Origin of the sequence: Streptomyces sp. NPDC001068 (genome assembly GCF_042897315.1) — a bacterium.
Taxonomy (GTDB): Bacteria; Actinomycetota; Actinomycetes; order Streptomycetales; family Streptomycetaceae; genus Streptomyces.
Map to the genome: position 1 here is coordinate 170,607 of NZ_JBIAYD010000013.1, position 113,241 is coordinate 283,847.

A 113,241-nucleotide genomic window follows, 5' to 3' on the forward strand; every position below is an offset into this window, starting at 1 on the left:
TTGCCCGGATCCTGCACGTCGATCGCCGCGCCGCGCCAGCGGGTGAACTCGTCGTGGTCGATCTCCACGTTCTGGCTGGACCAGATGCCGATCCCGTCGGCGTCCGTGGTGCCCACCGAGGCGCCGGGGTCCGACGGCTCCCCGCCGTCGAACCTGATCCCGCTGATCCGCACGTTGTCCGCGGTGCCGCCGTCGCCGTCCCCGATGGCGAGGAGCGTGCGCGGGAACGTCGTCGTGAAGATCCGCGGCCCCCTGGCGACGACCGTGCGATCGCCGGTGATCCGGACCCCGGGAGCCACCGGTATGGACGACAGGCCGCTCAGGTCCAGATTCACGGTCCCGGCGATCACCACCGTCGCTCCGGGGGTGCCGACGGCCTGGACGAACCGGCTCTGCTGGTCGTCGGAGGTGATGCTGAAGGTCTGCGAGTCCACCGCGCGGCCGGCGGCCCCCGCGGGCACGGCGGCCGACGCGGTGCCGCCGGACACGGCCAGCGAGGCCGCCAAGGCCCCGACCACTGCGAACAGCCGGCTCTTTCTCGAAATGTTCATCCCTGTCCCGGTTCTCGGCCTGATTGGGTCGAGCCGGCCGTTCGAGGCCGCGCACCCTCACAGGTACGCGGCCCGTACGGCCCCGCTTGACCACCCGAGGGGTGGGCGTGCCGCGGCGTGCCGTGCCGTTCCAAGCCGTTCCACGCGGGGGAGGCCCCGCGTCCGGCCGGGGAGCAGAGTCAGGGGCGGGGAGCCGGGTCGGAGTCCACTCGTCGCCAGTCGGCCACGGGGCCGGGGTTCGCGTGGTCCGCGGGGGTGACCCAGAAGGCTCTGCCCAGCTCGGCGCTGAACTGGGCTCCTGTCCGGCCGTCGCCCGAGGAGCGGCCGGTCAGCCGGCGGCCTATCCACGGGAGCAGGTGCTGCCTGGTGAAGCGGACGTCCGCCACCCGACGCGCGGCCCAGCCGGGCGGCGGTGTGGCCGGCATCGGCGTACGCCAGTCGGTGTCCTCGGCCTCGTACCCGAGGGTCTGCCAGACCGCCTCGGCGACCCGCCGGTGCCCCTCGGCCGTCAGGTGCAGCCGGTCCACGTCCCACATCCGGGGGTCCGAGAGCGAGGGGGCGCCGTACAGGTCGACCACGACGGCGCCGTGCCGTCCGGCCAGTTCGTCGACGCAGGCGAACAGCTCCTCCATGCGCGGCCGGAACCGGTCGAGGACCGGGCCCTGGCGGCCGGGGCTGCGCATCAGCACCAGTTGCTGGCAGGCCGGTGCCAGCCGCTCCACGGCCTCCGTGAGCAGGTCCCGGACCAGACCCATGTCGCACTTGGGGCGCAGGGTGTCGTTCAGGCCGCCGACCAGGGTGATCACGTCGGGTCGCATCGCGACCGCCACGTCCACCTGCTCCTCGACGATCTGCCTGATCAGCTTTCCGCGCACCGCGAGGTTCGCGTACTGGAACCCGGGCGTGCGCGCGGCCATCCGTCCGGCCAGGACGTCGGCCCAGCCGCGGTAGGAGCCGTCGGCCATCAGGTCCGACATGCCCTCGGTGAACGAGTCGCCGAGGGCGACCAGACTGGTGTGTGCGGGACGCACGGGATTCTTCTGCATGGCGTCGGAAATGGTATCCCGGGGCTCATACCCGCCGGTCGGTCGCACCCTGGCGGCCGATCCCGCGGCCGATCCGACGGCCGATCCGGCGGCCGATCCGGCGGCGGACCTAGGCGTGCTGTCCGAACAGTTCCCGCAGCACGTCCTCCATCGTCACCAGCCCCGCCATCCTCCCGTCGTCGCCGAGTACGCCCGCCAGATGGGTGCGGCTGCCGCGCATCGCGGTCAGTACGTCGTCCAGCGGTGTGTTCTCCCGCACCCGTGCGATGGGCCGCATGTCCCGCAGCCGGAACGCCTCGTCGCGGGGCGAGGCGTCCAGCGCGTCCTTGACGTGCAGGTAGCCGACGATCCGCCGGCCCTCGTCGACCACCGGGAACCGGGAGAAGCCCGACTCCGCCGACAGCCCCTCCAGCTCCTCGGGGGTGACGCCCACGCGCGCGTAGACGACACGCTCCAGCGGCACCACCACGTCCCGCACCGGTCGGCGGCCCAGCTCCAGCGCGTCGTGCAGCCGTTCCTGCGCCCGGTCGTCGATCAGCCCCGCCTCGCTGGCGTCCTTGACGATCTCGGCGAGCTCGGCGTCCGTGAAGGTCGCCGAGACCTCGTCCCTGGTCTCCACCCGGAGCACCCTGAGCAGGGTGTTGGCGAACGCGTTGATCGTGAAGATCACCGGGCGCAGCGCCCGCGACAGTGCCACCAGCGGCGGTCCGAGGAGCAGCGCGCTGCGCACCGGCTCGGCCAGCGCGACGTTCTTCGGCACCATCTCGCCGAGCAGCATGTGCAGATAGGTCGCCAGGGTCAGCGCGATCACGAAGGACACGACATGACCCGCGCTCTCCGGCACGCCGACCGCGTGGAACACCGGCTCCAGGAGATGCTCGATGGCCGGTTCGGCGACCACGCCCAGCACCAGCGTGCACAGGGTGATCCCGAGCTGGGCGGCGGCCAGCAGCGCCGACACGTGCTCCAGACCCCACAGCACGCTCCTGGCCCGCCGGTCGCCGGCCTCGGCGTGCGGCTCGATCTGGGAGCGGCGCACGGAGATCAGCGCGAACTCGGCGCCCACGAAGAAGGCGTTGACGACCAGCGTGGCCAGACCGATCAGCAGTTGTACGGCGGTCACCGGTGTCCCTCCTGCTTCTGCTCCCGTTCCTCGGCGAGCGGCGCGTGCAGCAGCACCCTGGCCGCCCGCCGGCCCGACGCGTCCACCACGTCCAGCCGCCAGCCGGCGACCTCCACACGGTCCCCGGTCTCGGGTATCCGGCCGAGCTCGGCCGCGACCAGCCCGGCCAGCGTCTCGTACGGCCCGTCGGGCGGTCTGAGGCCGACGCGCGCGAGCTGGTCCGTGCGGGCCGCGCCGTCCGCCGACCAGAGCGAGCGGCCCCGCTCGTCCGCGCCCGCGGGGGCGAGGTCCGGCGTCTCGTGCGGGTCGTGCTCGTCGCGGACCTCGCCGACCACCTCCTCGACGATGTCCTCCAGGGTGGCGACGCCGGCCGTACCGCCGTACTCGTCGATGACGACCGCCATGGTGCGCCGGCCGCCGAGGCGGTCCAGGAGGCGGTCCACGGTGAGGGACTCGGGGACCAGCAGCGGCTCGCGCATCACCTGGGCCACCCGGACCCGGGCCCGGTCCGCCACCGGCAGCGCCAGGATGTCCTTGATGTGGGCGGTGCCGACCACCGAGTCCAGGCTCTCGCGGTAGACCGGGAAGCGGGACAGCCCGGTCGCCCGGGTCGCGTTCGCGACGTCCTCGCAGGTGGCGCGGACGTCCAGGGCGACGACCTGGACACGCGGGGTCATCACGTTCTCGGCGGTGAGGTCGGCGAGGTTCAGGGTGCGCACGAACAGCTCGGCGGTGTCCGCCTCCAGCGCGCCCGCCTTGGCGGAGTGCCGGGCGAGCGCGGCCAGCTCCTGGGGGCCGCGGGCGGAGGCCAGCTCCTCGGCGGGCTCGACACCGAACCGTCGTACCACCCGGTTCGCGGTGTTGTTCAAGTGGGTGATGAACGGCCGGAACGCGGCGCTGAACCAGCGCTGGGCATTGCCCACCCGCCTGGCCACGGCCAGCGGCGAGGAGATCGCCCAGTTCTTGGGCACCAGCTCGCCGACGACCATCAGGAACACCGTGGACAGCGCGGTACCGATCACCAGCGCCAGCGAGCTCGCCGCGGACCGGGCGATGCCCAGCGACTCCAGCGGACCGGCCAGCAGCTTGGCGATCGACGGCTCGGCGAGCATGCCGACCACCAGGTTGGTGACCGTGATGCCGAGCTGCGCGCCCGACAGCTGGAAGGTCAGCTGCCGTACGGCCTTGAGGGCGCCGGCCGCGCCGCGCTCGCCGCGCTCCACGGCGCGTTCGAGTTCGCCGCGGCCCACCGTGGTCAGCGAGAACTCGGCGGCGACGAAGGCGCCGCAGGCGAGCGAGAGCAGGATCGCCACCAGCAGGAGCAGCACTTCGGTCATCGGGTCACCTCCGTCCCATGGTCGGACAGGGCGGACGGGACCGCGCGGTGTTGACGGGACAGAGGACTGGGAGGCTCGCCCATGGGCGGACGCTCACGCACCTTTCCTGGCGGACGACAGGACGACTCCTCCAATAGTAAAGGACGGGCAAAGTGTGCGGCCTAGCGCGGCCGCGGCGCGCGCCGACGTCGTCTACAGGGGCTTGACCCAGCGCCGCCAGTGGTCCTCGCGGTGGTAGCCGGTGGCGGCCCAGGTGTCGTGGGCGCGTTCGTTGGCCTCCAGGACCATGGCGTCGACGCGCCGTCCGCCGAGGGCGGCGAACCGTCGTTCCGCGGCCTCCAGCAGCGCGGTGGCGATGCCCCGACGGCGGTGGTCGGGGTGGACCGCGAGCCGGTAGGCGGAGCAGCGCCATCCGTCGTAGCCGGCGATGACGGTGCCGGCGAGGACACCGTCACGGACTGCGAGGAGCAGCGCCTCGGGGTCCCGGGCGAGGAGCCGGGCCACGCCGTCGTGGTCGTCGCTGATGCTCGTCCCCTCGGCTGCGTGGCGCCAGAACCGCAGCACGGTGTCGATGTCGGAGGCGGTGGCGTGGCGGATACGGAGATCGCTCATGCCACGACCCAAGCAGGGCGGGCGCCTCCCGGGCGAACGGGTTTCGCGCCCCGCGCCGCCACGAGCCGCGACCCGCGCACCGCACCCACCGCGCGCGCACCGCACCCCGCGCACCGCACCCCGCGCCGCACCCACCGCACAGAGCCCGCGCACCGATTACGCCCGCGCACCGCAACCGCCGAGAGGACTCGCCAACGCGCGCCGGGCACCCGGCCGAAGCCCGCCCGGCGGTCCCGGTCCCGGCCGAAGCCTGCGCGGCGGCCCCGGCTCGGCGGCCCCTGACCGGCCGCCCCGGCTCGGCGGTCCCGGCCCCGGTCCCGGCCGAAGCCCGCCCGGCGGTCCCCGTCCCGGTCGACCGGCCCGTCTCGTCGTCTATGCCCAGCAGCCGTTGACCGTGGCGGCGAGGCCGTCGAGGGCGTCCTTGGTGGCGGCCGGGTCGGCGGCGGAGTCGTTCTCGATGAAGGAGAAGATCTTCCAGCGTCCGTCTCCGGCCTTCGTCAGTCCGCTCAGCGCGATCGCGCCGGTCAGCGTGCCCGTCTTGGCGCTGACCCTGCCGACCGCGCACCGGGAGTCCGCGGTGTCGAAGCGGCCCCACTCCGGGCCGAGGGTCGAGCCCGCCTCGCCGGCGACGGGCAGCCCGTCCACGATGTACCCGAGCGTCGGGCCGTTGGCGGCGGTGTCCGCGAGGTCGAGGATGTCGGCGATGGTCCGTGCCGGGATGCGGTTGGCGCGGGACAGGCCGCTGCCGTCGTGGATCTCGAAGCCGGTCAGCGACACCCCGTACTGGCCGAGGACCTGGCGGACGACCGCCGTGCCGTCCTCGAAGGTGGCCGGCCGCCCGGCGGCGAGCGCGGTGGCCCGCAGCAGCGTCTCGGCGATGTCGTTGTCGCTCACCTTGAGCATGTGCTCCACGATGTCCGAGAGCGCCCCGGACTGGTGCTGGGCCAGGAGTGCGGCTCCGGTGCCGGCGGTGGCGCGGGCGACGCCGCCGGTGACGGTGACACCCCGCCTGGCGAGGAGCTTCGCGAAGGTCCGGCCGGCGTCCACGGAGGTGTCCGTGACGTGACGGCCGTCGACCACCAACGCCCGTACCGGGGCGACGGAGTCGGGGTAGTAGCCGTCGTTCCAGCCGGTGGCGAGCGTGGGCGCGGGGAAGAGGCTGTCGTCGACCCGCACCTGCACCGAGCTCGGGCCCGCCTCCTTCAGGACCGCCGCGACGGTCCTCGCCATCGTGTCGAGGTCGGCGGAGGTGAGGGTGCGGTCCCCGCCCCCGACCAGGGTGACGACGCCGTCGCCGTAGACGGCCTTCGTGGTGAAGCGGTGGTCGGGGCCGAGGATCGTCAGCGCGGCGGTCGACGTGGCCAGCTTGGTGTTGGACGCCGGCATCAGCGCGGTCGTCGCGTCGTGACCCCATACGAGGCCGCCGGAGTCGGCGTCGATCACGACGCCGCTGAGCGTGGGGCCCAGGCGGGTGTCCTGGACGCGGACGTCGAGGTTGTCCGCGATCGACTGCTCGGCGGGGTCGAGGGTGGCGGGCGCGGCGAAGGCGGACGTGCCGAACAGGATCGTTCCGGCGACGGGCGCGGTCACCGCGATGACCGCGGCACGGCGGAGCGCCGGACGGATCGTTCCGCGCCCGCGGTGGCGGGAGCCCGCGTGCCCGGCGGACGAAGAGTTCGACATGGAGGCCTCGCTGCAGGGGAAAGGAGGGTGGGGGGACGTGCGGCGGTTCCAAGGGATCTTGAAAGGGAAAGTAACAGCAGCGACCGAGGTTACTTATGGGTATGCCGTGAGCCGGGCGAGCCCGGCCGCCTCACGACGGTGACGGAGCGTCATGGCGGCCCGCCCGGCGCGCCCCTCTCGGAGCGGACCGGGCGCGCGGCGTGAACTCGACCCGGTTGCAGGCGAGTCGGACTCACCGAGCCGTCACTCGTGCGCGATGGCCGCCAGCACGTTCATGCGTGAGGCGCGCAGCGCCGGCAGCAGGGCCGCCACGATGCCCACCACCGCCGAGCCGATCACCACCGCGACGATCGTGCCCCACGGGATCGCCAGCGCCTTCATGCCCTGGAGCGCCAGCACCTGCTGGGTGCACACGCCCCACACGAGGCCCAGCGCGAGCCCGAGCACCGCGCCGAACACCGCGATCACCACCGACTCCAGCCGGATCATCCGCCGCAGTTGCCGCCGGCCCAGGCCGATGGCGCGCAGCAGCCCGATCTCCCGGGTGCGCTCCACGACCGACAGGGCAAGGGTGTTGACCACGCCGAGCACGGCGATCACGATCGCGAGGCCCAGCAGCGCGTACACCAGGTACAGCAGCACCGAGATCTGGTCGTGGACCAGCTTCTTGTAGTCGGCCTGGTCGCGGACCTGCACCTGCGGGAACGGCGCGAGGGTCCGCTCCAGGTTCGCGCGGAGCCGGTCCACGCCCGTGCCCGGGGCGTGGTTGACGTACAACGACGAGTCCTGGCCACCGGGGACGTACTTCTGCACCGTGGCGATGCCGAAGAACAGCCCGCCCTGGGCGCCGAATCCGCTGCCGCTGTCCTGGTCGGTGAGGGCGCCCACCTTCATCTCGGCGCTCCTGCCGCCCTGGAACTCCACCGGGAGCACGGTGCCGAGACGCACCTTGTGGTCCGCGGCGAAGGTGGCGTCCATGCCCATGCTGCCGTCGGCCAGCGCGGCCGCGGTGTCACCGCCCTTGTAGGCGACGTGCGCGACCCGGTCGACCTGCGAGTCGTATCCGGCGGCGGTCGTGGTGACCCGCTTGCCGTCAGGCAGCCTCACCGCCACCGGCGCGAACCGCTGCCGTACGACCAGCCCGACGCCCGCGGTGCCGCGCACCTTGTCGGTGACCTCCTCGGTGAACGGCAGGAAGTTGCCGTTCTGGACGATGAAGTCGGCCCCCAGCGTCTTGTCGATCTGCTGGTCGAAGGACTTCGACATGGAGGCGCTGGCCACCGACATCCCGCCGACCAGGGCCAGCCCCACCATGAGCGCGGCGGCGGTGGCGCCGGTACGGCGCGGGTTGCGCAGCGCGTTGCGCTGGCTCATCCGGCCGACGGAGCCGAACAGGGCGGGGAAGGCCGCCCCCAGGACGCGGATCACCGGGCGCACCAGCAGCGGGCCCGCGACCACCGTCGCGAGCAGGGTCAGCACCACGCCGAGGCCCAGCAGCGAGGCGGCCGAGGCGGTCTTCGTGGCCGCCGCGCAGCCCGCCAGCGCCGCTGCCCCGAGCACTCCGACGACGGCACCGACGACCGCCCGTACCTTCAACGGCTTGCCCACGCCCGCGATCTCGGCGTCCGCGAGCGCCGCCATCGGCGACACGGTGGCCGCACGCCGGGCGGGCAGGTAGGCGGCGACGAAGGTGACGCCGACGCCCACCGCGTACGCGGCGACGGGAGTGCCCCAGCCGACGACCATCTCGGTGGCCTTGAGGTTCATGCCGAGCGCGCTCATCAGCTTGATCAGCCCGAGCGCCAGCCCGATGCCGGCGCCCAGCCCCAGCGTCGAGCCGACCAGCCCCAGCAGTACCGCCTCGGTGAGCACGGAGCGCCGTACCTGACGGCGGTCGGCGCCCAGGGCGCGCAACAGGCCGAGCTCCCGGGTGCGTTGGGCGATCAGCATGGAGAAGGTGTTCACGATGAGGAAGACGCCCACGAGCGTGGCGATGCCGGCGAACCCGAGCATCACGTACTTGATGACGTCGAGGAAGCCGCCCAGGTCGGCCGCGGAGGACTTGGCCTGCTCGTCGGCGGTCTTGAGGTCGTACCTCCCGGTCCCGATCGCCTCGCCCACGCGGCGCTTGAGCACGGCGTCCGTGACGTCCGGCGCCGCGTCCACCGAGACGCTGGTGGCCCGGTCGGCGGAGCCCAGCAGCTCCTTCGCGGCCACCGCCGGGTCGAGGAAGAGCAGGGCCGCGCCGGGGTTGGTGGTGGTGAAGGTGGCGATGCCGACGATCTCGACGCGGAAGGTGCCGGGCTGGGCCTGCACGGTCAGGGTGTCGCCGATGCGCACGTGCTTCTTGTCGGCGGTGTCCGCGTCGAGCAGTGCCTGTCCCGCACCCTGGGGCGCGTGCCCCGAGGTGAGCTTCACGGGACTGCGGTGGGTGAGGTACCAGTCGGTGGCGATGGTCGGGGCCCCGGTGGTCGGGCCGACCGACTTGTTGTGGCTGTCGACCACCACGATGTTCTGCACGGACACGTCCGCGTGGCTGTCCGCGACCCCGTCGACCCGGGCGACCCGCTCCCGGAGCGCGGCCGGCACGGTCTGCACGGCGCCGGTCGGCACCGACGACCTGAGGTCCTCCTTCGGCTCCACCGTCACGTCGGCGGAGGTGGAGGCGAAGAGCCGGTCGAAGGTCCGGGTGACGGTGTCGGAGAAGATCAGGCTGCCCGCGACGAACGCCACGGACAGGACGATGGCGAGCGCGGACAGCAGCAGCCGCCCCTTGTGGGCCAGAAAGCTCCGCAGGGTTGCCTTGAGCACCGGGTCAGTCCTCCTCGGGCCGCGCGGCCCCGCCGCCGCCCTCGTCGGCATCCGGCGGCTGGGGGTTGCCGCCGGGGAAGAGACGCATGCGTTCGAGGACGGCGTCCGCCGTCGGCTCCTCCATCCGGTCCACCACCCGGCCGTCGGCGAGGAAGAGCACCAGGTCGGAGTGGGCGGCGGCGCCCGGGTCGTGGGTCACCATGACCACCGTCTGCCCGAGCTGGTCGACCGCCTCCCGCAGGAAGCCCAGTACCTCCAGGCCGGCCCGCGAGTCCAGGTTGCCGGTGGGCTCGTCGGCGAAGATCAGCTCCGGCCGGGAGGCCAGTGCCCGCGCGCAGGCCACCCGCTGCTGCTGCCCGCCGGACAGCTGCGCCGGCCGGTGCTTGAGACGGTCCCGCAGTCCCAGCGTGTCGATGACCTGGTCCAGCCACTTCGCGTCGGGCTTGCGGCCCGCTATGTCCATGGGCAGGGTGATGTTCTCGGCCGCGCTGAGCGTGGGGATCAGGTTGAAGGACTGGAACATGAACCCGATCCGGTCCCTGCGCAGCCGCGTCAGCTCGCGCTCCCGCAGCCCCGTTATCTCGGTGTCGCCGAGCCAGACCTGACCGGCGGACACCGTGTCCAGCCCCGCCAGGCAGTGCATCAGCGTGGACTTGCCGGAGCCCGAAGGGCCCATGACCGCGGTGAAGCGGCCGCGTGCGATGTCCACGTCCACCGAGTCCAGTGCCAGTACGGTCGTCTCACCCGCGCCGTACGCCTTGGTCAGCCCCCGTGCCCGGGCTGCTGTCCCCTCGGCGGCGGGTGCCTCCGCAGCAGGTGTGGCCAAGACTGCCTCCTCGCTCCTCGCGCGTGGGCTCCTCGTCGGCGACGAGCGTAGTGTGACCCGTCGCACAGGCGGTATCACTTTTCGATTCCGATGCCCGCTTGCCGCCGCTAGCACAACCGCGCTAGCTTCTAGGTATGGCGAAGACCCAGCTGAACGTGCGCGTGGACGAGGGCACCGCCAGAGCGGCCCGTGAGCGCGCCCTCGCGCGCGGCGTGAGCGTCAACCGCTACATAGAGGAACTGGTCATGCAGGACACAGGGGAGGCCGGCCGCACGTTCGTCGAGGCCGCCGCCGACTTCATGAAGCAGTACGAGTCCGTCTTCGCGGAGGAGTTCGGCGAGGCGCAGGGTTCCGACACGTCCGACAAGACCGAAGGCCGTCACTGATCCCTTGAACGACCTGACCATTGATCTCGCCTGGCTCCTCATGCTCGCCGAACAGAAGACCCCGGGGGACCCCCAGGTCAGTGACTGGGGCGCGCTGATCGCGGCCGTCGCCCGGCACCGGGCCGAGATATTCGACGTCCCCGTCTACGACAGCCCGCAGGCGCGCGCCGCCTCCCTGCTGCAACTCCTCATCCACGTCCCCGCCCTCGAGCGCTCGAACGCCCTCTTCGCGTCCTCCGTCGCCTACGCCTACCTGGTCGCCAGCGGCCTCAAGGTCGCCACCTCGCCCGAACAGGTCCGTGATCTGGCGCGGTTGGTGAAGTCCGGTGAGGCGAGCGTGTCCGACATCGCGGAGGAACTGCGCGGCTGGAGCCTGTGAGCGGGGTTCCGGTCAGGGCTCATGGGGCTTGCGGGCGACCCCCAGCACACAGGGTGAGGTCGGCAGCCGCAGGCCGTCCTCCGGCAGGAACAGCCGCCGGTACGGGCCGAGTTCGAACCCGGCCGCGCGCAACCCGGCGACCGGCTCCCGGGACAGGTGGCAGCCGCCGCTCAGCATCGGCCACACGGTGCGGTCCAGCGCTCGCTGGGTGAACAGCATCGCCGGGCCGCCGCCCCGGCCGTGCTCGAAGAACCGGACCTCACCGCCCGGCCGCAGCACCCGCCGTACCTCGGCGAGCGCCCGCCGCACGTCCCGCACACTGCACAGCACCAGCGAGAGCACCGCGGCGTCGTACGCCTCGCTCTTCACCGGCAGTGCCTCCGCCGCGCCCGGCACCACGTCCACCGGGACCTCGGCGCGGACCGCGGCCTCCGTGGCCAACCGCCGCAGGGTGCGCTCCGGTTCGATCGCGACGACCTCCGCGACGGAGGCCGGATAACGGCCGAAGTTCAGGCCGTTGCCCGCACCGACCTCGATCACGCGTCCGGACAGCCCGGACAGCAGCCGGTCCCGGACGTCGGCCATCCCGAGCCTGGTCTCGGCGGTCACGCTGACCCGGGCGTAGTAGCGGGCGAACAGCGGGTGGTGGACGGGATCCCGCGCCGGTTTCCCGGCGGCGGTGGACATCAGCCGCATGACGATACCTCCCGAGGCGAGCAGGTCCAGGGAGATTGTCCCCCGCGCGGGCCCGTCGCACCCCCCGCCGCCGGATCAGCCGATGAAGTCCCGCACCTGCTGGTAGACGCCGTGGTCGTTGTTCATGTCGGTGTGCGAGATGCAGCCGACACCCACGTTGGTTGCCCCGCTCAGCAGCGCCGAGGAGTCCGGGTCGATCGCCGAGTCGCAGTTCGACCAGTAGGCCGCGTACGAGACGCCGCCGGGCGTCTCGTCACCGGAGTTGAGGGCGGTGAGGAAGGAGCTGCCGGTCGTCATCTCCTTGCAGGACGTGTACAGCCACCCGCACAGCGCGGCGGTGCTCGTCCCGTGGTTCACCCCGGCGACCGACACGAAGTCGTCCACGTAGGCGGTCCCGCCGAGGTTCTTGAGGTAGTAGCGGCTGTTCAGCGCGCCCATCGAGTGGACCACCAGGTCCACCTTCGAGGCTCCGGTCCGCGCCAGTACGGTCTGGATGTAACTCGACAGCTGCGAGGCCGTGGTGACGTTCGACTTCGTCCAGTCGTACGACCACGCGAACAGCTGGGAGGACGAGTAGCCGTCCGCTTCGAAGTCCGCGATCCAGTCGTCCCAGGTACTGGCGTCGCTGCTGAGACCGTGCACGAAGACGACCGGGTCGTGGCTCGCCGCCTGCGCGGGAGCGGTGGCCAGGGGGAGTGACAGAAGGAGCGAACCGGCTATCGCCGTCAGAGCGGTTGCGATGCGACGCGTGGCGCGTTGCATGATGCCTCCTGAAACGGGTGGGGTTGTTCAGGAGTGTCGGGACGGGTCTACGCGCGCCGCATCGGCGAAGTCGCCAGTCTTTACGAGTCAACTAACCCGCCAGTAACGTCATTCGCGTGGTGATACCGGTGAATCCCCCACCTCTCGACCGCACTTCGCCACCGCAGACGCCCGAAGCAGGGCCGTGCCCCGCTTCGGCGCTCCCCGAGGGCGTACGCGCCCGGGTGCGACGCGTCGTACACGAGGACCAGCGCGCCGTGGCCGAACTCGTGCCGCGCCTCACCGCACGGCAGACGGCGGGACTCGACCCGCTGCCCGCCGAACCGGCGGAACTCGCACCGCGGTTGCTCCATGCCCTGCGCCAGGAGGTCCGCGCCCTGCCCGACGACACCCGCCGGCTGCTGCTCCTGGCCGCGGCCGACCAGTACCCGGTCGCCACCCACTCCTTCCTGCGCGCGGTCACCGCCGGACGCCTCGACACCCGCCCACTGGAGGCCGCCGAGGCCGTCGGCGTCGCCCACGCCGGAGCCGGCGGGGTGTTCTTCCGGGACGCCTGGACCCGGATCGCCGCCTACGGCACCGCCTCACCGGCCGACCGGCGTGCGGCCCACCAACTGCTGGCCCGGGTGCTGGGCGGCAAGGGCGAGTCCAGCCGCCGTTCCTGGCACCGGGGCGCAGCCGCGCTCGGACCCAGCGCCCGGCTCGCCGCGGAACTCCGGGCCGCCGCCGACCGGGCCCGCGCCGAGGGCAGACCCGCGCTCGCCCGCGCCCTCGCCGAACGCGCCGCCGACCTCTGCCCGGACCCGGTGGCACAGGCCCGGCTGCTCGCCCTGGCCGCCGCCGACGCCTGGCGCTGCGGAGAGCCCGACCGGGCGAGACGGCTCGCCGCCCGTACGGACGACACCGCCCTGGACGGCGTCCTCGCCCTCCGGGCCGGCAACGCGGCGGAGGCCTTCGACGCCCTGATCACCGCCGCCGTCCGGCAGGCGGGTTGCGCACCTCCCGCCGGACCGGGGCCGCGGGCGGGCGGCGGGGGCCCGTGGGCGTTCGACTCCACGGGGCTCCTCGCCCTCGCCACCGAGGCGGCCGTGTACACCGGTGACCTCGGCCGCTGCCGCGAGGCCCACGACCTCGCCCGGTGGCTGGGCGTCCCCCCGCCCGGCATCCTCGCCGCACTCGCCGCGGCCGCCGACGGCCGCTACGACGACGCCCGGATCCTCCTCAAGGGCGCCGCCGGCCGCTGCGGGCCGGGCGGGGACCCCGGTCTGCTGATCCACTCCGGCATGGCGGCGCTGATGCTCGGCGACCACACCCGCGCCGCCACCGCCACCCTGCGGGCCGCCGCCTCGTCCCGTGCCCTGGGCACCCCGGCGACGGCCGCACAGGCAACCGAGTTCCGCGCCTACGCCGACTTCTGGAGCGGCCGCAACCGGGCAGCCGAAGCCGCCGTCCGGGAGGCCCTGGAGCAGGCCCACGCCACCGGGCGGGACAACGGGGCCTGCCATCTGCGGGCCGCACTAGCCATGTTCGCCGCCGTCCGGGGCGAAGAGGAGGCCTGCCGGGAGCACGCCGGCGCGGTCCAGGCGCACGCGTCGGCGCACGGGCTGGGCCTGCCCGCCGCCCTGGCCCAGTGGGCGCTGGCCTTCCTCGACCTGGCGGCCGGCCGCTTCCCCGCCGCCGCGGCCCGGCTGCGCGCCCTCGCCGGATTCGGCCCCGGACACGGACACCGGGCCATCCGGCACCTGGCCACCCCGCACTACGTCGAGGCCGCCGTCCGCACCGGAGGTACCCGGGTCGCCCGCACCGCGCACGCCGACTACCACCGTTGGGCGGCCGCCGTCCGCAGCACCGACGACCTCGCGCTGAGCGCCCGCTGCCGGGCGCTGCTCACCCCCGGTGCCGAGGCGGTCCGGCACTACCGGGCCGCACTCGACCTGCACGCCCGGGGCACCCGGGAACTCGAACGCGCCCGCACCGAGTTGTTGTTGGCGGGGGCCCTGCGCAGAATGCGGCAACGCCCCGAGGCACGCGACCGGCTGCACAGCGCGCTGGCCGCCTTCGAATCCTTCGGTGCCACGCACTGCGCGGCCCAGGCCCGTGCCGAACTCCGCGCCCTGGGCACGGCACCGACACCCGCCGGGCCCGGTGCGCCGGACCCGGCCGCCGTCCTCACCGCCCAGCAGCTCCTGGTCGCCCGGCTGGCCGCCGAGGGTGCCACCAACCGCGAGATAGCCGACCGGCTCAACCTCAGCCCGCGCACGATCGACCACCACCTGCGTGGGGTCTTCGCCCGGCTGGACATCCGCTCCCGCATCGAACTGGTCCGGTTGCTCGGGGAGTCGCCCTAAGGGCTGTCCCGTAGTCCCCGGTGGGTCGGCGCACGGCGTCGGATGCGGTGCATCGCAAGGCGGAGGGTCGCCCTCATACTGGGCGTATTCGGGCGACCCCGACAACGCCGCGAGGTGCCGTAGCCGTCGTCGTGCGCCCGCCGGGGATTACGGGACAGCCCTTGGGTCCGTCGGCCGGGTGCGGCGCCGTCGTGGCCGGTCGCGCAGTTCCCCGCGCCCCTGAAAGGGGCGTTGCAGCACCGTCCCTGAAGGGGCGCGGCGAACTGTGCGACCAGCCGCCGCGCGGCCGGTCCGGTACTACACCGCTTCGCGCTCCCGGAACGCCTCCGCGTCCCAGGTCCCGTCCAGCCGCGCCGACAGCCAACCGGGCGCCGTCGCGCGGAAGTCGGCCGGCGTCAGCGCCCCGGCGCCGGCCGGCAGCGCACCGAGCAGCGGCGCCCCGGCCACCTCCGGGAGATCGGCGACGTTGCAACGCGACGCCAGATCGGCTGACTTCGGCCAGCTGCCGATCACTACGCCCAGCAACTCCAGCTCACGGGCGCGGAGTTCACGAGCCGTCAGCTCGGTGGTGTTGAGGGTGCCGAGCCCGGCCGCCGCCACCACCAGCACCGGCGCGTCGAGCAGCCGGGCCGCGTCCGCGAGCGTGCCGCCCGCCGCGTCGAACCGGACGAGCAGCCCGCCGGCCCCCTCGACCAGCACCAGTTCGTGCTCGGTGGCCAGCTTGGCCGCGGCCTCCGCCACCTCGTGCGGGCCCACGGGGGTCATACCCGCCCGCCGGGCCGCCGTGCCGGGCGCCAGCGGTTCCGGGAAGCGGGCGAGTTCGGCCGTCGTCACCGGGCCCGCGAGCCGCGCGACCTCGTCGGCGTCCCCGCGTTCGTCCGGTCGTACCCCGGTCTGCGCGGCCTTGAGCACCGCCACCGAGCGGCCCGCCGCGAGCGCCGAGGCGGCCACGGCGGCCGTGGTGACCGTCTTGCCGACCTCGGTGCCCGTCCCGGTGATGATCAGGATCGGCATGTTCATCCCTCCCGCGCGGCGGCGCACACCGCGCGCGCGATCCGTGCCACGTCAGCGTCGTCCGTGACGTACGGCGGCATCGTGTAGACGAGATCGCGGAACGGCCGCAGCCACACTCCCTCGCGTACGGCGGCCGCGGTGGCGGTCTTCATGTCCACCTCGTGGTCGAGCTGTACGACCCCGATGGCGCCGAGCACCCGGACGTCCCGGACACCGGGGAGCTCCCGGGCCGGTGCCAGGCCGTCCCGCAGGCCCGTCTCGATCCGCTTGACCTCCGCCTGCCAGTCCTGGCCCAGCAGCAGCCCGAGCGAGGCGCAGGCCACCGCCGCGGCCAAAGGGTTGCCCATGAACGTCGGTCCGTGGGCCAGCACCGGCACCTCGCCGCGCGAGATGCCCTCGGCCACCCGGGACGTGCACAGGGTCGCGGCCATCGTCAGATAGCCGCCGGTCAGCGCCTTGCCCACGCACATCACGTCGGGGGTGACGGCCGCCTGGTCCGCCGCGAACAGCGTGCCCGTACGGCCGAAACCGGTCGCGATCTCGTCGAACACCAGCAGTACGCCGTGTGTGTCGCACGCCTCGCGCAGCACCCGCAGATAGGCGGGGGAGTGGAACCGCATCCCGCCCGCGCCCTGCACCACCGGCTCGACGATCACCGCGGCCAGTTCGTCCGCGTGCCGTTCGATCAGCGAGCGCAGGTGGTCGGCGTAGGACTCGTCGTACTCCGCCGGCGGCGCGTCCGCGAAGACCTGGCGGGGCAGCGCCCCCGACCAGAGTTCGTGCATCCCGCCCTCGGGGTCGCACACCGACATGGGCTGCCAGGTGTCGCCGTGGTAGCCGCCGCGCCAGGTCAGCAGGCGCCGCTTGCCGGGACGGCCGAGCGAACGCCAGTACTGCAGGCACATCTTGACCGCGACCTCGACCGACACCGACCCGGAGTCGGCGAGGAAGACGTGCTCGAGACCGTCCGGCGACATGTCGACAAGGAGCTTCGCCAGGCGTACCGCGGGCTCGTGGGTGAGCCCGCCGAACATCACGTGGCTCATCCGGCCGAGCTGGTCGCGCGCGGCCCCGTCGAGCACCGGGTGGCGGTAGCCGTGGATCGCCGACCACCAGGAGGACATGCCGTCGACCAGTTCGCCCGAGCCGTCCGCGAGCCGCAGTCTGACCCCGCTCGCCGACTCCACGACCAGCGGTTCGGCCACGCCCGGCATCGGTCCGTACGGATGCCAGACGTGCCGCCGGTCCAGCTCCAGCAGCTCGGGGACGCCCAGGTCAGGCATTGGGCGCGAGGTCCGTTCCGGCACCCCGGCGGCGGACGGCGACCAGGTCGGTGCGCGGCTCGTTCACGTGAGCGGCGGCCTCCGCGGGAGCGGCGGCGTCCGCGTGGGAGCCGCAGACCCCCGACCCGCACTCGGCCTCCGCGTGCGACCCGCACCCGGCCTCCGCGTGGGACCCGCACCCGGCCTCGGCATGCGACCCGCAGCCCCCGGCCGCGACGTCGGCCCGGTGCTTCGGCAGTGTCACCTCGTCGGCGCCCTCGACCACGAACCCGGCGTCCGCGATCATCTCCAGGTCGGCCTGGCCGGCCTGGCCCTCGGTGGTCAGGTAGTCGCCGAGGAAGATCGAGTTGGCCAGGTGCAGCGCGAGGGGCTGCATGGTCCGCAGGTGCACCTCGCGGCCGCCGGCGATCCGGACCTCGACGTCCGGGCAGACGAACCGGACCATCGCGAGGATCCGCAGGCAGCGCTGCGGGGTGAGGTTCCACTCCTTGGCCAGCGGGGTGCCCTCGACCGGGATCAGGAAGTTGACCGGCACCGAGTCCGGGTCCAGCTCGCGCAGCGAGAAGACCACGTCGACCAGGTCCTCGTCGGTCTCACCCATCCCGGCGATCAGACCGGAGCAGGCCGACAGACCGGCCGCGTGCGCCTTGTTGACCGTGTCCACCCGATCGGCGTACGTGTGCGTGGTGGTGATCTCCCCGTACGTTCCCTCGGACGTGTTGAGGTTGTGGTTGTAGGCGTCCGCGCCCGCCGCGCGCAGCCGCTCGGCCTGGCCGTCGGAGAGCAGGCCGAGGCAGGCGCACACCTCGACGCCCTCGTTCTGCTCCTTGATCGCCTTGATGGTGCCGGCCACCCGGTCCACGTCGCGGTCGGTCGGACCGCGTCCGCTGGCGACCAGGCAGACCCGCTTGGCGCCCCCGGCCAGACCGGCGGCGGCCGCCTTGGAGGCCTCGTCGGGTTTCAGCCAGCTGTACTTGAGGATCCCGGTCGTGGAGCCGAGCCGCTGCGAGCAGTAGGAGCAGTCCTCGGGGCACAGGCCCGACTTGAGGTTGACCAGGTAGTTGAGTTTCACGCGCCGGCCGAACCACTGCCGGCGCACCTTGCCGGCCGCGGCCACCACGTCGAGCACGTCGTCGTCGGAGGTCGCCAGCACGGCGAGCGCTTCCTCGCGGGTCGGCAGCTCGCGCCGAAGCCCCTTGTCCACCAGCGTGTTCAGCAGGTCCATGAGAGCCGATCCTGTACTACGGGGCCGCTCCTGGCCAAGGAGAGTTTGCACAACCCTGTCAGTTCGACGTGTGGGTATTGCCACACAGTGGGTGAGTGGTGAGCCCGCTAGGGTCTGTCCACTGCCTACAAAGAAACACCGCCTACACACGTACCGGAGGGGCCATGGCGTTCGGCTGGATCGACGGACAGGCGGAACTCCGCCGCCGCGCCGGACTGGTACGGACCCTGCGCCCCCGCCCCGCCGACTCCCCGCTGCTGGATCTGGCGGGCAACGACTACCTGGGCCTCGCGCACCACCCCGAGGTGACCGAGGGCGCGGCGGCGGCGGCCCGGACCTGGGGCGGCGGCTCCACCGGCTCGCGGCTGGTCACCGGTACCACCGAGCTCCACACCGAGCTGGAGCGCGAGCTGGCCGAATTCTGCGGGTTCGAGGCGGCCCTGGTCTTCTCCTCCGGCTACGCGGCCAACCTGGCCGCCGTAACCACCCTCGGGCCGCACGGCTCCCTGATCGTCTCCGACGCCCTCAACCACGCCTCGCTCATCGACGGCTGCCGGCTGGCCCGGGGTACCACCCAGGTCGTGGGGCACTGCGCCCCGGACGCCGTGCGCAAGGCGCTCGGGACGCACGACGGGCCGGCGGTCGTCGTCTGCGACACGGTGTTCTCCGTGGACGGCGACGCGGCGCCGCTGGCCGCGCTGGCCGAAGCCTGCCGGGAGCACGGCGCCGGGCTGCTCGTGGACGACGCGCACGGGCTCGGGGTGCTCGGGGACGGCGGGCGGGGCGCGCCGCGGGCGGCCGGGCTCGCCGGAGCCGACGACGTGGTGGTCACGGTGACCCTGTCCAAGTCGCTGGGCAGCCAGGGCGGGGCCGTGCTCGGTCCGGCCCGGGTGATCGACCATCTGGTGAACGCGGCCCGCACCTTCATCTTCGACACCGGCCTGGCCCCGGCCGCGGCGGGAGCGGCGCTGGCGGCGCTGCGGCTGCTGCGCCGCGAGCCCGAACGGGCGGGGCGGGCCCGCGCGGTGGCCGCGGAACTGCACGCACGGCTGACCGCCGCGGGCCTGGAAGCGGTGCGTCCGGACGCCGCGGTGGTCTCCGTGCGGGCCCCGTCCCCGGAGGGGGCCGTGCGGTGGGCGGCCGACTGCCGTACGGCAGGCCTGGCCGTGGGCTGTTTCCGTCCGCCGTCCGTGCCGGACGGCGTGTCACGGCTCAGGCTCACCGCCCGTGCGGACCTCTCCGGGGCCGAGATCGAACGCGCTGTACAGGTGATCGGTCAGACACGACCATGAGTCGGCGTGACACGGCCGGGTCCTGACCGGAATGCGGATACGGAGTCGGTCACGGTCCGATCAGCCGGTGAGCGCCGACACGAAACCCGCCCAGCTCCCGGGGGAGAAGAGCAGCGCGGGTCCGGCCGGATCCTTGGAGTCGCGCACCGCGAGCAGTCCGGTCAGCCGACCGGAGCGCGGCCGTGCCGTCTCCACGCAGTTGTTCGCTCCGGTGCTGTAGCTGCTGCGCAGCCACCGCAGTCCGTGCAGATCAGCACTTGAAGGTACGTTCCGAGGCAGTGCAGTCATGGTGCCTCCTTACGCGCCGTCACCTATCCCGGCGATGTAATCCAACGAGTCCTCGGGTGAAAGGGCGTGCATCTGAAGGGAGTTGAAGGCCTCCGTGTAGGACTGGAGGTCTTCTTTCCGTTCGAGGTAGAGGCTACTCGTCAACTGGTCGAGAACAACCACGTCCAGATCAGAAGTGCTCGGAAATGAGAAGATTACGAAAGGCCCGGTGATGCCGATATGCGCTCCGGCCGAGAACGGCAGCACCTGGAGCCGTACCTGGGGCAGCCGGGCCGCCGCCGCCAGCCGCTCCAGCTGACGCGCCATCACCCCCGGGCCGCCCACCTCCCGGCGCAGCACGGCCTCGTCCAGCACCGCGCTCAGCTCCAGCGGCGGATGGTTTCGCAGCACGTCCTGCCTGGCCAGACGCACCTTCACGAGGGCGTCCAGCGCCTCGTCGTCGAGCCCGTCGACGGCCGCCCGGGTCACGGCGCGCGCGTACTCCGGGGTCTGCAGCAGCCCCGGCACGACGGAGGTCTCCAGCGTGCGCATGGCGCGGGCCTGCGACTCCAGGCTGATGAAATCGCGATAGGTGGGCGGCAGGACCCCGCGATAGGCGTGCCACCAGTGGTGCCGCCCGGCGGTGTCCTCCGACCCCGCCAACACCAGCAGCAACTCGCGCAGTTGTTCCTCGGCCACACCGTAGGCGTCGAGGAGTAACCGCACATCGGCCGGTTTCACACCACTGGCGCCGGTTTCGATCCGGCTCACCTTCGACTGATGCCAGCCCACCAGGCGGGCGGCCTCGCCGCTCGTGAGGCCGGCGCCGGTGCGCAGTGTGCGCAGCTCGGCGCCGAGTTTCCGGCGGCGCACCGCGGGACCGTTCTGCATGGGCTACTCCTTACTCCTTCCGGGTCACCCAAATACGCTCTGAGGTCGCAGAGTTCACCGCATCGAGCGACAGATATATGCATATCTTGGTGGATCGCTCCCCTGGCCGCCCCGGTAATGGCAGTCTGGCGAAGAAGCACCAGTCCGGGACCGTACTCGAACCATCCGCACCGTGTCGGACCACGGTCCCGTGGGAAAGGGACGACGTCGCCATGGCAGACCACCTGGAAGCATCCATCACTCTGCCGAGCGATCCCGCCTCGGTGTCCACGGCCCGTTCCTACGCGCTTGGCACCCTCGCGGAATGGGGGCTGTCACCCCGGACGGAGACCGCGGACACCATCCGCCTCATCGTCTCCGAGCTCGCCACCAACGCGGTGCAGCACACCTTCGGGCAGTCCCCCACCTTCACGGTGGACCTCGTCCTCGACCGTGACGAACGGCTGCGCATCGGCGTCACGGACAGCCACCCGCGCTTCCCCAAGAGACTCCCGGCCGCGGTCCAGCAGGACAACGGGCGCGGCATGGTCATCATCCGCTGGCTCACCGCGGAGTGCGGTGGCAGGCTCCGGGTGCGTCCCACCCGGGAGGGCGGGAAGACCGTCTTCATCGAGCTGCCCTGGGCCGTCCCGGCCGGCACGGTCACCGCGGCCGGCCAACAGGAACCGTAGCCCTGAGTTCCTGCCGGCCGGCCGCGGGGTGGTTCCGGGCGGGTCAGCTGACCCGGCCGTACCAGACGCTGCGCGTCCAGATCTTCTGGAGCTTCACCACGTCCCCGGTCTTCGGGGCGTGCCAGATCTTTCCCTTCCCGGCGTAGATGCCGACGTGGTACACGCTGGAGCCCGAGTGGAAGAAGACCAGGTCCCCGGCCTTGCGGTTGCCGGCCGAGATGTGACGGGTCTTGTTGTACTGCTGGGCCGCCGTACGCGGGAGCTTCTTGCCCGCCTTCTTGAACGAGTACAGCGTGAGCCCGGAGCAGTCGAACCGGTTCGGTCCGGTGGCACCCCACCTGTAGGGCGAGCCCTTCTTCGAGGCCGCGACCTGAAGTGCCTTCGTCGCCATCGTGGCGGCCGAGGCGTCGGAGGCGACACCGGGGATCACGATGGAGCCGCCCACGGCGGCGATGGTGAGTGCCGAGGCCGTGCCGGCCCGTGCCATCAGCGACGGGACACGATTGAGCGCAGTCATGCGCAACCCTTCGTCAGCCGCCTGTGAAGGATGACCTGTCGGATTCGGGCTGGCGAAGTTGCCCGGCCGTGTTTCCACGGCTTCACCCCAAGGGCTGCGCGGTCCGGTCGGACTTCGACCGTGCCGGCGACCCGTCGTGCTCGGGTCCTCCACTCCTGCCGATCCACTTCCGTCGACCGGTCATCCGGGCGGCGGCAGGACTCGGCGTCCGCCCGGATCGCCCCGCCGCTGTGGCGGGGGCTTGTCGTCAGACAGGGATCTTCACCTACGTGTGTCCGAAAATCCCAACGGAACCGGTTATTTGTGGGGTTACTCACCACCCACCCGTTCGGGTGGACAGGGGTGTGTTCGAATATTCGTCAACTGGCCTGCGTAGCCCCGGACCTGCGGCGCAGCCCCTCGCGGGCGCTCTCTCGCGCGCATCCTGAGCGGTCTCGTCGGTCAGGTAAAACCACGCCACGCTCCGCCGAACAGCCGTAACCCCTTTGGGTCGTTTCAACTCCGGCCCCGTCGGCCGGTGGACGTGGTGCACCGGACTTCGGCGGGCCTCACCGTACGCAGTCGGGCGGGAGTACGACGCGCGCGGTCCGGCGCTCACCGTCGAGCACCCGCAAAGCGCGTGCCAGCGTGTCCCCGTGGAGCTCCGACTCGCCCCGCCCGTGCATCAGGGCGAGCGCGTCGCGCAGCTCTGCCGCCGCGCGCACCAGCGCCTGCGCGGCGCGCAGCCCACGATAGGTGTCCTCGTTCTGTGCCGGGTTGATCCGGCCCAGCAGGTCGACGACGTCCAGGTAGCGGTCGATCAGCTCGCCCTCGGCCCGGGTCAGCGCGGGCAGCGGTGGCAGCTCCGGCAGCGGCATCGGGCGCTCACCCCGCGTCCGGCAGGCCGAGCATGCTCCTGCGGCTGGGCACGACGCGGTCCACCAGCCCGTACGCCAGCGCGGCCGGCGCGTCCAGTACGAGGTCCCGCTCCAGATCCCGGTGGACCTGGGCGGCGGTACGCCCGGTGTGCCGGACGAGCATCTCCTCCAGCAGCGCTCGGGTCCGCTCCAACTCCGCCACCTGGATGGCCAGATCACTCGGCCGGCCCTGTACCGGTTCCGGCAGCGACGGCTGCCGGAGCACGATCCGCGCGCCCGGCAGCATGGACCGTTTGCCCGGGGTGCCCGCCGCGAGCAGCACCGCGGCCGACGCCCCGGCCTGGCCCAGGCAGATCGTCTCCACGTCGCAGGTGACGTACCCGACGGTGTCGTAGATCGCGGTCATCGCGCTGAACGAGCCGCCCGGGGAGTTGATGTACAGCGAGATGTCCCGGTCCGGCGAGGCGTGCTCCAGGTGCATGAACTGCGCCGTCACGTCGTTGGCGGAGGTCTCGTCGACGGGTGTGCCGAGAAAGACGATCCGCTCCTCCAGCAGCTTCGCGTACGGATCCAGGGTGCGCTGCCCGGCGGGGGTGCGTTCGGTGAACTCGGGCAGGACGTAGCGGGCGGACGGTCGGGTCATGGCGTACCCCTCCTCGCGGCTGAGCTGTCTCAGCGGCCGAACTCTCGGTAAGGAACGTACAGGATGTACAGAACGCTGGGAGGGTGTCGAGCCGGGATTCCGCTGTCGCCGAACAAGATGTGCTGTCCGGGGCGCCCCGTAAGCTGAGGACATGGCCTACGAGATTCCGGTGACGCAAGCCAGGGCTGAGCTCGCCGACCTGATCAACCGGGTGGTGTACGGCGGTGAGCGCGTCGTCGTGACGCGGCACGGCAAGCCTCTGGTCGCCCTGGTCTCCGCCGCCGACCTCGAGCGCCTCGAGGAGCTGTCGGAGCCGGCCGAGGACCAGGTGGTCAGCGCGGTCTCCACGGTTCGCGAGGCAGCCGTCGTACGCCCGGAGCGTGGCGGATTCGGCATCACGGCCGAACACCGGGGCGCCGCCGGCTCCTGAACGCGCGTCATGACGTCGGCCCTTCTCCGGCATGCCCGGGGGAGGGCCGGCGGCGGTTGTCGGGGACCCGTCCGCGGAGGTGCCGACAGGGCCGGGCGGCGCGGCGTTTCACCCGTACGGGTGCGAGGGCGGCGACGAGAGGCGGGACGACCCGTTCGGCGGGGCCGGGGACGCGTACCGTGCGCCGGGACGTACCCCCATGCGCCGGTCATCAGACGATCAAGGTCCGGTTAACGTGGCCGAAACTCCGGCAAACTAGCCTGCCGATCCACGCCACCAGGGGTTTTCCTGTCCCGATCGGGTCCGCCCGATCTGTCGCGGTGGCTGCGGCGACCGGACCCCGCACGGTCCGGAGCGAGGACTGTGAGGTGGGACGTGCAACTGACCCCGCACGAACAAGAGAGGCTGCTCATCCATGTGGCGGCCGACGTGGCCGAGAAGCGCCGGGCCCGCGGACTGCGTCTGAACCACCCGGAGACGATCGCCCTCATCACGTCGCACATCCTCGAGGGCGCCCGCGACGGCCGCACCGTCGCCGAACTCATGGCCTCCGGACGCAAGCTGCTCACCAGGGACGACGTCATGGAGGGCATCCCCGAGATGATCCACGACGTGCAGGTCGAGGCGACCTTCCCGGACGGCACCAAGCTCGTCACCGTCCACGACCCGATCGTCTGAGGGGGCCGCCGATGATTCCCGGAGAGGTCCTCCTCGCCGACGGGCCGGTCGTGTACAACGAGGGCCGCGACGTCACCCGGACGACCGTCCTCAACGCGGCCGACCGGCCCGTGCAGGTCGGCTCCCACTACCACTTCGCCGAGGCCAACCCCGGACTGGAGTTCGACCGGGCCGCCGCGCGCGGGAAGCGGCTGAACGTCCCCGCCGGCACCGCCGTCCGCTTCGAGCCCGGCATCCCCGTCGACGTCGAACTCGTCCCCCTCGCCGGAGCCCGTGTCGTCCCGGGGCTGCGCGGGGAGACCGGAGGTGCCCTCGATGCCTGAGATCTCCCGCGCCGCCTACGCCGACCTGTTCGGACCGACCACCGGCGACCGGATCCGGCTCGCCGACACCGACCTGATCGTGGAGATCGAGGAGGACCGCGCGGGCGGGCCCGGGCTCGCCGGGGACGAGGCCGTGTTCGGCGGGGGCAAGGTCATCCGCGAATCCATGGGCCAGGCGCGCGCCACCCGCGCCGAAGGCACCCCCGACACCGTCGTCACCGGCGCCGTGATCATCGACCACTGGGGCGTCGTCAAGGCCGACGTCGGGATCCGCGACGGCCGGATCACCGGCATCGGCAAGGCGGGCAACCCCGACACCATGGACGGGGTCCACCCCGAGCTGGTGATCGGGCCCGAGACCGAGGTCATCGCCGGCAACGGGCGGATCCTGACCGCCGGCGGCGTGGACGCGCACGTCCACTTCATCTGCCCGCAGATCGCCGACGAGGCACTCGCCGCCGGGATCACCACCCTGGTGGGCGGTGGCACCGGACCGGCCGAGGGCTCCAAGGCCACCACCGTGACCCCCGGTCCGTGGCACCTCGCCCGGATGCTGGAGGCGATGGAGCACTACCCGCTCAACATCGGCTTCCTCGGCAAGGGCAACACCGTCTCGCACGAGGCGATGCTCTCCCAGATCCGGGGCGGGGCCCTCGGACTGAAGCTGCACGAGGACTGGGGATCCACCCCGGCGGTCATCGACGCGGCCCTCACCGTCGCCGACCGCACCGGGATCCAGGTGGCCATCCACACGGACACGCTCAACGAGGCCGGGTTCGTCGGTGACACCCTCGCCGCCATCGGTGGTCGCGGGATCCACGCCTACCACACCGAGGGTGCGGGCGGCGGGCACGCCCCGGACATCATGACGGTCGTCTCCGAGCCGCACGTCCTGCCGAGTTCGACCAACCCGACGCGGCCCTACACCGTCAACACCGCCGAGGAGCACCTCGACATGCTGATGGTGTGCCACCACCTGAACCCCGCCGTGCCGGAGGACCTGGCCTTCGCCGAGTCGCGGATCCGGCCCTCGACCATCGGGGCGGAGGACGTCCTGCACGACCTGGGGGCGATCTCCATCATCTCCTCCGACGCGCAGGCCATGGGGCGTGTGGGCGAGGTGATACTGCGGACCTGGCAGACCGCGCACGTCATGAAGAGACGGCGCGGCGCGCTGCCGGGCGACGGACGCGCGGACAACCACCGGGTACGTCGCTATGTCGCCAAGTACACGATCAACCCGGCGCTCGCCCAGGGGCTCGCCCGGGAGATCGGGTCCGTCGAGAGCGGCAAACTCGCCGACCTCGTCCTGTGGGAGCCGGCGTTCTTCGGGGTCAAGCCGCATCTCGTGCTCAAGGGCGGCCAGATCGCCTATGCGCAGATGGGCGACGCCAACGCGTCGATCCCGACGCCCCAGCCGATCCTGCCGCGCCCCATGTACGGGGCGATCGGGCGGGCACCGGCGTCCAACTCCGTCAACTTCGTGGCCCCGGCGGCCGTCGAGGACGGGCTGCCGGAGCGGTTGCGGCTCGGCAAGCGGTTCGTCGCCATCGAGTCGACCCGCGGGGTGACCAAGGCGGACATGCGTGAGAACGACGCCCGGCCGAACGTACGCGTCGACCCCGACAGCTTCGCCGTGTACATCGACGGGGAGCTGGTCGAGGCCGAGCCGGCCGCCGAACTGCCCATGGCCCAGCGCTACTTCCTCTTCTGAAAGGCCCGGTGTCCGCGATGTCTCGGGCGGCGTTGCTGGTGTTGGCCGACGGTCGCTTCCCGGCCGGAGGGCACGCGCACTCCGGCGGGGCGGAGGCGGCCGTCAAGGCCGGGCGGATCACCGGGGCGGCGAGTCTGGAGGAGTTCTGCCGGGGCCGGCTGCACACGGCGGGACTGGTGGCGGGTGCGCTCGCCGCGGCCGCGGTACTGGGTGTCGCGGTACGGGAACTGGACGCGGCGGCGGATGCCCGGACGCCGTCACCCGTGCTGCGGGGCACGGCCCGCAGGCTGGGTCGGCAGCTGCTGCGGGCCGGCCGGGCCGCCTGGCCGGCCGCCGAACTCGAAGCTCTGGCACGGGAGTTCCCGAGAGGTGCGCATCAGCCGGTGGTGCTGGGGGCGGTGGCCAGGGCCGCGGGGCTCACGGCCGGGGACGCGGCCCACTGCGCGGCCTACGAGTGTGTCAGCGGGCCGGCCACCGCGGTCGTGCGGTTGCTGAGCCTGGACCCGTTCGAGGCGACGGGGGTGCTGGCCCGGCTGGCCCCCGAGGCGGACCGCGTGGTGGACCGTGCGGTGGAGGCGGCGGGCAGGGTGGCCGCGACGGGTGACGTGGACGAACTGCCCGCCGCCTCGGCGCCGTTGATGGAGATCGGGGCGCAGTGGCACGCCGAGTGGGCGGTGCGGCTGTTCGCGTCGTAGCGGAAAGGCCTCCGCGGGGCCGGGAGTTGTCGTGCGGCCAGGAGCGGCCTCAGGGCCGGGATTTGTCGAAGAACCGGGGGACATAACGGTGTTGGTGGGCGTCCCGCCGCCATGAGTCGTCCGGGGCCGGTAGAGCAGAACAGGCCGTTCGCAGGCCGCGTATTCACAGGGAGCCGCACATGCATCTCGACCACGATCACTCGCACGGCCCCGCCGCCGTCGGTGCCGACGCCCGCCGTCCCGACGGATCACGCCGTGCCCTGCGCATCGGGCTCGGGGGACCCGTCGGGTCCGGCAAGACCGCGACCGTCGCGGCACTGTGCCGGGCCCTGCGCGAGGAGTTCTCCCTCGCCGTCGTCACCAACGACATCTACACACGTGAGGACGCCGAGTTCCTGCTGCGGGAGGCCGTGCTGCCGCCGGAGCGGATCACCGCCGTCGAGACGGGGGCCTGCCCGCACACCGCGATCCGCGACGACATCTCCGCCAACCTCGAAGCCGTGGAGGACCTGGAGGACGAGGTCGGCCCGCTGGACCTCGTCCTCGTGGAGTCGGGCGGCGACAATCTCACGGCGACCTTCTCCAAGGGACTCGTGGACGCCCAGATCTTCGTGATCGACGTGGCCGGGGGCGACGACATCCCGCGCAAGGGCGGCCCGGGTGTCACCACGGCCGACCTGCTCGTCGTCAACAAGACCGACCTCGCGCCCTACGTGGGTTCCGACCTCGCCCGGATGTCCGCCGACGCGAAGGCCCAGCGGGCCGAACTGCCGGTGGTCCTGCAGTCGTTGCGTGGTGAGACCGGGGTCGCCGACGTGGCCCGGTGGGTGCGGGAACGGCTCGCCGCGTGGACGGCATGACCGGCACCGGGGTGCGTGCTGCCGCGCGGATCGTGGCTCGCGGCGACGGACGGGGCGGCACCGCGCTGCCGGTTCTGGAGGGGGAGGGGCCCCTCGCCCTGCGACGGACCCGGGGGAGCGGTGCCGAGGCGCGGGTGATGGTCGTCGGGGCGATGAGCGGGCCGCTCGGCGGGGACCGGTTCGGCATCGAGGCCCACGTGGCGGAGGGTGCCCGGCTGTCCGTCGGATCGGCCGCGGCGACCATCGCCCTGCCCGGGCAGCTCAAGGCGCCGGCCCGGTACGACGTTCGGCTCGACGTCGCCGACGGCGGCGAACTGCGCTGGCTGCCGGAGCAGTTGATCTCCGCCAAGGGGAGCGACCTGTACGTCCGCACGCGCGTCGACGTCGGGACCGCCGGGCGGCTGGTGCTGCGGGAGGAGCAGGTGCTCGGACGGGTGGGGGAGGAGCCGGGGCGGCTCACCAGCCGGCTCACGGTGCGCGTCGCCGGCAGGGCCCTGCTCGACCAGGAGGTGGCCTGCGGTCCCGGGGCGCCGGGCGGCTGGGACGGCCCCGCGGTCCTGGCCGGACACCGGGTGGTAGGGCAACTCGTCGTCGTGCGGCCGGAGTTCGCCACCGAGCCGGTGACGGCAGGGATGCTGGGGGAGGGTGCCGCCGTCACCCCGCTGACCGGGCCCGCCGTGCTCGTGAGCGCGGTGGCACGCGATGCGCTGCTGCTCAGGCGGGTACTGGACGAGGCGTTGGGTCACCTCGGGGGGTGATCCGCTCAGCGGGACGAGATCGTCCGGTTATCGGATTGGTAAAGACGGCTGTCACACCCTGTTCTCAGGAGGTTCACAGCCGGAAGGATCCTCCCTGACCATTCGCAACCACGTACGGGGAGGGCCCACTTGAGGGACAACGTCAGATCGAGGAGCCGAATACTCGCGTCCGGCGCGGCCGGGGCGCTCGTCACCGCGAGCCTGGTCACCGGCGCGCTCGCCGCCCCCGCGGCCGGCGCCGAGGCCCGGCACGGGCAGGACCGTGAGCAGTGGGGCGCGAGCGTCGCCGCCGCGCACGCGGCCAAGACCGGGATCGACTGGGCCGACTGTCCCGCCGACTGGGCTCTGGCCAAGCCCGTCCAGTGCGGCTGGGTCAGCGTGCCGCTCGACTACGCGAAGCCCTACGGCAAGCAGATCAAGCTCGCCGTCGACCGCGTGGGCAGCACGGGGACGAAGGCGGAGCGCCAGGGTGCGCTCGTCTACAACCCCGGCGGCCCCGGCGGCTCCGGAATGCGCTTCCCGCTGCGGGTCACCACCAAGAACCCGCTGTGGGTCAACACCTCCAAGGCGTACGACTTCGTGGGCTTCGACCCGCGCGGCGTCGGCCACTCGGCGCCCATCTCCTGCGAGGACCCGCAGGAGTTCGTGAAGGCGCCCAAGGCCGACCCGGTGCCGGACACCGAGGCGGACAAGACCGCCCAGCGCAAGCTCGCCAGGCAGTACGCGGACGGCTGCGCGGAGCGCACCGGCCGGGCGATGCTGCAGCAGATGACCACCCCCAACACCGCCCGCGACCTGGACGTCATCCGGGCCGCGCTCGGCGAGCGGAAGCTCAACTACCTCGGCGTCTCCTACGGCACCTACCTCGGCGCCGTGTACGGGACGCTCTTCCCGGGGCACCTGCGCCGGATGATCGTCGACAGTGTCGTCGACCCGTCGCGGGAGAAGATCTGGTACCAGGCCAACCTGGACCAGGACGTCGCCTTCGAGGGCCGCTGGAAGGACTGGGAGGACTGGGTCGCCGCCCACGACGCGGCCTTCCACCTGGGCACCACCCGTGCCGCCGTCCAGGCCGAGTGGCTCCGGCTGCGCGCCACCGCCAAGAAGAGCCCGATCGGCGGGGTCGTCGGCCCCAACGAACTGATCGGCTTCTTCCAGAGCGCGCCGTACTACGACTCCTCCTGGGTGCCGGTCGCCACGGTGTTCTCCAAGTACGCCGCCGGTGACACCCAGGCGCTGGTCGACGCGGCCGCCCCGGACCTCACCGACACCGCGGGCAACATCTCGGCGGAGAACGGCAACGCCGTCTACACCGCCGTCGAGTGCACCGACGCCCAGTGGCCCACCGGTTGGAAGCAGTGGGACCGCGACAACACCCGGCTGAACAAGCAGTACCCGTTCATGACCTGGGCCAACGCGTGGCTGAACCTGCCGTGCGCCACCTGGCCGGTCAAGCAGCGGACCCCGGTGCACGTCACCACCCACAAGGGCCTGCCGCCGGTGCTGATCGTGCAGTCCACCCGTGACGCCGCCACCCCGTACCCGGGCGCCGTCGACCTGCACAAGCGTTTCAAGGGCTCCCGCCTGATCACCGAGCAGGGCGCCGGCTCGCACGGCGTGACCGGTCTGGTCAACCCGTGCATCAACAGCCGTGTCGACAGCTACCTGCTCACCGGGAAGCTGGACCGCGCGGACGTGACCTGCGCGCCGCACGCCACACCGCAGCCGTAACCCGCTCCGAGCGGCGATGAGGGGCGGCGGGAACACTCCCGCCGCCCCTTCGCCATGTCAGGTCAACTCAGCGGCGCACGGGGGAACTTCCGCTCCCTGGCGCCCTTGTCCGCCGCCTGCCCGGCCTTGACGACTGCCGCGTACTCGTCGACGTACTCCTGCTCGGAGAGGGACATGACCGCGTACATGATCTCGTCGGTGATCGCGCGCAGGACCGCCTTCTCGTTCTCCATCCCCGCGTAGCGAGAGAATTCGAGGGGCTTGCCGAAGCGGATCACCACGGGGTGGATGTTCGGGATCAGCTTGCCGGGCGGCTGCGCCTCGAAGGTGCCGATCATCGCGCAGGGGACCACCGGCACCCCGGCCCGCAGCGCCATCACGGCGACCCCGACCTTGCCCTTGTAGAGCCGTCCGTCGTGCGAGCGCGTGCCCTCCGGGTAGATGCCGAGCAGTTCGCCCCGGCCCAGGACGCCGAGACCCTCCCGGATCGCCGCCTGGCCGGCCTCCTTGCCGGAGCGGTCCACCGGGATCTGCCCGGCGCTGCGGAAGAAGAAGGCGGTCAGCCGGCCCCGTATGCCCGGGCCGGTGAAGTACTCGGCCTTGGCGAGGAAGGTGATCCGCCGCCTGAGGACGGCCGGCATCAGGAAGTGGTCGGCGAAGGAGAGGTGGTTGCCGGCGACGATGGCCGGGCCCGACCCGGGCACATGGTCCAGTCCCTCGATCCGGGGCCGGAACGCCAGCCGCAGCAGCGGTCCCAGCAGGACGTACTTGAGCAGGTAGTAGAACACGGCTCTCTCCTCACCTCACCGGTTCCCGCCGGAACCGGAATTCCCCCGGCGCGGCTCGGCCATAGCGTGCCCGGGGTGATGCGCACCTGTCGTCATCTGCGGCCATGTCCCGTTCGGTTCTGCTGTCACGACACAGCGGATTGAACATCGTCTCGGGGGATTCCACCATGCCCGGCGCCCGGTCGTCGCCACGCCGTCGGTGAGACCTCCCGGCGGGCGCCGCCGTCAGCCGCTGACGAGTCCCACCACGAGGTTGATGGCGGTGGCGAGAATGCTCGTGCCGAAGACGTACGACAGCAGGCAGTGCCGCAGCACGATCGCGCGGATCGCCGTGGTGGAGACACTGGTGTCGGACACCTGGTACGTCATGCCGAGGTTGTAGCTGAAGTAGAGGAAGTCCCGGTACACCGGCGGCTCGTCCGAGTTGAAGTCGATGCCCTTCGCCGACTCGTAGTACACGTTGGCGTAGCGCGTGGCGTACGTCAGGTGCAGCGCCGCCCAGGCCATGAAGACCCCGCACAGCGCGGTCGCGGCCGCGACGTGGCCGGTGTCGGACCTGCCGCGCACGAGCAGCAGCACGATGGCGACCAGTCCGCACACCGCCACCCCGACGACGAGGAGTTCCTCGCCCATGGGCCGGAGGTCCTCCCGCCGGGCGTTGCGGTGCGTCGCGGCGGCGTCCATCGGCCACAGCACCAGCCAGCCCGCCACGACGAACAGCAGCTCCGTCGTGGCGATGCCGGCCAGGACGCCCAGCGCCGCGTCGGTCGCCAGCCCGGCGCCCGCACCGACCGCGGCCCCCAGGATCACCGAGGCGGCGAGGCGGGGCGCGGCATCGAGAGGCAACCAGCTCGTCATGGGGCACACGGTAGCCGCGTCCTCTCCGTTCAGCCCGGCGAGGGCCGGCCACGGGGCCGGGCGGTCCGGCGGAGCGGACGTCCGGCGGGAAGCCGTTCGGGCGACGCCCGCGTACCGGCACCCTCGCACACCCGGGCCCGTCCCGGGCCGTGCGTAGGATGACCCCGATGCGTCCCGCCGAGCCGTCCGTCCCGCTCCCGCCGCACCGGCGGCGCCGAGCCCTGCTCGTGCTGGGGCTGCTGGCCGGACTGCTGGCCATGCACGGCCTGGCACCCGGCGGTGGCATGGCATCAGGCCCACACCACGGCCACCAGCGGGTCCAGGCGACGACCGCGATGGTCACCGCCTACGACGGCTGCGCCGGCGACGACGGTCACGGCGGCGGCGACCACGCCCACCACGCCGACGCGACCTGCGCCTCGGGCGCGGTGAGTGGCGGACCGGAGCTGCCGGCGCCGGCGCCGGATGCGGTGTCCGCTCCCGCGGCCGCCCGCCCGGCGGGCTCACGTCCGGCCGCGGCACCGGAGGGTGCCCGCGCACCTCCCGATCTGGCCGAACTCCAGCTCCTGCGGATCTAGAGGGACCCGAGCAGGCCGTGCGCCCAGCGCGCGCGGTCGTGTTCCCGCGCGCCCTCTCACATCAACCGCAGGAGATCCAGCATGACCACCGCCCGAACCCGAACCCGTGCCGTCCTCGTCGCGCTGACGGCGAGTGCCGCCCTGGTCCTCACCGCGTGCGGCGGCGACGCCACCCCGCACGGCACCACCCCGCACGGCGGCGCGTCCGTCGGCGCGTCCGCTTCGGACACCGCCTCAGGCGCGCACAACGCGCAGGACGTGGGCTTCGCGCAGCACATGATCCGCCATCACCGGCAGGCCCTGGAGATGGCGGCACTCGCCGCGGACCGGGCCGCGTCCGTCCGGGTCAAGGACCTCGCGGGCCGGATCGAGAACGCCCAGGACCCGGAGATCAGGACCATGTCCGGCTGGCTGAGGGCCTGGGGCGAGGACGTCCCGACGGCGGGCACGGACCACAGCGGCCATACCGGGACGACAGGAATGACGGGGATGACCGGGATGACCGGCACGACCGGGACGGCGGACGACACCGACATGTCCGCGCTGAGGAAGGCGGTGGGCACCGACTTCGACGCGATGTTCCTGACCATGATGGTCCAACACCACCGGGGCGCCGTCGAGATGGCCACCACCGAGCGGTCCGGGGGCCGGTACACCCCGGCCATCGCGCTGGCCGGTTCCGTCGTCATCGACCAGAGCGCCGAGATCAAGGAGATGAACCGGCTGCTCGGCAAGGGCTGACCAGCGGCGGGGCGGCCGCGCCCGTCGGCGCGGCCGCCTCCGGCTCAGGCCGTCAGCACCTTCTCCAACGACCCCAGGGCCGAACGGAGTTCGTCCGCGGTGACGGTCAGCGGCGGGGCCAGCCGGATCGTCGAGCCGTGCGTGTCCTTGACGAGGATGCCCTCGCGCATCAGGCGTTCGCTGATCTCACGCCCGGTGCCGATCGCCGGGTCCACGTCGACGCCCGCCCACAGCCCGCGGGAGCGGAAGCCGACCACACCCCTGCCCACCAGATCCGTCAGACCGTCCCGCAGGACCACGCCCAGTTCGGCCGCCCTGCGCTGGAATTCGCCCCCTTCGAGGAGCTCGACCACGGCCGTGCCGACCGCGGCGGCGAGCGGGTTGCCGCCGAACGTCGAGCCGTGCTCGCCCGGCCGCAGCACACTCATCACCTCGCGCCGGGCCACCACCGCGGACACCGGCACGATCCCGCCGCCCAGCGCCTTGCCGAGCAGCACCACGTCCGGGACGACGTCCTCGTGGTCGACGGCGAGGGTGCGGCCGGTGCGGCCGAGGCCGGACTGGATCTCGTCGGCCACGAAGAGGCAGCCCGTCCGCCGGGTCAGTTCGCGGACCCCGGTCAGGTAGCCGTCGTCGGGGATCACGACCCCGGCCTCGCCCTGGATCGGCTCGATCAGCACGGCCGCCGTCGTCTCGTCGACCGCCGCCTCCAGCGCGGCCAGGTCGTTGTACGGCACGATCCGGAAGCCTGGTGTGAACGGCCCGAAGCCCGCGCGGGCGGTCTCGTCGGTGGAGAAGCTGACGATCGTGGTCGTACGGCCGTGGAAGTTGTCCGCCGCGACGACGATCGTGGCCCGGTCCGCCGGGACGCCCTTGACGTCGTAGGCCCATTTGCGGGCCACCTTGATGCCGCTCTCCACCGCCTCCGCGCCGGTGTTCATCGGCAGCACCATGTCCATGCCGGTCAGCGCGGCCAGCCGTTCGGCGAAGCCGGCGAGCCGGTCGTTGTGGAAGGCCCGCGAGGTGAGGGTCAGCCGGTCCAGTTGGCGGTGGGCGGCCTCGATCAGGGCCGGGTGGCGGTGGCCGAAGTTGAGGGCCGAGTAGCCGGCCAGCATGTCGAGGTAGCGGCGGCCCTCGACGTCCTCCACCCAGGCGCCCTCGGCGTGGGCGACGACCACGGGCAGCGGGTGGTAGTTGTGCGCGAGAACCGGCTCCTCGGCGCTGATCAGCTCGGCGGAGGTACGGGTGTGCGCGGGTGCGGTCATGCGATGACTCTCCTCGGACCTCAGCGGATTTCCTGGGTGCAGCACTTGATGCCACCGCCTGCCTTGTGGAACTCCGACAGGTCGACGGGGACCGGTTCGTAGCCGTGGCCGGCGAGCCGGCCGGCGAGCGCCTCGGCCTGCGGCGCGATGAAGACCCGGTGGCCGTCGGAGACGGAGTTCAGCCCCCACGCCATGGCGTCGTCGCGGGTGGCGAGCACCGCGTCCGGGTACAGCCTGCCGAGCACCTCTCGGCTGCCGCTGGAGAAGGCCTCGGGGTAGTAGCAGACGTTCTCGTCGTCCAGGACGAACAGCGCGGTGTCCAGGTGGTAGAAGTACGGGTCCACCAGGGTGAGGCTGATCACCGGGTGGCCGAAGAACTCCTGCGCCTCCCGGTGCGCCTCCCGGGTGGTGCGGAAACCGGTGCCGGCCAGCAGGTAGCGGCCCGTCCAGACCAGGTCGCCCTCGCCCTCGACCACCGAGCCGGGGCGGTACACGTCGTAGCCGGCGGTCTTGAACCAGAGGTCGTAGTGGGAGGACTCGGGGCGCCGCTCGGGCGCGTGGAACAGGGAACCGAAGACCCGGCCGCCGACGACGACCGCGGAGTTCGCGGCGAAGACCATGTCGGGCAGGCCGGGGACCGGCTCCAGGTGGTCGACCGTGTGGCCGTGCGCGCGGTAGGCGCTGATGAGCGCGGTCCACTGCTCATGGGCGAGGTCGACGTCGACCCTGGTGTCGGGGTTCATCCAGGGATTGATCGCGTACTGCACGGCGAAGTGTCTGGGTTCGCAGACGAGGAAGCGCCGGACGCGCGGCACACGGGTTTCGGCCACAGAGGTGTTCCTCCGCTTTCCTGCGGTGTCGAGGAGGGTTGACACCAAGGTAGAAAGCGTCGGATACGGGCGACAAGCAACGGATGTTGCGTGTCTGCGCAGGATCGCTGCGTTTTCGATCATATGGACGCAGCATTGATGCGTTTATTCTGTGATCATCCCCGCCCGTCGGCGCCGCCCCCGCCTGTCACGGGCCCAGGTTCCGCGCTATTGCGGGGCGGGGTGGGTGGCGCCGGCCTCCGGGCTCTCCGGGAGCAGGTGGGACAGCACCATCACGCTGATCGTCTTCCGGATGAAGGGCTCCACCCGGATCCGTTCCAGGACCTCCTCGAAGTGGTCCACGTCCCGGGCGCGGACGTGCAGCAGCGCGTCCGCGCCGCCGGTCACCGTCATCGCCGCGGTGATCTCCGGATGGTTGCGGACCACCTCCGCGAGCCGTCGGGGCGGGGCCGCGCCCTCGCAGTACACCTCGACGTACGCCTCGGTGCGCCAGCCGAGCGCCGACGGCTTCACGGTGGCCGTGAAGCCGGTGATCACGCCGGTCTCGCGCAGCCGGTCCACCCGCCTCTTCACGGCCGTCGCGGAGAGGCCGACAGCCGCTCCGATCTCGGCGAAACTGGTCCGCGCGTTCGCCATCAGAGCAGTGGTGATCTTCCGGTCGAGATCGTCGAAGGGGGCGGTGCCGCTGTTCATGTCCGCACTGTATCCACGGGTGCGGACACTTCAGGAACGCGACGTCACACGGTTCGTCCTACGCGAACGTCCACGTCCGGCACATGTCCAGCGCGCCGGTCCGCCGCCTACACTCCGTTCATGCTGCGCGCCCTCGCCGTCGACGACGAACGCCCCTCGCTGGAGGAACTCCTCTTCCTGCTGAACGCCGATCCGCGCATCGGCAGCGTCGAGGGTGCCGGGGACGCCACGGAGGCGCTGCGCCGCATCACCCGCGCCCTGGAATCCGGCCCCCACGGTCCCGAGGCGGTCGACGTCGTCTTCCTGGACGTCCAGATGCCCGGCCTGGACGGTCTGGAGATGGCGCGGCTGCTCACCGGGTTCGCCCGGCCACCGCTGGTCGTGTTCGTCACCGCCCACGAGGACTTCGCCGTGCGCGCCTTCGACCTCAAGGCGGTCGACTACCTCCTGAAGCCGGTACGCACGGAGCGTCTGGCGGAGGCGGTACGGCGGGTCGCCGAACTGCGCGGCGCCACACCGCGAATACCCGTGCACGAACCCGACCCGGACCAGCTGCCGGTCGAACTCGGCGGTGTCACACGGTTCGTGGCCGTCGACGACATCACCCACGTGGAGGCCCAGGGCGACTACGCCCGCCTGCACACCGAGCGCGGCAGCCACCTCGTGCGCATCCCGCTCTCCACCCTGGAGGACCGCTGGCGCTCCCGCGGCTTCGTCCGCATCCACCGCCGCCACCTCGTCGCCCTGCACCACATCGGCGAACTCCGCCTGGACGCGGGCACGGTGAGCGTCCTGGTCGGCGGCGAGGAGCTCCAGGTCAGCCGGCGCCACGCGCGCGAGCTGCGGGACCTGCTGATGAGGAGGGTCTGACGGTGCCCAACGACCCCGCCGACCGCCGGGTCACGGTCACCGGTCCGCCCCGCCGCGGCCGCCGTGGCTCCGGCTACTACCGGCCGCGCACCGAGATCGACGAGCAGACCACCCTCGGCCACACCTACGTCCGTTCCCTCATGCGCTCCCAACTCCGGGTCGCACTGGTTGTGTTCGCGGTCCTCGTGCTGCTCGTCGGCCCGCTCCCGCTGGTCTTCGCGGCCGCCCCCGAGGCCCGCCGCCTGGAGTGGCTGGTGCTCGGCTTCTGCCTGTACGCCCCGCTGATCCTGCTGGCCCGCTGGTACGTGCGCCGCGCCGAACGCAACGAGGAGGACTTCGTGCGCCTCGTCGAGGACCGATGAACCTCCCCGGCGACGAGGCCTGATGAACTCCGGATACGCCGTCCCCGCCGTCGCCCTCGTGGTCGTCGCGACCGTCCTGGTCGGCGCCTTCGGCCTGCGCATATCCCGGACCACGTCCGACTTCTACGTCGCCTCCCGCACCGTCGGCCCCCGCCTCAACGCGGCCGCCATCAGCGGCGAGTACCTCTCCGCCGCCTCCTTCCTGGGCATCGCCGGCCTCGTCCTGGTCCAGGGACCGGACATGCTCTGGTACCCGGTCGGATACACCGCCGGTTACCTGGTCCTGCTGCTCTTCGTCGCCGCCCCGCTGCGCCGCTCCGGCGCCTACACCCTTCCCGACTTCGCCGAGGCCCGGCTCGCCTCGCCGTCGGTGCGACGGCTGGCCGGGGCGTTCGTCGTCGGTGTCGGCTGGCTCTACCTGCTGCCCCAGCTCCAGGGCGCCGGCCTGACGCTGGCGGTGCTCACCGGTGCCCCGGACGCCCTGGGCGGGCTGATAGTGGCCGCGGTCGTGGTGGCCACGGTCGCCGCCGGGGGCATGCGCAGCATCACCTTCGTCCAGGCCTTCCAGTACTGGCTGAAACTCACCGCGCTGCTGGTGCCCGCCCTCTTCCTGGTCCTCGCCTGGCAGGGCGCCGGCGCCCCCACCCACGCCTTCGACGAGCCGGCCGCCTTCCGCGACCGGCGCACCGTCGCCGTCCAGGACACCCTCGACCTCAGACTCGACCGGCCCCTCACGGTCACCGTCACCGGCACCGTCGACGGCCGACCGCGCCGGGACGCCAGGGTCACCCTCCCCGGGGGCACCCACCGCATCACCGCGGGCACCCGGCTGACCTTCGCCAAGGGCACCCGGGTGCCCGCCACCGACCGAGGCACCAACGGCGGCATGTCCACCTCGCTCGCCGAGAGCCGCGAGGAACGCCCGCTGTACGCGACGTACGGGCTGATCATCGCCACCTTCCTCGGCACCATGGGGCTGCCGCACGTCGTCGTCCGCTTCTACACCAGTCCGCACGGTGTCGCCGCCCGCCGCACCACGGTCGCCGTACTCGCCCTGATCGGCCTCTTCTACCTGCTGCCGCCCGTGTACGGCGCCCTCGGCCGCCTCTACACCCCAGAGCTCACGCTCACCGGTAACGCCGACGCGGCCGTGCTGTTACTGCCGGACCGGGTCGTCGGCGGCCTCGGCGGGGACCTCCTGGGCGCGCTGGTGGCGGGCGGTGCCTTCGCCGCGTTCCTGTCCACCGCCTCCGGACTGACCATGGCGGTCGCCGGAGTCCTCACCCAGGACGTCCTCCCGTCCCGCGGGGTACGCCACTTCCGGCTCGGGACCGTGCTGGCCATGGCCGTACCGCTGGTCGCCAGCGTGCTCGTCGGCGGGCTGCCGGCCGCGGACGCCGTGGGTCTCGCGTTCGCGGTGTCCGCCTCCTCCTTCTGCCCGCTGCTGGTCCTCGGCATCTGGTGGCGGCGGCTGACCCCGCCCGGCGCGGCCGCCGGGATGCTGGTCGGCGGCGGCTCGGCGTTCTGCGCGGTGGCCGCGACGATGGCGGACTTCCCGGGCACCGGGAGTCTGCACGCCCTGCTCGCCTGGCCCGCGCTGTGGTCGGTGCCGCTGTCGTTCCTCACCATGATCCTGGTGTCGCTGGCGACGCCGGGCCGGGTCCCGCCGGGCACGGCCGCGATCCTGGCCCGCTTCCACCTGCCCGAGGAACTGCGCGCGGAGGTGAAGGCGTGACCGGGTTCCTGGCCGGCCTCCTGGTGGCCGTGCTCCCGCTGCTGGCGGCCGGCTTCTGGCTGGGCCGCCGCACCGCCCGCCCCGAGAGCCTCGGCGGCCTCGGCACCCCCGTCGAGCACGCCACCTTCGAGACCCTGCACACCGCCTCCCTCGCCGCGCCCCCGCTGCGCGCGGGCCTGACCGAGGAGACCGCCCGCCGCTCGGCCCGCCGGCTGCGGACCCTGCTGGGCACCGACGCGCTCTGCCTCACCGACCACGAGACCGTCCTGGTCTGGGACGGCGTCGGCGACCACCACCGCGCCGAGATCATGGAGCGGCTGGCCGGACCGCTGGAGTCCGGCCGCGGCGAGGCCTTCCGTCTGCACTGCGACCGTCCCGACTGCCCGGTCCGCTGGGCGGTGGTCGCGCCCCTCACCGTCGACGACCGCGTCCACGGCACCCTGGTCGCCTGCGCCCCGCGGGAGTCGGCGGTCCTGGTCCGGGCGGCCGGGGAGGTCGCCCGCTGGGTGAGCGTCCAGCTGGAGCTGGCCGACCTGGACCGCTCCCGCACCCGGCTCATCGAGGCCGAGATCCGCGCCCTGCGCGCCCAGATATCCCCGCACTTCATCTTCAACTCGCTCGCGGTGATCGCCTCGTTCGTGCGCACCGACCCCGAGCGGGCCCGGGAGCTCCTGCTGGAGTTCGCCGACTTCACCCGCTACTCGTTCCGCAGGCACGGCGACTTCACCACCCTCGCCGACGAACTGCACGCCATCGACCACTACCTGGCGCTGGTCCGGGCGCGATTCGGTGACCGCCTGACGGTCACCCTCCAGATCGCCCCCGAGGTGCTCCCGGTCACCCTCCCCTTCCTCTGCCTCCAGCCCCTGGTCGAGAACGCCGTCAAACACGGTCTGGAGGGCAAGACCGGGACCTGCCACATCCAGATCACCGCACAGGACGAGGGCGCCGAGGCGCTGGTCGTCATCGAGGACGACGGCACCGGCATGGACCCCGGGCTGCTGCGCCGGATCCTCGCCGGCGAGACCAGCCCGTCCGGGGGCATCGGCCTGTCCAACGTCGACGACCGGCTCCGGCAGGTCTACGGCGACGACCACGGCCTCGTCATCGAGACCGCCCCCGGCGCCGGCATGAGGATCACCGCCAGGCTGCCCAAGTACCAGCCCGGGGTGCACCCGGCCGCGCGCCTCACCCCCGAGTGAGAGCCCCGGGCGTCAGCCGCTCTGGGTGACCACCATCGCGAGGGTGAGCAGCCCCAGCACCACCCACCCGAACCAGAGCCAGCCGTTGCTGCCGAGCGCCACCGTGTAGGCCGTCACCACCACGAGCCCGCCTACGGTGAGGACCCCCATCGCCTTGGTGGAACCGTTCGTGGAACCGGGCATCGCGACACCCTCCTCGTGGTCCGACTCCCTCCATGGTGCCCCGGTTCCGCCTCCAGGGGGACGGGGCGGCGGAGATCGGTGCGCGCGACCTGTCAGCTCCGGCGGGCGTTCAGCGACGCCAGATAGGCGTTGTAGGCCTCCAGCTCCTTGTCGCCGTCCCGGTCCGCGGCCCGGTCCGTGCGCCGGGCCTGGCGCTGCTCGGAGCCGTACCACTGGAACAGCAGGGCGATGAGCACCAGCACGGAGGGGACCTCGCTGAAGGCCCACGCGATGCCGCCGGCCGCGCTCTGGTCGGAGAGCGCGTCTATCCCGAGCGAGCCGGGCGGATTCCTGAACGTCTCGACCATCGGCTCGGACCCCATCATCAGCGCGATGCCGAAGAACGCGTGGAACGGCATGCCCGCGAACAGCTCCAGCATCCGCATGAGGTATCCGGGCCGGTGCGGACCCGGGTCGACGCCGATGATGGGCCAGAAGAAGACGACACCGACGGCCAGGAAGTGCACCATCATCGCGATGTGCCCGGCCCTGGACCCCATCAGGAAGTCGAACAGCGGGGTGAAGTAGAGCGCGTACAGGCTCGCGATGAACAGCGGGATCGTGAAGGCGGGATGGGTGATGATCCGCATGTAGCGGCTGTGCAGCAGCGCCAGCAACAGCTCGCGCGGGCCCTTCCGCCCCCTGCCGGCGACGGGCAGCGCGCGCAGCGCGAGGGTCACCGGGGCGCCCAGCAGGATCAGGATGGGCGACAGCATGCTGATGACCATGTGCTGCACCATGTGCACGCTGAACATGACCATCCCGTAGTCGTTCAGCCGGGTGCACATCACCAGCATGATGGTGAGGACGCCGACGACGAACGACACCGTGCGTCCCACGGACCACGCGTCCCCGCGCCGCCGCAGCCGCACCACGCCCCAGCCGTAGAGCGCGAGCGCCGCGACGGTGGCCACGAGGAAGAAGGGATCCGCCGACCACTGCAGCCCCCGTCCCAGCGTGAACGGCGGCAAGTCCATGATCATGCCGTGCCCGCTGTGATCCATCCGCCGGCTCCTGATTCGTGGGGGTGTCTCTATCGACCCCACATTAGAACCGCAGCCGACCCAGCCTGTGAGCGGGGTGCACGATCCCTACCCAAAGGGGCGCTGGGGGTACCCCCGGCCGAAGGCTGGGGGAGGAACTGCGCGACAAGCCCCCACGCCTCCGCAGTCGAGACACGACCGCAACCCTCAGAGCACGGTCTCCGCCTCGTCGTACCGCTCCGAGGGAACCGTCTTCAGCGTCTCCACGGCCTCCGCCAGCGCCACCATCTCGATGTCCGTGCCCCGCAGCGCGGTCATGCGGCCGAACTCCCCGCGGTGCACCGCCTCCACCGCGTGCCACCCGAACCGGGTCGCCAGCACCCGGTCGTACGCCGTCGGGGTGCCACCCCGCTGCACATGGCCGAGAATGACCGGCCGTGCCTCCTTGCCGAGGCGCTGCTCCAGCTCGATGGAGAGCTGCCGGGCGATCCCGGCGAACCGCTCGTGGCCGTAGACGTCCTTGCCGCCCTCGTCGAAGGCCATCGTGCCCGCCTTCGGCTTGGCCCCCTCCGCCGCGACGACGATCGCGAACCGCTTCCCGGCCTCGAACCGCTCGCCGACCCGGCGGGTCAACTCCTCGATGTCGAACGGCCGCTCCGGTACGACGATGGCGTGCGCGCCCGCCGCCATGCCGGAGTGCAGGGCGATCCAGCCGGTGTGCCGGCCCATGACCTCGACGACGAGGACCCGCTGGTGGGACTCGGCGGTGGTCTTGAGCCGGTCCAGGGCGTCGGTGGCCACCCCCACGGCCGTGTCGAAGCCGAAGGTGACGTCGGTGACGGCGATGTCGTTGTCGATGGTCTTGGGCACGCCGACGACCGGCAGACCCGCGTCGGACATCAGCCGGGCCGCCTTCAGCGTGCCCTCGCCCCCGATCGGGATGACCGCGTCGAGGCCGAGCTCGGCGACATGGCCCCTGGCCCGCTCGACGCCGTCCCGCAGGTGCGAGGGCTGGACCCGGGAGGAGCCGAGGATCGTGCCGCCGCGCGCCAGGATGCCGGACACGGCGTCGAGGTCGAGTTTGAGGTAGTCGCATTCCAGGAGGCCCTTCCAGCCGTCCCGGAAGCCGATGACCTCGTCGCCGTGGTCGACGACGGCACGGTGCACGACGGACCGGATGACGGCGTTCAGACCGGGGCAGTCGCCGCCGGACGTGAGCACACCAATGCGCATAGCCCGAAACAACCTTCTTCACGTGGGCCGAGGACCGGACCACGCTGTCCGGCTGACAACGCCGTCAGACTACCGGCGGGAGGGGGTCCCGCCGTAGCGGGCGTCCGCCTGCTGGACGCGCCCGCACATGTGAGCGGACACCCTGTCAGGCGGGCCCGGGATCCACCTCCCCGGTACGGCTCAGGCGGGCTGTTCGGCGGCCGCGATGCGCTCGCTGCGGAGCGCCTCGTACCACCGGTCGTCGATCGGCGGCAGCGCGTTCACGTCGAGCGCCAGCTTCAGCAGCAGGTCGGCGATGAGGGGGTTGCGGGCGAGGACCGGCCCGTGCATGTAGGTGCCGAAGACGGTCTCGTTGTACGCGCCCTCCGTGCCGTCCCCGGTGCCGTTGCCCTTGCCCAGCCTCACCCGGGCGAGGGGGCGGGCGGTGGGGCCGAGCTGGGTGACGCCCTGGTGGTTCTCGAAGCCGGTCAGCGGGGGCAGCCCGAGGCGCGGGTCGATGTCGCCGAGGACGTCGCCGACACAGCGCTCGCCGGTGCCGCGCACGGTCGTCACGTCGAGCAGGCCGAGGCCCGGCTCCCGCTGCCCCAGGTCGTTGACGAACTCGTGCCCGAGGATCTGGTAGCCGGCGCAGACCGAGAACACGATCGCGCCGTTCTCCACGGCCCGGTACAGGTGGCCGTCACGGCGCAGCCGCTCGGCGGCGAGCCGCTGCGGCCGGTCCTCACCGCCGCCGATCAGGTAGATGTCGCCGGAGGTCGGGATCGGCTGGTCGCTGCGGACGTCCAGCCGGGCCACGTCGAGACCGCGCTGCCGCGCCCGGCGCTCCACGACGAGCGCGTTGCCCTGGTCGCCGTAGGTGCTGAGCAGGTCCGGGTAGATCCACACCAGCCGCAGTTGGTTGTCGCTCATCAATGATCGTCCTTCGGGGTCAGTCAGTTGCCGACGCGGCGGCGCAGATCCTGGAACGCGGTGTAGTTCGCGATGACCTCGATGCGGCCCGGCGGGCACATCTGCACGGCCTGGTCGAGGGAGTCGCAGACCTGGAAGTGCTGGTTCGCGACCTCCAGCCGCACCGCGAGGTCGAGCTTGCGGTCGCCGAGCACGAAGATCGGGTGGCCGGTGAGGCGGGTGTAGTCCACGTCCCACAGCCAGGAGGTGTCGGTGCCGTCCGCGCCGCGTGCGTTCACGGAGAGGATCACCGGCGCCGGCGGCGGGTCGATCAGCGAGAACGTCTCCAGCCAGCCGGCCGGGTTCTTCGCGAGCAGGAGCCGCAGGTCGCGTCCCTGGAACTGGACGACGTCGTACCGTCCGGCGACGGCCTGCACCTGGTACATGCGCTCCAGGGCGACCTGCGGCGGCACGCCGAAGACGGCGGCGACGGCGGCCGAGGAGGCGGCGTTGGCCTTGTTGGCGCGACCGGGCAGCTGGAGGTGGATCGGCCAGGCGGACCCGTGCGGGTCGAGGACGTGGTCACCGGAGAGCACCCAGCTCGGGGTCGGCCGGCGGAACCCGCACTCACCGCAGAACCAGTCGTCGCCCGGGCGCTGCATCACACCGCCGCAGGACGGGCAGGACCAGGCGTCGTCCTTCCACATCTGCCCGGCGGCGACCCAGACGACGTTGGGGGAGGAGGACGCGGCCCACACCACCAGCGGGTCGTCGCAGTTCGCCACGATGACGGCCTTCGAGCCGGCCAGGCCCTCCCGCCAGTTCTCCGCGAGCATCCGGGTCTCGGCGGCCCGGTCGAGCTGGTCGCGGGAGAGGTTGAGCAGGGCGATGCACTTCGGGTCGGTGTCCCTGGCCACTCCGGCGAGGTACTTCTCGTCGACCTCGATCACACCGAACTTGGCGTCGGAGCCGCCGGCCAGCGCCGAGGTGATACCGGCGGGCATGTTGGCGCCGAGGGCGTTGGAGACGACCGGTCCCGCGGCCTTGAGCGCCTCGGCGATCAGCCGGGTGGTCGTCGTCTTGCCGTTCGTCGCCGAGACGAGCGTGACGTCCAGGTGGGTGGCGAGCCGGGCGAGAAGGTCGGGGTCGAGTCTGAGCGCGACCTTTCCGCCGATCACGGATCCGCTGCCGCGACCCGCGGCACGGGACGCCGCCGCGACCGCTTTGCCAGCGGTCACGGCGATCTTGGCCCGCGGCGTGAGCGGGTCCGAGTTGCCTGCCATCAGTTCTCGATCCTCCTTGACTACGCGCCGCGCATCAGCCATCCGGCAACGTGGTGTGCACCTCAGCCTATCGAGATCTATTCGCACACCCGAATTCCGGCCCTCGCCTGCGCGGCGGGCGGGGGCCGATTCGAACCGTACCCTTGCGGCCATGCGACAAGGTTCCATTCCGGGCGCCCGCGGGCGGGTCCGGCCCCTCACCCTGTTCGGCGACCCCGTGCTGCACGCCCGCTGCGCGGAGGTCACCGACTTTGGTCCCGAACTGTCCCGTTTCGTGGAGGACTTGTTCGCGACGATGTACGCGTCGGAGGGGGTGGGCCTGGCGGCGAACCAGGTGGGGGAGTCGCTGCGGGTGTTCGTCTTCGACTGCCCGGACGACGAGGACGTCCGGCATCTGGGCCACGTGGTCAACCCCCGCCTGGTCGCGGCGGACGGCGTGACAGTCCGCGGTCCGGAGGGCTGCCTGTCCCTGCCGGGCCTGGAGGCGGGGACGGAGCGCCACGACCACGCGGTGCTGGAGGGCTTCACGGCGACGGGGGAGCCGGTCACGATCCACGGCACGGGCTTCTTCGCGAGATGCCTGCAGCACGAGATGGACCACCTGGAGGGCAGGGTGTACGCCGACCGTGTCACGGGCTGGCGCAGGCGCAGGCTGATGCGCCGGCTGGCCGGGTCCTCCTGGCGCCCCTGAGCCGGGACCGGGCCCTCAGAACCCGGGACCGCCGACCTTGTCCCCGGCGGCCGCCAACCGGCCCCACAGCAGGTCGGCCAGACTCTTCACCAGTTCCGCACGTGTGCAGGGCCGTTCGCCGAGCCACCAGTCGCCGGCCGCGTGCATCATGCCGACGATCCCGTGGCCCCACACCCGGGCCAGCTGCTGGCTGCCGGGCCCCAGGTCCAGCCGGTCCTCGATGACCTGCGCCAGCTCCTCGCCCATCCGCCGCAGCAGCGGGGCCGAATGCTTGCCCACGTCGAATCCCTGCTCGGAACCCGTGCTGCCCTCCGCGGGATGCATCAGGAACCGGTACACCTGCGGTCGTGCCTCGATCGCCGCGAGATAGGTGTCCAGGGTCGCCTCGACCCGCTCGCGGCGCTCCGCGGGGGCGTCCAGCGCGGCCCGCAGCGAGTTCAGCAGCGCGTCGGTGTGCCGCGTGGCCAGGGCCGCGTAGAGTCCGCCCTTGTCGCCGAAGTGGCGGTAGAGGATCGGTTTGGTGATGCCCGCCTCCGCCGCGATGGCGTTCATGGAGGCCTGCGGGCCGTCGCGCAGCACCACCCGGTCGGCGGCCTCCAGCAGCTCCCGCCGCCGGCGGTCGGCGGATCGCTGCTGTTCCGTCCGCTGTGTGGTGTCCATGTGCTCTCCCCACCCCGTGCTGTTTCGGTGACGCCTGCGCAAACTAACACCTGACGGCCAACCCATCTCGAACTGGCTGCCGAGGTGACCTTGGGAGTTGACTTTTCCTACCGACGGGTAACAGACTCGCGTTACCGCTAGTAACAGATTATGCGCCGCCGCTGGAGGGGTCATGGCCGAGTTCACCATGGAGCTCAACGACGAACAGAAGGAGGTCCGGGACTGGCTGCACGGCTTCGCCGCCGACGTCATCCGCCCCGCGGCCGCCGAATGGGACGAGCGTGAGGAGACTCCCTGGCCGGTCATCCAGGAGGCCGCGAAGGTCGGCATCTACTCCCTCGACTTCTACGCCCAGCAGTACTTCGACGCCACCGGTCTCGGCATCCCGATGGCCATGGAGGAGCTGTTCTGGGGCGACGCGGGCATCGCCCTGTCCATCGTGGGCACCGGGCTCGCCGCCGTCGGCGTCCTCGCCAACGGCACCGAGGAGCAGATCGGCACCTGGATCCCACAGATGTACGGCGACCCGAACGACGTCAAGGTCGCCGCGTTCTGCTCCTCCGAGCCCGACGCCGGCTCCGACGTGGCCTCGATACGCACCCGGGCCGTGTACGACGAGGCCAAGGACGAGTGGGTGATCAACGGCACGAAGACCTGGGCCACCAACGGCGGCATCGCCAACGTCCACGTCGTCGTCGCGGTCGTCGACCCCGAGCTCGGCTCCAAGGGCCACGCGTCCTTCATCATCCCGCCGGGGACGCCCGGCCTCAGCCAGGGCCAGAAGTTCAAGAAGCACGGCATCCGCGCCTCGCACACCGCCGAGGTCGTGCTGGACGACGCCCGGGTGCCGGGCTCCTGCCTGCTCGGCGGCAAGGAGAAGCTGGACGAAAGGCTCGCCCGCGCCCGGGAGCGGGCCAGGACGGGCGGCGAGCGCGTCAAGAACGCGGCGATGGCGACGTTCGAGGCCTCGCGCCCCGCCGTCGGCGCGATGGCCGTCGGCACGGCACGCGCCGCCTACGAGGTCGCCCTCGACTACGCGAGGACCCGCGAGCAGTTCGGCCGGCCGATCATCGACAACCAGGGCGTCGCCTTCCAGATCGCCGACATGCGCACGTCGATCGACGCGGCGCGGCTGCTGGTGTGGCGCGCGTCGTGGATGGCGGTGAACGGGAAGCCGTTCACCGCCGCCGAGGGCTCGATGTCGAAGCTGTTCGCCAGCGAGACCGCGAAGAAGGTCACCGCCCAGGCGATCCAGATCCTGGGCGGCAACGGTTACACGCGGGAGTACCCGGTCGAGCGGATGCACCGGGACGCCGCCATTTATACGATCTTCGAGGGCACGAGCGAGGTGCAGCGGCTGGTGATCGCCCGCACGCTGTCGGGGATGCCGATCCGATAGCGCCCCGGGGGGTGCGGCGCGCCGCGGACCGCCGGCCGTCGGTGGCCGGTCGCGCAGGGCCCCGCGCCCCCGGACGGGTGGGTACGGTCATCGGTGCTTGAGCGGTGTGAGCTGCTCGATGTCGTAGCGCTTGCGGAGTGCCTCGATCGCCTCGTGGTCCGGGGGACCGGCGCTGTTCAGGATCTCCAGCAGTTCCTCGAAGTAGCGCTCGTGCTCGGGCGGCGGGGACGCCTGGAAGAACATCCGCGCCGGGCTGTCCGTCGGGTTGGCGAAGGCGTGCGGGCAGCCGGGCGGTACCGCGATCAGCGTGCCCGGGGTGGCCCGTACCACCTTCGTGCCCGAAACCGACTCCCACTTCTGCCAGTTGTCGGGAGTACGGATCCGCGGCTCGAAGGCGAGAACGTCCAGCTCGCCCTCGAGGACGTAGAACAACTCCTCGCTGCGGGTGTGCACATGGGCGCCCACGTCGAAGCCCGGCGGGACCTCCACCTCGAAGGTGGACGCCATCCGCGAATGGGTTCCCGTCACCTTGAAGGTGACACGCTGGGCCGACGTGTGGACCACACGCCCGTGTCCCGGTGGCACGAGGAGTCCCTCGGTCGTGGTCAGGGGCGCTGTCACCAGGTCACCGGAAGTTCTTCCGGCCCCCGGATCAACGCGCCCTTCCTGAAGGGCACCCGATCCGGGGAGACGGCCAGCCGCAGGCCGGGGAGCCGGTCCAGCAGCGCGTCGAGGAGGAGTTCCTCCTCCAGCCTGCCGAGCTGGCCGCCCGGGCAGTAGTGCGGGCCGAACCCGAAGGAGACATGCGGGTTGGGACTGCGGCCGAGATCGATCGTCCCGGGGTCCGGGAAGACGTCGGGATCACGGTTGGCGGCCAGGTAGGAGACGTAGACCGCGTCTCCCGCCCGGATCCGCACGCCCTTGATCTCCACGTCCTCCAGGGCGATCCGGGACAGCCCCACCGCGCTGCGGTGCGGGATCCAGCGCAGCAGCTCGTCGAGCGCCCGGGGGCGGATCTCCGGCTCGGCGCGCAGCCGGTCGAGGAGGTCGGGCCGGCTCAGCAGCAGGTAGAACATCTGCCCGCTGTTGTTGGTGACCGCCTCGCCGCCGATCTGGAGGAGGACGGCGAGGCCGACGGCCTCCTCCAGCGTGACCTCGCGGCGGCCGACCGCCGCGCCCAGCAACGACGTCACGTCCTCGCCGGAGCTGTCCACGCGCAGGGCGACGAGGTCGGCGAAGTAGGCGCCCATCTCGCGCTTGGCCTTCTCGCTGACCTCCTTGCCGTGGCTCGAGGACAGGATCAGCTGGGTCCACAGGTGCATGGTGTGCCGGTCGGCGGTCGGAACGCCCATCACCTCGCAGATCACCGCGATGGGGAAGGGGCTCAGGACCGTCGCCGTGAGATCGGCCGGCGGCCCCTGCCGGACGAGCCGGTCGACGAGCTCGTCCAGCATGCGGCGGGCCTTCTCCCGGACCCGCTCCACGCCCTTGGAGGTGAGCGCGGGGGCCACCGAACGGCGCAGCCGCGTGTGGTCGGGCGGATCCAGGAAACCGACCGCGCCACGGTCCGGGATGAAGTGCGGGGCGAGCCGGGTGACCGGCTGTTCCATCACGGCCTCGCGGCTGAACCGGAGGTCGTTGGCCACCATCCGCACGTCGTCGTACCGGGTGATCAACCAGGCCCAGCCGTCGCCGTTGGGCAGCTGGATCCGGGTCACCGGCCCTTCCCGCATCAGCTCGGCCAGGGTGGGGTCGAATTCCACCCCCGCCAGGTCCGGCACCTCCCAGTGCCGGACCGGGCAGACGGCCGCGTCGGCGCCCGCCGCGGCGGCTTCGTCGGCGGGGTCGAGCGGTTCGGTGAGCGCCATCTCGGTCAGGCCGCCTCTCCGTCCGGACGCCGCCAGCGACCCAGCGACATCTCCGCGGTGATCCCGGGACCGAAGCCGGCCAGCAGACCGCGCGCCTGGTGTTCGGCGCCGCCCTCCTCGAACATCCGGCGCAGTGCGTCCAGGACGACGGCGCTCGCGATGTTGCCGTACTCGGTGAGTGTGGCCCGGCTGAACCGGAACGCGTGCGGATCGACCTTGAGGAACTTGCTCAGGTCGTCCAGGATCCGGGGCCCGCCCGCGTGGACGATGTAGAAGTCCAGGTCGGACGCGTTCCAGCCGTGCAGTCCTGCCAGGTCCTGGAGCGCCGGCGCCAGCGGCTCCATGGTCGCCGGGACCCGCTTGTCGAGCAGGAAGTGGAACCCGGTGGCCCGGACGTCGTACATGATCCACTCTTCGGTCTTGGGGATCAGGTACGAGCCGTTGCGCTCGAGCTCGACGCCGGTGCCGCCCTTGCCGCGGACCACGGCGGCGGCGATGCCGTCGCCGAACAGGCCGTTGGAGAGCAGCGAGCCGACGCCGAGGTCGGTCGGCTGGTAGCACAGCGAGCAGAACTCGCAGGCCACGATGAGCGCGTTGGCGTTCGGGTACGCGGTGCAGAAGTCGTGCGCCCGGTTGATCGCGGCTCCGCCCGCCGCGCAGCCGAGCTGGGCGATCGGGATCTGGCGGGTGGTGGAGTCGAAGTCCATCTCGTTGATCAGCCACGCGGTGAGCGAGGGCATCATGAAGCCCGTGCACGAGACGTAGATGATCACGTCGATGTCGCTGGTGAGCAGCTCGGCGTCGTCGAGCGCTCGCTGGATCACTGCGGGGACCCGCGACTTGGCCTCGACCTCGTAGAGCTTGTTGCGCTCCTCGAAGCCGGGGTGCTTGAGGGTCTCCTCGATCGGCTGCACGATGTGCCGGGTGCGAACGCCCGTGTTCTCGATCAGTCTCAGCGCCAGTGGCAGCTGCGGGTGGTTCTCGTGGTGGGAGCGCGCCAGTTCCAGCGTCTCCTCCATCGTGATCACGTACTCCGGGACCGACACTGAGGGTTTGCACAAAGTCGCCATGAACCGTGCCTGCTTTCAGCCTTCCGGCGGGTTTGGCCCGACCGGTCAGAGAGGTGGTTCACCTCAGGAGGTGGTTCCTTCACGATCACCCGTGAGGGCGACGATCTCGCGCCGAACTACTCCGAACCGGTGACCCGGTGTCAGGGTCGTATCAGCGCAGAGGTATCCGGACGGGAGGCGGCACGATGCCCGGGACGACTCCGGAACCGCCGAAAAAGAGCAGGTCAGCGCGGACTCTCGCGCCAAGGCGGGGCCACTGGTGCCGGTCGTCGCCGACGGCGGGCCGAAGCCGGGCACGTCTGCCGCGCCGGCCCCGGAACGGCGCCGGGTGGTCCCCGCCGACCGGCGCGTGTTCCTGCATCTGGCGCAGCCCGCCGACGGGGAGCCCGCCGCCGGGTTCTGCACGGCGCCGGCCGACGGCGAGGGGCTCGCGGCACGGCGCCTCACCGCGCTCACCGAGGGGTGCGCGGGGGACGAACCGGGAATGCGCACGCGGGAGTCGCCGCCGGGCCCACCGGGCGTACGTCCGCCGGCTCGCCCTCGACGCCGAACCGGCGGACGCCGTCACGGCCGACGTCGCCGCCCGGGATCGGATGAGGGCGGGCCACCCGTGTCCGCCGAACTACGCCTGCTGCCCGCTGCTGTGGGCGATGCAGGCCACGTCGATCCGGTCGGCGAGCTTCGCCAGTTCGATGGTCAGGGCGGCCACCGTGTCCTCGTCCAGTCCGCTCTCCCCGGCCTCCACCAGCCGCACCCACCGTCCACCCATGGTCCGCAGCAACTTACTCACGTCGGCGGCGGCCACCTGAAGGGTTCCGCGGTCGTCGACGATCAGAGGCAGAGTCACTTCCCGGTTCACACCCGGATCGTAGCCGCGCAACCCTCACGCACCCTGCCAAACAGTGGTGATGTTGCAGAACTCCCGGATTCCGTGCCCGGACAGCTCACGCCCGTAGCCGGACCGCTTCACACCCCCGAACGGGAACGCCGGGTGGGAGGCGGTCATGCCGTTGACGAAGACACCGCCCGCCTCCAGGTCCCGGACGAACCGGTCCACCTCGGCGTCGTCCCGCGTCCACACGTTCGAACTGAGCCCGAAGGGCGAGTCGTTGGCGATGAGGACCGCCTCGTCCAGGTCCCCGGCCCGGTAGAGGGTGGCCACCGGCCCGAACGCCTCCTCCCGGTGGATGCGCATGTCGCGGTGGATCCCGGCGAGCACGGTCGGCGGGTAGAACCAGCCGGGCCCCTCCGGCCGCTGTCCGCCGCACAGCACCCGCGCTCCCGACCGCTTCGCGTCGTCGACGAGCTCCTCCAGGTCGGCCCGCCCCTGCTCGCTCGCGAGCGGTCCCACGTCCGTCCCCTCGTCCATCGGGTCGCCCGTGCGCAGCGCCGCCATGCCCGCCGCGAACCGCTCGGCGAAGGCGTCGTAGACGTCGGTGTGCACGATGAACCGCTTCGCGGCGATGCACGACTGCCCGTTGTTCTGCACGCGCGCGGTCACGGCGGTCCGCGCGGCGCGGTCGAGGTCCGCCGACGGCATCACCACGAAGGGGTCGCTGCCGCCCAGTTCCAGCACCGTCTTCTTGATCATCTCGCCGGCGGTGGCGGCGACCGCGCGGCCCGCGGGTTCGCTGCCGGTGAGGGTGGCCGCCCGCACCCGCTCGTCGCGCAGGATCTCGTCGACCGCGCCGGAGCCGATCAGCAGGGTCTGGAAGCAGCCCTGCGGGAAGCCCGCCCGGTGGAAGAGGTCCTCCAGGTACAGGGCGGTCCGCGGCACGTTCGACGCGTGCTTGAGCAGGCCCACGTTGCCCGCCATCAGCGCCGGCGCGGCGAACCGGACCACCTGCCAGAGCGGGAAGTTCCACGGCATCACGGCCAGCACCGGCCCGATCGGGCGGTAGCGCACCCGCACCCGGGACGCGCCCGAGTCCTTCACGTCCTGCTCCGCCGGCTCCTCGTCGGCCAGCAGCTCCTCCGCGTGGTCGGCGTACCAGCGCATCGCCTTCGCGCACTTCCCGGCCTCCGCGCGGGCCTGCGCGAGCGGCTTGCCCATCTCGGTGGTCATGGTGCGGGCGATGTCGTCGGTGTCCGCGTCCAGCAGGTCGGCGGCCCGGTGCAGCAGACGGGCCCGCTCGGCGAAGGCGCTCGTGCGGTAGGTGCGGAACGTCGCCTCAGCCAGTTCGAGCCGGCGTTCGAGTTCGTCCTCGTCCATGGCCTCGAACGTCTCGAGCGTCTCGCCGGTCGCCGGGTTCACCGTCGCGATGGGCATGGCTGACCTCCCTGGGAGCGGGTTTGCTTCGACCTTCGCGCGCGGCCCGGTGGACCGCAACGCATGCGCGCCTGTTCAGTCCGTGTGCTCCGCCAGCCGGTCGAGAAACGCGGCCTGCGCCGTGACGATCACCTCACGGGCCCGGCCGGGTGCGAGCCAGGCCACCCGGTCCAGCTCGGGGAACTCCTGGATCCGGCCCGAGCGCGGCGGCCACTCCATCGTGAAGGTGCCGGGCTCCATCGCCGCAGGGTCCAGGTCGGCCTCGACCGCCCACACCGTCACGATCTTGCCGTTGCTCTGCCGGACCTCGCCGAGGGCGATCGCCTCGCCGTCCGGCGCCGGCAGGCCCAGCTCCTCCTGGAACTCCCGGCGGGCCGCCTCCCAGGCGGTCTCACCGGGCTCGTACTCGCCCTTCGGAACGCTCCAGGCGCCGGCGTCCTTCTTCGCGAAGAAGGGGCCGCCCATGTGGCCGAGCAGGACCTCGACGCCCCGGTCGGTGTGCCGGAACAACAGCAGTCCGGCGCTTCGCTTCGGCTCGGTCAACGCCGTACCTCCGGATGGGCGGCCAACAGGGTCTCCACCGTATCGGCCTCCTCGGGCCGTTTGTCCTCGCGATGGCGCACCACCCGCGCGAACCGCAGGGTGACCCCGGCCGGGTAGCGGGAGGACCGCTGGAGGCCGTCGTAGGCGATCTCGACGACGAGTTCGGGCCGTACGGTCACCACCCGGCCGTCGTCCGAGACCTCCAGCTCCTTCAGCCGGGCGGTCTGCCACTCCAGCATCGCGTCGGTCATGCCCTTGAAGGTCTTGCCGAGCATGGCGAAGCCGCCGTCCGGGGTGCGGGCGCCGAGATGGAGGTTGGAGAGCCTGCCGGTGCGCCGGCCGTGCCCCCACTCGGCGGCCAGGACGACCAGGTCGAGGGTGTGCACCGGCTTGACCTTGAGCCAGGAGGCGCCGCGCCGGCCGGCGCTGTAGGGGGCGTCCAGGCCCTTGACGACCACGCCCTCGTGCCCGCGCTCCAGGGTGGCGGCCAGGAACTCCTCGGCCGCCGCCGTGTCCCCGGGCCCGGACACCGGCGCCCGGCGGACCCGCATCGGTTCGGGGACCAGCCGGGCCAGCTCCGTGTGCCGTTCGGCGAAGGGCAGGTCGAGGAGGTCGCGGTCGCCGACCGAGAGCGCGTCGAAGAAGACCGGGGAGACCGGGACCTCCCGCGCGGCCTTCGCCACGTCCGTCCGGGACCCGACCCGGCCCGCCGTCTCCTGGAAGGAGCGGGGCCGGCCGGCGCCGTCGAAGGAGATCACCTCACCGTCCAGGACGAACCGATCGCCCGGCAACTCCCGCGCCGCGGACGTCACTTCGGGGAGCCGGTCGGTGATGTCGTCGAGGGTGCGGGTGAAGACCCGCACGCTGTCGCCGTCCCGGTGGACCTGGACCCGGATGCCGTCGAGTTTCTCCTCGACCACGCAGGCGCCCAGCTTCCCGACCGCCTCGGCGACCGAGGAGGCGGTGTGCGCCAGCATCGGCAGCACCGGACGCCCCACCGTGAGCCGGAACCGCGCGAGGGCCGGCGGGCCGTCCGCGAGCAGCGCCCCGGCCACCGTCTGGAGGGACCCGGCGAGCATCACCGCCCGGCGTACGTCTGCCGCGTCCGCGCCGGTCGCCTCTGCCAGTCCCTCCACGGCCACCGCGTCCAGGGCGCCCTGCCGGACCTCACCGGTGAGCAGACCCAGCAGGAAACGCTGCTCCTCGGCGGTGGCCTCACTCATCAACTCGGCCACGATCCGGGCGCGTTCGGCCTGCGAACCGGGACCGGAGACCTTGCCGAGGCCGGTCAGCCGGGCGTCGACCTCCCGCACGGTGAGGGAGGGTTCGCGGGCCGGCGGGACCGGCCGGGACAGCACCTTCCAGCCGACGCCGAGGCGGCCCTGGGGGAGACGGCCGGCCAGATAGGGGATGACGACCGGCACGTCGTCCGGGGCCGTCTCCCGGAAGAGGCCGGCGAACAGCGCGGTCTTGCGGGACCGGGCCGCGGTGGCGGCGACCTCCCGGGACACTTCGGCGAGCCGGCTCAGCAGCATGCAGCCATGGTGCAACGGACGGCGGCGGACTACACCCGCACGGCGGCGTCCAGGTCCTCGAGGAGCAGCTCGCCGTTGATCGCCGCACCGGCGCGGTAGCCGCGGCTCGCCGCGTTCACCACCTGCTCGGCGAAGCCGCTCGCGTTGCCCGCCGCCCACAGGCCGGGCACGGTCGTCAGACCCCGCTCGTCGATCACCGGGTAGGCCCCGAACGGGGTCTGGGCCAGCTCCGCGCCCAACGCCGTGAACAGCTCGTTCCGCGGCACCGGGCGCGGTGCCACGAACAGGGCCTCGCGCGGCTGCGTGCTTCCGTCGGCGAGCCGCACGCCGGTGAACCGGTCGTCCTCGATCCGCAGCCCGGTGACCTCGCCCGGCACCACCCGGACCCCGGCCGCGGCCAGCCGCCGCAGGTCCTCGCCGGACAGCTCGGACTCGGCGACCTGGTGCAGGAACAGCGTCACGTCGTGGGACCACTGGCTCACCATCAGGGCCTGGTGCACGCTCATCGGGGTGGTGGCGAGGACGCCGAAGGCCTGGTCGCGGACCTCCCAGCCATGGCAGTAGGGGCAGTGCAGGACGTCCCGGCCGAACCGCTCGGCGACGCCCGGCACCGGCGGCAGTTCGTCGGCGAGGCCGGTGGCGACCACCAGCTGCCGGGACCGGACCTGCCCGCCGCTCGCCAGCGACACCGTGAAGCCGCCGTCCCGGGACGCGTCCACCGCCCGGTCCCGGACCAGCTCCACGCCGTACCGCGCGATCTCCTCGCGCCCGACGGCCAGGAACTCGGCGGGCGGCATGCCGTCCCGGGACAGGAAACCCTGCATGTGGGCGGCGGGGGCGTTGCGCGGCTCGCCTGCGTCGACGACCAGGGTGCGGCGCCGGGCCCTTCCCAGGACCAGCGCGGCGGACAGCCCGGCCGCGCCGCCGCCGACGACGACCACTTCGTACGTGTCGGTCATGGTGACCACCTCCGTCGCCGACGGTCGCCCACCCGGCGCCGGATTGACAAACGTCTTTGCCGAAACTGCAATACGTGGATGACTACCGACGACGTTCTCGCGGGGGTGGGTCCCCGGCTGCGCCGGCTCCGCAAGGAGCGGGAGGTCACTCTCGCCGCCCTCTCCGAGACCACCGGCATCTCGGTCAGTACCCTGTCCCGGCTGGAGGCGGGCCTGCGCAAGCCCAGCCTGGAGCTGCTGCTGCCGATCGCCCAGGCCCACCAGGTCCCGCTGGACGAGCTGGTCGGCGCCCCGCCGGTCGGGGATCCCCGGGTGCGCGCCAGGCCGATGGAGCGGTACGGCCGCACCTTCTGGCCGCTGACCCGGCAGCCCGGCGGCCTGCAGGCCTTCAAGGTGGTCGAGCCGAAGCGGAATCTCGATCCCGAGCCGCGCACCCACGAGGGGTACGAGTGGCTGTACGTGCTCTCCGGAAAGCTCCGGCTGGTGCTCGGCGAGCACGACGTCGTGCTGGCGGCGGGGGAGGCGGCCGAGTTCGACACCCGGGTGCCGCACTGGTTCGGGTCCACGGGGGAGGGGCCGGTGGAGTTCCTCAGCCTGTTCGGGCCGCAGGGGGAGCGGATGCACGTGCGGGCGAGGCCGAGAAGCACGCCGTGACGCGTCCGCCGTGCCGCCGGCTGTTCCCTCAGCGGCAAGCGACCGCTTAGTATGCGGTGGACCCCGACGAAGCAGTCTGTGGAGGCACCGCATGCAGGCATGGCAAGTGCACGAGAACGGCGAGCCGAGCGAGGTGATGCGGCTCCAGGAGGTGGAGCGGCCCACGCCCGGCGACGGCCAGGTCCTGCTCAAGGTGCGCGCCGCCAACGTCAACTTCCCCGATGTGCTGATGTGCCGGGGCCAGTACCAGGTGCGTCCGCCGCTGCCGTTCACGCCCGGCGTGGAGATCTGCGGCGAGACCGAGGACGGGCGCCGGGTGATCGCCAACCCGGTGCTGCCCTACGGCGGCTTCGCCGAGTACGCGGTCGCGGACGCCGCCGCCCTGCTGCCCGCTCCCGACGCGCTGGACGACGCCGAGACCGCCGCCCTGCACATCGGGTACCAGACCGGCTGGTTCGGACTGCACCGCCGGGCCGCGCTCCAGGCCGGCGAGACACTGCTGGTGCACGCCGCCGCCGGCGGGGTCGGCAGCGCCGCCGTACAGCTCGGCAAGGCGGCCGGGGCCACCGTGATCGGCGTGGTGGGCGGTGCCGGCAAGGCGGCCGTCGCCCGCGAGCTGGGCTGCGACGTCGTCATCGACCGGCGTGCCGAGGACGTGGTCGGCGCCGTGAAGGCGGCCACCGGCGGCCGGGGCGCCGACGTGATCTACGACCCGGTCGGCGGCGAGGCGTACACCCAGTCGGCCAAGACCGTCGCCTTCGAGGGCCGGATCGTGGTCGTCGGCTTCGCGAGCGGCACCATCCCGAGCCCGGCGCTCAACCACGCCCTGGTCAAGAACTACTCGATCATGGGCCTGCACTGGGGCCTGTACGCCACCAAGAACCCCAAGCTGATCCTGGACTGCCACCAGCGGCTCACCGAACTGGCCGCCGAAGGTGCCATCAAGCCGCTGGTCAGCGAGCGGGTCCCGCTGGCGGAGGCCGCCGCTGCCGTGCAGCGACTCGGCGACGGCGTCACCACCGGCCGGGTCACCGTCCTGCCGAACGGAGCCGGAGCATGACCGACGCCGCCGAACTCTCCCGCCGCACCGCGGAGTTGCTGGCCGCCCACCCGCCCGCCGGCACGGACCGGCTCGACTTCCTCAAGGCCCGCTTCGACGCGGGACTGGCCTGGGTGCACTACCCGCAGGGCCTCGGCGGACTGGGCGCCCCGCGTTCCCTCCAGGCCGTCGTGGACGCCGCGCTGGAGGCCGCGGGCGCCCCGGACAACGACTCCCGGCGCAACGGCATCGGGCTCGGCATGGCCGCCCCGACCATCCTCAAGTACGGGACGGACGAGCAGAAGCAGCGCTTCCTGCGGCCGCTGTGGACCGGCGAGGAGGTGTGGTGCCAGCTGTTCAGCGAACCGGGTGCCGGATCCGACCTGGCCGCGCTCGGCACCCGGGCCGTCCGTGAGGGCGAGGACTGGATCGTCAACGGGCAGAAGGTGTGGACCTCCGGAGCGCACAACGCCCGCTGGGCCATCCTCATCGCCCGCACCGACCCGGACGTGCCCAAGCACGCCGGCATCACCTACTTCGTCTGCGACATGACCGACCCGGGCGTGGACGTGCGCCCGCTGCGGCAGATCACCGGCGAGGCCGAGTTCAACGAGGTCTTCCTCACCGACGTCCGCATCCCCGACGCCCACCGCCTCGGCGAGGCCGGCGACGGCTGGCGGGTCGCGCAGACCACGCTGAACAACGAGCGCGTCGCCATCGGCGGCATGCGGCTGCCCCGCGAGGGCGGCATGATCGGCCCGGTCGCGCGGACCTGGCGCGAGCGTCCCGAGCTGCGCACCCACGACCTGCACCAGCGGCTGCTGAAGCTGTGGGTCGAGACCGAGGTCGCCCGGCTCACCGCCGAGCGGCTGCGCCAGCAGCTCGTCGCGGGACAGCCCGGCCCCGAGGGTGCCGGCATGAAGCTCGCCTTCGCCCGCCTCAACCAGGAGATCAGCGGCCTTGAGGTCGAACTCCGGGGCGAGGAAGGCCTGTTGTACGACGACTGGACGATGCGGCGGCCCGAACTGGTCGACTTCACCGGCCGGGACGCCGGCTACCGGTACCTCCGCGCCAAGGGCAACAGCATCGAGGGCGGGACCAGCGAGGTCCTGCTGAACATCGTCGCCGAACGCGTCCTCGGCCTGCCCGCCGAGCCGCGCACCGACAAGGACGTCGCCTGGAAGGACCTCGCCCGATGAGCACACAGCCCGATCTGCTGTACTCGGAGGAGGAAGAGGCGCTGCGGGCCGCGGTGCGTGACCTGCTCTCCGACCGCTGCGAGGCGGCCGGGGTGATCGCGCGCACCGAGTCGGACGCGCCGCACGACGCGGCCGCCTGGAAGTCCCTCACCGAGGGCATGGGGCTCGCCGGGCTGCTGATTCCGGAGAAGCTGGGCGGGCAGGGTGCCTCGCACCGCGAAGTCGGCGTCGTACTGGAGGAGTTGGGCCGGGCGGTGGCGCCGGTCCCGTATCTGACCAGTGCGGTCGTGGCGACCGAGGCGCTGCTGGCTTGCGACGACGGGCAGTTGCTCGGGAAGCTGGCGTCCGGGCGGACGGTGGGGGCGCTGGCCGTGGGCCTGCACGTCGCCCCGGGCGGCGGGTTCGCGACCGTACGCGTCGAGGACGGCCGCCTGTACGGCGAGTTGACCGGCATCGCGGACGCGGTCGCCGCGGACGTGCTGCTGGTGCCCGGGGACGACGGCGGGCTGTACGCGGTCGAGGCGGGTGCCGTGACCGTCACCCCGCAGATCTCCCTGGACCTCACCCGGCCGCTCGCCGCGGTGGTCCTCGACGGGGCGACCGGGCGTCACCTGGGCGACGCGGAGCCCGCGGTACGGCGCGGACTGCGGGCCGGGGCCGGACTGCTGGCCGCCGAGCAGTTCGGACTCGCCGAGTGGGCGCTGACCGAGACCGTGCGGTACCTCAAGGAACGCAAGCAGTTCAACCGCCCGGTGGGCGGGTTCCAGGCGCTCAAGCACCGGCTGGCGCAGCTGTGGCTGGAGGTGGTGAACCTCCGGGCCGCCGCGCGGGGGGCCGCCGACGCGCTGGCCCGCGACGAGGACGCCGACGTGCTGGTGGCGGTCGCGCAGGCCTACGCGGGGCCGGTCGCCGTGCACGCCGCCGAGGAGGCGCTGCAGTTGCACGCGGGGATCGGCATGACCTGGGAACATCCGATCCACCTGTATCTGAAGCGGGCCAAGGCGGATTCGCTCGCGTTCGGGACGGCGGGGGCACACCGGGAGGCGCTGGCGGGCCTCGTGGATCTCCAGGCCCCGTAAGGGGACGGCCGTCGCGCGCCGGTCCGGGGGCCCGCTCGCACACGCGGCGGAACCGTGCGGTGACACCACCCGATCGGGGGACGTGTCGACCGCACGGGCCCGACCTCCGCTACGCCACACTTGCGGCCGAACGCCCCGGAAGGGGCGTGGCGGAGGAGGTTCGCGATGGCCGTTTCCATCTCTGTGGTGCTGCTGCTTCTGTTGCTGGCCGTGCTCTTCATGCGCCAGGGCGGGCTGAAGATCTCGCACGCCCTGGTCTGCATGCTGCTCGGCTTCTACCTGGCCAGCACCAGCATGGCGCCGACCATCAGCAGTGGGCTCACCGCGACCGCCGACATGGTGAGCGGCCTGCGCCCTTGAGCCTGTGCCCTTGAGCCTGCGCCGCTGAGCCTGTGCCCCTGAGCCGGCGGTCGCGGGGCCGAGGTCAGGGCTTCGAGAAGATCCCGATCCCGTTCGCCACGGGGCGTTCCGGGCTCTCGGTGGGGTGGTTGAGCACACTCACCGTCCGGTCGCCCGGGGTGCGGGCCACCAGGGTCGTGGAGCCGCCGCCGTCCAGGCTGAACGCGTCGACGGCACCCAACGCGCGCATCTCGTCGGCCACTTCGGCGATGGTCAGGCCGCTGCGGTAGGCCACCGCGCCGTCCAGCGCGAGCAGCAGCAGGCGGCGGCCGCCGCTCGTGTAGCCCGCCGCCGTGCGTACGGCCGAGGTGGTGTCGTCGAGCCCGTCCAACGGCCGGCCGCCGCGCAGGACCGGGTAGCCGCCGACCGCGAAGGTGTAGGGGACCCTGGTGGCGGACGCCACCATCTGCCTGCGCACCGTGACCCGTTCGCCCGTGGTGAGCGCGCGCAGTCTGTCCGCGCCGGCCTCCCGGCCCAGCAGAACGGTGGTCCCCGCCGCGATCGGGCCGCTGCCGGGGCCGTCGGCGGCGGTGACGACCCTGCCCCCGCGGACCCGCACCTCGTACGTGTCCGTGCTGCAGCCGGCCGCCCGACTGGTGTCCGAGCCGCAGGTGGCGCGCTTGCGGGAGGCCGATCCCCAGGCGGCCGTGTAGGCGCCGACGGAACCCTGCGCCAGCGCGTACTGGTTGAGCCCGCGCAGCGCGAGGGTCCCGTCGGGGGTGCGGATGGTGCCGACGAACTTCAGCCGGTCCATCCGGGCCCTGCGGTCCACGCCGACGCCGAGGACGTCGGTGGTGTCGGTGCCAGGCGGCAGCGACGGGCCGAACCGCTGGGCCGTCGGCACCGCGGACTTGAGGAGCCGGCCGTGGGCGATCGCCGGGCCGACGCTCGCGCCGGTCGCCTCCACGCCCGGGTGCTGGGTCTCGTTGATGTTGAAGAAGTCGCCGTTGACGCCCGCGACCGCGCCCGCCGTGTCGGCCATCGTGGACACCGGCGCCCGGGCGGCCACCGCGCCCGGGTCGAGGAGGTCCACCCGGACGTGCGGATCGGACAGGTCGACGGTGAGCAGATGGGCGTGGACCGTGCCCCTGGCCGCCGGGAGGTCGAACTGCCGGTAGGTGACGCCGGACGCGATCCGGCCGGTGCCCGGCGCGGCGCCGGCCGGTTCCGCCCCCGCGAGGGCGGCACCGGCCAGCACGCCGGACGTCGTGAGAATCGTGAACAGAGTTCGGGTCGTCGTGGCAAGTCGTCTCTGACGATGCGTCACCGCACCCCCTGATGTCTCGTCGAGTCCCAGGACTCAGGGAAGTGCAGCAGACGGGAGTGACCGGCAGGTCGGCTAGACGTCGACTACGCGCGAACGGGTGAGAAAACGCACCCCCTCGGGTGCCTCCAGGGAGAAGCCGCTGCCCCGTCCGGGCACCACGTCGACGATCAGGCGGGTGTGGCTCCACGCCTCGTACTGGCTGCGGGACATCCAGAAGGTGACCGGCTCCTCGACGCCGTCCACCGCCAGCTCGGCCAGCAGCACGTCCGAGCCGCCGGTGCGGAACTCCCCGTCGGGGTAGCACATGGGCGCGCTGCCGTCGCAGCAGCCGCCGGACTGATGGAACATCAGCGGGCCGTGCTCGGCCCGCAGTCGGCGCACCAACTCGGCTGCCTGCGGGGTCAGTTCGACGCGCGGGGGCGCTGTCCGGTCGGTCATGGTCACCCTCCTGGGGCCGGGGTGTCGGATCCCCTCAGTCTCACCCCTCGTCACCGGCCGGTCCAGAAGCGGTCGTCGACTGTCCGGCACGCGCATCCTTCGCCGAGCCGGGACCCCGCCCGGCGCGCCCCGAAGTCCGCCCGCCTCGACCCGACGCTCGCTCGGCTTGCCGGGCTCCCGCCCGGCGCGACCCGACGCCCGCTCGGCTTACCCGGACACCCCGCTCGGCTCGCTCGGACACCCCGCCCGCCACGTCTGGCCATCACGCCCCGACGACCGCGGTCGCCGTCCCGCCCGGCGGGCACCGCGCCGGCCTGACCGCGGTGTCAGGGCGCGTGGTCGGCGGCGCAGGTCACCCGTCGCCCGACGGACCGCGCCCGCGGCCCCGGGGCGCGGGGTCGCTCCCGCGCGACCATTGACCCGGACGCGTCCACATCCCTAACCTCTGTCTCCGTACGTAGATGTAGTCTCTGTACGTAGATCCGGTCCCTGTATGCAGGCGTCCTTCGCGACCGTGGACGTGACGCCCGGTTCCGTAAGGACGTTCCGCCCATGAGCCAGCCCGTCGTCACCCGCTTCTCCGTGTACCCGGTGGCAGGCCGGGACTCCATGCTGCTCAACCTCTCCGGCGCCCACGCCCCCTGCTTCACCCGCAACGTCCTGGTCGTCGAGGACTCCGAGGGCCGGACGGGGCTCGGCGAGGTGCCCGGCGGAGAGGCGATCACCCGGACGCTGCGGGACGCGGAGCCCCTGGTCGTCGGCGCGCGCCTGGGCGACCACAAGCGGGTGCTGCGGGCCATGGGGGAGGCGTTCGGCCGCCGGGACGCCGCCGGCCGCGGTGAGCAGACCTTCGACCTGCGCACGACCGTGCACGCCGTCACCGCCGTCGAGTCCGCCCTCCTCGACCTGCTGGGCCAGCACCTGGAGGTGCCCGTCGCCGCCCTGCTCGGCGACGGCAAGCAGCGCGACTCGGTACGCGTCCTCGGTTACCTCTTCTACGTCGGCGACCCCGACCGCACCGACCTGGACTACCTGCGCGAACCCGACGCCGACGTGGCCTGGCACCGCGTCCGGCGCGAGCAGGCCCTCACCCCGGAGGCGATCGTCCGGCAGGCGGAGGCGGCCTACGACCACTACGGCTTCCGTGACTTCAAGCTCAAGGGCGGGGTCCTGGCCGGAGCCGAGGAGGTCGAGGCCGTCACCGCGCTCAAGGAGCGCTTCCCCGAAGCCCGTGTCACCCTCGACCCCAACGGCGCCTGGTCACTGCGGGAAGCCGTCGAACTGTGCCGGCCGCTGCTCGGCACCCTCGCCTACGCCGAGGACCCCTGCGGGGCCGAGGCGGGCTACTCCGGGCGCGAGATCCTCGCCGAGTTCCGCCGGGCCACCGGCCTGCCCACCGCGACCAACATGATCGCCACCGACTGGCGGCAGCTCACCCACGCCCTGGCCCTGCAGTCGGTCTCCATCCCGCTCGCGGACCCGCACTTCTGGACCATGAGCGGTTCGGTACGGGTGGCACAGCTCTGCCACGAGACGGGGCTGACCTGGGGCTGCCACTCCAACAACCACTTCGACATCTCGCTGGCGATGATGGCCCACTGCGGCGCCGCGGCCCCCGGCGACTACAACGCCCTGGACACGCACTGGATCTGGCAGGAGGGCCAGGAGCGTCTGACGGTCGCGCCGCCGCGCGTCGTCGACGGCGAGGTCGCCGTCACCGACGCCCCCGGGCTCGGCATCCGGCTGGACATGGACCGGCTGCTCGCGGCCCACGCCCTCCACGAGGAGCGGGGCCTCGGCGCGGGCCGCGACGACGCGGCCGGGATGCGCTACCTCGTGGACGGCTGGACCTTCGACGCGAAGCGGCCCTGCCTGGTGCGGTGAGGCCGTCAGGCTCCCCGGACCGCCGGCTCCTTCTCGCCGGCGGTGTCTCCCGCCGCCCGGAGCGTCGGCGGCCGCTCCCGGGGGGTCCGCAGCAGGACCACCGCGACCAGGGCGGCCAGCAGGGTGAGGCTCCCCGCCGTGAGCAGGCACAGCCGCATCCCGTCCAGGAACGAGTCGCCCAGCGCGCCCAGCACCTGTCCGGTCCGCGGTCCCGGATCCAGACCGGCGACCGCGCCGAGTCCGTCCGCCCGCGCGGTCGAGACGACCTGGTCGCGGGCCGCTCCGGTGACCCCCGCGTCGGTGAGGTGACCGGGCAGCGCGTCGATCGCCCGGGTGGTGAGCACCGCGCCCAGCACGGCGGGCCCGAGGGCGCCGCCGACCTGCCGGAACGCGTTGTTGCCCGCGGCGGCCATGCCGGCCTGACGGTGCGGCACCGAGGCCACCGCGGTCGCCGTCATGGGGGTCATGACCAGGCCCATGCCGAGGCCCAGCAGCACCAGCCGCCAGGCCGCCGACGCGAAGGAGGTGTCGGCCGCCAGGCCGGTCAGCGCGAACTGGGCGGCGGCGACCAGCAGCAGTCCGCCGGTGATCATCCAGCGTGCGGGGATCCGGTGCATCAGCCGGCCGGCCGGGCCGCCGACCAGCAGCGCCGCCCCGGTGACCATCAGCAGTCGCCAGCACGCCTGGAGGGTGTCCAGCCGCTGCACCATGCCGAAGTAGAGGCTGAGGACGAAGAAGAACCCGATCAGCGCCAGGAAGCTGATCATCGCCACCAGCGTGGTGGCGGTGAAGGCGGGGCTGCGGAACAGGCTCAGGTCCAGCATCGGGCTGTCGCTGCGCCGCTCCACCAGGACGAAGGCGACACCGGCGGCCGCCGCGGTGAACAGCGCCAGCAGCACCTCGGTGTCGGCGAACGAGCCGGCGCCGCCCTCGATCACGCCGTAGACCAGCGCGGTGACGGCGAGCGTGGCGGTGAGCTGCCCGGGCCAGTCCAGCCGGCGGCCGTGCGGAGCCCGGGAGTCGGTGAGCCGCCGGGCCGCGACGGCCACGGCGAGCAGCGCGACCGGGACGGACGGCAGGTAGATCCAGCGCCACGAGAAGTGCGCGACGACCACGCCTGCGATCACCGGACCGATCGCCAGCGCGGCCATCAGGCAGGTCGCCCATATGCCGATGTACTTGCCGCGCTCCCGGTGGTCGGGCACCACATGGCTGATCAGTGCCAGCGTGGTCGGCAGCAGCGCGGCCGCGCCGACGCCCGCCAGCGCCTGCCCGGCCCAGACGGCCTCGACGGAGTGCGCGCACAGCGCGGTGACCGCGCCCGCCGCGGAGAGGAGCAGACCGGCCTGGAAGACCTTCTTGCGCCCGTGGACGTCCCCGACGACGCCGGCGGTCAGGATGAACGCGGCCATCGGCAGTACGAACGCGTCCTGCACCCAGGACAGTTGGGCCGTCGAGGCGTGCAGTGCCGACTGCAGCGCCGGCAGGCTCACGGCGACGGTGGTGACCGGAAGGTAGGCGACGAAGACGCCCAGGCAGGCCATGACGATCGTGGCCGCCCGCCGCTCGACCGGCGCGCTCGCCGGTGTCGTGACGTTCACGGAGATACTCCTTCGCGGCGCGCCGCGCCGCGGTCGAGGCCCCGGCGAACCCGGCGGCCTGTGTCGTACGGGCGTCCGGTGGGAAACCCGCCGCCACAGGATCCGGTCCGGCGTACACGACCACCAACCAACCGCACCCCGGACGGCAGAATCCTCCAGACGGTCGCGAGGACGTGCCACACTTCCGTCATGCTCGACGACGTGGACAGGAAGATCCTCCGTGCGCTCCAGTGCGCGCCCCGGCTGTCCTTCCGCCGGATCGGCGAGGTGGCGGGCGTCTCAGAGCAGACCGCGGCCCGCCGCTACCAGGCGCTGCGCCGCAGCGGTGCGCTACGGGTGGTGGGACTGGTCAACCGGCGGGTGCACGGCGCCGCGGAGTGGGTCGCCCGGATCCGCTGCCGCCCCGACCGGGTCGCCCCGCTCGCCGAGGCCCTCGCCCGCCGCCCCGACATCTCCTGGGCCCACCTGGCGTCGGGCGGTTCGGAGATCATCTGTGTCATCCGCGCACCGCTCGACATGCCCCGCGAGGACGTGCTGCTCCGGCAACTGCCGAGGTCCGCCTCGGTCCTGGACCTCAGCGTCGACCTGATCATCCACAACTACGACGCTCCGGGCACCGCCGGGTGGACCGGCTACGGCGACAACCTCGGCCCCGAGCAGGTCCGGCAGCTGACCTCGGAGCGGCCGCCGGTCGCCCCCGGCCCCCCGGCCCCGCCCGTCGAAGAGGACGCCCCGCTGCTGGAGGCGCTCGCCCAGGACGGCCGTACCACCCACACCCGGCTCGCGGAACTCACCGGTTGGTCCCTGTCCCGGGTGGCCCGGCGGCTGGAGTCGCTGGAGAGCTCCGGCACCCTCGACTACGAGGTGGAGCTGCTTCCGGAGCGGCTGGGCCACTGGCTGCACGCCGTCCTGTGGCTGCGGGTGGCTCCGGCACGGCTGGAGCGGGTCGGGGCGGAGGCCGCCCGGTACGACGAGGTGCCGTTCGTCGGGGCGATCAGCGGCGAGCACAATCTGATGGTGACCGTCATCGCCCGCGACCCCGAGGACTTCTACCGCTTTCTGACCACCCGGATCGCCGCCACCCCCGGCATCGACGGCTACGGCGTCAGCATCAGCGTCCACCACCTCAAGAAGGCGGCGTCCCTGATCTCCCGCGGCCGGCTGGTGCCTGCGTCCGCCGTCTAGAGGGGGGTTCCCGGCCGTGTCGCGGGCAGGCCCTGACGTGCTCCGTACGGTTGAAACTCCTTGCTTGAGCACACTATTGTGCGGTGATGAGTGACGAGGAGCCGCTGAGCGCCCAGGAGGAGCGCCTCTGGCGCGCCCTGATGCGTGTGATCGTCGCGCTGCCGCGCTCGCTGGACGACGATCTGCTGCGGTCCACCGGTCTCACGCTGACCGAGTACGTCGTCCTGATGAACCTCTCCGAGGCCGAGAACCGGGAACTGCGGATGACGGACCTCGCCTCGGCCACCGCGCTGTCCGCGAGCCGCATCACCCGCGTCGTGGACGCGCTGCAGAACCGCGGGCAGGTCGTCAAGCGGCGCTACGAGGGCGATGCCCGCGGCAACGTCGCGACCCTCACCCCGGAAGGTCTCGAGCGCCTCCAGGACGCCTACCCGGTGCACCTGGCGAGCGCCCGCAGGCGGGTGGTGGACCTCCTGGACGGCCGTTCGGTGCCCGCCATGGTGCGGCAGTTCGAAGCGGTGGTGGAGAAACTCGTCTGAGCCCTGCGGGCCGGGTCACCGCCGTCGCCGGGACCGGCGCGCCTCGGCCAGCGCGGGCAGCAGGGACAGTACGACGATCACGGCGACCAGCGGCAGCAGATAGCGGTCGATGTGCGAGACCGACGAGCCCAGGGCGAACCCGGCGAGGACGAAGGTCTGCGACCAGAGCACCCCGCCGACGGCCTGCCAGAGGGTGAACGGCCGCACCGGCACCCCGAGCGCCCCGGCCGCCGGATGCAGCACCGTCCGCAGCACCGGCACGAAGCGGCCGATCACCAGGGCCTTGCCGTAGCCGTAGCGGGCCAGCAGCCGCTCCGCGCGGGCGGCCCCGGACTTCACGCGCGCACTGGTGGTACGGGCCAGCAGCGGGCGCCCGCCGTGCCGTCCGATCAGGTAGCCCACCTGGCCGCCCGCCACCGCGCCGACGGCCGCGCACACGAGCACCTGCCACAGTTCGAGGCGGGGGGCCCGGTCCGCGTTCGCCGCGCACAGCACGCCCGCCGGGAAGAGCAGGGTGTCACCCGGCAGGAAGAACCCGACGACCAGCAGGCCCGACTCGGCGAAGATCACCACCAGCACGGCCAGCGCGCCGAAGGCGGCGAGCAGCGAGGCGCTGTCCGTCGGATTGACGGCGATCACCGTCGTCACCTCCCTGTCCCGTACGCCGGTCGCTTCCCTCAAGTGTCACGTGCCGACCGCCGGGATGCCCGGACGCGGGGGAGGAGCCGCCGTCCGTCAGGCCGAGGGGTAGCCGAGCTGGCGTCGCATGTACGGGGTCATGAGGGTCTTCGCCTTGGCCATGACGGTGGCCCGGGTGCCGAGGACCGCGCTCTCGCCGAGGGGTACCGGCAGCAGGGTCACCCCGTCGGCCGGGCCGAAGGGCACGATCAGCGGGGTGCGGCGGACGGCCCGGTAGGCGCGCGCCCGCTTGCTGTGCCGTCCGGAACTGCGCAGGTAGGAGGTGATGTTGTGGGCCGCGACCTCGGCCTGGGCGAGTGCGGCCGGGGTGACCTTGAGCTCGGGGACGTCGTTGACGTCGCCGACCGCGAACACGTCCGGCCTGCCCTCGACCCGGAGAGTCCGGTCGACCCTGACGTGGCCCGAGTCGGTCAGCCAGTCGCCGTGCCCGGCCAGCCGCAGCCAGAGCGTGTTGGGAGTGGTGCCGGTCGCCCAGAAGGAGAGGTCGGCGGCGAGGACCTCGCCGTGGGCGTCGCGGTAGGTGCCGAAGTCGGTACCGGGTGACATGAAGGAGTCCAGCCGGACCGTCACGTCGTGGGCCGTCAGCCAGGCCCTGGCTCTGCGGCCGGCGCGGTTGCTGCCGGTGGAGTGCAGCAGTTCCTGCCCGGAGTGCGCGAGGGTGACCCGGGCGTCCGGGCGGGCCAGCCGGATCTCGGCGCTGAGCTCGACACCGGAGGGGCCGCCGCCGACGACCAGGATGTGGTCGGCGGCGGCGATGTTGTGCTGGTGCTCGGCGAAGGCCTTCGCGGCCTCGTCGGGGCTGGAACCCACGAAGCGGGCCGGCTCGGGGTAGTCGGCGCCGGTGGCCACGACCAGCACGTCGTACGGCAGTCGGTCGCCCGTGGCGAGGGTGACCCGGCGCTCGACGGTGTCGATCCGGACCGCCTTGCCCACCACCAGGCGGCCGTTGGCCAGCAGCCTGTCGTACGGGATGAAGGGTGCGCCGGTCCACTCCGGGCGGACGCCCGCCCGCAGGGAGGCGATGCGGTGGAAGAAGACCTCCTTGCGGTCCACGAGAGTGACATGCGCTGTCGTGTCCAGCTTTTTCGCTAGCCGTATGCCCGCGTAACCGCCGCCGATCACCACTACGTTGCCGTCCCGCACAGTGATTCTCCTGGGGCAGGTGGGGGGAGTGGCGGCGAGCCTAACATTTGAAACATCAAGCGCAGGGCGGGTTCTGTGAGAGTGCTGTAAAGACGCCCGCGGCCGGTGCGCTCCGGCACTCCGACGGCGCCCGCCCCGTGTCCCGGACCGCCGTCAGGAGACGGCCGGCGCGGCCGGCGGAGGCGGTGTCGCCGGCCGCCAGTCGTACAGCCGGCGGGTGACCTCGGTCAGGTCGGCGATGAACATGCCCGCGAGTTCGGCGGTGAAGCCGGTGCGGACGACCAGACGCAGTACGGAGACGTCCTGGCAGGGCGCGGGGAAGGTGTAGGCGGGCAGGTGCCAGCCGCGGGCGCGCATCGCCTGGGAGACGTCGAAGACGGTCGGGCCCGGCAGGCCCGGCGCCAACCGGAAGGCGAAGGCGGGCAGTTCGGAGCCGTCGGTGACCAGCCGGTAGGGCCCGATGCCCTGGATGCGGGCGGCCAGGGCGCGGGCGGTCGTCCGGTTCTGGGCCGCCAGGTTGCGCAGCCCCTCGAAGCCGTACCGCAGGAAGCTGTAGTACTGGGCGACGACGTGCGCGCCCGGGCGGGAGAAGTTGAGGGTGAAGCTGGGGGAGCAGCCGCCCAGGTAGTCGACCTCGAAGACCAGGTCGTCGGGGAGGGCGTCGGCGTCGCGCCACAACGCCCAGCCGAGGCCGGGGAAGACGTGCCCGTACTTGTGCCCCGAGGTGTTGATGGAGGCGACGCGTTCGAGCTGGAAGTCCCACAGCAGCCCCGGGTCGAGGAAGGGGGCGACCATGGCCCCGGACGCCCCGTCGACGTGCACGGGGATGTCGGTGCCGGTGGCCTCCTGGTAGCCGTCCAGGGCCATGCAGATGTCCGCGACCGGCTCGTAGGAACCGTCGAAGGTGGACCCGAGGACGGTGACGACACCGATCGTGTTGTCGTCGCAGTAGGCGGTGAGCGTGTCCGGTGTGAGGTGGTAGCGGCCCGGTTCCATCGGGACGTAACGCGGCTCCACCTCGAAGTAGTTGGCGAACTTCTTCCAGCACACCTGGACGTTGGCGCCCATCACGATGTTCGGGCGTGCGGTGTCCTTGCCCTGGGCGCGCCGGCGGTCCTGCCAGCGGCGCTTGAGCGCGAGGCCGCCGAGCATGGCCGCCTCGCTGGAACCGGTGGTGGAGCAGCCCCGGACCCGCTCCGGGCGCGGCGCGTGCCACAGCCGGGCGAGCATCCGTACGCAGCGCTCCTCCATGGCGGTGATCTGCGGGTACTCGGCGCGGTCGGCCAGGTTCTTCTCCGCGGTCTCCGCCATCAACTGCCGTGCCTGCGGCTCCATCCACGTGGTCACGAAGGTGGCGAGGTTGAGCCGCGCGTTGCCGTCCAGCATGAGTTCGTCTCGGACGCGTCGGCCGGCCACGTCGGGCGAGGACTCGTTCAGGGGCAACTCGTCGACCGGCATGAGCAGATGGTCGGCCGGCGGAAGCGGGAGGTCCTGGTGCGGGGGCCGGTGGTCGGCCGCTCGCAGGGGACGGTCGGCGGGTGGGCGGACGGTCTGGGGTTCGGGTTCGGGATCCGGTTCGGTGTCGGGCGGGACGGTCAGGGTGTCGAACTCGGGTGCGGTCATGACGTCGGTATGCGGGATGGGCATGAGTGCCTCGATGCCTTTCTGGTCCGTGCGGCCCCGTGCACTCCGAAGCTAGATCGCTTTTCGGTCCGGCATCGGTGCCGATTACACCGATCCAGTGATCGATTTGCGGACTGATGAACTGGATTTTCCCATCCACATACTGGCCGGGTCCGCGGCGCGCCCTCGACGGGGCGGGCGCGGCCGTCCGCGCGGTGCCCGCAGTCAGCGGCCCGGGCCGGTGGCCGGCCGGGGGGCGGGGAGGGCGGCCAGTCCGGCGCGCAGGAACGCCATCGCCGTCTCGATGTCGCGCTCACGGGGGGCGTGGCAGAGCACCTCGCACACCACGGCGGCCGCCGCCGCGGCCGCCATCCGCGGGCCGAAGTCGTCCGGCGCGTCGCCCCGCTCCTCGGCGAGGATGCGTGTGCCCTCCTGGATGACGTCCGCCAGGCGGGTGTTGGCCACCGCCTTGACCTGCGGGTTGAGTTCGAGCATGCGCTCGTGGAGATCGTCCAGCTCGCCGTGGCCGGCCGCCTCGGCCCGCAGCCAGCGCTCCAGGGAGTCCACGATCGAGCGTCCCGGCGCGCGCTCGCGCAGGGCGGTCCCCAGCCGGTCGGTGAACGAGTCGAACCGCGAGGTCGCCAGCTCCAGCTTGGACGGGAAGTACAGCGTGACCGTGCGCGGCGCGACCTCCGCCGCGTCCGCGATGTCGGCGATCGTCGTCGCCTCGAAGCCGCGGTCGGCGAACAGCCGGTAGGCCGCCCTGAGGATCGCCTCCCGGCGGCGCGCCTTGGAACGCTCTCGCAGACCCTCGCTCATCATGACCGGCACTTTACCATCGGACGCGTATTTACAGTCGAATGTAAAAATGCCGTACGTTGTCATCTGTCGACCGGCCGAACGAGAGGGAAGAGGAACATGGCGTCACGCCTGTACACCTGGGGGCGATGGGCCGTCCGCCGCCGTGGCCGGGTCATCGCGGTCTGGATGCTGCTGCTCGCCGTCGTCGGAGGGCTCGGCATCGCCCTGCACGGGAGGGCGAGCACCGAGTTCTCGGTGCCGGGGATCGAGTCGCAGCGGGCCCAGGAACTGCTGAAGAAGGAGTTCCCGCAGGCCTCGGGCGGCGTGGCCCGGGTCGTCTTCGAGGCCCCCGGTGGCGGCCGGCTCACCGCGCCCGGGACCCGGGCGGCGCTGACGGCGAGCCTGAAGGGGGCCGCGCGGATACCCGGTGTTCTGGACGTCTCCGACCCGCTCAAGAGCAGGACGGTCGCCGCGGACCTGCGGATCGGCTACGCGGACGTCCGCTTCCGCGAGCAGGCCGGTGACGTGCCGCAGACGTCCAAGGACGCCCTGGACCGCGCGATGGCCCCGGCCCGCCACGCCGGTCTCACGGTCGAGTTCGGCGGCTCGGCGATGGATGTCAAGACCGAGGTCGGCGGACCGGCCGAAGTGGTCGGCGTCGTGGTCGCCTTCGCCGTGCTGGCACTGGCGCTCGGATCGCTCGTCGCCGCCGGACTGCCGCTGCTGACCGCCCTCGTGGGAGTGGCCGTCGGCGTCCTCGGTGTGCAGTTCGTCTCCCGCTGGATCGAGATGACCAGTACCGCCACCGTGCTCGCCCTGATGATCGGGCTGGCCGTGGGCATCGACTACGCCCTGTTCCTCATCTCCCGGCACCGCGAGCAACTCGCCGACCCCGAGCAGGAGGTGACCGACTCGATCGCCCGTGCCGTGGCCACCGCCGGCGGCGCGGTCGTCTTCGCCGGGGCGACCGTGATCATCGCGCTGGCAGCCCTCGCGGTCACCGGCATCCCGTTCCTGACCGTCATGGGCCTGGCCGCGGCGGCCACGGTGCTGCTCGCCGTACTGGTCGCCGTCAGCCTGGTGCCCGCCGTCCTGAGCCTGTTCGGCGACCGGCTGCGTCCCCGCGCCCGCCGGACCGGGCCCGCCGGCCGCCTCCCGGAGCGGGAACGCGCCCCCGGTTCCTGGGGCCTGGCCTGGGGCCGCGCGGTCACCCGCAAGCCCCTGCTCGTCGTCCTGGCCGGCACGGTCGGTCTGCTCGCGCTCGCCGTACCCGCCCGCGAACTCCGCCTCGGTCTGCCCAGCAACGCCTCGCAGCCCGTCGACAGCACCCAGCACAAGAGCTACGACCTGCTGACGAAGGGCTTCGGGCCCGGCTTCAACGCCACGCTGACCGCAGTGGTCGACATGAAGGGGATCCCCGCCGCCGACCGCGCCGCCACCGTGAAGTCGCTGCGCGGGACCCTGGCCGCCGACCAGGGTGTCGCCGTCGTCGCCCCGCCGGTCACCAACGACGACTCCACCCTCGCCGTCGTCGCCGTGGTCCCGAAGACCGGTCCCGACGCCCCGGCGACCACCGACCTGGTGCACCGGCTGCGCGACGACGCCGCCACCGTCGGCAGGGCGGGCGGCACCCTCTACATCGCGGGCACGACGGCCGCCGCGATCGACGTCGCGGGCAAACTGTCCGCCGCGCTCCCGCTGTTCGTCGCCATCATCGTGATCCTGGCGCTGCTCCTGCTGACGATCGCCTTCCGGTCCCTGCTCGTTCCCGTCAAGGCGGCCCTCGGATTCCTGCTGTCGGTCGCCGCGTCCCTGGGCGCCACCGTGTGGGTCTTCCAGGAGGGCCACCTCGACGGCGTGCTCGACATCCCGTCGGCCGGCCCGGTCACCAGCTTCCTTCCGGTGCTGCTCATCGGGGTGCTCTTCGGACTGGCCATGGACTACGAGGTGTTCCTGGTCAGCCGTATGCGGGAGCACCACGAGCACACCGGCGACGCGGCCGAGGCGGTCACCGAGGGCGTGGCCCGCAGCGGCCGGGTGGTCAGCGCCGCCGCCCTCATCATGGTCGCGGTCTTCGGCGGGTTCGTCTTCAACCACGACCCGATCATCAAGTCCATCGGTTTCGCGCTGGCGTTCGGCGTCCTGGTCGACGCGTTCGTGGTCCGCATGACGGTCGTACCGGCGGTGATGGCCCTGCTCGGCCGCCGTGCCTGGGGTCTGCCCGGCTGGCTGGACCGGCTCACGCTCGACGTGGACATCGAGGGGGCGAGGCTGCCGCGACCGGCGCCCGCGGAGCCCGAGCGCAGGGAGCGGGAGGTGGCCGCGGGCTGACCCGCCGGCGCGGCGGGCCGCGGACTCGGTCCGACGGGCCGGTGGGTACCCTGATCGCCGCCCGGACCACCGTCCACGTCCTCGGCACGCTGTTCGGCGGATTCACCTGTCCGGTCAGCCGGTCAGCCCGGTCAGCCCGGTCGGCCGTTACGCCGGTCGGCCGGTTCGGCCCCGCCGCGTCCGTGGGCGGCACCGATCCGCCCGTGGGCGACACCGCGCCCGGGGCGCCCCCCCGCGCCCGGTGGCGCACCCGCTCGCCCCGCGCGAGAGGGCCCTACGAAAGGCAGCACGTCCGCATGACCCTTCGCTGTGCCGTACTGGACGACTACCAGGGCGCCGCTCTCGCCCTGGCGGACTGGAGCCCCCTCGACGGCCGTGTCGAGGTGCGGACGGTCCGCGAGCACATCGCCGACCGGGAGGAGCTCGCCGCCGAACTCGCGGACTGCGAGATCGTCGTGATCATGCGCGAACGCACCCCGTTCGACGCCGGCCTCCTGGACCGGCTGCCCCGGCTGCGCCTGCTGGTGACGACCGGCATGCGCAACGCCTCCGTCGACCTGGCCGCCGCGGCGGCCCGCGGTGTGACGGTCTGCGGTACGGCCAGCAGCCCCACCCCGCCCGTCGAACTCACCTGGGCGCTCCTCCTCGGCCTGGCCCGGAACGTCACGGCCGAGAACAGGTCCCTGCGCGAAGGCGGCCCCTGGCAGTCCACCGTGGGCCAGGACCTGCACGGCCGGACCCTCGGCCTGCTCGGCCTCGGCAAGATCGGCACCCGGGTCGCCGGGATCGCCACCGCCTTCGGCATGGACGTCCTGGCCTGGAGCGAGCACCTCACCGAGGAACGCGCGACCGCCGCCGGAGCCCGGCTCGCCCCGAGCAGACGGGACCTGCTCTGCCGCAGCGACTTCGTCTCCGTCCACCTGGTGCTGTCCGAGCGCACGCGCGGGCTGCTGGGCGAGGCGGAGTTGCGTGCCATGCGGCCGCACGCCTACCTGGTGAACACCTCCCGGGCCGCCGTCGTCGACGGGCCGGCGCTGCTGCGCGCGCTGCGCGAGGGGTGGATCGCGGGGGCCGGACTCGACGTCTTCGAGACCGAGCCGCTCCCCGCCGACGACCCGCTGCGCTCCCTGCCGAACGTCCTCGCCACCCCGCACCTGGGCTACGTCAGCGAAGGCAACTACCGCACCTTCTACACGCAGGCGGTGGAGGACGTCACCGCGTTCCTGGCCGGCGCCCCCGTCCGGCTGCTGACGGCGTCGACGTGACGTGCACCGACTCGCTGTCACGGAGGTGCTGACGAGACATCAGGAAGCGGGTGAGACGCCCGGGTCGCGGCAGCCAACGCGGCCTCGCACGACCGGTCCGGAGACCGGTTCCACCGCGGACTGCGTCCGGCCCCGGACGGTGGGCCCGCTCGTCACGGCGGCCGGGAAGGGCCCGGCCCGGCCGGGGCGGGATCTCCGGGAGTGACGGCGCACAACCCTTGGGGCCTCCGCACGGTCCAACCTCGCGGCGGCGGGGCACGAGCCCTCGCCCGCGACTCCCAGGAGCCACGAAGTGCGCAGTACGCCTTCCACGACGAGATCGCCCAGAACCCTCCGCGGCAGAGCGAGCCTGCTCTCCGGACCGGCCGTGGCGACCGTCCTGCTGACCATCGGTGCCACGATCACCGCGACCGCGACTCCGGCACCCGCCGCACCCGCGACCGGGGCCGCGGCCCACGACGACTTCAACGGCGACGGCTACCCCGACGCCGTGATCTCCGCCCCCGGCGGCACCGTCAGCTCCCAGAAGGGCGCGGGCTACGTCGCCGTGCTGTACGGGTCCGCGAGCGGCCTGTCCACCGCCCGCCGGGCGACGTTCAGCCTGAGCACTCCGGGCATACCGGGTCTGGCCCAGACCGACGACGGCTTCGGCAAGACCACCGCGTCCGGCGACCTGGACGGCGACGGCTACGCCGATCTCGTCGTCGGCATGCCGGGCAAGGACATCGGCACCACCGCTGACGCGGGGGCGGCGGTCGTCCTGTGGGGCTCCGCCAACGGGCTGCAGGCCACCGGTGCCCTGCCGCTGCAGGACGCCACCCCGACGACGCGCGGACACTTCGGGCTGGGCCTGGCCACCGGCCGCTTCCACGGCGGCCGCACCGAAATCGCCCTGCTGAGCGACAACGCCCTCGCGACCTACGACTTCACGGCCGGCGCCGACGGCACGCGCACCTTCCAGGCCACCGCCATGGACTGGAAGTGGGCGGAGGACTTCACCCCCACCGGTCTCACCGCCGGTGACTACGACAGGAGCAACTCGGACGACGTGGTGCTGCTCGGCACCTTCACCGACACCGAATCGATCATTCCCGTCGCGACGTTCGGCGCGGCCAGCTACCTGTCCGGCAGCCCCGACGGCCTGAGGTACGGGCACGGATTGAACGGCGGTCCGGTGGGCGCCACCGGCGACATCAACGGCGACGGCTACCCCGACGTGGTCTTCGGTTCGCCGGCGGACACCGACGACCTCAACGGGGTCCTGGTCGACGGCGGTACCGTCGACGTCTACCTGGGCGGGCCCGCCGGTCTGGGCACCGGGTCCCCCGACCAGCACTTCAACCAGACCACCGTCGGAGCCTCCGGCGACGACAAGATCGGTGACCGCTTCGGCGGTTCCGTCACCGTCGCGGACGTGAACGGCGACGGCTATGCCGACGCCGCGATCGGCGCACCGGGCAACGACATCAACAGCCTCACCGACCCGGGCACCGCGTGGGTGATGCGCGGCAGCGCCGGGGGACTCACCCCTCGGAGCCTCGCCAGCTTCAGCCAGAGCACGCCGTCCGTCCCCGGGGACAACGAGGACGGCGACGGGTTCGGCGGCGCGCTCCGGCTCATCGACGCCGACAAGGACGGCAAGGCCGAACTGGTCGCCTCCGCGCCGGGCGAGGACACCGGGGACGGAGCCGTCTGGGTCTTCCCCGGCACCGGCAACGGCCCGACCGGAACCGGATCCTGGTCCTTCAACGGCGGGGCCCTGAGCGCCCCCGTGCCCGACGCCCGCTTCGGTGAGACCCTGGCGCCGTAGCGGCGCCGGTCGCCCGACCCGGGCCGGCGCCCGGGTCGGGACCGTCATGACGAGGTGGCCTTCGCGGGGTTCTTCTCCGGGACGGCCACCTCGTCCGCGTCGCGGCCGGCCCGCGCGTTCCGGTGACGGTCACACCCGTACGTATTCGGCCCGCAGTCCGCACGACTTCGGCGCCACAGAGCCGACGTCATGGCGCCCGTTCGGTCGAGAACGGCCGTCCGCGGCCACCCGCCCTCGGCGTCCGCTCGCGCGAGCGGAGTGGTGAAGATCCGGTCGCTCCCGCCGTCACGGCGGCCGCGGACCGCGCCCACACGACGATAATCCGCCGAACAGGCCATGTTTGTCAGCCAGTTGACCTTACCGCGTGGCTGTCTCTCCCGGTGCCGTGGAAAACCCAGATCATGGCAGGTCGCACCGCGTGTCCTCCGTCGTCAGAGCATGCACAGGTCATGCCCCGCCCGTTGACCCGACTTCAAATCATGAGCACAAATTCCACACAGCCCTCTCTTCAGGCGGGCGTAGATGGTCTAGATTGACCGTGCTTCGCATGCTGGGACACGAGGCGACAAATGATGATCTATGGGTCCGACGGTACGGACGGCCAGTGGCCGTGTCCTGACCGCCGGCCGTGGGGGTGATCGACTTCTGCGGCCCGAGAGGGGCCTCGAGTGCGGGGAGCGCTCGGAGGCTCGACGGGTTCCGCACCGGTCGAGTGCCATGCAGGGCATGCAAGTCCGCTGCGCCAAGGGCGGGTTGTTCAAACAGCGCGGATGTTGCCGGGATGTCGTACGCGGGGGGTGGGGGCCGCCCGCGCAAGGAACAGCGCGGTGCGGGGAGCCGGGGGGCTCCCTGAGACGGAAGCGTGCGGGAGGCGGGGGCCTCTCGGGGGAGGAACCGTGTCAGCGCACCATGTCGAACCACTGGGGACCGGGGGGTTTCTGTGCGGCAGGGGGGACTAGTCGGCTCTTTGCCGCCGGCGCGCGAGCGTCTGGCGAAGAGTGCAATCGGCCGGCTGACGAACGACTGGGAACAGCGGTACCGGCGTACCGTGATCATCAGCGACACGGTGGCGACCGCCGTCGTGGTGGGGGCGATCGGCGAATTCTTCGGGGCCCGGGACGCGGCCAACTGGCATGAGAAATGGGGGATTCTCGCCTTCGGCACCGAACTGCTGGTGCTGGCGGCCCTCGTGGTGGGCAGGTCGTGGGCTCCGGCGGTACTCGGCCAGGGCGCGGAGGAGTTCCGGCGGCTCGGCCGCTCACTGTTCGCGGCGACCGTCGTCCTCGCGCTCGGCGGGATCGCCCTGACCTCGCGCAACATCAAGCTCTGGATCTTCGTGGCGATCCCCGCGATCGGGCTCGTCACCATGACCGCGCGGTATGTGCTCCGGCTGTGCCTGCACAGACGGCGCAAGGACGGCCGGTGCCTGAGACCGGTGCTCGCCGCCGGAAGTCCGGACACCGTGCGCGACCTGATCAACCGGACCCGCAAGTACCCGCACATCGGCTGGCGGGTGGAGGCGGTGTGCACGACGGACGGGCGCGGAACCGAGGGCGACGAGGTGGACGGCGTGCCCGTCGTCGGCGGGCTGACGGACGTCGCCAAGCACGTCCGGCACGACGGCTTCCGGGTCGTCGCGGTCACACCGGACCCGCACTGGACGCCCGACCGGCTGCAGCGGCTGGCCTGGAACCTCGAAGGCAGCGAGGCCGAGATGGTCGTGGCCCCGGTGCTGATGGAGGTGGCCGGTCCCCGGCTGCACGTCGACGCGGTGCTCGGGATCCCGCTGCTGCGGGTCAGCCTGCCGACCTTCACCGGAGGCCGCCGGGCGATCAAGGAAGTCGTCGACCGGGTCGGCGCGGCCCTCCTGCTGATGCTCTTCGCGCCGCTGATGGCGTCCGTCGCGCTGCTCGTCCTGGCGGACAGCCGGGGCGGGGCCTTCTACCGCCAGCGGCGGGTCGGCAAGGACGGCCGGGAGTTCACGATCCTCAAGTTCCGCACGATGGTGGTCGGCGCCCACCGGGCGCGAGCCCAGCTCGCCGACCGCGACGAGGGCGCGGGACTGCTCTTCAAGGTCCGCCGCGACCCGCGGGTGACCCGGGTGGGAGCGGTGCTGCGCCGGTACTCGATCGACGAGCTCCCGCAGCTCTTCAACGTGCTCAGCGGTGCGATGTCGCTGGTGGGCCCACGGCCTCCGCTGCCGGAGGAGTGCGCCGCGTACGACCCGGACATCCGGCGCCGGCTGCTGGTCAAGCCCGGGCTCACCGGCCTGTGGCAGATCAGCGGACGCAGCGACCTGCCGTGGGAGGAGGCGGTCCGCCTCGACCTGCGGTACGTGGAGGACTGGTCGCTCGCCCTCGACACGGTGATCTTGTGGAAGACGATGCGGGCGGTGCTCCATGGACAGGGGGCCTACTGATGGGCGGGGAGCAGCGCCGGGCCGACGCGCGGACCGCAGGCCACAAGGGCCTGCCTGGGGGGAGAGACGGGTCATGAGAGTCAGCGTTTTCGGGCTCGGCTACGTGGGCTGCGTATCAGCCGCGTGCCTGGCCGGCATGGGCCACGAGGTCATCGGGGTCGACGTGAACCAGGTGAAGGTGGACCTGGTCAACGACGCCAAGGCACCGGTGGTGGAGGAACGTATCGGCGAACTCCTCGCCGAGGTCGTGCGGAGCGGGAAGCTGCGGGCCACCCGCGACGTCCGCGAGGCGATCATGAACAGCGAGGTGTCGCTGGTCTGCGTGGGTACTCCCTCGGAGCCCAACGGCAGCCTGTGCACCACGTACCTGGAGCGGGTCACCGAGGAGATCGGCGCCGCGCTCGCCGAGCGCGGCGGCCGGCACACCGTCGTGTTCCGCAGCACCATGCTCCCGGGCACCTGCCTGAACCTGCTGGTGCCGATCCTGGAGAAGAACGTCGGCGGCACCGCCGGGGTGGACTTCGGGGTCGCGGTCAACCCGGAGTTCCTGCGCGAGGGCACGAGCGTGCGGGACTTCCTGGACCCGCCGAAGACCGTCATCGGCGAACTCGACCCGGCCAGCGGCGACGAGGTGCTCAAGCTGTACGAGGGTCTGCCCGGCGAGGTGTTCCGGGTGCCGGTCCCGACGGCCGAGGCGATCAAGTACGCGGACAACGCCTTCCACGGCCTCAAGATCGGCTTCGCGAACGAGCTGGGCGCGGTCTGCCAGGCGCTCGGGGTGGACTCGCACCAGGTGATGGACGTGTTCCTCGCCGACCGCAAGCTGAACATCAGCCCCGCCTACCTGCGGCCCGGCTTCGCCTTCGGCGGCTCCTGCCTGCCCAAGGACCTGCGCAGCCTGGTCCACGCGGCACAGCGGGCCGACGTCTCCGTCCCCATCCTCTCCCACGTGCTGACGTCCAACTCCGACCACCTGCAGCGCGCGGTGGACCTGGTCGAGCGCACCGGCAAGCGCCGGGTGGGCCTGTTCGGGCTGTCCTTCAAACCCGGCACCGACGACCTGCGCGAGAGCCCGCTCGTCGAGCTGGCGGAGCGGCTCTTCGGCAAGGGGTACGACCTGCGGATCCACGACACCAACGTGAGCCTCTCCCGGCTCATCGGGGCGAACCGCGAGTACATCGAGACCCGGCTGCCGCACCTGGCGCAGCTGCTCGCGGACTCCGTCGAGGAGGTGCTCGACCACGCCGAGGTCTGCCTGGTGGGAACCAGGGACCCGGCCGTGCTCGCGGCCCTCCCCCACGGCGAGGGACCGGTGATCGTCGACCTCATCCGCCTTCCCGACGCCGAGACGCGCCGGACCGAACCGGGGTACGTGGGCCTTGCCTGGTAAAGCGACGAGCGGCGCCGGCTCCGGCCGGCGCGCGCTGATCCTGGTGGAGAACCTGTCGGTGCCGTTCGACCGCCGGGTGTGGCAGGAGTGCACGACCCTGCGCGACGCGGGCTGGACGGTGCACGTCATCTGTCCGCAGGGCAGCAAGCGCGACACGGAGCCGGAGACGGTGATCGACGGGGTGCGGATCCACCGCTACCCGTTGCGCGCGGCCACCGGAGGGCCGGCCGGCTACCTGAAGGAGTACGGCTCGGCGCTCCGGCACACGGCACGGCTGGCCCGCAGGGTCGGCCCGGTCGACGTGGTCCACGCCTGCAACCCGCCCGACCTGCTGTTCCTGACGGCACGTCGGCTCCAGCGGCAGGGCGCACGGTTCGTCTTCGACCAGCACGACCTGGTACCCGAGCTGTACCTCTCCCGGTTCGGCCGCGGCAAGGACCTGCTCTACCGCGCCGTGTGCGCGCTGGAACGCCGGACCTACCGGGCCGCGGACGTCGTCCTCGCCACGAACGAGAGCTACCGCGAGGTCGCGATGAGCCGCGGCGGCCGACGGCCCGAGGACGTCTTCGTGGTGCGCAGCGCGCCCGCGATCGAACGGTTCCAACCCGTCCCGTCGGAACCGGAGTTGAAGCGCGGGAAGCCGCATCTGCTGTGCTATCTCGGGGTCATGGGCCCCCAGGACGGTGTCGACTACGCCCTGCGGGCCCTCGCCAGGCTCCGCGACGAGCTCGGGCGGACCGACTGGCATGCGGTGTTCGTCGGCTCGGGCGACGCCTTCGACGCGATGGTGGAGCTGTCCGGGCGGCTCGGACTCGACGACCAGGTGCAGTTCACCGGCCGGGTCCCGGACGCCGACCTGGTGCGCTACCTGTCCACCGCGGACGTCTGCCTCTCTCCCGACCCGTGCAATCCGCTCAACGACGTGTCGACCATGAACAAGGTCCTGGAGTACATGGCGATGGGCCGGCCGATCGTCTCGTTCGATCTGAAGGAGGCGCGCGTCTCGGCCGGCGAGGCCGCCGTCTACGCGGCCGACGACGACGAGGCCGGGTTCGCCGAGCTCATCGCGCTGCTCCTGGACGATCCGGACAAGCGAGCCCGGATGGGCAAGATCGGCCAGGAGCGGGTCAACGGCCCGCTCTCCTGGCAGAACTCGCAAGCCGCTCTGCTCGCCGCCTACGCCGCCGCCTGCCGTGACCACACTCCGGCGCCGGCGACTGATCGGGTACGCACAGGGAAGAGGCAGCGCAGTTGAGCGAGGAATCGATACGTCTGATCACCATCGGACGGATATTCCGTCGGCGTTGGCGGTTTCTCGTCGTCATCGCCGTCGTGGGCGGGCTGGTCGGCTACGGCGCCTCGGTGGTGTTCCCGCCGCGGTACACGACGTCGGCGTCGGTCCTGCTGCCCGGACAGTGGGAAGAGCGCGAGCTGCTCACCCAGGTCGACATAGCGACCAGTTCGACGGTGGTGGACCGCGCGTCCGCCGCCCTCGGCTGGCGGGACGTGACCGCGGCCGAGCTGCACGACCGGGTGACCGCCGCGGCGGCCGACGGGAACATCATCAAGATCTCGGGCACGGCCGAGACCCCGAAGCGCTCACAGCAGCTCTCCGACGCGGTGGCCGCGCAGTTCGTCAAGTTCGCCTCGCGGATCGTGGGCGGCGGCACCGACACCGCGGCGGCCACGGAGTCCGAGGCGCTGCGCAAGCAGGTCGAGGAGGCCAACCGCCGCATCACCGAACTGGCCGACGCGGCCGACCCGGGGCAGACCGTGGAGGGCGTGCAGGCCCGGACCGAGCTGGAGAAGCTGAGTACCTCGCTGGAGGAGGCCATCACCAAGCTGGACGAGGCCGACCCGGCGAACAACAAGGCGGGCATGGTCGTCATGGGACCGGCGGCCCGGCCGACCGGCCAGGCGCCGCCGACGAGGATCCAGCTCATCGTCGCGGGAGCGCTGCTCTTCTTCCTGCTCGCGGTGATCGGCCACCTCGCCGCGGCCCGGATGAACCGCCGGCTGCGCACCGAGGCGGAGATCACCACGGCGCTGGGCTCGGCGCTGCTCGGCACCGTCGACGTGCCCGACACGGGTCGCGGCGCGCACCGGCCGGACGGCGCCGCCCGGCGGAGCCGGTTGCGCCGTCTCCTCGGCGTCGACACCCGCTGGGACGTGCCGGCCCCGCGGAGATCCGACGACGAGGCGGCCCGGCGGATCCGCTACCGGCGGGTGTGCGCCCGTCTCCGGGACCGGCTCCCCGCCCCGCGGCGGCTGCTGGTGGTCGTACCGGACGGCGACGAGATCGCCCGCCGGGCCGCCGACCAGCTCGCCGCCGAGGCCAAGAGCGATCCGCAGCTGCGGGTGGTGGAGGTGCCGACGGACCGGCCGGTCGTGCCGGACCGCGACACCGAGTCCGGTGCCCTGGTCGTCCTCAGCGCGGCCGCCTGGACCGCGGAGGAGCTCGCCGGCATCGCCGAGGCGTGCGCGGACGGCGGCCACGAGCTCCTCGGCATCGTCGTCGCAGACCCCGTCCGGGTCCGTGACACACGGTCCGCCGGCCATCAGCCGCCGGACGACGCCACGCTCGCGCTCGCGGTGCGCGGCCCTGTGACGGGAGGTTCGGCATGACGACGAGCACGCCCGACGAGTCGTCGGCCAACCCGCCCCTCGTCGACCTGCAGTCCCTGGTCGTGTCGGTGCGCAGACGCCGCCGCCTCTGGTACTCGATGGCGTCCCTCGGCCTGCTGGCCGGCGCCGGGATGGCCGTCCTGCTGCCGCCGTCGCCGACCGCGGTGACCACCGTGCTGGTCGCGCACGCTGAGGACCAGCCGAACGACACCGGGACGCTGATCCGCACCGACGTCCAGCTGCTGCAGACCACGCAGATCGCCGACAAGGCCCTGCAGGCCCTCAAGTCCCGCCAGAAGCCCGAGGACTTCATGCAGGACTACCGGGGCACCGGCCTGACCAACAACCTGCTGCAGATCACCGTGACCGGGGACACCGACGCCCAGGCGGTGGCCCGCGCCAAGGCCCTGGCCGAGGCGTTCGTCACCGACCACGTGCGGCGGATGCGCGACACCGCGCAGGCCGAGGCGCAGGCCCTGCTCGACCAGCGCGACCGCATGCGGGACGAACTGGCCCAGGTCAACCAGCAGATCGGCAACCGGTCGGCGGACGGCGACCCGAAGGCGTCGGCCAGTCTCGAGTCGCTCTTCGCCCGCCGCGCCGAACTCAACTCGCGCATCGCCGACTTCGACGAGCGCGCCGCCGACGCGCGCACCGGCACACCCCAGGTCGTGGCCGGCACCCAGATCGTGGACGACCCGCGCGCCCTGCGGCACTCCCTGCCCAAGGCCGCGGCCACCGACGCGGCGATCGGCTTCGTCCTCGGACTCTTCCTCGGTCTCGCGCTGGCCGCGGTCGGCACGGTGGTGGCGGACCGCCCCGTGCTGCGCCGCGACATCGCGGCCGGCCTGGGCGCCTCCGTGATCGCGGAGCTGCCCCGGCGCAAGGGCAGGCCCTGGCAGCGCCGGCGCACCCGGCTGACCCGGGAACGGCTCACCGTGACCCTGACCCGCGCGGCGCGCGGCTCCGCGGAACCGGTGTCGCTGCTGGAACTGGGCTGCCCCCGCGCCGCCGCCGTGATCGCCCTCGACCTGGCCAGGGCCATGGCGGCGGAGGGCCCGGTGACCGTCGTCGACGCCCTGCCCCGCCCGCAGTTGACGGGACGCCGCCAGAAGCCGGGCGACCCGACCGTGGTCGGCGCCGAGCGTGCTGCGACCGTGTCGCCCCAGGACCGGCTGATCGGGGTCGGCTCGGTGGCACCCGGTACGGCGTGGACCGACCTCCAGTACCTCGGCACCCGGACCGTGCTCGTGGTGCGGGCCGGGCACGGCAGCGCCGCCTGGCTGCACACCGTGGCACGGCAGCTCGCCGACCAGCGCATCGCGGTGATCGGTGTGGTGCTGATCGACCCCGATCCGCGGGACCGGACCGACGGCACCCTGTGGGACGGGCTGCACACCGCGCTGCGCGGCCGGAGCGAGCGGCCGGCCAGGCAGCCGGGCGGGGGTGCCTCCCACGCCGTTCAGGCGGTGGGGGAGGGCCAGCGACGGGCGGAGCGGCAGCCGGTGTGGGCCGCCCGGGGCCCGGAAAACGACCAGGAGGCTCGGTAGCACATGTGTGGCATCGCAGGGACCTACCGATGGCCGGACGGAAAGGAAGTGACCGACCGGCTCACCGACACCCTCGCCCACCGCGGCCCGGACGGGGCGGGCCGGTACAGCCACCCCGTGGGTGACGGCGAAGTACACCTCGGGCACCGCCGGCTGGCCATCGTCGACCTGTCCGACACCGGCGCCCAGCCGATGGCCTCCGACGGCCTGGTCCTGACGTACAACGGCGAGCTGTACAACGCGCCCGAACTCCGCGCCGAACTGGCCGCCGCCGGGGTGCGCTTCCGCGGCACCTCCGACACCGAGGTGCTCCTGGAGGCCTGGCGGCGCTGGGGCACGGACTGTCTGCCCCGGCTGCGCGGCATGTTCGCGTTCGGCGTCTTCGACGAGCGCACCGGCGAACTGGTGCTCGCCCGCGACCAGCTCGGCATCAAGCCGCTGTTCCTGCTCCGGCGCGGCCCGGGCCTGGTGTTCGCCTCCGAGCTCAAGGCGCTCGCCACCGCGACCGGCCGGCCGCTGGAGGTGGACCAGGCGGCCCTGGTGGCCTCGCTGCTCTACTACTGGGTGCCGGACTCGCGGTGCGCGCTGCGCGAGGCGGAGAAGCTGCCGCCCGGGAGCTGGCTGCGCTGCCGGCCCGACGGCCGGGTGGAACGCGGCCGGTTCTGGAACCTGAAGGACGTCGCCGCCGAGGGCCGGGAGCGGGCCCTGGCCGGTGAACAGCCGGACCTGGCCGCGATCGTCGAGGAGTCGACCCGGCGCCACCTGCTCTCCGACGTGCCCGTGGCGACCTTCCTCTCCGGCGGCCTCGACTCCAGCTGGCTGACCGCGCTCGCGGCCCGCCACCAGCCCGGGATCTCCGCCTACACCATCGGGTTCCGCGCCGAGGACGCCAGGTTCGAGGCGATGCCGGACGACCTGCGCTACGCCCGGCAGGTCGCCGAGCGGTTCGGCGTCGACCTGCACGAGATCGAGATCGCCCCGGACGTCCTCGACATGCTGCCGCGGATGACGTACCACCTGGACGAGCCGATCGGCGACCCCGCCGCGATCAACACGTACCTGATCTGCATGGCCGCACGCGAGGCCGGGGTGAAGGTGATGCTCTCCGGGATGGGCGCCGACGAGCTGTTCGCCGGCTACCGCAAGCACCTGGCCAACCTGATCGCGCTGCGCTACCAGCGGGTCCCGCGGGCGCTGCGGCGCGGGGTCTCCGGAGCCGTGGACCGGCTGCCGGTCGCCTCCAGCCGCCGCGGTTACCGGTCGGTGCGCTTCGCCAAGCGGTTCCTCTCCTTCGCGGACCTGCCGGAGGAGACCGCCTTCCGGCGCAGCTACACCATGTACGACCAGGAGGAGTTGCTCGCCCTGCTCGATCCGGACCTGGCCGGGACGGTCGAGGACGTACTGACCGAGCACGCGGACGTGTACGAGGACAACGACCTCGACGACTTCGTCAACCGCATGTGCCTCACCGACGCCCGGATGTTCCTGCCGGGTCTGAACCTCACGTACACGGACCGCTCCAGCATGGCCGCCTCGACCGAGGTAAGGGTGCCGTACGTGGACGTCGAGGTGGTCAGGGCGGCGTTCGCCGTACCCGGCGACCGCAAGATCGTCGGACGGCAGGGCAAGGCCGTCCTGAAGGAGGCGGCCACCTCCGTCCTGCCCCGGGAGATCGTGTACCGGCCCAAGGGCCTGTTCAGCGCCCCGCTGCGGGCCTGGATGAGCCGGGACCTGGCACCGCTCGTGCGCGAGGTGGTCGAGGACGGCCTGCTGGTGAAGTCCGGGTTCCTGCGCCGCGACGCGCTGGCGCGGCTCGTCGCGGAGGACGCCGCCGGGCAGCGGGACTTCTCCAAGCATCTGTGGCACGTACTGACTCTCGAGTACTGGTATCGCGACGCGACCTCCGGGTCCGGCCAGCGCACTCGGATGACGGCTTAGGAATCTAGGAGTTCGGGTGAAGCAGGTCGTACAGAACTACAAGAGCGGCGAGCTGGCGGTGCTCGACGTTCCGGTGCCGGGGTGCAAGCCGGGCGGTGTGCTGGTGCGCAGCGCCTACTCGCTGATCTCCACCGGCACCGAGCTCATGAAGGTGTCCGAGGCCGGCATGTCGATGCTGGGCAAGGCCCGTTCCCGGCCCGACCAGGTGGCCAAGGTCATGCAGAGCGTGGCCACCAACGGGGTGCCCGCCACCTACCGCAAGGTGATGGGCAAGCTGGACTCCTACACACCGCTGGGCTACTCCCTGTGCGGGGTGGTCGAGCAGGTCGGCGCCGGCGTCGACGACGTGAAGGTCGGCGACCTGGTGGCCTGCGCGGGCAACGAGCACGCCCTGCACGCCGAGTTGAACTGGGTGCCGAAGAACCTCTACACCCCGGTGCCGGACGGCCTGGACCCGCGCCACGCGGCCTTCGGCACCGTCGGGTCGATCGCGCTGCAGGGCGTCCGCCGGGGTGAGCCGCAGCTCGGCGAGGTGGCCCTGGTCATCGGCCTCGGCCTGATCGGGCAACTGGTGGTCCAGCTCCTGACCGCCGCCGGAGTCCGCGTCGTCGGCGCCGACCCCGACCCGGCACGCTGCGAACTCGCCGCGGGACTGGGCGCCGCCGCCTGCGGCGACCCCGGGTCCGCGGCCGTGGAGGCCGCCGTCGCCGAACTCACCGACGGACACGGCGTCGACCAGGTGTACCTGGCCGCCGGCGGCGGCAGCAACCAGCCCGTCGAGCTCGCCGCGCGGCTCAGCCGGGACCGCGGCCGGGTCGTCGACATCGGCAAGTGCCGACTGGACCTGCCGTGGAACGCGTACTACGAGAAGGAACTCGACGTCCGGTTCTCGCGGTCCTACGGCCCCGGACGCTACGACCCGGAGTACGAACTGGAGGGACGCGACTACCCGATCGGCTACGTGCGCTGGACCGAGCGCCGCAACCTCGCGTGCTTCCTCGACCTCGTCGCCCGCGGCCGCGTCGACGTGGAGCCCCTGATCTCCCACGTCGCCGACTTCGACGACGCGGTCGAGACGTACCGGCGGCTGAAGGACGGCGAACTGAAGGCCGTGGCCGTGCTGTTCCGCTACCCCGGCCGGACGGCCGAGAGCGAACCCGAGGCCCCGTCGGTGGCCGTGCCGACGGTGCGCCACGGCGGGACGGCGCCGACCCTGGTCCGGGCCGCCGCGTCACCGGTGCGCCTCGCGTTCGTCGGCGCCGGGAACTACGCGACGTCGATGCTGCTGCCCCACCTGGCCCAGCGCGACGGTGTCGAGCTGTCGACAGTCGTCACCACGACGGCGCTCTCCGCGGCCAACGCACAGCGGAAGTTCGGCTTCGCCGAGGCGACCACCGACCTCGACGCCGTCCTCGGCGACAAGTCCGTCGACGCGGTGTTCGTGGTCACCCGGCACAGCTCGCACGCCGAACTGACCCGCAAGGCACTGCTGGCCGGCAAGACGGTCTTCGTGGAGAAGCCACTGGCGCTCACCGAGGACGAACTGGCCGGCGTCCTCGCGGCGGTGGAGGAGTCCGGCAACGACCGGCTGCAGGTGGGCTTCAACCGCCGCTTCTCCCCCCTGCTGCAGGAGGCGAAGGACCGGTTCGGCGTCCGGACGGGTCCGGCGAACCTCCGCTACCTGGTCAACGCCGGCCGGCTCCAGCACGGCAGCTGGTACCTCCAGCAGGGCACCGAGGGCTCACGGTTCGCCGGCGAGGGCGGCCACTTCATCGACACGGCCAGCTGGCTGCTGGAGGCCGACCCGGTCTCGGTCTACTCGGTGGCCACCTCCGGCAGTGACGACCTGCAGATCGTGCTGCGCTACCCCGACGGATCCACCGCCACCATCAGCTACGTCACCACCGGCGCGCCCGGCTTCCCCAAGGAGACGCTCGACCTGGTGGCGGACGGCAAGGTGCTCCGGCTCGACGACTTCGTCCGGGCCTCGGTCCACGGCCGCAAGCGCTGGGTGAGTTCGCGGCTGCCCAAGGCCCGGGACAAGGGCCAGAACGCCGAACTGGCCGCGTTCATCAAGGCGGTGCGCACCGGCGGGCCGATGCCGGTACCGCTCCAGTCACTGGTCGCGACCACCGCGGCCACCCTCGCCGTGCAGACCGGCCTGGCCGGCGGCGCGCCCGTGACGTTGGCGAGGACGAGATGACCATGAGCGCGGGCTGGTACCTGCGACGCCTGTCCCGGATGGGGCCGGCGGAGATCGCGGGCCGGGTGGGCGACACGGTGCGCAGACGGCGGTGGCGGTCCGGCCTGCCCGACCGCCCGGCCGTGACCGGCGCCCGCTTCACCGCCGTCCTGCCCGCCGGGACGGTCGCCGCGGTGCCGCCGGACGCCGCGAAGCGGCTGGTGGCCGAGGCCGACCGGCTGATGTTCGGGCACGCCGAGTACTTCGGAGTGGTCCGCGACGACCTCGTCGACCCGGACTGGTGGTACGACCCCAAGACCGGACGCCGGGCTCCGGGGGGTTACTCCTTCGACGTGCCGTACCGCGACGAGGAGGCGGCCGGGGACATCAAGCAGATCTGGGAGCTGTCCCGGCACCACCACCTCACCGTGCTCGCCGCCGCCTACGCGGTCTCCGGGAACGAGCGGTACGCCGAGCGGGTGGCCGAGCACCTCAGGTCATGGTGGACGGCGAACCCGCCGCTGCGGGGCGTGCACTGGATCAGCGGCATCGAGCTGGGCATCCGGCTGCTGTCGTGGGTGTGGATCCGCCGGCTGCTCGACGAATGGCCGGGCGCGGCGGGGCTGTTCGAGGAGAACCCGCAGGCGCTGGACCAGATCTGGCACCACCAGCGCTGGCTGGCCGCCTTCCCCAGCCGCGGTTCCTCGGCGAACAACCACGTCATCGCCGAGGCCGCCGGGCAGCTCGCCGCGGCCTGCGCGTTCGACTGGTTCCCCGACTCCGGGCGGCGCCGGGCCGACGCGCTGCGGTCGCTGGACCGGCACCTGCGGACCAACACCTTCGGCTCCGGCCTCAACCGGGAGCTGGCCAGCGAGTACCACGGACTCGTGCTGGAACTGGGCCTCGCCGCGCTGGCCGAGGCGGACGCCGCGGACGTACCCGTCCCCGCGTCCGTGCGGCTGGTGCTGCTGCGGATGACCGACGCGCTGGCGGCCGTCGTGGACAGCCGGCTGCGGCCGCCGCGCCAGGGCGACGCCGACGACGGACACGGACTGGTCGTGGACGGCGCGGGCACCGACCGCTGGGCCTCGCTGCTGGCCACCGGCGACGCCGTGTTCGGCCGGCTCGACTGGTGGCCGCAGGTGACCGCCGCCGACGTGCGCACCCCGCTGCTGGCCGCGCTCGTCCGGCCGTACCCGGCCGAGGGGACCGCACCGGCCGCCTCCCGCCCGGCCCGGCGGCCCGACCACTTCGCCGACGCGGGGCTCACCGTGCTGCGCGGACCGGGAGAGATCTGGTGCCGCTGCGACGGCGGCCCGCACGGCTTCCTGTCCATCGCCGCGCACGCCCACGCGGACGCGCTGTCCGTCGAGGTCCGGCACGACGGGGTCGACGTGCTCGCCGACCCGGGGACCTTCTGCTACCACGGGCAGCCGCACTGGCGGCGGTACTTCCGGTCCACCCTCGGCCACAACACGCTGGAACTGGACGGCACCGACCAGTCCGTCTCCGGCGGGCCGTTCCTGTGGACCCGGCATGCCCGCACCCGCGTCCTGACCGCGGACACCTCCGGCGACGGAGCCGCCCGCTGGTGTGCCGAACACGACGGGTACCAGGGATCCGTGCACCGCCGCCGGGTGGAACTGGCGCCCACGAGCGGGGAGTTGACGGTGGTCGACGAGGTGCGCGGCCCGGACCGGGCCGCGCGGCTGGCGTTCCACCTCGGCCCGGCCGTCGCCGCGGACCTGGTGGGGAACCGGGCGGTGCTCACCTGGATCCGGGACGGCGAGGGGCGTTCCGCGGTGCTCGATCTGCCCGGGCAGCTGTCCTGGCGGGCGCACCGCGGCGAGAGCGACCCGCCCCTCGGCTGGTACTCCGCGGGATTCGGGCGCAAGGAACCCACCACCACCCTGATCGGCACCGGCCGCACCGGCACCGGTGCCGCCGGGGGCACGGACGGTTTCACCACCGTGCTCAGGTTCGGCGGCCAGGGGGACGCGTGAGGAACGAGAGGCGGCACCGGGCATGGGCGGCGGCACCACTGGTGCTCGCCCTGCTGACGGTGACCGGCTGCGAGAGCACCTCGGGCGCACCGCCCGCCGAGCCGACCGCCGCGCCGTCCACATCCGCCGCGCGGGCCGTGGCCCGGGTGTGCGCGGCGCCCGCGGCCGGGCCGTCGAAGGCGCCCGCGGGAGCGGTGACCGTCGACCCCTCGGTGGTCGGCGACCTGGCGGCCAAGACCAGGAACAGCCCGCCGGACACCACGTTCTGGCTCCGTCCGGGCAGGCACCGGCTCGACCCGGACCGCTACGCCCAGGTCCTCCCCAAGAAGGGGGACCACTACGTGGGTGCGCCGGGGGCGGTGCTCGACGGCGGGAAGAAGAACCAGTACGCGTTCGCGGGCACCGCCCGCGACGTCACCATCCGCTACCTGACCGTGCAGCACTTCGTCGCACCGCAGAACGAGGGCGTCGTCAACCACGACTCGGCCGACGGCTGGGTGATCGAGCACTCCACGATCCAGCACAACTCCGGGGCCGGACTGATGGCCGGTGACCGCCAGCAGGTCCGCGCCAACTGCCTTCGTGACAACGGGCAGTACGGAATGAACGCCTACAAGGGCGGCGGCGGCATCCACGACCTGGTGGTCGAGGACAACGAGATCACGGGCAACAACACCGACGACTGGGAACGCCGGCAGGAAGGCTGTGGCTGCTCCGGAGGCGTCAAGTTCTGGGCCGTCGACGGCGCCGACGTGCGGGGCAACTGGGTGCACGACAACCGCGGAGCCGGGTTGTGGGCGGACACCGACAACAACGACTTCCTCATCGAGAACAACGTGCTCGACGGCAACGCCGGTGCCGCACTGATCTACGAGACCAGCTACAACGCGATCATCCGGAACAACACGATGCGGCGGAACAACTGGGTGGAGGGCCGCAGGTACGCCGACCGCGGCGACAACTTCCCGTACGCGACCGTCTACCTCTCCGAGTCCGGCGGCGAACCGCGCGTCCGGGCCCGCACCGACAAGATCGACATCTACCGGAACGTGCTGGAGGACAACTGGTCCGGGATCACCCTGTGGGAGAACGCCGACCGGTTCTGCAACAGTCCGGCCAACACCTCCTCCGGCGACTGCACGCTGCTGGTGAAGAAGACCAGCCGCTGCGCGGAGCCGGCGATCGCCAGGGCGCCGCTGTACGCCGACTGCCGCTGGAAGACCCAGCGCGTGGACATCCACGACAACCGGTTCGTGCTCGACAAGTCGGTGGTCGCGTGCACGGAGATGTGCGACCGCATGGCGGTGCTGTCCAACTACGGGACCTACCCGGACTGGTCGCCGTACAAGGGCGAGAAGGTGGCCGAGGCGATCACCCGCGGACAGGACAACCGCTGGCACCGCAACGTCTACGTCGGGTCGTGGAAGTTCGTCGCCCGGGATCCGAGCCAGGTGCTCGACTTCGGGGAGTGGCAGAGCGATCCCTACCGGCAGGACACGGGCAGCACCCTCGATCCACAGGCCGGTGGTTGAGATGGACACGCAGATGAACTCAGAGACGGACGCGCTCCCGGGCGCGGAGCACGGCGCCGCACCGCGCGCCTCGGGCACACCGCGGCTCGTCGGGCTCGTCTGGGGGCTCCTGGTCCTCAACACGCTCGGCTCCGCCGGGGCGAAGACCATCGTCCCGCTGCCGCGTTCGCTCATCCAGATGGTCACCATGGGGGCCCTGGTCGCCGCTTTCGCGCTGGCGCTCGCGGTCAACCTCCGGCTGCGCATCCGGTCCAGCGCCTACCTGCTCCTGCTCACCCTGCTGCTGGTGTCGAGCGTGATCTCCAGCGCCAACCTGGAGTCCGGGTTCGGCGCGCTGTTCCGCTGCTTCCGGCTGGCGCTGTTCATCGGCACCCTCTGGCTGCTCAGCCGCTGGTGGAACGGCAGCCTTACCTTCGTACGGCACCACATCCGGATGTACTTCGCGGTGCTCGGCTCGGTGGCCGCCGGCCTCGTCGTCTCACCGGGCGCGGCCCTGCCCGACCTCTACGGCGGACGTCTGGTCGGCGCGCTGTGGCCGCTGACCCCACCGCAGATCGGGCAGTACGCGGCGGTGATCATCGGGCTCACCGTGCTGCTCCTGCTGGGCCGCAGGACCGACCGGACCAGCGCCGTGGTGGTCATCGTGCCGTCGTTCGTACTGCTCGCCCTGACCCACACCCGGACGGCCACGCTCGGCCTGTTCCTCGGACTGGCACTGGCGATCGGCTCCCTCGTGCTCACCAGCGCCGCCGCCCGCCGGTTCTTCACCTGGGCGGTGCTGTGCGGAGTGGTGGCCGCCGTGGGCTTCGCCTCCGCACTGCAGACCTGGTTCCTGCGCGGGCAGAGCAAGGAGAACTTCTCCAGCCTCACCGGCCGGGCCAAGGTCTGGGACGCCCTGCTGTCCGCACCCCGGTCGACCTCGGAGCAGTTCCTCGGCGTGGGTCTGGGCGACAAGTCCTTCGGCGGACTGCCCATCGACAACAGCTGGCTGGCCGTCTTCAACGAGCAGGGCCTGATCGGCGTCACCCTGGTCGCGGCGATCATCCTCGTGCTGGGCGCGGTCGCCCTGCTGCGGCCCCCGTCGCTGCAGCGGGCCTGTGCGATCTTCCTGATCAGCTACTGCGCGATCGCCTCCTACACGGAGGCCGGACTCGGCGACGCCTCGCCGTACCTGCTGCACCTGGCCGTGGCCGCCTCGCTGCTGGCGGCACCCGCGGCGGCCGCGCCCTCGACACCCGACGGCCCTCGACGACGCGCCCGGGAACGGGCCCGCGGACCGGAGGCGATCTGAGCATGCACGTCCTCGTGGTGCACAACCGCTACGCCTCGGCGCAGCCGAGCGGGGAGAACAAGGTCGTCGACCAGGAGGTGGAACTGCTGCGCGCGGCCGGCCACCGGGTCGGGGTGTTCGAACGGCGCAGTGACGACATCGCCGGCCGGTCCCTCCTCGGCAAGGCCGCGCTGCCGCTCCTCGTGCCGTGGAACCCGGCGGTGCGCGCCGAACTGGCCACCCGCCTGCGCGCCGAGCGGCCGGACGTGGTGCACGTGCACAACGTCTTCCCGCTCCTGTCGCCCGCGGTCCTGGCCGCGTGCGCCGACGCCGGTGTGCCGGCCGTCGCCACGCTGCACAACTACACCCAGGTCTGTCCGCCCGGCACGCTGCAACGGGACGGCCGGCCGTGCACCGAGTGCGTCGGCGGCACCCCGCTGCCCGCCGTCCGGCACGGCTGCTACCGGAACTCCCGCCTCGCGACGGTGCCGCTCGCGGTCAGCCTGTCGGTCAACCGGCGGCGCTGGTGGTCCGGGGTGGAGCGGTTCCTGTGCATCTCCGCGGCCCAGCGCGAGGTCCTGGTGCGCTCCGGCATGCCGGCCGAACGGCTCGCGGTGAAGCACAACTTCGTGCCCGACCCGGACCTCCGCAGGGAGGGCGCGGGAGAGCATCTGCTCTACCTCGGGCGGCTCGCGGAGGCCAAGGGCGTGCGGCTGCTCATGGACGCGTGGGACGAGATCGCGGCGCACGGCGGGGTGGGCGTGCCGCTCGTGATCGCCGGCACCGGGCCGCTGGAGGCGGAGGTGACCGCCTGGGCGGCGGGCCGGGACGACGTGCGCTACGCAGGCCTGCTGGACACGGCGGGGTGCCGCGAGGCCGTCGCGCGGTCGGTGGCCGTGGTGGCGCCCTCGACATGGCTGGAGGCGTTCGGCCTGGTGGTCGTGGAGGCGATGGCGGCCGGGGTCCCGGCCGTCGCCGCCGGGCACGGCGCCTTCACCGAACTCGTCCAGGACGGGGTCACCGGGCTGCTGCACCGGCCGGGCGACTCCGGCTCGCTGGCGTCCCGCATACGCGGCGTCGCGGCCGACGCGGACCGCAACCGGGAGATGGGCCGGGCGGCCCGCCGCCGGTACGAGCAGGCGTTCAGCCCGGCCGTCGGCCTGGCGCGCCTGGAAGAGGAGTACCGCACCGCGATCGCGGGGCGGTCGGCACAGGCCCGTGCCGGGGACACCCGGGCGGGCCGGGGGGATGGGGACAGCAGATGACACGATGCCGACTCTGCGGCTCGGAAGAGATGGCGAGCGTCGTAGACCTCGGGGCGACGCCACCCTGCGAGAGCTTTCTCGCCGCGGACCGACTGGACGAGCCGGAGCCGGCGTACCCGCTGCACCTGCGGGTCTGCACCGACTGCTGGCTCGCGCAGATCCCGCCGCTGATCACGCCGGAGGAGACGTTCAAGGAGTACGCGTACTTCTCCTCCTTCTCCACCTCGTGGGTGGAGCACGCGCGCACCTTCGTCGCCGACGCCGCCGAGCGGCTCCCGCTCGGCCCCGACGCCTTCGTGGTCGAGGTGGCGAGCAACGACGGCTACCTGCTGAGGCACGTGGTGGACCGGGGGATCCGGTGCCTCGGTATCGAGCCGTCGGTGAACGTCGGGGCCGCGGCACGCGAGGCGGGCGTGCCCACGCTCACCGAGTTCCTCGACCCCGGCACCGGTGCCGCCGTCCGCGAGGAGCACGGCCCGGCGGACCTGGTCGTCGCCAACAACGTGTACGCGCACATCCCCGACGTGGTCGGCTTCACCCGCGGGCTGCGCGCCCTGGTGGCCGACGACGGCTGGGTCTCCATCGAGGTGCAGCACCTGCTGACCCTGATCGAGGAGAACCAGTACGACACGATCTACCACGAGCACTTCCAGTACTACACGGTCGCGTCCGCGATCCGGGCCCTGGCCAGCGGCGGACTCGCCCTCGTGGACGTCGAGCTGCTGCCCACGCACGGCGGTTCCATCCGGCTGTGGGCGCGGCCGGCCGAAGCGGCCGGCGAGCCGACCGGGCGGGTGGCCGACGTACTGGACCGGGAGAAGGCCGCCGGGCTGCAGGAGCTGTCCGGATACACCGAGTTCTCGGCGCGGGTGGCCAAGGTGCGCCGGGACCTGCTGCGGTTCCTCATCGACGCGGCCGAGCGCGGCGACACGGTCGTCGGCTACGGCGCCCCCGGCAAGGGCAACACACTGCTCAACCACTGCGGCATCCGCCCCGACCTGCTGGCGTACACGGTCGACCGCAACCCGTACAAGCACGGCAGGTTCACCCCCGGGACCCGCATCCCGATCCTGTCGCCCGAGCGCATCGCCGCGGACAGGCCGGACTACGTCCTCGTCCTCCCCTGGAACCTGCGCGCCGAACTGGTCGAGCAGCTGTCCTTCGTGCACGAGTGGGGCGGCCGGCTCGTCTTCCCCATCCCGGAACTGAACATTGTCGAGGTGAAGTCGTGAAGGTCGTCCTGTTCTGCGGCGGTTACGGGATGCGGATGCGCAACGGCACCTCCGACGACGTGCCCAAGCCGATGGCGATGGTCGGCCCGCGCCCGCTGATCTGGCACGTCATGCGCTACTACGCCTACTTCGGGCACACGGAGTTCATCCTGTGCCTCGGCTACGGGGCCCACCACATCAAGGACTTCTTCCTCAACTACGAGGAGACGACGTCCAACGACTTCGTCCTGCGGGGCGGCCGGACCGAACTGCTATCCACCGACATCGCCGACTGGACGATCACGTTCGTGCAGACCGGCATCGAGTCCCCCATCGGGGAGCGGCTGCGCCGGGTGCGGGACCACCTGGACGGCGACGAGATGTTCCTCGCCAACTACGCGGACGTGCTCACCGACGCCCCGCTGCCGGAGATGATCGACAAGTTCGCCGCGCGCGACGCGGGGGCGTCGATGATGGTGGTGCCGCCGCAGTCGTCGTTCCACTGCGTGGAGCTGGGCGAGGACGGCCTGGTGGGAGGCATCACCGCGGTGAGCGAACTGCCGCTGTGGGAGAACGGCGGCTACTTCGTGCTCCGCCAGGAGATCTTCGACCACATCCCGGAGAACGGCGACCTGGTCGCCGACGGATGTGCCCAACTGGCCAAGGAGGGGCGGCTGGTGGCGCATCAGCACCGCGGTTTCTGGAAGCCGACCGACACCGTGAAGGAGCGCGCCGCGCTCGACGAGGCCTACACCCGGGGCGACCGTCCGTGGGCCGTGTGGGAACGGGACCGGGTGGGTACGAACGCCCGGGTGAGGACCGCATGATCCAGCTCGGCGCCGGGAGTGTGGACCGGATCGTCGCCGTGGGCGCTCACTGCGACGACATCGCCATCGGTGCCGGCGGCACTTTGCTGACGCTGTGTCAGGCCAGGCCCGGTCTCCGGGTCGACGCGCTGGTGCTGTCCGGCGGCGGCAGCGAGCGCGAGCAGGAGGAGGAGTCCGCGCTCGCCGCCTTCTGCTCGGGCGCCGACCTGCGGCTGACCGTGCACAAGCTGCCGGACGGCCGGTTCCCGGCGCACTGGGAGGAGGCCAAGTCCGCGGTCGAGGAACTGCGGTCCCGGACCGACCCGGACCTGATCCTCGCTCCGCGCACCGACGACGCCCACCAGGACCACCGCGGCCTGGCGAAGCTCATGGCCACCGCGTTCCGCGACCACCTGGTGCTCGGCTACGAGATCGTCAAGTGGGACGGCGACCTCGGCCGGCCGGTGGCGTACCAGCCGCTGGCGACGGAGACCGCCGAACACAAGGTGCGGCTGCTGCAGGAGCACTACGCCTCGCAGCGGCACCGGCCCTGGTACGACCGGGAGGCCTTCCTGGGCCTCGCCCGGATCCGCGGCATCGAATGCCACGCCCGCTACGCCGAGGCGTTCGCCGTCGCCAAACTCACGCTCAACCTGGGGGGTTGAACCTTGCGCGTACTACTGACCGGACACCAGGGCTATCTGGGCTCCGTGATGGCCCCGGTCCTCGAGGCCGCCGGACACGAGGTCGTCGGCCTCGACGCCGGCCTGTTCGCCGACTGCGTCCTGGGCCCGCGGCCCGCGGACCCGCCGGGACACCGGGTGGACCTGCGCGACGTCACGGCCGAGCACGTGGCCGGGGTGGACGCCGTGATCCACCTCGCCGCGCTCTCCAACGACCCGCTCGGCTCGCTGGCGCCGGAACTCACCTACGACATCAACCACCACGCGTCCGTCCACCTCGCCCGGCTGGCCCGCGACGCCGGCGTGCAGCGCTTCCTGTACGCGTCCACCTGCTCGGTCTACGGCGCCGCCGGCGGCGACGAACTGGTGACCGAGGACGCCCCGCTGCGCCCGGTGACGCCGTACGCGGAGTCCAAGGTGCGGGTGGAGGACGACCTGCACGAGCTGGCCGACGGCGACTTCACCCCGGTGTTCATGCGCAACGCCACCGCCTTCGGATTCTCGCCCCGGCTGCGCGCCGACATCGTGCTCAACAACCTCGTCGGCCACGCGCTCCTCTCCGGCGAGGTCCTGGTGCTCTCCGACGGCACCCCGTGGCGCCCGCTGGTGCACGCCGCCGACATCGCGCGGGCCTTCACGGCCGCGCTGACCGCGCCGCGCGAGGCGGTGCACGACCGGGCGTTCAACATCGGCAGCGAGGTCAACAACGTCACGGTGGCCGAGATCGCCGGACAGGTCGCCGAGGCGGTGACTGGCTCCAAGGTGGTGATCACCGGGGAGAACGGCGCCGACCCGCGCTCCTACCGGGTGGACTTCTCCCGGTTCCGCACCGCGGTGCCCGGCTTCGACTGCGAATGGACGGTGAAGCAGGGCGCGCTCGAACTCGCCGACGCCTACCGGAAGTTCGAGCTGAACCGGGAGAACTTCGAACAGCGCTTCACCCGTCTCGCCGTGCTGCGCGCGGCCTCCGAGGCCGGCACCGTCGACGACACCCTCAGGTGGCGCCGGTGACCGAGGTGAGCGAGGAGATGTACGCGCTGGTGGAGCGGATGTACCCGCTCTGCCGGAGCATCACCGGCGACGGTGTGCGCGCCACCCTGGACATCGTCGGCGAGTACATCCCCCTCCAGGTGCACGAGGTGCCGACCGGGACACAGGTGCTCGACTGGACGGTGCCGCAGGAGTGGAACATCCGGGACGCGTACGTCGCCGACCCGGCCGGCCGGCGGGTGGTCGACTTCGCCGAGTCCAGCCTGCACGTGCTCGGCTACAGCGTGCCGGTGTCGGCGACCATGCCGCTCGCCGAGCTCCGCGACCACCTGCACACCCTGCCCGACCACCCTTCCTGGGTGCCCTACCGCACCAGTTACTACAAGCCGGAGTGGGGGTTCTGCCTCGCCCAGGAGACCCTGGACGCGCTGCCGGACGGCGAATACGAGGTGCGCATCGACTCCACGCTCGCCGACGGCCACCTCACCTACGCCGAGCACGTGGTCCCCGGACAGGTCGCCGACGAGGTGATCGTCTCCTGTCACGTCTGCCACCCGTCGCTGGCCAACGACAACCTGGCCGGCATCGCGGTGGCGACCTTCCTGGCCCGGGAGCTGGCCGAGCGGTCCACGTACTACACCTACCGGTTCCTGTTCGCGCCCGGCACCATCGGCGCCATCACCTGGCTGGCCCGCAACGCCGAACGGGTCGACCGGGTCAAGCACGGCCTGGTGCTGGCCTGCGCGGGGGACCAGGGCAACCTGACGTACAAGCGGAGCAGGCGCGGCGACGCGGAGATCGACCGGGTCGTGCGGCACGTGCTGACCACGTCCGAACGCCCCCACCGCATCAACGAGTTCACCCCGTACGGCTACGACGAGCGGCAGTTCTGCTCGCCCGGGTTCGACCTCGGCGTCGGCTCGCTCACCCGGACCCCGTACGCCGGCTACCCCGAGTACCACACGTCCGCGGACAACCTGGACTTCGTCTCCCCGGCGGCGATGGCGGACACCCTCGCCGTCTGCCGCGAGGCGTTCGCCCTCCTGGACCGCAACCGGCGGTACCTCAACCTCAGCCCCTACGGCGAACCCCAGCTCGGCAGGCGCGGGCTGTACGACGCGCTCGGCGGCCGCAGCGACACCAAACAGGCCCAGATGGCCATGCTCTGGGTGCTCAGCCTCTCCGACGGCGAGCACAGTCTGCTGGACGTCGCCGAGCGGTCCGGGCTGCCGTTCGACACCGTGGCCGCCGCGGCCGACGCCCTGCGCGGCGTCGACCTGATCAAGGAATGACGACCATGACCACCCAGGGGGAGAGAACGACCGCACCGGCCGGGTCCGCCAGGCGCGCCCTGGTCGGCCGGCTGTCCTGGGGACTGGCCGACCAGGCGGCCTCCAGCATCAGCAACTTCGCGGTGGGCATCTACGTGGCCCGCTCGCTCGGGGTGACCGCGTTCGGCGTGTTCAGCCTGGCCTGGGTGACCTACGGCGTGGTGCTCAACGTCTCCCGCGGCCTGGCCACCGACCCGCTCGTGGTCCGCTTCAGCGGCGCGCCGGAGGCCTCCTGGCGCGGGGCGGTGGCCCGGTCGACGGGAACGGCGCTCGGTGTCGGCTCGGCCCTCGGCGTGGTGTGCCTGGCGGCCGGCCTCGGCCTCGGCGGCCGGGTGGGCCCCGCGTTCGCCGCCCTCGGCCTCATGCTCCCGGGACTCCTGCTCCAGGACGCCTGGCGGTTCGCGTTCTTCGCCGCCGGCGCCGGGCGCAAGGCGTTCGTCAACGACGTCGTGTGGGGCATCGCGCTCGTCCCCGCCATGGTGGTGGCGGCCCATGTGGGCACCGTGGCGGCCTTCGTGCTCGCCTGGGGCGCGTCCGCCACGGTGGCCGCCGGCTACGGCCACCTCCAGGCCGGCATCCGGCCCCGGACGACCGAGGCACGCGGCTGGCTGCGCGAACAGCGCGATCTCGGTTACCGGTACCTGGTCGAGAACGTCAGCCTCAGCGGCGCCAGCCAGGTGCGGGCGTACGGGCTCGGCGTGATCGTCGGGGTCGGCGCGGTGGGCGCGGTGCGGGGCGCCGAGCTCCTGCTCGGCCCGTTCCTCGCCGTACTCATGGGGCTCTCGCTGGTCACCGTCCCGGAGGCGGCACGGGTGCTGCGGCAGGCCCCGCGCCAACTCGGCAGGTTCTGCCTGTTCCTGGGCGGCGGACAGGCCACCGGAGCACTGCTGTGGGGCTCGGCGCTGCTGCTGATGCCGGGCCGGCTCGGTGAGCTGGCGCTCGGCGACGTGTGGCACGCCTCCTCGCATCTCATCGTGCAGATCACCCTCAGCGTCGCGGGCGCGGGCCTCGGCACCGGCGCGGCCGCCGGGCTGCGCGCGCTCGGCGCGGCCCGGCGCAGCCTGCGCTGCCAGCTGTTCGCCTCCGCCTGCTACGTCGGCGGCGGGCTCGGCGGCGCGGCCCTCGCCGGCACGGCCGGCTCGGCCTGGGGCGTCGCCGCCGCGACCGTCGGCAGTTCCGCCGTGTGGTGGCTGCAACTGCGGTCCGCCCTGCGCGAACACCACCGGAACATTCCCGAAGTGAGGACCTCATGACCGCCCGACCCAGGCTGAGCATCGGCCTGCCCGTGTACAACGGCGAGGAGTACCTGGCCGAGTCGTTCGACGCCCTGCTCGGCCAGACCTACGAGGACTTCGAACTGGTCGTCTCCGACAACGCCTCGACCGACGGGACCGAGGACATCTGCCGCAAGTACGCGTCAAAGGACGCCCGCGTCCGCTACCTCCGGCTGCCCCGCAACATCGGCGCCACACCGAACCACAACCGGGTGCTCGCCGAGTCCCGCGGCGAACTGTTCAAGTGGGCCTCCCACGACGACCTCTACGGCCGCGACCTCCTGCGGCGCTGCGTCGACGCGCTGGACGAGCGGCCCGAGGTGATCCTCGCCCACACCGGCCAGGCGGTCATCGACGGCGACGGACAGGTGACGGTCCCCTACGACTACACGCTCGCCACCGACTCCCCACACGCGCCGGACCGCTTCCGCAGCCTGCTGTTCGAGCCGGGCGGCGACGACTTCTACGGAGTGATGCGGACCGACGTGCTGCGCCGGGTGAAACCGATGGACAGCTACCACCACGCCGACCGCACGTACGTCGCCGAGATCACCCTGCACGGCCCCTTCCACCAGGTACCCGAGCTCCTCTACTTCCGCCGCGACCACCCCACGCGCGCCGAACGGGCCAACCCCTCCAAGCGCTCCCGCTGCGTCAACCTGGACCCGCGCCGGGCGGGCGTCCTGCACCCGACGCCCCGGCTGCTCGCCGAGTACGTCTGGGGCTTCGCCTCGGCGATCCGGCGGGCGCCGCTGTCCGCGGCCGACCGGCGCGCGTGCTACCGCTACCTGTCCGCGTGGATGACCAGCCGGGTCCGGCCGGGCGCCGGCGAGCGGGTGGAGGACCGCGCCCCGGTCGACCCGGCGCTGCTCACGGTCTCCGTCGACGACCTCGTCGCCGGCCGCGAGGGGAGGCGGGCATGACCTCCGCGGACGGGACACCGGTGCGCGTCGGGCTGTTCGGCCTGCTCGGCTCCGGCAACCTCGGCAACGACGGGTCGCTGGAAGCCGTCCTCGGATACCTCGGGACCCGGCACCCGGACGCGGTCGTGGACGCGCTGTGCGGCGGCCCGGAGGCGGTGACGGCCCGGTTCGGGATCCCGGCCACGAGGCTGCACTGGAACCGGGCGGAGTACCGGACCGCGTCCCGGGCGGGCGCGGTCGTGGCGAAGGGGCTCGGCAAACTCGTCGACGTGTTCCGCACCGGCGCCTGGGTGCGCAGGCACGACGTGGTGATCGTCCCCGGCATGGGAGTCCTGGAGGCCACGCTGCCGCTGCGGCCGTGGGGATTCCCGTACGCGCTGTTCCTGCTCTGCGCGAGCGGCCGGCTGCTGGGCACCCGGGTGGCGCTGGTCAGCGTCGGCGCCGCCGAGATCCGCAACCGGCCCACCCGGGCCCTGGTGCGCTGGTCGGCGCGGCTGGCCGCCTACCGGTCCTACCGGGACGCCCAGTCCCGGGACGCCATGCGGGCGATGGGCGTGGACACCGCACGCGACGAGGTCTACCCGGACCTCGCCTTCTCCCTGCCGGCACCGCCGGCGGGCGCGCCCTCGGACACACCGGGCACGGTCTGCGTCGGGGTCATGGACTTCCACGGCGGCAACGACGACCGCGCCCGGGCCGACGAGATCCACCGGCGCTACCTCGACGGGACCGTCCGGTTCGTCCGGACACTGGTCGAGGAGGGCAGGCCGGTCCGGCTGCTCACCGGCGACCGGTGCGACGCGACGGTGGTCGCCGCCATCCTCGACGCGGTGGACTCGCCGCTGGTCACGGCGGCCGAACCGGCCTCCCTGGCCGACCTGATGAAGGAGATGACGGCCGCCGACACCGTCGTGGCGGTCCGCTACCACAACCTGATCTGCGCGCTGAAGACCGGCACGCCGGTACTCGCGCTCAGCTACGCGGCGAAGAGCGACGCGCTCATGGCCGGGATGGGCCTCGGCGCGTACTGCCACCCGGCGCGCGAGGTCGACGCCGACCGGCTGCTGGAGCAGTTCCGGGCGCTGGAGAAGCGGTCGGCCGAGCTGCGGGGGACCCTCGCCGAGCGGAACCTGGCCGCCGCCCGGCGGCTCGAGGACCAGTTCACCGCCCTGACCGCGGCCGTGTTCCCGGCGGCGGCCGGGCGGGCCCACAACCACGCCCCGCAGGAGTCACGTTGAGAGCGACCGAGATCCCGGAGATCACCGGCGCGTACCTGTTCGAGCCGACGCCGTACGCCGACGAGCGCGGCTTCTTCTGCCGCACCTTCGACGCCGACGTGGTCCGTTCGGTGGGCCTGGACCCGGACGCCTTCGTCCAGGACAGCGTGTCCCGCTCGGTCCGGGGCGTGCTGCGCGGCCTGCACCTGCGCTCCGGCGCGGGCGAGGCCAAGCTCGTGCGGTGCTCGTACGGCAGGATCTTCGACGTCGTCGTGGACCTGCGGCCCGACTCGCCCACCTATCTGGGGCGGGCCTTCATCGACCTGTCCGGCGAGACGCAGAGGACCGTGTACATCCCCGCGGGATGCGCGCACGGCTTCCAGGCGCTGACCGAGACCGCCGACACCTCGTACCGCATCGACCGCCCGCACGACCCGTCGGAGGACGTGACGATCGCCTTCGACGACCCCGAACTCGCCATCCCCTGGCCGCTGCCGGTCGCACTGATGTCCCAACGGGACCGGGAGGCGCCGAGCCTCGCCGAGGTCCTGAAGCACAGAGAAAGATGAGGTACGCGTGGACACCCAAGAGCTCGACCTGCCCCTGTCGCGGACAGCCAACGAGCGGCTGCACGCCGCGATCCCCGGGGGCGCGCACACCTACGCCAAGGGCGACGACCAGTACCCCGAGCACCTGGCCCCCGTCATCAGCCACGGCAAGGGTGCCCACGTGTGGGACGTCGACGGCAACCGCTACATCGAGTACGGCTCCGGTCTACGGTCGGTCAGCCTCGGCCACGCGCACCCGCGCGTGCTGGAGGCGGTGCGGCGGGAACTGGACCGCGGCAGCAACTTCGTCCGGCCGTCCATCGTGGAGGTCGAGGCGGCGGAGCACTTCCTGGACACGGTGCCGACCGCCCAGATGGTGAAGTTCGCGAAGAACGGCTCCGACGCCACCACCGCCGCGGTCCGCCTCGCCCGCGCCGTCACCGGGCGTCCGCGGGTGGCGGTCTGCGGAGACCATCCGTTCTTCTCCGTGGACGACTGGTTCATCGGCACCACGCCGATGTGCGCCGGCATTCCGGCGGCGACCACCGAACTCACCGTCTCCTTCCCCTACGGCGACCTCGCGGCCACGGAGGAGCTGCTCACCCGGTACCAGGACGAGGTCGCCTGCCTGATCCTCGAACCCGCCTCGCACACCGAGCCACCGCCCGGGTACCTGGCCGGCCTGCGCGAGCTCGCCGACCGGCACGGCTGCGTCCTGGTCTTCGACGAGATGATCACCGGTTTCCGCTGGTCCGAGGCGGGCGCGCAGGGCCTGTACGGCGTGGTCCCCGACCTCTCCACGTTCGGCAAGGCGCTGGGCAACGGATTCGCCGTCTCCGCGCTGGCCGGGCGCCGTGACCTCATGGAGCGGGGCGGACTGCGCGACTCCGGCGACCGGGTGTTCCTGCTGTCCACCACGCACGGCGCGGAGACGCACTCCCTGGCTGCCGCGATGGCCGTACAGACCGTCTACCGCGAGGAGGGAACCACCGCTCGTCTGCACGCCCTCGGCGACCGGCTGGCCGCCGGTGTCCGCGACGCAGCGGCCGGCGAGGGCGTCGGCGATCACCTCGTCGTCCGGGGCCGGGCCAGCAACCTGGTCTTCGCCACCCTCGACGAGGACCTGCAGCCCTCGCAGCAGTACCGCACCCTGTTCCTGCGCCGGCTCCTCGCGGGCGGGGTGCTCGCCCCGTCGTTCGTGGTGAGCAGCGCGCTCGACGAAGCGGACATCGACCGCACCGTCGACGTGGTGGCCCAGGCGTGCGCGGTGTACCGCAAGGCGCTGGAGGCCGCCGACCCGACTCCGTGGCTGGCCGGACGGGCGGTGAAACCCGTGTTCCGCCGCCTGGCATGAGTGTTCCGGCGCCTGGTACGAGGTGCGGGTCACCGGCGCTCCCTCCCGACCGGGCCGGCGTCGGCCGTCCGGCCGGCCGCCTCCCCGCTCATCCGGTCGGCCGTCCGGTCCACCACCCGCGCGGTGGCCGGCACCACCGCCAGCGCGGTGCACCAGCCGCCCAGGGCGTCGGTCGGGTAGTGCGCGCCCAGGACCACCTCGGCCCAGCCCATGGCGGCCCCGGCCGCCAGCGCCGCGGCCACCACGAGCGACGTGCCGGCCGTCCCGCCGAGGCCGAGCCGGCCGGCCGCGAGCAGCGCCGTGACGAGGGCGAGCGCGGTGAGGAAGGCGGTGTGCCCGCTCGGGTAGGACAGGTTGCCGTCACCGTGGATGGTGCGTCCCACCAGATGCTTGAGGAGCGTGGTCGCCGTCACGGTGAGGCCGGCGCCCACCGCCACGAACACCGCGGCGCGGGGACGCCGGAGCAGCAGGCAGCCTGCCACGCCGATCGAGATCAGCAGCACCGATCCCATGGGTTCGCCCAGGAAGTCCAGGGCCAGGGCCACGTGCCGCCACGGCCCCCGCACACTGTCCGCCGTCGGCGGGAAGATCCAGCTGTCCACCCTGCCGGACGCGCCGTGACCGTCGTACCGGACCCCGAGGACGGCGACCAGCAGGGCGGCGAAGGCCCCGATCAGCGCGAGTGATGCGCGTAGCGGCGGGGGTGACACCGCGCGCGCCGACCGGCCGCTCACCCGCCCACCGCGCCCTCCGTCGGTTCCGCCCCGAACTCCGGCTCGGCCCTCACCCTAGCCAACGATCCGCGCCGGCGTTCGAGGGTGCCGAAACCATTGCGTCGACTTGACCCAGCGGTTGCACGATTCAAGACGGTCGGTCATATTGGATTTAAGACGGTCGGTCATCTTGAGCGATCGAAGGTCACACGACACAGGAGCACCTCATGACCGCGTACAAGGCCTGGGAAGTCACCGGCAGCCGCAACTTCCGCCTCGTCGAACGCGAGTTGGCCGCCCCCGAGCCCAACCAGGTACGGCTGAGGGTGGAGTACTGCGGGGTCTGCCACACCGACGCCCTCGCCGTCGAGGGGCTGCGCGCCGCCCCCGGAGAGCCGATCGTGCCCGGCCACGAGATCGTCGGCGTCATCGACGCCGTCGGCGCCGGGGTGACCGCCTGGCAGGTCGGCGAGCGCGTCGGCGTCGGCTTCCTCGCCGGGCACTGCGGCGAGTGCGACCCCTGCCGCCGCGGTGACTTCGTCGGCTGCCGCGACCAGGAGCAGACGGGTACGACGGTGGACGGCGGGTACGCCGAGGTCGCCTACGCCCGCACCAGCGGCCTGGTCCGGGTGTCCGCGGACGTCCCGGCGGCCGAGGCGGCCCCGCTGCTGTGCGCGGGTCTGACCACCTTCACGGCGCTCCAGCGGGTCGACGCCCGCCCCGGCTCGCTCGTCGCCGTCCAGGGCATCGGCGGACTCGGTCACCTGGCCGTCCAGTACGCGCGCAGCCTCGGCTACCGGGTCGCCGCCGTCGCCCGCGGCGTCGAGAAGGAGAAGCTCGCACGGGAGCTCGGCGCACACCACTACATCGACAGCACCGACGTGGACGTCGCCGCCGCCCTGCAGGACCTCGGGGGAGCCGCGGCGGTCATCGCCACCGCCTCCAGCGGTTCCTCCATGAGCCCCCTCGTGGCGGGACTGGCCCAGCACGGCCGGCTCCTGGTGGTCGGTGCGGCGCCCGACCCCGTCGAGGCCCTCACCGCCGACCTGATCTTCGGCGACCGCGGCATCCAGGGGCACCTCACCGGGACGCCGATCGAGAACGAGGACAACCTCGCGTTCAGCGCGGCCAACGGCGTGCGCCCGCGCATCGAGACCTTCCCGCTGGCCGAGGCGCCCAAGGCCTACGAGCACATGCTCTCCGGACGGGCCCGCTTCCGCGCCGTCATCGAGGCCGCCTGACGCGACCGGCGCTCCCGCGCCCGGGGGGGGGGCAAGCCCGCCGCTTGACAATCTCAAGACGACCGGTCACTTTTTATAGGGAGCCGTGAGTACGCGGACTCGTGAGCGCGCGGGGCCGTGGGGAAGGGGCCGAGATGCCGAGACCGAGTGTCCGCGAGCAGTTGGTCGAGGCTGCCGCGGAGTGCTTCGAGGAACGTGGGTTCAACGCCATCGGCGTCCAGGAGATCACCCGGGCCGCCGGGGTGCCCAAAGGATCCTTCTACAACCACTTCGTGAGCAAGGAGGCGCTCGCCCTCGAGGTCATGCGCCGCTACGGGACGGCTCGCCGCATGGAGATGCTGGAGGACGGGACGCTCGCCCCGGCCGCCCGGCTGCGCGCGCACTTCCGGTTCCTCGCCGACGACCTGGAGCGCTTCCGGTTCAGCCGGGGATGCCTCTTCGGCAACTTCGGCGCCGAGCTGTCCACGCAGAGCGACGAGGTGCGGGGCCAGGTGGACGCCGCGCTGGGCCAGTGGGCCGTGTCGGTGGCGGCGGTGCTGCGCGAGGCGCGGGCCGACGGGACGCTGAAGGGCGCCCTCGACCCCGAGCCGCTGGCGGGCTTCCTCGTCAACGCGTGGGAGGGCGCCGCGCTGCGGGCCAAGGTGACCCGGGACGGCCGGCCGATGGACGACTTCTTCGCCCTGTTCGACTCGCTCTTCGTCCCGGCCGGGGACGGCGCGGACGGCTGAGGAGTCCGGCGAAGCGGCGTCCGCCGGAGCCGGTGACCGCGACGGCGGCCTCCGACCCCGAGGAGTCGGCCGTGGGTCGGCTGCCCCGGGAGGGCGGGGCCGGCCGGCGGTCCAGGCCGGCCGTCAGGGGCAGTCGTACGAGAAGCGGGCGGCGGCCGTCCGGTGGCCCGGAGACAGGATGCGCAGTTCCGCCCGTGCCGCACGGTGGCCCGGTCCCTGGTAGGTCCACCGAAGACGCAGGCGCACGTGCCGCTCCCCCCGGACCACCACCTCGTGCAGGACGTCGGACGCGGTGCCGTCGCTTCGCACCCACCGGTAGGAGAGCGTGCCGCGACGGCCGTCGGTGGTGACCAGACCGACGATCTCCGCGGTGCCGTCGCATCCCAGAACCGCCGGCCTCGCCGTGACGGCGACCTGGGTGACCGCCATGGACTGCCCGAACCGCTGCCAGGCCAGGAGGGCGAGGACGGCCGCCACCAGCAGCGCCGGCAGGGCGTTCCTGCGCAGCCGCCGGCCGGAGGAAGCGGCGGCCGACGACACCGCGGGAGGCGTCGGCAGGGTGCGGTGCGCGACGGCGGCCGTCACACCGGGCCCGAAACGCAGCACGCTGCCCTCGACACGGTCGGGCCGAGTCGGGTCGGCGCCTGCCGGAACCGGTTCCACGAGCGTGTCGTCGGCTTCGGGACGCTGGATCCAGTGGCTGGCCAGCACGGTGGCGCTGTACTCGCCGTACTCGCCGTCGGGGCTGGAGGGCCGGTCGTCGGGGGCGTGGCCTTCGCCGGGCCCGAGACGATGGGTGGTGCTCCGCGCGTCGGCGGGTGCGAGCACCAGCGTGGGCTCCTCGCCCTGCACCGCCGGCCTGGGCGTGTCGTCGCTCTGAGCGGTCATCCGATCTCACACTGCCTGGTCGGGATCTGCTGCGAGGCGCCGCCGGAGGCCGCCGCCGGAGTGGTCGTGGCCCGGACCGTCCAGTAGCAGCCGGCGTTCTGGAAGGTGTGGTCGACGGTGATCGTGTACTGGGTGGCCCCGCTGCGCTCCAGGGTCTGGGCCGCGCCGTCGGGGGAGCCGGCCCCTCCGCTCGCCCTGTCGGTGAACCACGAGACGCTGACGGAGATCGGTCCGGTGCCGTCCGTGGTGACGGTGACGGTCGCGGTGGAGGTCGTGGGGCCCGTCTGCTCGAAGGCCGACACCGCGACGCTCTTGACGGCGGGAGCGGCGGGCGGGGTGGAGGGGGCGGTCGTCGGTGACGCCGGGGCGGACGTGGTCGCCCCGCCCGGCGGCGTCGACTGCGTCGGTGAGCCGGTGGACGAGGCGGAAGGCGGACCGGTCGGGGCGGCCGGCGGGCCCGAGGGGGAGACGCCGGGGGTCGGGGAGACGGCGGGTGTCGGCGACAGGTCCCCTGACGGGGTCGGTGCCGTGGGCGGGACGGTGGGCGGCGCCGCTTCGGTGCCGGCCCGGGCCATGGTGGTCGCCAGGGCGTCCTCGGTCCGCTCGGCGGCGCCTGCCGGGGCGTGACGCATTCCGTAGGTGAGCAGGAGGCCCAGGAGTACGGCGGCCGCCGAGACGAGCATGCCGGACCGGCCGGGCCGCCACGACCGGGCCCGGCCGTGGCGTGGCCCCCGGCCCAGAACCGTAAGCGCGGTGTCCGTGCTGGACCTGGGGGAGCGCGCCGAGGGCAGCAACTGCGCCAGCAGGGCCACCAGGGCGGCGAGCCGGGCACGGCCGCGCTCCTCCCAGTCGGACCCGTAGACGGCGCCGGCGATCGCCTCCAGCTCCGTCACGAACGCCTCGGCCTGCGCCGGCCGCTGGTCCGGTTCCTTGGCCAGACCGCGACGGACCAGCTCGCGCACGGCCGCGGGGACCTCCTCCACGGGGACGGGGGCGTCGACGTGCTGCAGGGCCAGTTCGGCGATGTTGCCGCCCGAGAACGGCCTGTGCCCCGTCAGGCACTCGAAGAAGGTGGCCGTGGCCGCGTACACGTCCGCGGCGCAGGAGGCGGGGGCGCCGGTCCACTGCTCGGGAGCCATGTAGGACGGGGTTCCGGCCACCCCCGCGCTGGTGCCGGCGTCGACCGCGATGCCGAAGTCGACGAGCTTGGACGATCCGTCCGTCCCGACCAGGACGTTCTCCGGCTTGTAGTCGCGGTGGACGACACCGACGCGGTGCGCGTCTGCGAGACCGAGCAGCGATCCCTTGAGGAGGACCAGCGCGGCCTCGGGACCCAGCGGCCCCTGACGGGTCAGCAGCGTCCGCAACGAGACACCGTCCACCAGTTCCATGACGATGGCGGCGCCCCGCGGGCTCTCCACGTACTCGTACAGGCCGGCCACGTACAGGCTCCGCAGTCCGCCGAGCAGGCGCGCCTCGGCCCGGAAACCGTGCACGAAACCGGGCCTCGTGCGCAGGGACTCGCTGAGGTATTTCACCGCCACCCGTACGCCGGTGTCCCCGTGCACGGCCAGCACGACGCGACCGCTCGCACCCGACCCGAGCTCGAGAGACTCGGTGTATCCCGGCACCACCCATGTGCTCACGTCATCCCCCCAGACGCCGTGCCGCCGTGTCCGACCGGCTTCCGAAGCGGCCGGACCACGCCATGAGAGACACATTCTCAGCCGCGGCGGTTGCGGAACAGGCCATGCCGGTCCTCCGCCGCCGGCGTGAGCGGCCGGGTCCGCCGGTGGCGACGGCGCGGTCATACCGGGGGCGCTCCCCACGCGTCCCCACTGATGACCCGTACCGCCTCGCCGCCCGTTCTCGCGCATCGCCTCGGCAAACCCCCCCCACGACCACGAAAGAGGCCCGCATGCTCCGCATCCACTTCACACCGCTCGACTTACAGGGCATCCGCGTGGCCCGGCGTCCCGATCCGCTGTGGGAACTCGTCTGCGCCGCCTGCCGGCTGGGCACCGATCAGGGGCCGCTCGAGTTCGGGGCGTGGCGCCGCGGTGTGATCGAGCGGACGGCACGGGACCCGGAGGCGCGCCGTGCGCTGCGCCTGCTGAGGACGTTCGTCCCGCCCGCCGGCTACATCCCCGACTTCCTCACCCCGTCCGTCCCCGACGGGGGTCTGCCCGCCGCCCTCGCACAGGTACGCGCGACGCCCCGCCGCCGTCTGCAACGGGAGTTGGGCGTCCTCGCCGTCGCCCGCCCTCTCCCGGCGTGGACGACGGCGCTCGGCAGGCCGGGAGACCGCGGCATGGGATCGCTGGTCAGGGCGCTGGAGATCTCCTCCCGGGCCCTGCTCGAACCGCGATGGGGGCAGGTCCGCAGGGCCGTCCAGGAGGAGGTCGACCTGCGGGCCCGCACGCTCCTGGACGGCGGTGTGCGTGCTCTGCTGGGGAGTCTGCCGTTCGCCCGATGGCAGGCCCCCGTACTGGAGGTGGACTACCCCGTCGACCGGGACCTGCATCTGGAGGGCCGGGGACTGCTCCTCCTGCCCTCCTACTTCTGCTGGCGCAGGCCCACCGCGCTCGCCGACCCCGAGCTCGGACCGGTCCTCGTCCATCCGGTCACCGCACGGCCGTTGGGAACGGTGACCCCCGAAGGAGGAGGACTGGAGCGGCTGCTGGGCCGGACCCGGGCCACCGTGCTGGTCCAGGTGGCCCGCGGCCGTACCCGCACCACGTCCGAAGTGGCGCGGGCCGTGGGCATCGCCCTGCCCAGTGCCAGCTACCAGCTCGCCGTCCTGCGGGACGGAGGACTGGTGGCGAGCCACCGGGAGGGCCAGTTCGTACGGCACTCGGTGACGTTCATGGGCCACCGCCTGCTGGGCGCGGACACCGCACGACGGACGGAGACCGATCCGGCCTTCTGCCCCTGAGCCCTGCCCGGTGCGCCGATCACGTCTCAACGGGCCTGCCGGCCAGCAGAGTTGCTCGACCATGCGTTGATGCGGCCGGCCCCGCGGGCGCGGCCCTTCGAGGAGGATCGAAAGGCTTCTGCCGGGCCCGCGCGATCGGCGATGGTCACCGCAAGGGCACATTCCGTGCCGCCGACCCAGCTGTCCCGCTGCCGTCCCTACGGAGGTCTCATCCATGCGCGCGAAGCGCTCGCTGCTCGGCATCATCGGCGTGGTGGTCTGCATGCTGACGGCCGTCCTCGCCACCGGCCCGGCACAGGCGGCAACCGCCTCCGGCCCTCGTACCGGTGACCACGTTCAGGTCGCGGCCGCCGTCTCCCCGACGATCTCTCCGGCCACCACCGTCAGCTACCGCACTGACGACCAGACGTTCACCTGTGGACCGGGGAACCTCTGCCTCGAGGTGTGGGACCCGACCGTGTCCAAGTGGAAGATCTTCTACCTCTACAACTGCAACCGCTACTACCTGTCCAACTGGTACGGCAGCGGCTACTACCTCAACAAGCAGACGGGGTCGGTCACTTCCTACCTCTACGACGCCAACGGGAACGTGCTGCGCGCCTTCTCCCCGCCGCAGGTGGGTGACCAGGACTGGAACCCCGTCTGGTCCGTCCGCAACTGCTGACCCACGCGTCGGGGCCGGCCCCTCCGAAGGCGGCCGGCCCCGACACGCTCCGCTCCGGCCCCCCGGGGTCCGCACCGGGGGGGCCGGTGCCGTTCGGCCCCGTGGTCAGCACACGGGCAGCGGGTTCGTCTCGCTGGAGATGGACGTGTCCTTCATGTAGCCCCACTCGCCGTTGTCGGCCTCGGTGAACACCCAGCGGTTCGGGTGCGGTCCGCCGACGTAGGGGCCGTCGTCGCGGCGGCAGCGGAACCAGCTCGGATTGGAGTACATGTACCCGACGACGACATCGGCGTGCGGGTATCCGTTGGTCTCCGAGGGCTCGTACACGGCGGCCCCCCGCACGTTGTTGCACCACCACTCGCCGCCGGAGTACCAGCAGCCGGAGGCCGCGGACGAGGACGGCGCGGCCGCCAGCGTCAGGGCCGCGGAGAACGCGGCGGTGGCCAGGGCCGTCAGGGCACGCTTGCGGAACTTCATTGCTCTCCCCGTGTGTTGTCGGTGGTTGCCTACCAGCACGCAGGCAGCGTGTTGGTCTCGCTGCTGACGGCGGTGTCCTTCATCCAGCCCCACTGGCCGTTGTCGGCCTCGGTCCACTCCCAGCGGTAGGGGTGTGGTCCGCCCACGTATTCGTCGGGCAGACCGCCGTCGTAACGGCACTCGAACCAGCTGGG

General features: G+C 72.5%; 106 protein-coding genes and 1 riboswitch (2 of these 107 running past the window's edge). Of the genes, 57 read left to right on the top strand and 49 right to left on the bottom strand.

What is annotated here, in order from left to right:
• From ACFY3I_RS33550 to ACFY3I_RS33585, 8 genes are all read right to left on the bottom strand, one after another.
• Positions 1–551, bottom strand: the 5' end (the start) of a protein-coding gene (locus tag ACFY3I_RS33550) for a tectonin domain-containing protein (RefSeq protein ID WP_390864778.1). It extends 1,738 nt beyond the left edge of the window; only the first 551 of its 2,289 coding nucleotides appear in the window; its start codon is at positions 549–551; its stop codon lies off the left edge, out of view.
• A gap of 179 nt (positions 552–730) precedes the next feature.
• Entirely contained in the window at positions 731–1,597 is an 867-nt protein-coding gene (locus tag ACFY3I_RS33555) for an SGNH/GDSL hydrolase family protein (protein WP_390864779.1), read from the bottom strand.
• Between the two features lie 109 nt (positions 1,598–1,706).
• Positions 1,707–2,720: a hemolysin family protein gene (locus ACFY3I_RS33560; protein WP_390864780.1), complete on the bottom strand. Its 1,014-nt coding sequence runs from the start codon at positions 2,718–2,720 to the stop codon at positions 1,707–1,709.
• Positions 2,717–4,057, bottom strand: a complete 1,341-nt coding sequence (locus ACFY3I_RS33565; protein WP_390864781.1) for a hemolysin family protein — start codon at positions 4,055–4,057, stop codon at positions 2,717–2,719. Before ACFY3I_RS33565 ends, ACFY3I_RS33560 begins: the two co-directional genes overlap by 4 nt.
• Before the next feature lie 192 nt (positions 4,058–4,249).
• On the bottom strand, positions 4,250–4,669 hold the full coding sequence (locus ACFY3I_RS33570) for a GNAT family N-acetyltransferase (RefSeq protein WP_390864782.1): 420 nt from the start codon (positions 4,667–4,669) through the stop codon (positions 4,250–4,252).
• A 372-nt stretch (positions 4,670–5,041) separates the two neighbouring features.
• Positions 5,042–6,352 carry a D-alanyl-D-alanine carboxypeptidase/D-alanyl-D-alanine-endopeptidase gene (dacB, locus tag ACFY3I_RS33575; RefSeq protein ID WP_390864783.1) on the bottom strand — a complete coding sequence of 437 codons (1,311 nt, stop codon included), beginning with the start codon at positions 6,350–6,352 and terminating at the stop codon, positions 5,042–5,044.
• 243 nt (positions 6,353–6,595) lie between these two features.
• Positions 6,596–9,163 (bottom strand): ABC transporter permease, encoded by a 2,568-nt coding sequence (locus ACFY3I_RS33580; protein ID WP_390864784.1) that lies wholly within the window; start codon positions 9,161–9,163, stop codon positions 6,596–6,598.
• Positions 9,164–9,167: 4 nt separating this feature from the next.
• Complete coding sequence (locus ACFY3I_RS33585; protein ID WP_390864785.1) at positions 9,168–9,989, bottom strand: ABC transporter ATP-binding protein; 822 nt, start codon at positions 9,987–9,989, stop codon at positions 9,168–9,170.
• Positions 9,990–10,123: 134 nt separating this feature from the next.
• On the opposite strand from ACFY3I_RS33585, the gene ACFY3I_RS33590 reads away from it, so the two are divergent.
• Together ACFY3I_RS33590 and ACFY3I_RS33595 are read left to right on the top strand one after the other, a co-directional pair.
• On the top strand, positions 10,124–10,375 hold the full coding sequence (locus ACFY3I_RS33590; protein WP_390864786.1) for a toxin-antitoxin system HicB family antitoxin: 252 nt from the start codon (positions 10,124–10,126) through the stop codon (positions 10,373–10,375).
• 4 nt (positions 10,376–10,379) lie between these two features.
• A complete protein-coding gene (locus ACFY3I_RS33595; protein WP_390864787.1) occupies positions 10,380–10,754 on the top strand; it encodes a fic family toxin-antitoxin system, toxin component in 375 nt (124 codons plus the stop codon).
• 12 nt (positions 10,755–10,766) lie between these two features.
• Here ACFY3I_RS33595 and ACFY3I_RS33600 read toward each other — a convergent pair whose 3' ends face one another.
• On the bottom strand, positions 10,767–11,450 hold the full coding sequence (locus ACFY3I_RS33600) for a class I SAM-dependent methyltransferase (RefSeq protein WP_390864788.1): 684 nt from the start codon (positions 11,448–11,450) through the stop codon (positions 10,767–10,769).
• A 75-nt stretch (positions 11,451–11,525) separates the two neighbouring features.
• On the bottom strand, positions 11,526–12,212 hold the full coding sequence (locus tag ACFY3I_RS33605; RefSeq protein ID WP_390864789.1) for an esterase/lipase family protein: 687 nt from the start codon (positions 12,210–12,212) through the stop codon (positions 11,526–11,528).
• Positions 12,213–12,328: 116 nt separating this feature from the next.
• Between ACFY3I_RS33605 and ACFY3I_RS33610 the strand changes: the two genes are divergently transcribed.
• Entirely contained in the window at positions 12,329–14,560 is a 2,232-nt protein-coding gene (locus ACFY3I_RS33610) for a LuxR C-terminal-related transcriptional regulator (RefSeq protein WP_390864790.1), read from the top strand.
• Between the two features lie 297 nt (positions 14,561–14,857).
• Here ACFY3I_RS33610 and bioD read toward each other — a convergent pair whose 3' ends face one another.
• The 3 genes from bioD to bioB are packed head-to-tail and all read right to left on the bottom strand — an operon-like array spanning position 14,858 to position 18,082.
• Positions 14,858–15,574 carry a dethiobiotin synthase gene (gene bioD, locus ACFY3I_RS33615; RefSeq protein WP_365285245.1) on the bottom strand — a complete coding sequence of 239 codons (717 nt, stop codon included), beginning with the start codon at positions 15,572–15,574 and terminating at the stop codon, positions 14,858–14,860.
• Between the two features lie 2 nt (positions 15,575–15,576).
• Positions 15,577–16,857: an adenosylmethionine--8-amino-7-oxononanoate transaminase gene (locus tag ACFY3I_RS33620; RefSeq protein WP_390864791.1), complete on the bottom strand. Its 1,281-nt coding sequence runs from the start codon at positions 16,855–16,857 to the stop codon at positions 15,577–15,579.
• Positions 16,850–18,082, bottom strand: a complete 1,233-nt coding sequence (gene bioB, locus ACFY3I_RS33625; protein WP_390864792.1) for a biotin synthase BioB — start codon at positions 18,080–18,082, stop codon at positions 16,850–16,852. The genes ACFY3I_RS33620 and bioB overlap by 8 nt, the downstream gene beginning before the upstream one ends.
• Before the next feature lie 164 nt (positions 18,083–18,246).
• Here bioB and ACFY3I_RS33630 point away from each other — a divergent pair, with 164 nt between their 5' ends.
• On the top strand, positions 18,247–19,374 hold the full coding sequence (locus ACFY3I_RS33630) for an 8-amino-7-oxononanoate synthase (protein ID WP_390864793.1): 1,128 nt from the start codon (positions 18,247–18,249) through the stop codon (positions 19,372–19,374).
• Between the two features lie 60 nt (positions 19,375–19,434).
• Here the strand turns inward: ACFY3I_RS33630 and ACFY3I_RS33635 are convergent, their stop codons facing one another.
• Together ACFY3I_RS33635 and ACFY3I_RS33640 are read right to left on the bottom strand one after the other, a co-directional pair.
• Positions 19,435–19,662 (bottom strand): DUF397 domain-containing protein, encoded by a 228-nt coding sequence (locus tag ACFY3I_RS33635; RefSeq protein WP_362561995.1) that lies wholly within the window; start codon positions 19,660–19,662, stop codon positions 19,435–19,437.
• A gap of 9 nt (positions 19,663–19,671) precedes the next feature.
• Positions 19,672–20,532, bottom strand: a complete 861-nt coding sequence (locus tag ACFY3I_RS33640) for a helix-turn-helix domain-containing protein (protein ID WP_390864794.1) — start codon at positions 20,530–20,532, stop codon at positions 19,672–19,674.
• A 212-nt stretch (positions 20,533–20,744) separates the two neighbouring features.
• On the opposite strand from ACFY3I_RS33640, the gene ACFY3I_RS33645 reads away from it, so the two are divergent.
• On the top strand, positions 20,745–21,203 hold the full coding sequence (locus ACFY3I_RS33645) for an ATP-binding protein (RefSeq protein ID WP_390864795.1): 459 nt from the start codon (positions 20,745–20,747) through the stop codon (positions 21,201–21,203).
• Positions 21,204–21,246: 43 nt separating this feature from the next.
• Here ACFY3I_RS33645 and ACFY3I_RS33650 read toward each other — a convergent pair whose 3' ends face one another.
• The 3 genes from ACFY3I_RS33650 to ACFY3I_RS33660 all read right to left on the bottom strand — a co-directional run bounded on the left by ACFY3I_RS33650 (position 21,247) and on the right by ACFY3I_RS33660 (position 23,220).
• Positions 21,247–21,720 (bottom strand): C40 family peptidase, encoded by a 474-nt coding sequence (locus ACFY3I_RS33650; RefSeq protein WP_365285257.1) that lies wholly within the window; start codon positions 21,718–21,720, stop codon positions 21,247–21,249.
• Between the two features lie 3 nt (positions 21,721–21,723).
• A riboswitch (cyclic di-AMP (ydaO/yuaA leader) is annotated at positions 21,724–21,937 on the bottom strand.
• A 331-nt stretch (positions 21,938–22,268) separates the two neighbouring features.
• Complete coding sequence (locus ACFY3I_RS33655) at positions 22,269–22,577, bottom strand: hypothetical protein (protein ID WP_390864796.1); 309 nt, start codon at positions 22,575–22,577, stop codon at positions 22,269–22,271.
• 7 nt (positions 22,578–22,584) lie between these two features.
• Positions 22,585–23,220, bottom strand: a complete 636-nt coding sequence (locus ACFY3I_RS33660) for an ATP-dependent Clp protease proteolytic subunit (protein WP_390864797.1) — start codon at positions 23,218–23,220, stop codon at positions 22,585–22,587.
• Between the two features lie 151 nt (positions 23,221–23,371).
• Here ACFY3I_RS33660 and ACFY3I_RS33665 point away from each other — a divergent pair, with 151 nt between their 5' ends.
• The 8 genes from ACFY3I_RS33665 to ACFY3I_RS33700 all read left to right on the top strand — a co-directional run bounded on the left by ACFY3I_RS33665 (position 23,372) and on the right by ACFY3I_RS33700 (position 30,409).
• Entirely contained in the window at positions 23,372–23,650 is a 279-nt protein-coding gene (locus ACFY3I_RS33665) for a type II toxin-antitoxin system Phd/YefM family antitoxin (RefSeq protein ID WP_390864798.1), read from the top strand.
• 375 nt (positions 23,651–24,025) lie between these two features.
• Positions 24,026–24,328 (top strand): urease subunit gamma, encoded by a 303-nt coding sequence (locus ACFY3I_RS33670; RefSeq protein ID WP_365285265.1) that lies wholly within the window; start codon positions 24,026–24,028, stop codon positions 24,326–24,328.
• A gap of 11 nt (positions 24,329–24,339) precedes the next feature.
• Entirely contained in the window at positions 24,340–24,651 is a 312-nt protein-coding gene (locus ACFY3I_RS33675; protein ID WP_365285267.1) for an urease subunit beta, read from the top strand.
• Positions 24,644–26,365, top strand: a complete 1,722-nt coding sequence (locus tag ACFY3I_RS33680; protein WP_365285269.1) for an urease subunit alpha — start codon at positions 24,644–24,646, stop codon at positions 26,363–26,365. Before ACFY3I_RS33675 ends, ACFY3I_RS33680 begins: the two co-directional genes overlap by 8 nt.
• 17 nt (positions 26,366–26,382) lie before the next feature.
• Entirely contained in the window at positions 26,383–27,060 is a 678-nt protein-coding gene (locus ACFY3I_RS33685; RefSeq protein WP_390864922.1) for an urease accessory protein UreF, read from the top strand.
• A 179-nt stretch (positions 27,061–27,239) separates the two neighbouring features.
• A complete protein-coding gene (gene ureG, locus ACFY3I_RS33690; protein ID WP_390864799.1) occupies positions 27,240–27,920 on the top strand; it encodes an urease accessory protein UreG in 681 nt (226 codons plus the stop codon).
• Entirely contained in the window at positions 27,917–28,678 is a 762-nt protein-coding gene (locus ACFY3I_RS33695; RefSeq protein ID WP_390864923.1) for an urease accessory protein UreD, read from the top strand. Before ureG ends, ACFY3I_RS33695 begins: the two co-directional genes overlap by 4 nt.
• Positions 28,679–28,807: 129 nt before the next feature.
• Positions 28,808–30,409 (top strand): alpha/beta hydrolase, encoded by a 1,602-nt coding sequence (locus ACFY3I_RS33700; protein WP_390864800.1) that lies wholly within the window; start codon positions 28,808–28,810, stop codon positions 30,407–30,409.
• 62 nt (positions 30,410–30,471) lie between these two features.
• On the opposite strand, the gene ACFY3I_RS33705 is transcribed toward ACFY3I_RS33700, so the two are convergent.
• Together ACFY3I_RS33705 and ACFY3I_RS33710 are read right to left on the bottom strand one after the other, a co-directional pair.
• Positions 30,472–31,197 (bottom strand): lysophospholipid acyltransferase family protein, encoded by a 726-nt coding sequence (locus tag ACFY3I_RS33705; protein WP_365285275.1) that lies wholly within the window; start codon positions 31,195–31,197, stop codon positions 30,472–30,474.
• Positions 31,198–31,422: 225 nt separating this feature from the next.
• Positions 31,423–32,055: a DUF1345 domain-containing protein gene (locus ACFY3I_RS33710; RefSeq protein WP_390864801.1), complete on the bottom strand. Its 633-nt coding sequence runs from the start codon at positions 32,053–32,055 to the stop codon at positions 31,423–31,425.
• A 167-nt stretch (positions 32,056–32,222) separates the two neighbouring features.
• Here ACFY3I_RS33710 and ACFY3I_RS33715 point away from each other — a divergent pair, with 167 nt between their 5' ends.
• Positions 32,223–32,633, top strand: coding sequence for a DUF6153 family protein (locus ACFY3I_RS33715; protein ID WP_390864802.1), 411 nt, complete (start codon positions 32,223–32,225; stop codon positions 32,631–32,633).
• An 81-nt stretch (positions 32,634–32,714) separates the two neighbouring features.
• Positions 32,715–33,374 carry a DUF305 domain-containing protein gene (locus ACFY3I_RS33720; RefSeq protein WP_390864803.1) on the top strand — a complete coding sequence of 220 codons (660 nt, stop codon included), beginning with the start codon at positions 32,715–32,717 and terminating at the stop codon, positions 33,372–33,374.
• A 44-nt stretch (positions 33,375–33,418) separates the two neighbouring features.
• Here ACFY3I_RS33720 and rocD read toward each other — a convergent pair whose 3' ends face one another.
• The 3 genes from rocD to ACFY3I_RS33735 form a co-directional block, all read right to left on the bottom strand.
• The gene (gene rocD / locus ACFY3I_RS33725) at positions 33,419–34,639 is read right to left on the bottom strand and encodes an ornithine--oxo-acid transaminase (RefSeq protein ID WP_390864804.1); all 1,221 of its coding nucleotides are present in this window, start codon (positions 34,637–34,639) and stop codon (positions 33,419–33,421) included.
• A 20-nt stretch (positions 34,640–34,659) separates the two neighbouring features.
• On the bottom strand, positions 34,660–35,469 hold the full coding sequence (gene ddaH / locus ACFY3I_RS33730) for a dimethylargininase (RefSeq protein WP_365285285.1): 810 nt from the start codon (positions 35,467–35,469) through the stop codon (positions 34,660–34,662).
• Between the two features lie 207 nt (positions 35,470–35,676).
• Positions 35,677–36,162, bottom strand: coding sequence for an Lrp/AsnC family transcriptional regulator (locus tag ACFY3I_RS33735; protein ID WP_365285287.1), 486 nt, complete (start codon positions 36,160–36,162; stop codon positions 35,677–35,679).
• Positions 36,163–36,282: 120 nt separating this feature from the next.
• Between ACFY3I_RS33735 and ACFY3I_RS33740 the strand changes: the two genes are divergently transcribed.
• Genes ACFY3I_RS33740 through ACFY3I_RS33755 form a run of 4 tightly spaced genes read left to right on the top strand, consistent with a single transcriptional unit; the run spans position 36,283 to position 40,331 of the window.
• A complete protein-coding gene (locus tag ACFY3I_RS33740) occupies positions 36,283–37,032 on the top strand; it encodes a LytTR family DNA-binding domain-containing protein (RefSeq protein ID WP_365285289.1) in 750 nt (249 codons plus the stop codon).
• A gap of 2 nt (positions 37,033–37,034) precedes the next feature.
• Positions 37,035–37,394: a hypothetical protein gene (locus tag ACFY3I_RS33745; protein WP_365285291.1), complete on the top strand. Its 360-nt coding sequence runs from the start codon at positions 37,035–37,037 to the stop codon at positions 37,392–37,394.
• 22 nt (positions 37,395–37,416) lie between these two features.
• Positions 37,417–39,129 (top strand): cation acetate symporter, encoded by a 1,713-nt coding sequence (locus tag ACFY3I_RS33750; protein WP_390864805.1) that lies wholly within the window; start codon positions 37,417–37,419, stop codon positions 39,127–39,129.
• Positions 39,126–40,331 (top strand): sensor histidine kinase, encoded by a 1,206-nt coding sequence (locus ACFY3I_RS33755; protein ID WP_390864806.1) that lies wholly within the window; start codon positions 39,126–39,128, stop codon positions 40,329–40,331. Before ACFY3I_RS33750 ends, ACFY3I_RS33755 begins: the two co-directional genes overlap by 4 nt.
• Before the next feature lie 12 nt (positions 40,332–40,343).
• Here the strand turns inward: ACFY3I_RS33755 and ACFY3I_RS33760 are convergent, their stop codons facing one another.
• The 5 genes from ACFY3I_RS33760 to ACFY3I_RS33780 form a co-directional block, all read right to left on the bottom strand.
• Complete coding sequence (locus ACFY3I_RS33760) at positions 40,344–40,514, bottom strand: hypothetical protein (RefSeq protein ID WP_352222216.1); 171 nt, start codon at positions 40,512–40,514, stop codon at positions 40,344–40,346.
• A gap of 92 nt (positions 40,515–40,606) precedes the next feature.
• On the bottom strand, positions 40,607–41,557 hold the full coding sequence (locus ACFY3I_RS33765) for a cytochrome c oxidase assembly protein (protein ID WP_390864807.1): 951 nt from the start codon (positions 41,555–41,557) through the stop codon (positions 40,607–40,609).
• A gap of 186 nt (positions 41,558–41,743) precedes the next feature.
• A complete protein-coding gene (locus tag ACFY3I_RS33770) occupies positions 41,744–42,769 on the bottom strand; it encodes a 6-phosphofructokinase (protein ID WP_365285299.1) in 1,026 nt (341 codons plus the stop codon).
• Between the two features lie 180 nt (positions 42,770–42,949).
• A complete protein-coding gene (locus ACFY3I_RS33775) occupies positions 42,950–43,678 on the bottom strand; it encodes a glutamine amidotransferase (protein WP_365285301.1) in 729 nt (242 codons plus the stop codon).
• 23 nt (positions 43,679–43,701) lie between these two features.
• Entirely contained in the window at positions 43,702–44,940 is a 1,239-nt protein-coding gene (locus ACFY3I_RS33780) for a MurT ligase domain-containing protein (RefSeq protein ID WP_365285303.1), read from the bottom strand.
• A gap of 151 nt (positions 44,941–45,091) precedes the next feature.
• Here ACFY3I_RS33780 and def point away from each other — a divergent pair, with 151 nt between their 5' ends.
• Positions 45,092–45,631 (top strand): peptide deformylase, encoded by a 540-nt coding sequence (def, locus tag ACFY3I_RS33785; protein WP_365285305.1) that lies wholly within the window; start codon positions 45,092–45,094, stop codon positions 45,629–45,631.
• A gap of 15 nt (positions 45,632–45,646) precedes the next feature.
• Here def and ACFY3I_RS33790 read toward each other — a convergent pair whose 3' ends face one another.
• The gene (locus tag ACFY3I_RS33790; RefSeq protein ID WP_390864808.1) at positions 45,647–46,291 is read right to left on the bottom strand and encodes a TetR family transcriptional regulator; all 645 of its coding nucleotides are present in this window, start codon (positions 46,289–46,291) and stop codon (positions 45,647–45,649) included.
• A gap of 172 nt (positions 46,292–46,463) precedes the next feature.
• Here ACFY3I_RS33790 and ACFY3I_RS33795 point away from each other — a divergent pair, with 172 nt between their 5' ends.
• Positions 46,464–47,690: an acyl-CoA dehydrogenase family protein gene (locus ACFY3I_RS33795; protein WP_390864809.1), complete on the top strand. Its 1,227-nt coding sequence runs from the start codon at positions 46,464–46,466 to the stop codon at positions 47,688–47,690.
• Positions 47,691–47,777: 87 nt separating this feature from the next.
• On the opposite strand, the gene ACFY3I_RS33800 is transcribed toward ACFY3I_RS33795, so the two are convergent.
• From ACFY3I_RS33800 to ACFY3I_RS33835, 8 genes are all read right to left on the bottom strand, one after another.
• The gene (locus ACFY3I_RS33800; protein ID WP_365285457.1) at positions 47,778–48,299 is read right to left on the bottom strand and encodes a cupin domain-containing protein; all 522 of its coding nucleotides are present in this window, start codon (positions 48,297–48,299) and stop codon (positions 47,778–47,780) included.
• An 8-nt stretch (positions 48,300–48,307) separates the two neighbouring features.
• Positions 48,308–49,567 carry a cytochrome P450 gene (locus tag ACFY3I_RS33805; RefSeq protein WP_390864924.1) on the bottom strand — a complete coding sequence of 420 codons (1,260 nt, stop codon included), beginning with the start codon at positions 49,565–49,567 and terminating at the stop codon, positions 48,308–48,310.
• Positions 49,564–50,628 (bottom strand): type III polyketide synthase, encoded by a 1,065-nt coding sequence (locus ACFY3I_RS33810; RefSeq protein ID WP_365285313.1) that lies wholly within the window; start codon positions 50,626–50,628, stop codon positions 49,564–49,566. Before ACFY3I_RS33810 ends, ACFY3I_RS33805 begins: the two co-directional genes overlap by 4 nt.
• Positions 50,629–51,250: 622 nt before the next feature.
• Positions 51,251–51,487: a DUF6213 family protein gene (locus ACFY3I_RS33815; protein ID WP_365285315.1), complete on the bottom strand. Its 237-nt coding sequence runs from the start codon at positions 51,485–51,487 to the stop codon at positions 51,251–51,253.
• Between the two features lie 24 nt (positions 51,488–51,511).
• Entirely contained in the window at positions 51,512–52,897 is a 1,386-nt protein-coding gene (locus tag ACFY3I_RS33820) for an NADP-dependent succinic semialdehyde dehydrogenase (RefSeq protein ID WP_365285317.1), read from the bottom strand.
• A 75-nt stretch (positions 52,898–52,972) separates the two neighbouring features.
• Positions 52,973–53,440 carry an NUDIX domain-containing protein gene (locus ACFY3I_RS33825; protein WP_390864810.1) on the bottom strand — a complete coding sequence of 156 codons (468 nt, stop codon included), beginning with the start codon at positions 53,438–53,440 and terminating at the stop codon, positions 52,973–52,975.
• On the bottom strand, positions 53,437–54,975 hold the full coding sequence (locus ACFY3I_RS33830; RefSeq protein WP_390864811.1) for an ATP-dependent DNA ligase: 1,539 nt from the start codon (positions 54,973–54,975) through the stop codon (positions 53,437–53,439). The genes ACFY3I_RS33825 and ACFY3I_RS33830 overlap by 4 nt, the downstream gene beginning before the upstream one ends.
• Before the next feature lie 29 nt (positions 54,976–55,004).
• A complete protein-coding gene (locus tag ACFY3I_RS33835; protein ID WP_390864812.1) occupies positions 55,005–55,934 on the bottom strand; it encodes an NAD(P)/FAD-dependent oxidoreductase in 930 nt (309 codons plus the stop codon).
• Between the two features lie 78 nt (positions 55,935–56,012).
• Here ACFY3I_RS33835 and ACFY3I_RS33840 point away from each other — a divergent pair, with 78 nt between their 5' ends.
• From ACFY3I_RS33840 to ACFY3I_RS33860, 5 genes are all read left to right on the top strand, one after another.
• Positions 56,013–56,588, top strand: a complete 576-nt coding sequence (locus ACFY3I_RS33840) for a helix-turn-helix domain-containing protein (RefSeq protein WP_390864813.1) — start codon at positions 56,013–56,015, stop codon at positions 56,586–56,588.
• A gap of 91 nt (positions 56,589–56,679) precedes the next feature.
• The gene (locus tag ACFY3I_RS33845; protein WP_390864814.1) at positions 56,680–57,648 is read left to right on the top strand and encodes an NADPH:quinone oxidoreductase family protein; all 969 of its coding nucleotides are present in this window, start codon (positions 56,680–56,682) and stop codon (positions 57,646–57,648) included.
• Positions 57,645–58,826 (top strand): acyl-CoA dehydrogenase family protein, encoded by a 1,182-nt coding sequence (locus ACFY3I_RS33850; protein WP_390864815.1) that lies wholly within the window; start codon positions 57,645–57,647, stop codon positions 58,824–58,826. The genes ACFY3I_RS33845 and ACFY3I_RS33850 overlap by 4 nt, the downstream gene beginning before the upstream one ends.
• A complete protein-coding gene (locus ACFY3I_RS33855) occupies positions 58,823–59,905 on the top strand; it encodes an acyl-CoA dehydrogenase family protein (RefSeq protein WP_390864816.1) in 1,083 nt (360 codons plus the stop codon). Before ACFY3I_RS33850 ends, ACFY3I_RS33855 begins: the two co-directional genes overlap by 4 nt.
• 165 nt (positions 59,906–60,070) lie before the next feature.
• Complete coding sequence (locus ACFY3I_RS33860) at positions 60,071–60,265, top strand: hypothetical protein (RefSeq protein WP_365285333.1); 195 nt, start codon at positions 60,071–60,073, stop codon at positions 60,263–60,265.
• Positions 60,266–60,329: 64 nt separating this feature from the next.
• Here the strand turns inward: ACFY3I_RS33860 and ACFY3I_RS33865 are convergent, their stop codons facing one another.
• Positions 60,330–61,571 (bottom strand): phosphodiester glycosidase family protein, encoded by a 1,242-nt coding sequence (locus tag ACFY3I_RS33865; RefSeq protein WP_390864817.1) that lies wholly within the window; start codon positions 61,569–61,571, stop codon positions 60,330–60,332.
• 72 nt (positions 61,572–61,643) lie between these two features.
• On the bottom strand, positions 61,644–62,009 hold the full coding sequence (locus tag ACFY3I_RS33870; RefSeq protein ID WP_390864818.1) for a DUF779 domain-containing protein: 366 nt from the start codon (positions 62,007–62,009) through the stop codon (positions 61,644–61,646).
• Positions 62,010–62,561: 552 nt separating this feature from the next.
• Between ACFY3I_RS33870 and ACFY3I_RS33875 the strand changes: the two genes are divergently transcribed.
• Entirely contained in the window at positions 62,562–63,893 is a 1,332-nt protein-coding gene (locus tag ACFY3I_RS33875; protein ID WP_390864819.1) for an enolase C-terminal domain-like protein, read from the top strand.
• Between the two features lie 5 nt (positions 63,894–63,898).
• Here the strand turns inward: ACFY3I_RS33875 and ACFY3I_RS33880 are convergent, their stop codons facing one another.
• Entirely contained in the window at positions 63,899–65,494 is a 1,596-nt protein-coding gene (locus ACFY3I_RS33880; protein ID WP_390864820.1) for an MFS transporter, read from the bottom strand.
• 189 nt (positions 65,495–65,683) lie between these two features.
• Here ACFY3I_RS33880 and ACFY3I_RS33885 point away from each other — a divergent pair, with 189 nt between their 5' ends.
• Together ACFY3I_RS33885 and ACFY3I_RS33890 are read left to right on the top strand one after the other, a co-directional pair.
• Positions 65,684–66,679, top strand: a complete 996-nt coding sequence (locus ACFY3I_RS33885; protein ID WP_390864821.1) for an Lrp/AsnC family transcriptional regulator — start codon at positions 65,684–65,686, stop codon at positions 66,677–66,679.
• Between the two features lie 86 nt (positions 66,680–66,765).
• Positions 66,766–67,218, top strand: coding sequence for a MarR family transcriptional regulator (locus ACFY3I_RS33890; RefSeq protein ID WP_365285345.1), 453 nt, complete (start codon positions 66,766–66,768; stop codon positions 67,216–67,218).
• Positions 67,219–67,233: 15 nt separating this feature from the next.
• On the opposite strand, the gene ACFY3I_RS33895 is transcribed toward ACFY3I_RS33890, so the two are convergent.
• From ACFY3I_RS33895 to ACFY3I_RS33910, 4 genes are all read right to left on the bottom strand, one after another.
• Positions 67,234–67,857, bottom strand: coding sequence for a DedA family protein (locus tag ACFY3I_RS33895; protein ID WP_390864925.1), 624 nt, complete (start codon positions 67,855–67,857; stop codon positions 67,234–67,236).
• A gap of 96 nt (positions 67,858–67,953) precedes the next feature.
• Positions 67,954–69,060 carry an FAD-dependent oxidoreductase gene (locus ACFY3I_RS33900; protein WP_365285349.1) on the bottom strand — a complete coding sequence of 369 codons (1,107 nt, stop codon included), beginning with the start codon at positions 69,058–69,060 and terminating at the stop codon, positions 67,954–67,956.
• 153 nt (positions 69,061–69,213) lie between these two features.
• Positions 69,214–70,707: a glutamate decarboxylase gene (locus ACFY3I_RS33905; protein ID WP_390864822.1), complete on the bottom strand. Its 1,494-nt coding sequence runs from the start codon at positions 70,705–70,707 to the stop codon at positions 69,214–69,216.
• 201 nt (positions 70,708–70,908) lie between these two features.
• Positions 70,909–71,505, bottom strand: coding sequence for a TetR family transcriptional regulator (locus ACFY3I_RS33910; RefSeq protein WP_365285353.1), 597 nt, complete (start codon positions 71,503–71,505; stop codon positions 70,909–70,911).
• A 96-nt stretch (positions 71,506–71,601) separates the two neighbouring features.
• Here ACFY3I_RS33910 and ACFY3I_RS33915 point away from each other — a divergent pair, with 96 nt between their 5' ends.
• From ACFY3I_RS33915 to ACFY3I_RS34030, 24 genes are all read left to right on the top strand, one after another.
• On the top strand, positions 71,602–73,815 hold the full coding sequence (locus tag ACFY3I_RS33915; RefSeq protein WP_390864823.1) for an MMPL family transporter: 2,214 nt from the start codon (positions 71,602–71,604) through the stop codon (positions 73,813–73,815).
• A gap of 296 nt (positions 73,816–74,111) precedes the next feature.
• A complete protein-coding gene (locus ACFY3I_RS33920; protein ID WP_390864824.1) occupies positions 74,112–75,080 on the top strand; it encodes a D-2-hydroxyacid dehydrogenase family protein in 969 nt (322 codons plus the stop codon).
• Positions 75,081–75,372: 292 nt separating this feature from the next.
• Positions 75,373–76,890 (top strand): FG-GAP repeat protein, encoded by a 1,518-nt coding sequence (locus ACFY3I_RS33925; RefSeq protein WP_390864825.1) that lies wholly within the window; start codon positions 75,373–75,375, stop codon positions 76,888–76,890.
• Positions 76,891–77,830: 940 nt separating this feature from the next.
• Positions 77,831–79,309 (top strand): sugar transferase, encoded by a 1,479-nt coding sequence (locus ACFY3I_RS33930; protein WP_390864826.1) that lies wholly within the window; start codon positions 77,831–77,833, stop codon positions 79,307–79,309.
• A gap of 73 nt (positions 79,310–79,382) precedes the next feature.
• The gene (locus tag ACFY3I_RS33935; RefSeq protein ID WP_390864827.1) at positions 79,383–80,699 is read left to right on the top strand and encodes a nucleotide sugar dehydrogenase; all 1,317 of its coding nucleotides are present in this window, start codon (positions 79,383–79,385) and stop codon (positions 80,697–80,699) included.
• Positions 80,689–81,954: a glycosyltransferase family 4 protein gene (locus ACFY3I_RS33940; protein WP_390864828.1), complete on the top strand. Its 1,266-nt coding sequence runs from the start codon at positions 80,689–80,691 to the stop codon at positions 81,952–81,954. The genes ACFY3I_RS33935 and ACFY3I_RS33940 overlap by 11 nt, the downstream gene beginning before the upstream one ends.
• Positions 81,951–83,324 carry a YveK family protein gene (locus ACFY3I_RS33945; protein ID WP_390864829.1) on the top strand — a complete coding sequence of 458 codons (1,374 nt, stop codon included), beginning with the start codon at positions 81,951–81,953 and terminating at the stop codon, positions 83,322–83,324. The genes ACFY3I_RS33940 and ACFY3I_RS33945 overlap by 4 nt, the downstream gene beginning before the upstream one ends.
• Positions 83,321–84,874: a Wzz/FepE/Etk N-terminal domain-containing protein gene (locus tag ACFY3I_RS33950; RefSeq protein WP_390864830.1), complete on the top strand. Its 1,554-nt coding sequence runs from the start codon at positions 83,321–83,323 to the stop codon at positions 84,872–84,874. The genes ACFY3I_RS33945 and ACFY3I_RS33950 overlap by 4 nt, the downstream gene beginning before the upstream one ends.
• A 3-nt stretch (positions 84,875–84,877) precedes the next feature.
• Positions 84,878–86,812 (top strand): asparagine synthase (glutamine-hydrolyzing), encoded by a 1,935-nt coding sequence (gene asnB, locus ACFY3I_RS33955; protein ID WP_390864831.1) that lies wholly within the window; start codon positions 84,878–84,880, stop codon positions 86,810–86,812.
• Between the two features lie 16 nt (positions 86,813–86,828).
• Entirely contained in the window at positions 86,829–89,015 is a 2,187-nt protein-coding gene (locus tag ACFY3I_RS33960; protein WP_390864832.1) for a bi-domain-containing oxidoreductase, read from the top strand.
• Positions 89,012–90,997 carry an alginate lyase family protein gene (locus tag ACFY3I_RS33965; RefSeq protein WP_390864833.1) on the top strand — a complete coding sequence of 662 codons (1,986 nt, stop codon included), beginning with the start codon at positions 89,012–89,014 and terminating at the stop codon, positions 90,995–90,997. The genes ACFY3I_RS33960 and ACFY3I_RS33965 overlap by 4 nt, the downstream gene beginning before the upstream one ends.
• On the top strand, positions 90,994–92,529 hold the full coding sequence (locus ACFY3I_RS33970; RefSeq protein ID WP_390864834.1) for a right-handed parallel beta-helix repeat-containing protein: 1,536 nt from the start codon (positions 90,994–90,996) through the stop codon (positions 92,527–92,529). The genes ACFY3I_RS33965 and ACFY3I_RS33970 overlap by 4 nt, the downstream gene beginning before the upstream one ends.
• 13 nt (positions 92,530–92,542) lie before the next feature.
• The gene (locus ACFY3I_RS33975; protein WP_390864835.1) at positions 92,543–93,820 is read left to right on the top strand and encodes an O-antigen ligase domain-containing protein; all 1,278 of its coding nucleotides are present in this window, start codon (positions 92,543–92,545) and stop codon (positions 93,818–93,820) included.
• A gap of 2 nt (positions 93,821–93,822) precedes the next feature.
• Positions 93,823–95,064: a glycosyltransferase gene (locus ACFY3I_RS33980; protein WP_390864836.1), complete on the top strand. Its 1,242-nt coding sequence runs from the start codon at positions 93,823–93,825 to the stop codon at positions 95,062–95,064.
• Positions 95,061–96,296, top strand: a complete 1,236-nt coding sequence (locus ACFY3I_RS33985) for a class I SAM-dependent methyltransferase (protein ID WP_390864837.1) — start codon at positions 95,061–95,063, stop codon at positions 96,294–96,296. Before ACFY3I_RS33980 ends, ACFY3I_RS33985 begins: the two co-directional genes overlap by 4 nt.
• Positions 96,293–97,102 (top strand): sugar phosphate nucleotidyltransferase, encoded by an 810-nt coding sequence (locus ACFY3I_RS33990; RefSeq protein WP_390864838.1) that lies wholly within the window; start codon positions 96,293–96,295, stop codon positions 97,100–97,102. The genes ACFY3I_RS33985 and ACFY3I_RS33990 overlap by 4 nt, the downstream gene beginning before the upstream one ends.
• Positions 97,099–97,746, top strand: coding sequence for a PIG-L deacetylase family protein (locus tag ACFY3I_RS33995; RefSeq protein WP_390864839.1), 648 nt, complete (start codon positions 97,099–97,101; stop codon positions 97,744–97,746). Before ACFY3I_RS33990 ends, ACFY3I_RS33995 begins: the two co-directional genes overlap by 4 nt.
• A 3-nt stretch (positions 97,747–97,749) precedes the next feature.
• Entirely contained in the window at positions 97,750–98,775 is a 1,026-nt protein-coding gene (locus ACFY3I_RS34000; protein WP_390864840.1) for an NAD-dependent epimerase/dehydratase family protein, read from the top strand.
• Complete coding sequence (locus tag ACFY3I_RS34005) at positions 98,763–100,046, top strand: DUF4910 domain-containing protein (RefSeq protein WP_390864841.1); 1,284 nt, start codon at positions 98,763–98,765, stop codon at positions 100,044–100,046. The genes ACFY3I_RS34000 and ACFY3I_RS34005 overlap by 13 nt, the downstream gene beginning before the upstream one ends.
• Positions 100,043–101,338, top strand: coding sequence for a hypothetical protein (locus ACFY3I_RS34010; RefSeq protein WP_390864842.1), 1,296 nt, complete (start codon positions 100,043–100,045; stop codon positions 101,336–101,338). The genes ACFY3I_RS34005 and ACFY3I_RS34010 overlap by 4 nt, the downstream gene beginning before the upstream one ends.
• On the top strand, positions 101,335–102,282 hold the full coding sequence (locus tag ACFY3I_RS34015; protein ID WP_390864843.1) for a glycosyltransferase family 2 protein: 948 nt from the start codon (positions 101,335–101,337) through the stop codon (positions 102,280–102,282). The genes ACFY3I_RS34010 and ACFY3I_RS34015 overlap by 4 nt, the downstream gene beginning before the upstream one ends.
• Positions 102,279–103,520 (top strand): polysaccharide pyruvyl transferase family protein, encoded by a 1,242-nt coding sequence (locus tag ACFY3I_RS34020; protein ID WP_390864845.1) that lies wholly within the window; start codon positions 102,279–102,281, stop codon positions 103,518–103,520. Before ACFY3I_RS34015 ends, ACFY3I_RS34020 begins: the two co-directional genes overlap by 4 nt.
• A complete protein-coding gene (gene rfbC / locus ACFY3I_RS34025; RefSeq protein ID WP_365285394.1) occupies positions 103,517–104,068 on the top strand; it encodes a dTDP-4-dehydrorhamnose 3,5-epimerase in 552 nt (183 codons plus the stop codon). The genes ACFY3I_RS34020 and rfbC overlap by 4 nt, the downstream gene beginning before the upstream one ends.
• A gap of 7 nt (positions 104,069–104,075) precedes the next feature.
• Positions 104,076–105,401, top strand: coding sequence for a glutamate-1-semialdehyde 2,1-aminomutase (locus tag ACFY3I_RS34030; protein ID WP_390864846.1), 1,326 nt, complete (start codon positions 104,076–104,078; stop codon positions 105,399–105,401).
• Positions 105,402–105,430: 29 nt separating this feature from the next.
• On the opposite strand, the gene ACFY3I_RS34035 is transcribed toward ACFY3I_RS34030, so the two are convergent.
• Complete coding sequence (locus ACFY3I_RS34035) at positions 105,431–106,135, bottom strand: phosphatase PAP2 family protein (RefSeq protein WP_390864848.1); 705 nt, start codon at positions 106,133–106,135, stop codon at positions 105,431–105,433.
• Between the two features lie 206 nt (positions 106,136–106,341).
• Between ACFY3I_RS34035 and ACFY3I_RS34040 the strand changes: the two genes are divergently transcribed.
• Both ACFY3I_RS34040 and ACFY3I_RS34045 read left to right on the top strand, forming a co-directional pair.
• Positions 106,342–107,355 carry an alcohol dehydrogenase catalytic domain-containing protein gene (locus tag ACFY3I_RS34040; protein WP_390864849.1) on the top strand — a complete coding sequence of 338 codons (1,014 nt, stop codon included), beginning with the start codon at positions 106,342–106,344 and terminating at the stop codon, positions 107,353–107,355.
• A gap of 134 nt (positions 107,356–107,489) precedes the next feature.
• On the top strand, positions 107,490–108,083 hold the full coding sequence (locus ACFY3I_RS34045) for a TetR family transcriptional regulator C-terminal domain-containing protein (protein WP_390864850.1): 594 nt from the start codon (positions 107,490–107,492) through the stop codon (positions 108,081–108,083).
• A 123-nt stretch (positions 108,084–108,206) separates the two neighbouring features.
• On the opposite strand, the gene ACFY3I_RS34050 is transcribed toward ACFY3I_RS34045, so the two are convergent.
• Together ACFY3I_RS34050 and ACFY3I_RS34055 are read right to left on the bottom strand one after the other, a co-directional pair.
• Positions 108,207–108,971: a hypothetical protein gene (locus tag ACFY3I_RS34050; RefSeq protein WP_390864851.1), complete on the bottom strand. Its 765-nt coding sequence runs from the start codon at positions 108,969–108,971 to the stop codon at positions 108,207–108,209.
• Entirely contained in the window at positions 108,968–110,617 is a 1,650-nt protein-coding gene (locus ACFY3I_RS34055; RefSeq protein WP_390864853.1) for a serine/threonine-protein kinase, read from the bottom strand. Before ACFY3I_RS34055 ends, ACFY3I_RS34050 begins: the two co-directional genes overlap by 4 nt.
• 272 nt (positions 110,618–110,889) lie before the next feature.
• Between ACFY3I_RS34055 and ACFY3I_RS34060 the strand changes: the two genes are divergently transcribed.
• Positions 110,890–111,906: an ArsR/SmtB family transcription factor gene (locus ACFY3I_RS34060; protein WP_390864854.1), complete on the top strand. Its 1,017-nt coding sequence runs from the start codon at positions 110,890–110,892 to the stop codon at positions 111,904–111,906.
• Between the two features lie 214 nt (positions 111,907–112,120).
• A complete protein-coding gene (locus tag ACFY3I_RS34065; protein ID WP_390864855.1) occupies positions 112,121–112,570 on the top strand; it encodes a hypothetical protein in 450 nt (149 codons plus the stop codon).
• Between the two features lie 105 nt (positions 112,571–112,675).
• On the opposite strand, the gene ACFY3I_RS34070 is transcribed toward ACFY3I_RS34065, so the two are convergent.
• Together ACFY3I_RS34070 and ACFY3I_RS34075 are read right to left on the bottom strand one after the other, a co-directional pair.
• Positions 112,676–113,047 (bottom strand): hypothetical protein, encoded by a 372-nt coding sequence (locus ACFY3I_RS34070; RefSeq protein WP_390864856.1) that lies wholly within the window; start codon positions 113,045–113,047, stop codon positions 112,676–112,678.
• Between the two features lie 29 nt (positions 113,048–113,076).
• Positions 113,077–113,241: the 3' end of a hypothetical protein gene (locus ACFY3I_RS34075; protein ID WP_390864857.1), read on the bottom strand. 222 nt of this gene lie beyond the right edge of the window; the window shows 165 of its 387 coding nt (coding positions 223–387); its start codon lies beyond the right edge, outside the window; it ends in the stop codon at positions 113,077–113,079.

Bases quoted from the DNA above. Each gene is read 5' to 3' on its own strand.
- ACFY3I_RS33695 (WP_390864923.1), top strand. From the start codon at position 27,917: ATGACCGGCACCGGGGTGCGTGCTGCCGCGCGGATCGTGGCTCGCGGC.
- ACFY3I_RS33650 (WP_365285257.1), bottom strand. From the start codon at position 21,720: ATGACTGCGCTCAATCGTGTCCCGTCGCTGATGGCACGGGCCGGCACG.
- ACFY3I_RS33750 (WP_390864805.1), top strand. From the start codon at position 37,417: ATGAACTCCGGATACGCCGTCCCCGCCGTCGCCCTCGTGGTCGTCGCG.
- ACFY3I_RS33870 (WP_390864818.1), bottom strand. From the start codon at position 62,009: ATGACCGACCGGACAGCGCCCCCGCGCGTCGAACTGACCCCGCAGGCA.
- ACFY3I_RS33570 (WP_390864782.1), bottom strand. From the start codon at position 4,669: ATGAGCGATCTCCGTATCCGCCACGCCACCGCCTCCGACATCGACACC.
- ACFY3I_RS33710 (WP_390864801.1), bottom strand. From the start codon at position 32,055: ATGACGAGCTGGTTGCCTCTCGATGCCGCGCCCCGCCTCGCCGCCTCG.
- ACFY3I_RS33855 (WP_390864816.1), top strand. From the start codon at position 58,823: ATGAGCACACAGCCCGATCTGCTGTACTCGGAGGAGGAAGAGGCGCTG.
- ACFY3I_RS33995 (WP_390864839.1), top strand. From the start codon at position 97,099: ATGATCCAGCTCGGCGCCGGGAGTGTGGACCGGATCGTCGCCGTGGGC.
- ACFY3I_RS34045 (WP_390864850.1), top strand. From the start codon at position 107,490: ATGCCGAGACCGAGTGTCCGCGAGCAGTTGGTCGAGGCTGCCGCGGAG.
- ACFY3I_RS34060 (WP_390864854.1), top strand. From the start codon at position 110,890: ATGCTCCGCATCCACTTCACACCGCTCGACTTACAGGGCATCCGCGTG.
- ACFY3I_RS33795 (WP_390864809.1), top strand. From the start codon at position 46,464: ATGGCCGAGTTCACCATGGAGCTCAACGACGAACAGAAGGAGGTCCGG.
- ACFY3I_RS33840 (WP_390864813.1), top strand. From the start codon at position 56,013: ATGACTACCGACGACGTTCTCGCGGGGGTGGGTCCCCGGCTGCGCCGG.
- ACFY3I_RS33775 (WP_365285301.1), bottom strand. From the start codon at position 43,678: ATGAGCGACAACCAACTGCGGCTGGTGTGGATCTACCCGGACCTGCTC.
- ACFY3I_RS34065 (WP_390864855.1), top strand. From the start codon at position 112,121: ATGCGCGCGAAGCGCTCGCTGCTCGGCATCATCGGCGTGGTGGTCTGC.
- ACFY3I_RS33630 (WP_390864793.1), top strand. From the start codon at position 18,247: ATGGCGTTCGGCTGGATCGACGGACAGGCGGAACTCCGCCGCCGCGCC.
- ACFY3I_RS33660 (WP_390864797.1), bottom strand. From the start codon at position 23,220: ATGACCCGACCGTCCGCCCGCTACGTCCTGCCCGAGTTCACCGAACGC.
- ACFY3I_RS33935 (WP_390864827.1), top strand. From the start codon at position 79,383: ATGAGAGTCAGCGTTTTCGGGCTCGGCTACGTGGGCTGCGTATCAGCC.
- ACFY3I_RS33635 (WP_362561995.1), bottom strand. From the start codon at position 19,662: ATGACTGCACTGCCTCGGAACGTACCTTCAAGTGCTGATCTGCACGGA.
- ureG (WP_390864799.1), top strand. From the start codon at position 27,240: ATGCATCTCGACCACGATCACTCGCACGGCCCCGCCGCCGTCGGTGCC.
- ACFY3I_RS33645 (WP_390864795.1), top strand. From the start codon at position 20,745: ATGGCAGACCACCTGGAAGCATCCATCACTCTGCCGAGCGATCCCGCC.
- ACFY3I_RS33975 (WP_390864835.1), top strand. From the start codon at position 92,543: ATGAACTCAGAGACGGACGCGCTCCCGGGCGCGGAGCACGGCGCCGCA.
- ACFY3I_RS34015 (WP_390864843.1), top strand. From the start codon at position 101,335: ATGACCGCCCGACCCAGGCTGAGCATCGGCCTGCCCGTGTACAACGGC.
- ACFY3I_RS34040 (WP_390864849.1), top strand. From the start codon at position 106,342: ATGACCGCGTACAAGGCCTGGGAAGTCACCGGCAGCCGCAACTTCCGC.
- ACFY3I_RS33555 (WP_390864779.1), bottom strand. From the start codon at position 1,597: ATGCAGAAGAATCCCGTGCGTCCCGCACACACCAGTCTGGTCGCCCTC.
- ACFY3I_RS33830 (WP_390864811.1), bottom strand. From the start codon at position 54,975: ATGCTGCTGAGCCGGCTCGCCGAAGTGTCCCGGGAGGTCGCCGCCACC.
- ACFY3I_RS33720 (WP_390864803.1), top strand. From the start codon at position 32,715: ATGACCACCGCCCGAACCCGAACCCGTGCCGTCCTCGTCGCGCTGACG.
- ACFY3I_RS33640 (WP_390864794.1), bottom strand. From the start codon at position 20,532: ATGCAGAACGGTCCCGCGGTGCGCCGCCGGAAACTCGGCGCCGAGCTG.
- ACFY3I_RS33850 (WP_390864815.1), top strand. From the start codon at position 57,645: ATGACCGACGCCGCCGAACTCTCCCGCCGCACCGCGGAGTTGCTGGCC.
- dacB (WP_390864783.1), bottom strand. From the start codon at position 6,352: ATGTCGAACTCTTCGTCCGCCGGGCACGCGGGCTCCCGCCACCGCGGG.
- ACFY3I_RS33765 (WP_390864807.1), bottom strand. From the start codon at position 41,557: ATGGATCACAGCGGGCACGGCATGATCATGGACTTGCCGCCGTTCACG.
- ACFY3I_RS33665 (WP_390864798.1), top strand. From the start codon at position 23,372: ATGGCCTACGAGATTCCGGTGACGCAAGCCAGGGCTGAGCTCGCCGAC.
- ACFY3I_RS33950 (WP_390864830.1), top strand. From the start codon at position 83,321: ATGACGACGAGCACGCCCGACGAGTCGTCGGCCAACCCGCCCCTCGTC.
- ACFY3I_RS33910 (WP_365285353.1), bottom strand. From the start codon at position 71,505: ATGATGAGCGAGGGTCTGCGAGAGCGTTCCAAGGCGCGCCGCCGGGAG.
- ACFY3I_RS33985 (WP_390864837.1), top strand. From the start codon at position 95,061: ATGACACGATGCCGACTCTGCGGCTCGGAAGAGATGGCGAGCGTCGTA.
- ACFY3I_RS33860 (WP_365285333.1), top strand. From the start codon at position 60,071: ATGGCCGTTTCCATCTCTGTGGTGCTGCTGCTTCTGTTGCTGGCCGTG.
- ACFY3I_RS33760 (WP_352222216.1), bottom strand. From the start codon at position 40,514: ATGCCCGGTTCCACGAACGGTTCCACCAAGGCGATGGGGGTCCTCACC.
- ACFY3I_RS33590 (WP_390864786.1), top strand. From the start codon at position 10,124: ATGGCGAAGACCCAGCTGAACGTGCGCGTGGACGAGGGCACCGCCAGA.
- ACFY3I_RS33605 (WP_390864789.1), bottom strand. From the start codon at position 12,212: ATGCAACGCGCCACGCGTCGCATCGCAACCGCTCTGACGGCGATAGCC.
- ACFY3I_RS34020 (WP_390864845.1), top strand. From the start codon at position 102,279: ATGACCTCCGCGGACGGGACACCGGTGCGCGTCGGGCTGTTCGGCCTG.
- ACFY3I_RS33675 (WP_365285267.1), top strand. From the start codon at position 24,340: ATGATTCCCGGAGAGGTCCTCCTCGCCGACGGGCCGGTCGTGTACAAC.
- ACFY3I_RS33905 (WP_390864822.1), bottom strand. From the start codon at position 70,707: ATGCCCATCCCGCATACCGACGTCATGACCGCACCCGAGTTCGACACC.
- bioB (WP_390864792.1), bottom strand. From the start codon at position 18,082: ATGGACCTGCTGAACACGCTGGTGGACAAGGGGCTTCGGCGCGAGCTG.
- ACFY3I_RS33780 (WP_365285303.1), bottom strand. From the start codon at position 44,940: ATGGCAGGCAACTCGGACCCGCTCACGCCGCGGGCCAAGATCGCCGTG.
- ACFY3I_RS33735 (WP_365285287.1), bottom strand. From the start codon at position 36,162: ATGAACAGCGGCACCGCCCCCTTCGACGATCTCGACCGGAAGATCACC.
- ACFY3I_RS33600 (WP_390864788.1), bottom strand. From the start codon at position 11,450: ATGCGGCTGATGTCCACCGCCGCCGGGAAACCGGCGCGGGATCCCGTC.
- def (WP_365285305.1), top strand. From the start codon at position 45,092: ATGCGACAAGGTTCCATTCCGGGCGCCCGCGGGCGGGTCCGGCCCCTC.
- ACFY3I_RS33965 (WP_390864833.1), top strand. From the start codon at position 89,012: ATGACCATGAGCGCGGGCTGGTACCTGCGACGCCTGTCCCGGATGGGG.
- ACFY3I_RS33790 (WP_390864808.1), bottom strand. From the start codon at position 46,291: ATGGACACCACACAGCGGACGGAACAGCAGCGATCCGCCGACCGCCGG.
- ACFY3I_RS33620 (WP_390864791.1), bottom strand. From the start codon at position 16,857: ATGCCTGACCTGGGCGTCCCCGAGCTGCTGGAGCTGGACCGGCGGCAC.
- rocD (WP_390864804.1), bottom strand. From the start codon at position 34,639: ATGACCGCACCCGCGCACACCCGTACCTCCGCCGAGCTGATCAGCGCC.
- ACFY3I_RS33980 (WP_390864836.1), top strand. From the start codon at position 93,823: ATGCACGTCCTCGTGGTGCACAACCGCTACGCCTCGGCGCAGCCGAGC.
- ACFY3I_RS33845 (WP_390864814.1), top strand. From the start codon at position 56,680: ATGCAGGCATGGCAAGTGCACGAGAACGGCGAGCCGAGCGAGGTGATG.
- ACFY3I_RS34070 (WP_390864856.1), bottom strand. From the start codon at position 113,047: ATGAAGTTCCGCAAGCGTGCCCTGACGGCCCTGGCCACCGCCGCGTTC.
- ACFY3I_RS33770 (WP_365285299.1), bottom strand. From the start codon at position 42,769: ATGCGCATTGGTGTGCTCACGTCCGGCGGCGACTGCCCCGGTCTGAAC.
- ACFY3I_RS33715 (WP_390864802.1), top strand. From the start codon at position 32,223: ATGCGTCCCGCCGAGCCGTCCGTCCCGCTCCCGCCGCACCGGCGGCGC.
- ACFY3I_RS33565 (WP_390864781.1), bottom strand. From the start codon at position 4,057: ATGACCGAAGTGCTGCTCCTGCTGGTGGCGATCCTGCTCTCGCTCGCC.
- ACFY3I_RS33820 (WP_365285317.1), bottom strand. From the start codon at position 52,897: ATGCCCATCGCGACGGTGAACCCGGCGACCGGCGAGACGCTCGAGACG.
- ACFY3I_RS34010 (WP_390864842.1), top strand. From the start codon at position 100,043: ATGACGACCATGACCACCCAGGGGGAGAGAACGACCGCACCGGCCGGG.
- ACFY3I_RS33885 (WP_390864821.1), top strand. From the start codon at position 65,684: ATGCTCGACGACGTGGACAGGAAGATCCTCCGTGCGCTCCAGTGCGCG.
- ACFY3I_RS33915 (WP_390864823.1), top strand. From the start codon at position 71,602: ATGGCGTCACGCCTGTACACCTGGGGGCGATGGGCCGTCCGCCGCCGT.
- asnB (WP_390864831.1), top strand. From the start codon at position 84,878: ATGTGTGGCATCGCAGGGACCTACCGATGGCCGGACGGAAAGGAAGTG.
- ACFY3I_RS33655 (WP_390864796.1), bottom strand. From the start codon at position 22,577: ATGCCGCTGCCGGAGCTGCCACCGCTGCCCGCGCTGACCCGGGCCGAG.
- ACFY3I_RS33740 (WP_365285289.1), top strand. From the start codon at position 36,283: ATGCTGCGCGCCCTCGCCGTCGACGACGAACGCCCCTCGCTGGAGGAA.
- ACFY3I_RS33680 (WP_365285269.1), top strand. From the start codon at position 24,644: ATGCCTGAGATCTCCCGCGCCGCCTACGCCGACCTGTTCGGACCGACC.
- ACFY3I_RS33890 (WP_365285345.1), top strand. From the start codon at position 66,766: ATGAGTGACGAGGAGCCGCTGAGCGCCCAGGAGGAGCGCCTCTGGCGC.
- ACFY3I_RS33835 (WP_390864812.1), bottom strand. From the start codon at position 55,934: ATGACCGACACGTACGAAGTGGTCGTCGTCGGCGGCGGCGCGGCCGGG.
- ACFY3I_RS33875 (WP_390864819.1), top strand. From the start codon at position 62,562: ATGAGCCAGCCCGTCGTCACCCGCTTCTCCGTGTACCCGGTGGCAGGC.
- ACFY3I_RS33685 (WP_390864922.1), top strand. From the start codon at position 26,383: ATGTCTCGGGCGGCGTTGCTGGTGTTGGCCGACGGTCGCTTCCCGGCC.
- ACFY3I_RS34050 (WP_390864851.1), bottom strand. From the start codon at position 108,971: ATGACCGCTCAGAGCGACGACACGCCCAGGCCGGCGGTGCAGGGCGAG.
- bioD (WP_365285245.1), bottom strand. From the start codon at position 15,574: ATGCCGATCCTGATCATCACCGGGACGGGCACCGAGGTCGGCAAGACG.
- ACFY3I_RS33920 (WP_390864824.1), top strand. From the start codon at position 74,112: ATGACCCTTCGCTGTGCCGTACTGGACGACTACCAGGGCGCCGCTCTC.
- ACFY3I_RS33810 (WP_365285313.1), bottom strand. From the start codon at position 50,628: ATGGCGACTTTGTGCAAACCCTCAGTGTCGGTCCCGGAGTACGTGATC.